This is a genomic window from Cobetia sp. SIMBA_158 (assembly GCF_046566945.1).
In the GTDB taxonomy this organism is placed as follows: Bacteria; Pseudomonadota; Gammaproteobacteria; order Pseudomonadales; family Halomonadaceae; genus Cobetia; species Cobetia amphilecti.
The window spans coordinates 1-115,343 of sequence record NZ_JAWJYL010000009.1 but is presented as its reverse complement, the minus strand read 5'-3'; the positions used below and the strand labels follow the sequence as shown (position 1 = coordinate 115,343).

Genomic DNA, 115,343 nt, shown 5'->3' with positions numbered 1-115,343 from the left:
GACTCAAGTTTCCCCATCGACAAGCTCAAGCCTGTCAGCGAAGTCATCGATGACGAACCGCTGCCGGCCGACTGGTTGTGGATATGTCAGTTTACCGCGCGCTATTACCAGCACTCGCTCGGCGACACCTTCGCCCAGGCGATGCCCTCGCTGCTACGTCAGGGGCGCGCCCTCGAGGCGCGTACCCGTGAGCGCTGGACGCTGACCGACAAGGGCCGCGCCACCGAGCCGGCAAGCCTGGGGCGAGCCACCCGCCAGATCGCGTTGCTGGAGCTGCTCGCTCAGCATCGTCATGGCCTGGTGCACAGCGCCATCACCGCCCAGGGCTTCACCCGCCAGCAACTGGAGACCCTGCGCGGTCGCGGCTACATCGAATCCCGTGAGGAGCCGGTGACCGGCGCCACGCCGGAGCAGGCCAACAAGGGCGTGCTCGCCGAACCCGGCCTGGCCCTCAATGATGAGCAGGGTCGCGCCCTCTCGCGTCTGCATGAGGGCCTGAACCGCTTCTCGCCCACACTGCTGGAGGGCGTGACCGGTTCCGGCAAGACCGAGGTCTATCTGCAATTGATCGAGGCGGTGCTGGACCGCGATGGCCAGGCGCTGGTGCTGGTGCCCGAGATCGGCCTGACGCCCCAGACGCTGGAGCGCTTCCGCAGACGCTTCCGCGTGCCGCAGGTGATGCTGCACTCCGGCGTCAGTGATGGTGAACGCCTCGATGGCTTCGAAGCCGCCCGCAGCGGTCGCGCGCGCATCGTGATCGGTACCCGCTCTGCCATCTTCACGCCGATGGCCAGACTCGGCGTGATCATCGTCGACGAGGAGCACGACGGCTCCTTCAAGCAACAGGACGGCCTGCGCTATCACGCCCGCGATCTGGCGCTGGTGCGCGGCAAGCAGGAAGGCATACCCGTGGTGCTCGGCAGCGCCACGCCGTCTCTTGAGAGCCTGCGCCATGCACGCGAGGGCCGCTTCACGCATCTGCACCTGCATCAGCGCGCCGGTCGCAGCCAGCCGGCGCGCCTGCACCCGGTCGACCTGCGCGGCCGCATGACGCTGGGCGGTCTCTCGACCCAGAGTCTGGAAGCGATCGAGAAGCGCCTCGCCCAGGGCGATCAGGTGCTGGTGTTCATCAATCGGCGCGGCTTCGCGCCGACCCTGACCTGCCATGCCTGCGGCTGGATCGCCGAATGCGACAACTGCGATGCCCGCATGACCCTGCATCGCCATCCGCCCCAGCTGACCTGTCACCACTGCGAGCGCACCCGCCCACTGCCGGATGCCTGCCCGGCCTGTGGCAGCGGGGATGTTCGCCCGCAGGGCGCGGGCACCGAGCGCACCGAAGAGCTGCTCGGCGAGAAATTCCCCGACGTGCCGGTGCTGCGCATCGACCGCGACAGCACCCAGCGCAAGGACGCCATGAGCGAGGCGCTGGCGGTGATCCGGCGCGGCGAGCCCTGTCTGCTGGTCGGCACCCAGATGCTGGCCAAGGGCCACCACTTCCCCCACGTCACCCTGGTGGTGGTGGTCAACGCCGACAGCGGCCTCTATGCCGCCGACTTCCGGGCGCTGGAGCAGTCCGCGCAGCTGCTGGTGCAGGTCGCGGGGCGCGCCGGACGCGCCGAGCGCCCCGGTGAGGTATTGATCCAGACCCGCCACCCGGAAGACCCCAACCTGCTGACGCTGATTCAGGCCGGCTACCCGCAGCTGGCGGGGGAATTGCTCGAGGAGCGCCGCATCGCCCAGCTGCCACCGTTCAGCCATCTGGCGCTGCTGCGCGCCGAGGCCACTGATCAGCAGCAGGTCGAGCAGTGGCTGTTGAAGGTCGGTGGCGCCCTGCGCCAGCACCTCGAGGCTGCCAATCTCAAGGTGGATTGCCTCGGTCCGGTACCCGCACCGATGGAGCGCCGCCAGAATCGCTATCACGCCCAATTGCTGTTGCGCTGCGCGAAACGCGGCCCATTGCATGAAGCAGCGGCCTGGCTGGTGACGCTCTGCGAGCAGGACCGCGATGCACGCCGCCTGCGCTGGTCGCTGGATGTCGATCCCGTCGGCATGGCCTGAGTGATACGCAAGCGGTATGGCAGCCCTTCACGCCGCTTGCGATGAACTGACCACTATCCCTGCAGGGCGCGGAATGCGGCGCGATTGATCACGACGGTTTATGCAAGCCGCAGGATCGGTGATAATGCCCGCCATCGTGCAGCGACATCCGCACTCCCCTATTGCCCGCAGGCCTGATGCCTGCAACCGCCTGCTGTATGGCACGCGGTGCGACCCGAGCCGTGAAGAGACCGATATTCCATGAAAGAGACGATCATCGAACTGCTGGGCCAGGCCCTGGAAACCCTCAAGGCCGACGGCACCCTGCCCGCCGACGCCAGCCCGCAGATCAAGGTCGACCCGACCAAGGACAAGAGCCACGGCGACTACGCCAGCAATCTGGCGATGATGACGTCCAAGGCCGCCGGCATGAAGCCGCGCGATCTGGCCGAGAAGCTGATCGCGGCGCTGCCGGCCTCCGATGCCGTCTCCAAGGTCGAGATCGCCGGGCCCGGCTTCCTGAACTTCTTCGCTGACACCGGTGCGGTAGCCGACATCGTGCGTCGCGTCTTCAGTGAAAGCGACAGCTTCGGTCACAGCGACGTGGGTGCTGGTGAGAAGGTGCAGGTCGAGTTCGTCTCCGCCAACCCGACCGGCCCGCTGCACGTCGGTCACGGCCGCGGTGCCGCGGTCGGCGACGTGCTGTGCCGCCTGCTGGCCGCCACCGGCCACGACGTCACCCGCGAGTTCTACTACAACGACGCCGGAGCCCAGATCAACAATCTGGCGCTCTCCGTCCAGGCGCGCGCCAAGGGTCTGGGCCCGGACGATGCCAGCTGGCCGGCCGATGGCTATCGCGGTGACTACATCAGCGAACTGGCCGCCTCCTACATGGCCGGCGACACCGTCGAAGCCGATGGCAAGCAGGTGACCGGCGCCGCGGACCCCGATGACCTGGAGGCCATCCGCGTCTTCGCCGTCGCCTACCTGCGCCACGAGCAGGATCTCGATCTCAAGGCCTTCGGCGTCGAATTCGATGTCTACTTCCTCGAGTCCTCGCTCTACAGCGACGGCAAGGTCGAGGAGACCGTCAAGCGCCTGGTCGACAACGGTTACACCTACGAAGACGATGGTGCCCTGTGGCTGCGCACCACCGACTTCGGTGATGACAAGGACCGCGTGATGCGCAAGCGTGACGGCGGTTACACCTACTTCCTGCCCGACGTCGCCTACCACCTCGACAAGTGGCAGCGTGGCTTCACCCAGGTCATCAACGAGCAGGGCGCCGATCACCACTCCACCGTGACTCGCGTGCGTGCCGGTCTGCAGGCTCTGCAGGCGGACATCCCCAAGGGCTGGCCGGACTACGTGCTGCACCAGATGGTCACCGTGATGCGCTCCGGCGAGGAAGTGAAGCTGTCCAAGCGTGCCGGCAGCTACGTGACCCTGCGCGACCTGATCGAGGAAGTCGGCCGCGACGCGACCCGCTACTTCCTGGCCGCACGTCGCGCCGACTCCCAGCTGACCTTCGACATCGACCTGGCGCGCTCCCAGTCCAATGACAACCCGGTCTACTACATCCAGTACGCTCACGCCCGCGTGCACAGCGTGCTGCGCAAGGCCAGCCGCGAAGAGAAGCCCTTCGACGAAGCCCTGGCCATGGCGCAGCTCACCCTGCTGACCAGCGACCAGGAAAAGGCCGTGATGAATCGCATGGCGCAGTTCCCGGACGTCGTCGCCCACGCCGCCAAGGTGCGCGAGCCGCAGCAGGTCGCCCAGTACCTGCAGGACCTCTCCTCCGACTTCCACACCTGCTACAACGCGGTGAAGGTGATGGTCGAGGACGACGCGACCCGCAATGCGCGCATGGCGCTGGGTCTGGCGACCGCTCAGGTCATCCGCAACGGCCTGGCCCTGCTGGGTGTCAGCGCTCCCGAGGAGATGTAGGCCATGGCTGCTCGCCGCCCCGCCAACAAGAAGCCCGCCTCCCGCCAGGGGGCGAGCCCCCGTCGGCAACCCGCTGCCAGCCAGAGTCGTGGTCTGCCCGGCTGGCTGTGGGGCATCATCGGTCTGATCGCCGGCTTCGCTCTCGCGCAGTACTTCGAGAAACAGGCCCCGCGTCTGCCGGTCGCGGCCATCGTGCCCAAGGCCAACACGCAGCAGAACGGACAGCAGAACGGGCAGCAGGCCGCCAAGCAGGGCAACCAGCAGCAGAAGGAAGCCCCCGAAGAGTCCGCCGGCAACATGCCGACCTTCGAGTTCTACACCCTGCTGCCGGAAACCGAGGTGATCGCGCCCAAGGTGGATGAGTACAAGTCCACGCCGCGTCCGGGCAGCGCCGAGAGCACCAAGAAGTCCGAGGCCTCGCTGACCAACTACATGTTGCAGGCCGCGTCCTTCCGCGAGATGAGCGATGCCAAGAAGCTGGCCGGCAAGCTCAAGGACCTTGGCCTGCTGGCCAAGGTCAGTGACGTCAACGCCTCCGGCGGTACCGTCTGGCACCGGGTGCAGGTCGGTCCCTACAAGGACACCCGCGAGCTCAATCGCGCCCAGGACCTGATGAACACCCAGGGCATCGAGCCCTTGTTGATCAAGCTGCAGTAAGCCAGGCGTGAGCCTTGCGACAGACGGGCCCGCTCATTTTTGAGCGGGCCCGTTGCATGAGGGCACAGACCAGGGCCGATCGCAGTCAACGCTGAGTCGCCGATGACTTGAAACCCGTATCGGCGCCCCCATCTACAGCATTCCGGTGAGATATCAGGCCCGCGTGCCGCCCATCAGGCGGTGCAGGATCGCGGCAAGCAGTGGCAAGCGCCAGGCTGACGATCACCACCCGTTTTACGCGACGAGGCCACGGCCTCGTCTGCCCAGAAATGCCATGCCCGGCCCCGTTCACCTTATTCCAATCGCCGGCATGCTCTCTCAGGAGTTATCCATGACCACGATCGTCTCCGTGCGTCGCAACGGCCAGGTCGCCCTGGCTGGTGACGGCCAGGTATCCCTTGGCAACACTGTCATGAAAGGCAACGCCGCCAAGGTGCGTCGTCTGTATCGCAATCAGGTACTGGCCGGTTTCGCCGGTGGTACCGCCGATGCCTTCACGCTGTTCGAACGCTTCGAAGCGCAGCTCGAGAAGTATCAGGGCCAGTTGGTGAAGTCCGCCGTGGAGCTTGCCAAGGAGTGGCGCTCAGACCGCGCCCTGCGCAAGCTGGAGGCCATGCTGGTGGTCGCCGACAAGCACGCCTCCTTGATCATCACCGGCAACGGTGACGTGGTCGAGCCCGAGCACGGCGTGCTCGCCATCGGCTCCGGTGGCAACTACGCCGAGGCCGCTGCCCGCGCCCTGATCGAGAATACCGAGCTTTCCGCCCGCGAGATCACCGAGAAGTCCATCTCCATCGCGGCCGATATCTGCGTCTTCACCAACCACAATGCCATCATCGAGGAGCTGTCCTGAGATGTCCCAGATGACCCCGAAGGAAATCGTCAACGCCCTCGATCAGCACATCGTCGGCCAGCCTGAAGCCAAGCGCGCCGTGGCGGTTGCCATGCGCAACCGCTGGCGCCGCATGCAGCTCGATGATGATCTGCGCCCGGAAGTCACGCCGAAGAACATCCTGATGATCGGCCCGACCGGTGTCGGCAAGACCGAGATCGCCCGTCGTCTGGCCAAGCTGGCCGGCGCGCCCTTCCTCAAGATCGAGGCGACCAAGTTCACCGAGGTCGGCTATGTCGGCCGTGACGTGGAATCCATCATCCGCGACCTGGTCGAGGTCGCGATGAAACTGGTGCGTGAAGACGCCATGAAGGAAGTGCGCGACAAGGCCGAAGATGCCGCCGAAGAGCGCATCCTCGACGCCCTGCTGCCGCGGGTGCGTGGCGAAGAGTACGACGCTGCCGCCAACAACAGCAGCACGCGCCAGATGTTCCGCAAGAAGCTGCGCGAAGGTCAGCTGGATGACAAGGAAATCGACATCGAACTGAGCCCGGCCAGCCAGAGTCTCGATTTCGCCACCCCGCCGGGGATGGAAGAGATGACCAGCCAGCTGCAGTCCATGTTCTCCAACATGGGCAAGCAGCAGAAAGAGAGCCGTCGCATCACCGTCAAGGAAGCACTCAAGCTGGTTCACGAGGAAGAAGCGGCCAGAATGGTCAGCGATGAAGACCTCAAGAGCCGTGCCATCGAGGCCGTCGAACAGAACGGCATCGTCTTCCTCGACGAGATCGACAAGGTCGCCAAGCGTGGCGAATCCGGCAGTGGCGGTGACGTGTCCCGCGAAGGCGTGCAGCGCGATCTGCTGCCGCTGATCGAGGGCTCCACCGTCTCCACCAAGCACGGCATGGTCAAGACCGACCACATCCTGTTCATCGCCTCCGGTGCCTTCCACCTCTCCAAGCCGTCGGACATGATTCCGGAGCTGCAGGGCCGCCTGCCGATCCGTGTCGAGCTCAACGCCCTGACGCCGGAAGACTTCAAGCGCATCCTGACCGAGCCGTCCGCAGCCCTGATCCGTCAGTACAAGGCATTGCTGGCGACCGAAGGCGTCGAGCTGAGCTTCGCGGATGACGCCATCGAGCGCATCGCGCAGATCGCCTATCAGGTCAACGAAGGCACCGAGAACATCGGCGCCCGTCGTCTGCACACCGTGATGGAGCGTTTGCTGGAAGAGATCTCCTACGAGGGTGGCGATCAGCCCGGCGAACTCAAGGTCGATGCCGCCTACGTCGATGCCCGTCTGGGTGATCTGGCGCGTGATGAAGACCTGTCGCGCTACATCCTCTGACGACACGCTCACGCGCCTGACAGCCCCTCATGGAAGCCAGTCCCGTTCCTGAGGGGACTTCTGACGCCCGATCCGGCTTGGCCCGGATCGGGCGTCAGTGCATCATGCGCACAAGACACATCGACCGGCCAAGCGCCGCGCTCGACGCCTATTGCCTTCGCCATACCGCCCTGCGCCCCACGCCGCCGCGCGGCATGCAAGCCCGAGGATGCCCCGATGAGCCACGACACTCCCAAGGACGCCGCCGCGTCCCACGACGCTGACATCAGCGGCCAGCAGCGCGACTACCGCCTCAACGAGCGCCATGCCCGCGATGGCGAAGAGGCCCCGGTACCGACGCGCGTGCACTACCACAAGTCAGAGCGCGAACTGGAACTGGGCTACGCCGATGGCCAGAGCTTCCGCCTGAGCACCGAATTCCTGCGCGTGATGTCGCCGTCGGCGGAAGTGCGTGGCCACGGTGTCGGCCAGGAAACCCTGCAGGTCGGCATGCGCTACGTCGGGCTGACCAACATCACCCAGAGCGGCCGCTACGCGCTGAAGCTGCACTTCGATGATGGCCATGACAGCGGCCTGTATACCTGGGAATACCTGTGGGAACTGGCCAATCGCCGCGACGCCATGTGGGCCTACTACCTGCGTCAGCTGGAAGAGGCCGGCGCCTCGCGCGAACCACTGGGCATTCCGCTCAACCAGCTGTAAGCCACTGATGCCACTGGGCGCGGCAAGATGTCCGAGTCGACGTCTTGCCAAAAGACAGCCCGCTGGCCAGCGGTTACAATCGAGCCACTGCGAAAGCTCACCATATTGTGCTGACGTCGCCACGGCGGCGTCACAACAGGGGAAGTCATGGACAAGCGTACGACTCACTTCGGTTATCAGGAAGTTGCCGTGGACGAGAAGGCAGGCCGCGTCGCGGATGTCTTCCACAGTGTCGCCGCCAAGTACGACGTGATGAATGACCTGATGTCGTTCGGCATCCACCGTCTGTGGAAGCGCATCACCCTGGAGCGTGCCGGCGCCCGTCCCGGCCAGTCGGTGCTGGACATCGCCGGCGGCACCGGTGACCTGACGCTGAAGTTCTCGCGTCTGGTCGGCCCGAAAGGCCGCGTGGTGCTCGCCGACATCAATGCCTCGATGCTCAACGTCGGCCGCGACAAGCTGCTCGACCGTGGCGTCGGCGGCAACGTCGAATACGTGCAGGCCAATGCCGAGGCCCTGCCCTTCCCGGACAACACCTTCGACATCATCACCATCGCCTTCGGGCTGCGCAACGTCACCGACCAGGCCAAGGCCCTGCGCTCCATGCAGCGCATCCTCAAGCCGGGCGGCCGTCTGCTGGTGCTGGAATTCTCCAAGCCGGTCAATCCGCTGCTCTCCACCGCCTATGACCAGTACAGCTTCCGGCTGCTGCCCAAGATGGGCGAGATGGTCGCCGGCGACGCCGACTCCTACCGCTACCTGGCCGAGTCCATCCGCATGCACCCCGACCAGAAGACGTTGGCCGGCATGATGGAAGAGGCCGGTCTCGAGCGCGTCGAGTACACCAACCTGACGGGCGGCATCGTCGCGTTGCACCGCGGTATCAAGCTCTGAGGCTGTCATGGCATTGCTGACCCCCCTGCTGTTGGCGACCGCTGAGCGGACGCTGAATCAGCTGCTTGCTCGCGACCCGGCCTCGACGTCGCGCCTGAATGCACTGGCAGGCCGACGCCTGCTGGTGCGTGTCGAACGCCCCGCCTTTGACCTGCTGGTGCACTTCGACCTGCAGGGCCTGCACCTGTTGCGCCTGCCCCAGGCCAACGAGAGCGATGGCGATGTGGTGGTGGAGCTCGACATGGAGACCGCCGCCGCCCTGCTGTCCGGTGAATCCATCGAGCGCCTGATGTTCGAGGGTCGCCTCGCCGTGCGTGGGCGCATCCATCTGCTGGAGAGCGCCCGTGACCTGGTGATGGACCTCGACCTGGATTGGGAAGGCGCGCTCAGTGAGTGGTTCGGCGAAGCCCCCGGCCATAGCCTGGCCAGCGGCCTGCGCAGCCTCGGGCGTTTCGGCCTGATCAGCCGCCGCGAGCTGGAGCTGGACCTGCGCGAGTACCTCACCGAGGAGGCGCGCTGGCTGCCCGGTCAGGCGCAGATGCGCGTCGCGCGCGACGAGCTGACCGAGCTGACCCAGTGTCTGGACCGCACCGAAGCGCGGCTGGCGCGACTGCGCCGTCATCTCGAGGCCGCCACCTCCCATCAACCTGCCGAGCGGGAGTGCCAGCCGTCGTGAGACTCTATCGCCTGCTGAGCATCCTGTGGGTCATCGCCCGCTACCGCCTCGACGATCTGGTGCCGCCGGGGCGCGTGCCGGCCCTGCTGCGCCCGCTGCTCAAGCTGTCGCCGCTGCGTCTGTTCCCCATCGGCAGACGCACGCGCGGCGAGCGTCTGCGTCTGGCGCTCGAGGCCCTCGGCCCGATCTTCATCAAGTTCGGCCAGATGCTCTCGACGCGCCGCGACCTGCTGCCGCCGGACATCGCCGACGAACTCAAGCGCCTGCAGGATCAGGTGCCGCCGTTCGAGAACCGGGTCGCGCGGGAGCTGGTCGAGCAGGAACTCGAGATGTCGGTCGAGGAAGCCTTCGCCGAATTCGAGGCCCAGCCCCTGGCCTCGGCCTCCATCGCCCAGGTACATGCCGCACGCCTGCACGATGGCTCGGACGTGGTGGTCAAGGTCATCCGGCCGCGCATCGAGGAAGTGATGCGCAAGGACATCGGCCTGCTCTACATGTTCGCGCGCCTGTTGATGAAGGTCTCGCCGGAAGCCCGTCGCCTGCGCCCGGTCGAGGTCGTCGCCGACTACGAGGCGACGCTGTTCGACGAGCTCGACATGCACAAGGAGGCCGCCAACACCTCCCAGCTCAAGCGCAACTTCCTCGACTCGCCGCTGCTCTACGTCCCGGCCATCCACTGGCCACTGACGCGCCGCCGCGTGATGGTGCAGGAACGCATCCGCGGCATTCCGGTCGCCGATATCGAGGAGCTGACCGCGCAGGGCACCGACCTCAGGAAGCTGGCCGAGCGCGGCGTGGAGATCTTCTTCACCCAGGTATTCCGCGACAACTTCTTCCACGCCGACATGCACCCCGGCAATATCTTCGTCTCGCGCGAGAACCCGCACGACCCGCAGTTCATCGCCATCGACTGCGGCATCGTCGGCAGCCTGACCCGCGAGGATCAGGACTATCTGGCGCGCAACCTGCTGGCCTTCTTCCGCCAGGATTACTACGAGGTCGCGGCGCTGCACATCGAGTCCGGCTGGGTCGGCGAAGGCACGCGCGCCAACGAGTTTGCCGCTGCCATCCGCGCCGTCTGCGAGCCGATTCTCGAGAAGCCGCTCAAGGACATCAGTTTCGGCCAGGTCCTGCTGGGGCTGTTCCAGACCGCGCGCCGCTTCAACATGGAAGTCCAGCCGCAGCTGGTGTTGCTGCAGAAGACCCTGCTCAACATCGAGGGCCTCGGCCGCCAGCTGTATCCGGACCTCGACCTGTGGGCCACCGCTCGCCCCTACCTGGAGCGCTGGATGAAGGAGCGCGCCGGCCCCAAGGCGTTCTGGGCCGAGATGGTCAAGCAGGCACCGGAGCTGTCGCATCAGCTGCCGCAGCTGCCGGCGATGGCCTTCCAGGCCATGGAGCGCATCGAGGACGAGCATCGCGCCCGTCAGCGTCAGACAGAGGCCATCACCACGCTGCGCGACCGGGTCAATCACGCCTCCAGCACCAGCTGGCGGCTGCGTGCGGGCCTGCTGCTGGTGGCCGGCGCGTTCGGTTGGCAGCCCTTGATGGCCTGGGCGGAGACCCAGCCCGTGGCGGTACTGGTGGGCGCAGGACTGGGAATCGTGTTATTGCTGTGGCGCTAGCCGCAGGCAGACATGATGGCCTGACTGGCCCGGCGCGCAACGACACTTGCCGCTCCATGGGACGCAGTGCAATATGAATGACATATAACACTTGCATCCTGAGTCGCCTGCCCACGCCGTGCCGTTTGCCGTGCAAGGTGTGCCGTCAGCGCAGAACTCGATGACTTAACGCAAGACCCAAGCTTTCAGGAATGATGATTCATGAGTGATATTCTCAACCGTCTGTCAGTGGTACTGGCAGAACGGCGCGACGCTGACCCGACCTCCTCCTATGTCGCGAGCCTGCATCACAAGGGCCTCAACAAGGTACTGGAGAAGATTGGCGAAGAGGCGACCGAAACCGTACTGGCCGCCAAGGATTTCGCTCACGACGACGTGGACTCGCAGCGTGCCGTGATCGGTGAGACCGCTGACCTGTGGTTCCATTCACTGGTCATGCTGTCGCACCTGGGGCTGGATCATCAGGAAGTGCTGGATGAGCTGGCACGCCGCTTCGGTGTTTCCGGCCATGATGAAAAGGCCGCTCGCGGCCAGTGAAGGACCCGTATTCTTCCGGCGCAAGTCGGCTTTCCGGCAGCGGTGCCAGCACCCTGCAAGTCTCAAGGCCCAATGACCCGGTGTCAGCGGCCCAAATGGAGAATTTCCCATGTTAGGTGGCATCAGTATCTGGCAGCTTCTCATCGTGCTCGGCATCATCATCCTGATCTTCGGAACCAAGAAGCTGCGCAACGTCGGCTCTGATCTCGGCGGTGCCGTGAAGGGCTTCAAGGGCGCGATGAAGGAAGAAGAGAAGAAGAGCGACGAGCCGACTGCCCAGCAGAAGGTCGCGCATGAGGAAAAGCGTGGCGACACCATCGATGTCGAGGCCGAGAGCCGCGATACCGCTGACAAGCGCTCGTAACCCGCATGTTCGATATCGGCTTTTTTGAACTGGCATTGATCGCGCTGCTGGCGCTGATCGTGCTCGGCCCGGAGCGTCTGCCCCGGGCCGCCCGCACTGCGGGTCTGTGGCTGGGACGCATCAAGCGCAGTGTCTCGGGCATTCAGCAGGAAATCAGTGCCCAGCTGGAAGCCGAGGAACTGCGTCAGACGCTCAACGAGCAGAAGAAGCAGCTCGATGAGACGCTCGCTCATGCGCGCAACGAGGCACGCGATGTCGAGCGCGGCATCACCGAGTCCAGCACGCCCCGCGATGCAGGCGCCTCCGGCGCTGAGACCAGCCTCCGCCCTGCCGAGAATGGTGCGCCGGCCACCGAGCCGAGCACTGCTTCCGACACCCGTGAATCACGAGAGCCACGTTCCTGATGAGTGATCCACATGCCTCACCGTCAGGTGGTCAGGGCGACGCCGCACATGCGCCGCTCATCGAGCACCTGATCGAGCTACGCTCGCGCTTGCTGCGCGCCACCCTGGTGGTGCTGGTGGTATTCGCCGCGCTGTACGGCTTCTCAAACCAGATCTACCTGTATGTCGCCGAACCGCTGATGGCATTGCTGCCACCGGGTTCGCAGATGATCGCCACCGAAGTGGCCTCGCCCTTCCTGGCGCCCTTCAAGCTGACATTGGTGGTGGCGCTGTTCCTGGCGATTCCCGCCGTGCTCTATCAGGCCTGGGCGTTCATCGCGCCGGGCCTCTATGAGAACGAGAAGGCGTTGGCCCTGCCGCTGCTGGCCTCCAGCATCCTGCTGTTCTATGCCGGTGCGGCCTTCGCCTACTACGTGGTGTTTCCGCTGCTGTTCCAGTTCTTCACCACCACGGGCCCCGAGAACGTGGCGATCATGACGGACATCAATCAGTACCTGAATTTTGTCCTCAAGCTGTTCTTCGCCTTCGGGGTGGCCTTCGAGATTCCCATCGCCACCTTCCTGCTGATCTGGACCGGTGCGACCACGGTGGAGGCACTGAGCAAGAAGCGCCCCTATATCGTGATCGCCTGCTTCGTGGTCGGCATGCTGCTGACACCGCCGGACGTGATCTCGCAGTCGCTGCTGGCGATTCCGATGTGGCTGCTGTTCGAGGTCGGCATTCTGGCCTCGCGCCTCTTCAAGCGCCGGCGTGCGGCCTCAGACGATGAGGCATCGCAGGAAGCGCCCTGAACGTGGCTGCCAGCAGTTGGGCATCAGAAACAGGGCGCCAGAAACAGTGCCTCAGAATCACAGCATCAAAACAGAAAGCCCCGCCGGTTAACCGGCGGGGCTTTCTGTTTCTGGGGGCTTTGTGTTTCCAGGGAACTTGCTCACACCAGGCGCGCGCTATCACGCCAGACGCACCGGCGTGTCGAGATCAGTCCTGCTCGGCGGCGCGCGCCTTGTCGTCCTCGATCCAGCTATCGATGCGCTCGACCAGCTTGAAGATGCCCTGGGCCGCTTCGCTGATGCGCTCCGCCAGCAGGTAGGCCGGGGTGGTGACGACACGGTTGGCGGCGTCGACGACGATGTCCGTCACCTCACAGCTCTTGTGCAGGCCGCCCTGGGCACTGATCGCCCCGGAGACGCTGGCGTCGTTGCCGATGGTGACCGAGATGCCCTCACCCAGCAGCTTGGGCACCATCACCGGCGCGATGCACATCACACCGATCGGCTTGCCGGCCGCATGGAAGGGCTGCACCGCGTCCTGCAGGCCCGCGACGAGCTCGAGGTCCTCACCCTTGACGGCAAAGTCACACAGATTCTTGGCGGCGCCGAAGCCGCCGGGCAGGATCAGTGCATCGAAGTCGTCCGCTGACAGCTCTTCCAGCGGCCGCACCTTGCCACGTGCCAGACGCGCGGACTCGACCAGCACGTTGCGGGTCTCCTCCATCTCGTCGCCAGTGCCGTGATTGATCACGTGGTGCTGCGCGACATCCGGTGCAAAGCACTCATAGGCAATGCCCAGCTGATCGAGACGCAGCAGCGTCAGGGTAGTTTCATAGATCTCGGAGCCATCAAAGACACCGCAACCGGAAAGGATCAGGGCTACCTGCTTGGTCATGGGTTACTCCATTGACGATGAGCTGTGCACGGCGATTGCCGAACAGGTCAGAAAAGACTAATACAAGCGCGTGACTGATTCGAATGCCGAGCCTCATTTCATGCCCGGCGTCATGCTCGGCGTCATGCCAGGCGCGAGACGCTTCAGCGGCACCGAAGATGCGCGACCGCCACGCGGCAGACAGTGACAGGCGTGCAGGCGAGGCATGTCACTGCGCATCCTCTCAAGACTATGGGCGGCCCTGGCACAACTCAAGTGCTGCTCCTCGTCCACTCGTATGCCATCAAGGCTCTGGTGCCGGAGGCTTGCCGCGGTGTCCGGAGTCGTCTTGCAGCCCCACACACCCGCCCCATACGAGGCGTGCATGAGGCGCGACACCGCGACACATCTCCTGCGCCTGTGGCCACAAGTCAACGCTGATATACTCCATTGACCCTGCCACAGGGACGACGGCTCCCGTCACGGGCCACCCACTTGCAGGCCGCAAGCCAGGCCTTCTCGTCGCCCGAGAGACGCCTTGTCGTCATGTTCAGCCCCTGCTGGCACCTCACGTGACCGGCCTTGCCCCATGACCGCTGGCATCACTGTAATATTAATGAAATATTATAGACCTAGACTGCCTGCGACCATCACGGGAGCGGACCACCCGACCCGGAGAGCATTTCTTGAGCCAACGTACCCCGCGCCAGTTTCCTGCGACTCGTATGCGCCGTATGCGCAAGGACGACTTCTCTCGCCGCCTGATGCGTGAAAACCAGCTGACGGCCGATGATCTGATCCTGCCGGTCTTCGTTCTCGAAGGCTCCCAGCGTCGTGAAGCCGTGCCCAGCATGCCGGGCGTCGAGCGCCTGTCCATCGACCTCATGGTCGAAGAATGCCGCGCCGTCCACGCACTGGGCGTGCCGGCCATCGCGCTCTTCCCGGTGGTCGATGCCGAGGCCAAGACGCTGTATGCCGAAGAATCCTACAACGCCAACGGCCTGGTGCAGCGTTGCGTGCGCGCCTTGAAGGAAGCGCTGCCGGAGCTGGGCGTCATCACGGATGTCGCGCTCGACCCCTACACCGTTCACGGTCAGGACGGCATCCTCGACGAAGACGGCTACGTGCTCAACGACCGCACCGTCGAGACCTTGATCAAGCAGGCGCTGTCACACGCGGAAGCCGGTGCCGATGTCATCGCGCCCTCCGACATGATGGATGGCCGCATCGGCTCCATCCGCGCCATGCTGGAACAGGAAGGCCTGATCAACACGCGCATCATGGCCTACTCGGCCAAGTACGCCTCCAACTACTACGGCCCGTTCCGTGACGCGGTCGGTTCGAGCGGCAATCTGGGCAAGGCCGACAAGCAGACCTACCAGATGGATCCCGCCAACAGCGACGAAGCCCTGCATGAGGTGGCAATGGACATCGCCGAGGGTGCTGACATGGTGATGGTCAAGCCGGGCATGCCCTATCTTGATGTGGTAACGCGTGTGAAGCGCGAGCTGGAAGTGCCGACCTTCGCCTATCAGGTCAGCGGTGAGTACGCCATGCACATGGCGGCTTTCCAGAACGGTTGGCTGGATGCCGACAAGGTCATTCTCGAGTCGCTGATGTGCTTCAAGCGTGCGGGTGCCGACGGCATCCTCACCTATTTTGCTCGCCAGGCGGCCGAATTGCTGGCGCAGAAAAACCGCCTTTGACAACCCCGGCCATTGCGGATGCGGCTGACCGGGATCATGGAGTTGATGATGGAACAGACGCCCAAGCAAGACACCGACAACAACACGGCGACCCTGCCGGAAGTCGCTGACAGTCGCGACAAGGATGCTGCCCCCAAGGCAGCATCCACCCCACGGGAAGGCGAGATCGAGCTGGCGGCGGATGAGCCGCCGGCTCAGGAACCGCTGCCCCTGCGCGTCAACCGGACGCGTACCGGTATCCATGCCAAGGCCACCCCCTCCCCCGAGGCTGATCTCGCTGATCCGGCGCTGTACTTCAATCGCGAGCTGTCCAACCTGCAGTTCAACATCCGCGTACTCGAGCAGGCCAAGGATACCTCGCATCCGCTGCTCAACCGCTTGATGTTCCTGCTGATCTTCACGTCCAACATGGACGAGTTCTTCGAGATTCGCGTGGCGGGTCTCAAGCATCAGATCGCCTTCGATCGCACCGACCCCGGCTGTGACGGCATGCTGCCGAGCAAGGTGCTCGATGAGGTGTCCCGCATCACGCATGAGCAGGTCGAACGCCAGTACCGCATGCTCAACGAGGACCTGATCCCAGCACTGGAAGAGCAGCACATCCGCTTCCGTCGCCGCAATCAGTGGAACGATGCCCAGAAGGCCTGGGTGCGCGATTACTTCGAGGAAGAGATCCAGCCGGTCATCAGCCCGATCGGGCTCGACCCGTCGCACCCGTTCCCGCGCCTGGTCAACAAGAGCCTCAACTTCATCGTCGAGCTGGAAGGCAAGGATGCCTTCGGTCGTGAAGGTGGCCTGGCCATCCTGCCGGCCCCGCGCTCGCTACCGCGCCTGATCCGCATCCCGGATGGCCTCGTCGAGCCGGGGTACACCGAATACGTCTTCCTGTCCTCGATGATTCACGCTCACGCCCAGGAGCTGTTCCCGGGCATGAAGATCAAGGGCTGCTATCAGTTCCGCCTGACCCGCAACGCCGACCTCTCGGTGGATGCCGAGGATGTCTCCGACCTGGCCTCCGCGCTGCGTGGCGAGCTGCTGGCACGCCGCTACGGCGACGGGGTGCGTCTCGAGGTAGCGGACAACTGCCCGGAAGCGCTCTACACCTTCCTGCTCAAGCAGTTCGATCTGGAAACGCGCGACCTCTATCAGGTCAAGGGCCCGGTCAACCTCAACCGCCTGATGGAAGTCATCGGCGACGTCGGCCGCGAGGACCTGCTCTACGCCCCGTTCACTCCGGGCATTCCCAAGGCGCTCAAGGGCGACAACAGCTTGTTCGATGCGATCCGTCGCGAGGACATCCTGCTGCATCACCCCTTCCAGTCCTTCTCCCCGGTCGAGAACCTGCTCGCCGAGGCGGCGCGCGACCCGAACGTGCTGGCCATCAAGCAGACCCTCTATCGCACCGGCGCCGACTCCAACATCGTCTCCTCGCTGGTGGAAGCCGCACGTCAGGGCAAGGAGATCACCGTGGTGATCGAGCTGCGGGCGCGCTTCGATGAGGCCGACAACCTGCAGCTGGCCTCACGCCTGCAGGAAGCCGGCGCCATCGTCATCTACGGTGTGATGGCCTACAAGACCCACGCCAAGATGCTGCATATCGTGCGACGTGAACACGGCGAGCTGCGTCACTACGCGCACCTGGGCACCGGTAACTACCATGCCAAGACGGCGCGCCTGTATACCGATTACAGCCTGCTGACCGCCAACGAGACGCTGTGCGAGGACGTCCACAAGGTCTTCCAGCAGCTGACCGGCATGGGCAAGCAGCGCAATATCGAGAAGCTGCTGCACGCGCCCTTCACGCTGCATGAGCGCATGGTGGAGATGATCGACCGTGAAGCGCGCAACGCCGAGAAAGGCAAGCGCGCCCACATCATCATCAAATGCAACTCACTGACCGAGCCCAAGCTGATTCGCGCCCTCTACCGCGCCTCGCGGGCTGGCGTGCAGTGTGACCTGATTATCCGCGGCGTCTGCTGTCTGCGCCCGGGCGTGCCGGGGATTTCCGACAACATCCGCGTACGCTCGGTAATCGGTCGCTTCCTCGAGCACACGCGCACCTTCCACTTCCACAATGCCGGTCAGCCGGAAACCTGGTGCTCCAGCGCGGATTACATGGAGCGCAACATGTTCCACCGCGTCGAGACCTGCTTCCCGCTGCTCGACAAGAAGCTGGCCCAGCGTATCCGCAAGGACCTGGACACCTATCTGGTCGACAACTGCCAGAGCTGGCGTCTGGAGAGCGATGGCCACTACACCCAGCTGGATGCCGGCGACGCGGAACCGATCAGCGTGCAGGAAACCCTGCTGTTCGCCTACGCCGCCAAGGCCTGATCGCGCTCGACGAGGTCAGGACAGAACAAAGCTCATGAACTCTCGGCCCTCACGCTTGCGTGGGGGCCGTTGTCGTTGGCCCTCCCCACCCGCTTGATCGACCAAGCACCCTCAAGCGAAGCGGGGCCAGGTTCAGGCGCATGAAAAAGCCCCCGTATCATCGATACGGGGGCTTCGCGTTCACACCTGACGCGCGGCGGCTTACATCAGACGCCGATCTGGCCGCCATCTTCGCGCTGGATGACCACAGTCGCGGCGCGGGCACGCACGCTGCCGTCGGTCTCGGCGGTGGCATCATCGCTCTGCGGCCAGTTGGCCGGGTGCTGGATGTTGATGAACATCGCAGTCTTGTCCGGGGTAGTGAAGATACCGGTGACTTCACAACCGTTCGGGCCCACCGCGAAGCGCTTGAGCTGCGCCTGGTTGTCGGCACCGATCACGGCCGCGTCACCCTCGGCCTGCTCGAGACCTGCCGGCACGACCGCCAGCAGCTGGTCATTGGTGACCTCGGTGATGCCTTCGTAGCCGTTGTCCGTCTGGATCCACAGGATGCTGTCCTGTCCTTCGCGGCCGTCGAAGTAGAGGCCATCGGGACTGGCGAACTCGTTCATCTCGGTCAGGCCGGACAGGTTGTCGGCATCGCTGGCCGCTGCGCCGAACACGAAGATCTCCCAATCGAAGGCCTTGTGATCGCCCGCTTCACGCCAGCGGATGATCTGACCCGCTTCGTTGTTGCCACGCGGATTGGCCGCGTTGATCGGCGCCGTCTTGTAACCGACACCCGGCTCCTCGATGGCGGTGCCATCGTTGGTGAAGGCGGCGTCAGTGCCTTCCTCGGTGCGCTTGGAGTTGTTGGTCAGCGTCATGTAGACCTCACCGGACACCGGGTCCACCGCGCCCCACTCCGGGCGGTCCATCGGGGTCGCGCCCATCAGGTCCGCCGCATCGGTGGTGTGGATGATGATGCCAGCCAGGTCATCGGCCGCCAGCCCCAGTGCTTCGGCCAGGGTGCGGCCATCCTTGGTCACGGCGTCTGGCGTCAGCTTGAGCCACGTGCCGGTGCCATCGGCGGAGAACTGGGCGACATACAGCGTGCCCTTGTCCAGGTACTTGTCGCCGATCGCCAGGCGGTCCTTGAAGTCACCGGCGCCACGGGCATCAGCGGCGTCCCACTTGGCGTCCGACACGAACTTGTAGATGTACTCGTTGCGCGAATCGTGACCGGAGTAGAAGACCACCGGCTCCCCCTCGACCAGCTTGCCCGGCCAGCAACCTTCGTGACGGAAGCGGCCCAGCGCGGTGCGCTTGATAGCCTGCTCGCCGGTGTAGGGGTCGATCTCGACGATATAGCCGAAGGTCCGCGGCTCGTTGCGGTAATCCTTGTCGGCGCTGTCTGCCATCGGCGTGTTGTCGAAACGCGCGAATTCGCCATCGACTTCACTGGCATCCCCGGCGGCGGTTTCCCAGCCATAGCGGCCACGCTCGGTCTCGATGCCGATGCGGTTGTCATCGAGCTGACGATCGCTGCGCTTGACGAAGTAACCCGGCCAGTTCTCTTCGCAGGTCAGGTAGGTGCCCCACGGGGTGTAGCCGTTGGCGCAGTTGTTGTTGGTACCACGGGTGCGCATGCCATCCGGCGAGAAGGCCGTCTTGACGTAATCGCTGCCCGCCACCGGGCCGCTCAGCTTCATTTCGCTGGCGCTGGTGTAGCGGCGGTTGTAGCGCGAATCGCCCACCACTTCCCACTTGCCGTTGCTGGCCTTCTTGACCTCGACGATGGTCACGCCGTGGGCATTGATCTCGGTGCGCACTTCATCGGCCGGACGCTTGCCGGAATCCGCATTGGTCGCGCCACCCTTGGGTGCCCACAGAGCATCCTGATCGATGTATTCGTTGTTCATGACCAGCAGGAAGTTGCTGGAGGCCGTGTCGTCACTCAAGGCGAAGTTGTGCATGCCATCGTGATGCATGCCGACGGTGTTGAGCTGGATCTCCGGCGTCATCGCCAGGTCCTTGCTCCACTTGGGTGCCTTGGCATTGAGCGGCGTGCCCCACGGCGCCAGCACCTGTGCGGTATACCCCTTGGGAACCACGACTGCATCCGTGCGTGAACCCTTGATCGATTCGAAGGCCAGTGCCAGAGCCGTCTTCTCGCCCGCAGCGTTGCTGGCGGCGTGGGCCGTGGTGCTCAGCCCCGCAAGACCGAAACCACCCAGCATGCTGGCAGCCGCCATGCCAAGGCCGCCCTGCAGGACACGACGACGCGAGATGTGTCGTTCAATGACGGATGAGAACGTCTCGTTGCTGCTGGGATTAAGCAGGCGATGGTCTTCGATTTCCTTGCTCATGTCGCTTCCCCGTAGTCAGGTTTCGGGTTGTTCTGTTCAGGCATGCCCCTTGAGGGCATGCCGAAGGCAACAAGAGTGATACGCGAGCCCGATGACAATAGCGTGACGAACGGGCAACAAGGACGAGAGACGACAGCGCCCAACGGCCTTTCGACCGTTGGGCGCTGGGGACTTCAGGACAAGCCGACAAATTCAGCAAACATCAGGCAAGCGCGACGTCATCCTCCCATCGAGGCGTGAGTCTGGCGCCTGATCTCAGGCCTCGCGCAGGCGCTCGGCAGCCAGGCTCAGCAAGTGCTCGGTGGTTTCCCAGCCAAGGCATGCATCGGTGACGGACACGCCATGACGCAGCTGGGAGAGCTTCTCCGCTGCCGGCAAGGCCTGCTTGCCTTCATTGAGGTGGCTCTCGAGCATCACGCCGATCAAGGCATCATCCCCCGCCAGGCGCTGAGAGAGCACATCCAGCATCACTTCGCTCTGGCGACGGTGGTCCTTGCGGGAATTGGCGTGGCTGCAATCGACCATCAGTCGCGGCGTCAGGCCAGCGCCTTCCAGCTCACGCCGGCAGGCGGCCACCGAGGCGGCGTCATAGTTGGGCTGGCCATGACCGCCGCGCAGCACCACATGGGTATGCGGGTTGCCCGCGGTCTCGATCAGCGCCGGACGTCCGCTGTCATCCATGCCGAAGTGGCGATGCCCATGCGCCGCCGCCTCGATGGCCTGCACGGCGACCTCGACGCCTCCGTCAGTGCCGTTCTTGAAGCCCACCGCACAGCCGAGGCCGGAGGCCATCTCGCGATGGATCTGCGACTCGGTGGTGCGGGCGCCGATGGCCGCCCAGCCGAGCAGGTCTTCCAGGTAGGCGGCGGTCAGCGGCTGCAGCAGCTCCGTCGCCACCGGCAGGCCCAGCTGGTTGATCTCGCGCATCAGCTCGCGTGCCTGACGCAGGCCGGTGGCCATGTCATCGCTGCCATCCAGATGCGGATCATAGGCCAGCCCCTTCCAGCCCACCGTGGTGCGCGGCTTCTCGACATAGACACGCATCACCAGCTTGAGGCGATCACGCACCTGCGGCTCGATCACCGCCAGGCGCTGGGCGTACTCGCGCGCGGCCTTGAGATCATGGATGGAGCACGGCCCGACCACCACCAGCAGGCGATCATCGTCGCCGGCGAGAATGGCGTTGATCTCATCGCGATGCTGGCGAATCTGGCCGGCCAGGTCGACGTCCACCGGCAGCTGCTCGCGCAATTCGCTGGCGCTGGGCAGGGCTTCACGACTGATGCGTCCGGGTGTGGTCGGTGTCTGGGCGGCATCAGAGCGGGTCACGGTGGCGTTCTCGGCAGTCAAGGGGTCAGCAGTAGCGTCGGCAGTGTGCGGGTTGACGGTCAACACGCGTTCAAGGCTGGCGTTCATGGTCTTCTCTCCTGTGATGAAGCCTCGGCTCCATCACGCAATATTCATTCTGACAGACAGGGACTTCGCGAATCGTCACCCCGGTGTTGCTCGCCCTGCCCCGCGGTGACAGCGGAAAGAGGCAGGACGCCGCTAAATCGCCAGCGCCAATAACCATGCACGACCCGAGCGGAGGCAAGAGAAAAGCGGGTAGTCAGGATAGTGGTGCGCATGGTCATTCCTCTCGTCATTCATGCTGCAATCATTGTCGGCACGTTAGGGTGACATGCCTCTCGTCATGGATTTCGCAAGGCCCGAAACGCAAGAACCCCCGGCCGTGGCTGCGACCGGGGGTTCTTCAAGGTGGTGGCAGCCCGTACGAGACAGGCGCGCCGTAACCTCAGGCGCGCCCCTGTGTAAACCAATACCAATAGCCGGCCGCACACGCCGCCTGGCCCGAAGGGCAGGCAGCGACAGTGAACGGGCGGTGGCTGGTGGTCTGATTCATGGGTCGGGCCGGTATCCAGTGGTGACGATGAAAAAGGTGAGAGGCCTATCCTTGCACTCCAGATCGTCCTGCGCAAGCGTGAACCGGCAACAAACCGTTGCCCGCACGCATAAAGAAGGGCTATCAGCCTGAAGTGGCATCAGTATAATCTTTGGTTGTCGAGCAACATGATCGGCAACACGCATTCGTCCAGCGGTGCCTGACACCGCGCCCACAGCTTGGAATGCATGCATGCAGGATTCCCGAAATGATGCACTGATTGAGTATCTGTCGGGATGCGCCCGGCAGGATGCCAAGGCACTGGATCAGCTCTATCGAGCGACCAGTGCGCATCTATACGCTCAGTTGCTGCGTATCTTGAGACATGAGGCATCCGCGCAGGATTGTCTTCAGCAGGTCTACATCCGGGTATGGGCCGCCGCCGCCCAGTATGACGCCGGCCGCGCCCGCCCGATGACCTGGCTCGGCACCATGACCCGCAACATCGCCATCGACTGGATACGTCGACAGCGACCCAGCGAGCATGACAGCGATGAATTGATCGCCGCCATGCCGGGGCGGAGTGATATCGAGGCAGATGTCGACCTGGCCCAGCACAGTGGTGAACTCCACCAGTGCCTGGCCGAGCTGAATGACGATCAACGCCGCGCCCTGGAACTGGCCTACTTCGAAGGCCTCACCCACCAGGATCTGGCCAATCAACTGGACCAGCCCTTGGGCACCGTCAAGAGCTGGGTCCGTCGTGGACTCGAGAGGTTGAAGACATGCATGAGTCATTTGATCTGAGCGACCCGGAACTGCGCGAAGCCGCAGCGGGCGAATATGCGCTCGGCACATTGACACGCGACGAGCGCGCGGCATTCGAGTCACTGCTGGCCGTCAGCCACGACCTGCAACGTGATGTGGAGCGCTGGCGCGAGCATCTCAACGTGTTCAATGAACAGCTTCCCCCCGTCACGCCACCGGCCCATGTCTGGCAAGGCATCGCCGAGGCGACGGGCACCGCCCGTCAGCCCTGGTGGCGTCGCCTGGGCCTGTGGCAGGGTATGACCGCCACGGCGTTCAGCCTGGCACTGGCGGTCACCCTGACCTTCAGCCTGGGGCACAACGCGGGCATGGAGAGCGACTACGTGTTCGTGGTCAACAACTCTGACAGCAGCCCTGGCTGGATCGTCAACGCCTCCCACTCGGGCGAGATGATGGTGCAGGCCGTCAGGCCCGAAGCGCCGGCCCCCGGCAAGGTCTGCGAGCTGTGGCTGATGGCCAAGGATGGCAAGGAGCCGATGTCACTGGGCATCCTGCCGCACTCCGGCACCATGAAGGTCGAGGTGCCCAAGGAGTATCTGGCCGCCTTCCCCGACAGCGATCTGGTGATCACGCTGGAAAGCCCGCAGGGCGCCCCCTCCGGCAACCAGATGGGCCCGACCCTCAAGAAGGGTCAGCTGACGCCGGTCGAAGGCCGCCACATCCTGTAAGCGCTTCAGTAGTGCAGGATGTCGTAGCAACGGTCGCAACAACGGTCGCAGCAACGAAAAAAGCCCCCGCTTCTCAGCGGGGGCTTTTTTGTGCAGTGCTCATGTGGCGCATGTCGTGTCGGGAATATCAGGAACGATAGCCGAAAGACCACTGACAGAAGCTATCAGCGCAGGTGGCGGCCACCATCCACCGGCAGGGTCGTGCCCGTGACATAGGGACTGTCCAGCAGGTAGCGCAGCGCCTGCCAGATGACGCCAGGCCCCGGTACCTGCTGCATCAACGACTTGGCACGCGCACGCTCGGCATAGTCGTCGTCATCGTCCGGACGCAGCATGATCAGCGCCGGCGCGATGGTGTTGACCTGGATGCGTGGCGCGAACATCGACGCGAACGACAAGGTCAGGTTCTCGAGCCCCGCCTTGCTGGCCGCGTAGGCCGCATGCTTGCGCGAGCCCTTCTGGACCACGAAGTCACTCATGTGGACGATGTCCGCCTGCGTCTCGACTCCGGCTTCCAGCAGATCGCGCAGCGCCAGATTGATCAGGTACGGCGCCTGCATGTGGACACGGAACAGGTGCTCGAACAGCTCGCCCTGCCCCTCGCCGTCGCCATCCGGCGCCCAGTCGCCGGCATTGTGCACGATGGCCCGCAATGTCGGAGTCAGCTCACGAATCGCCGCGATGAAGGCCTGGATGCCTGCCTCGCTGGAGAAATCCGCCTGCACGGTGCGAATACCCAGCGCGCGCAGGGCGTCGAGCTCTTCCCGCTCGCGTCGATAACTGATGATGACCGGATGACCATCATCGATCAGTCGCTCGGCACAATAGCGCCCCAGACGCTGGGCGCCACCGGTGATCAGTATCGGGGACTGACTCATTCACTCGACTCCTTCAGGCAATGTCAGGCGGCTTCAAGCAATGTCAGGCTGCTTCAGGCAGAGACCAGCGCCGGGTCCAGCAGCGGCTCGCGTGGCGCATAGCTGAACACATCGGAGCTCAGCGCGCTGGCCTCGACACCCAATGGCGTCAGAGCATCGACACAGGCATAGACCATGCCCGGCGAGCCGGACAGATAGACGCGCTTGCCCGCCATGCTGCCCGCGTGCTTGCGCAGCGCCTCATCGATACGCCCCAGATGGCCATTGAAAGCGGCCTCGACACCGGCTGCTTCCAGCGCGCGATGGTGGGCATCACCGACTTCCGGCGCTTCTTCCAGCACCGGGAAATAACGGAAGTTGGGCTGACTGGCGGCCCAGTTGAGCGCCGCGCTCTCCAGGTACAGATCACGCCGCTCGCGCGCCGCCCACCACAGTTCGATGGGCTGGGTCAGGCCACGCGCAAACGCCGCCTGCAGCATGGCGTGCATCTGCGAGAACCCGGTGCCGGCACAGATCAGCACGATGGGGCTGGGGTCGTCGAGGTCCAGCACGCACTCGCCACTGGGCAGACGCAGCTCAAGTTGATTGGCCGCGACCAGCAGGCTGCGCAGACGCGCGGAATTGCTGCGCTCCGGCCAATGCTGGATATGCAGCTCGAGCACGCCATCATCACTGGCGGCATTGGCGATGGAGAACGGTACCCAGGTGGTGTCATCGAGCTTCATCTCGAGATACTGGCCCGGCGCGTGCGCCAGGGCCTCGGGACGTGCGGCGAAGCGCACACGAAACACGTCCGGGGTCAGATCTTCCACACTCTCGACATGACAGGTCAGGGTCCGCGCCGTCATCGTATCCTCTTGTTATCTGATGCCTGCCGCCAGCGCGCCGCGCAACGACAGGGTAAATGCATGGGTGTTGATGGTCTGTCGCGGAATCAGTCCAGAATGCCCAGACTGTCCCAGCGTTCATCGACACGGGATGTGATCTCTTCGCTCATCACGATGGGCTCGCCCCACTCGCGGTCCGTCTCGCCGGGCCACTTGTTGGTCGCGTCCATGCCCATCTTGGAGCCAAGACCCGCCGTTGGCGAGGCGAAGTCCAGATAATCGATCGGCGTATTGTCGACCAGAACGGTATCACGGCTGGGGTCCATGCGCGTGGTGATGGCCCAGATGACATCTTCCCACTTGCGGGCATCGACATCATCATCCAGCACGATCACGAACTTGGTGTACATGAACTGACGCAGGAAGCTCCAGACCCCCATCATCACGCGCTTGGCGTGGCCGGGGTACTGCTTCTTCATCGTCACCACCGCCATGCGGTAGGAGCAGCCTTCCGGCGGCAGATAGAAGTCGACGATCTCCGGGAACTGCTTGCGCAGAATCGGCACGAAGACTTCATTGAGCGCCAGGCCGAGAATCGCCGGCTCATCCGGCGGACGCCCGGTATAGGTGGAGTGATAGATCGGGTCGCGCCGATGGGTGATGCGCTCGATGGTGAAGACCGGGAAGGTCTCCACCTCGTTGTAATAGCCGGTGTGATCGCCGTAGGGGCCTTCCGGTGCCACGTCATCCGGATACAGATAGCCTTCCAGGATGATCTCGGCGCTGGCCGGGACTTCGAGATCCGACAGACCGCATTTGACCAGCTCGGTGCGCGAACCGCGCAGCAGACCGGCAAAGGCATACTCGGAGAGTGAATCCGGCACCGGCGTGACAGCGCCGAGGATGGTGGCCGGGTCGGCACCCAGCGCCACCGCGACCGGGAAGGGCTCGCCCGGATGGGCCTTCTGCCACTCGCGGAAGTCCAGTGCGCCGCCACGGTGTGCCAGCCAGCGCATGATCAGGCGATTCTTGCCGAGCTTCTGCTGACGATAGATGCCGAGGTTCTGGCGCTCCTTGTGCGGACCGCGCGTGATCACCAGCGGCCAGGTCACCAGCGGCGCGGCATCCCCGGGCCAGCAGTGCTGGATCGGAATCATGTCGAGATCGACATCCTCCCCTTCCAGCACGATCTCCTGACAGGGCGCACGCTTGACCTTCTTCGGCCCCATGCTCATCACCTGCTTGAAGATCGGCAACTTGTCCCAGGCATCCCGGAAGCCCTTGGGCGGCTCCGGCTCCTTGAGGAAGGCCAGCAGCTCGCCGACTTCCCGCAGTGCCTCGACAGACTCCTGCCCCATACCCAGCGCCACGCGCCGCGGCGTGCCGAACAGATTGCCCAGCACCGGCATGCTGTGGCCCTTGACGTTCTCGAACAGCAACGCCGGACCACCCGCCTTCAGGGTGCGATCGCAGATCTCGGTCATCTCCAGATAGGGGTCCACCTCGGCACGAATGCGCTTGAGTTCGCCCTTCTCTTCCAGCGCCGCGATGAAATCGCGTAAGTCTCGATACTGCATGGGAGTTTCCGCTCGGCTTGATCAAGTCCCGAGCATACCATTGCCAGCCGGCACTCGGCAGGTCAGCAACGCAAGACGCCCACTTCCCGGGCGGGAAGTGGGCGTCCTGGCAAGCACATGGCAAGCACCTGTCGAGAACATGGCCAGCCAGCCGGCTGGGCCAAGTGTCGATCAGCGGCGCTTCATGGCCTCGAAGAACTCGAGATTGGTCTTGGTATCTTTCAGGCGATCGATCAGGAACTCGGTGGCTGCCACATCTTCCATCGGGTTGAGCAGCTTGCGCAGGATCCACATGCGCTGCATTTCATCCTCGGACGCGATCAGGTCTTCACGACGCGTGCCGGAGCGACGGATGTTGAGGGCCGGGAAGACGCGACGCTCGGCCAGCTTGCGGTCGAGGTGAGCTTCCATGTTACCGGTGCCCTTGAATTCCTCGAAGATGACTTCGTCCATCTTGGAACCGGTATCGACCAGCGCCGTGGCGAGGATGGTCAGGCTGCCGCCTTCTTCGATGTTACGCGCGGCACCGAAGAAGCGCTTCGGCTTCTCGAGCGCGTGAGCGTCGACACCACCGGTCAGCACCTTGCCGGAAGACGGCACCACGGTGTTGTAGGCACGCGCCAGACGGGTCACGGAATCGAGCAGGATGACGACATCCTTCTTGTGCTCGACCAGACGCTTGGCCTTCTCGATCACCATCTCGGCGACCTGGACGTGACGGGCCGGCGGCTCATCGAAGGTGGAGGCCACGACTTCGCCACGCACGGTGCGCGACATCTCGGTGACTTCCTCGGGACGCTCATCGATCAGCAGCACGATGAGGTGACATTCGGGGTTGTTGCGCGTGATGGAGGCGGCGATGTTCTGCAGCATCATCGTCTTGCCCGCCTTGGGCGGCGAGACGATCAGACCACGCTGGCCCTTGCCGATCGGCGCGGTCAGATCAAGGATGCGCGAGGTGATGTCTTCGGTGGAACCGTTGCCGATTTCCATCAGCAGGCGCGACTGCGGGAACAGCGGCGTCAGGTTCTCGAACAGGATCTTGTGCTTGGCATTCTCGGGGCGGTCAAAGTTGATCTGATTGACCTTGAGCAGCGCGAAGTAACGCTCCCCTTCCTTCGGCGGACGAATCTTGCCGGAGATGGTGTCGCCCTTGCGCAGATTGAAGCGACGGATCTGGGACGGTGAAACGTAGATGTCATCAGGGCCCGCGAGGTAGGAAGAGTCTGCACTGCGAAGGAAGCCGAAGCCGTCCTGCAGGATTTCCAGAACGCCGTCGCCGTAGATGTCCTCACCGCTTTTCGCGTGCTTCTTGAGGATGGCGAAGATGATGTCCTGCTTGCGCGAACGTGCCAGATTATCGATGCCCATCGTCTGGGCAAGTTCCAGCAGTTCGGGGACAGTATTTTGCTTGAGTTGGGTAAGATTCATCGGCTTTGTTTGAACGTGGCTCAGGTCAGCAGGGCTGATAGATAAGAAGGGAATCGAGAAGACGGGCAGAAGGCAAGGACCGGCACTGCAAAGGTGCAGACAGAACTCGACAGCATTCCCGGAGGCAAGCGCCTGAGCTGGATGAAGACAGGTGCCAAAAGTTCAGGAAAGATCACTCACCACGGCCGAACAACGAATTCAGCAACGGAGTGTCGAGCTACGGATGTCCAGCGACGACGTACCGGTCGAAGGGACACGGAGCGTCATGCTTCCTGACAGAAAAGTCTTCTCGATATGGAATCTAGCGGTATGAATCGCCTGGTGGCTGGCCGGCGTGTCGCGGGCAGCATTACCAGAGGGCTGGCTGACAACTGGGGGACCGTGGGACGGTCGACATGACGCAATCAGAGAGCGTGTAATCAGGCGAACGCCTCGATGGTAGTCAAGCCGGCCCCTGAACGCAAGCCCCGGCGGCCTGGTGGCGCTCCCGGCGCTGCCTGAAGCGCTCGCTAGCGGCCAGCCAGCGCTGCAATAGCCGCCGCTGACGTGGCGCTTTTACTGACGGCTCAAGGCACCCGGCGGCGGCAAGGTCCGATTCACAGATTGGCATCCAGAAAGGCTGCCAGCTGCGCGCGCGGCATGGCGCCCACCTTGCTGGCTTCGACATTGCCGCCCACAAACAGCATCAATGTCGGCACACCGCGCACGCCGAAGCGGGCGGCGAGTTCAGGGGCTTCATCGACATCGACCTTGACGATCTTGAGCTGCCCTTCGTATTCCTCGGCCAGGGATTCCAGCGTCGGTGCCACGCTCTTGCACGGCCCGCACCAGGAAGCCCAGAAATCCACCAGCACCGGATGCTCGCTCTCCAGCACCACGGATTCGAAGTCCCTTTCTGCAATCGGTACCACACGTTCGCTCATCGCGACGTTATCTCCCAGACCCGGTTGGTCTTGCTGATTGTGCTGCGTGATGGCTTGCGACTCATTGAGCGTGATGATGACCCGCGACTTCGTCGTTCTGTCATATCACGCCGCTAGAATAGCATGCCCCATGCGCTGAATGTGCCGCCAGCCCCTCGTGGTGATGGCGCCGTGTGTGCCACCGGTTTGACACCTCTGGCCAGTCGCCGCAATCTTGCGAGAGTCGCCGCCGCGACCTGCTGCCAGCGTCATCTTCCCGCAGCAGGCTCGCGCCCGGTGGCCGCCCACGCTCACGACAACTTCATTGCGCCATGGTCGCTACGCAAGGAAGCCGTCGCAGGAGTTGGCGTGAAGGAGGCAGTGCATGATGCCTGCCATGAATGACCCGCCGTAAAGGACTCCGCCCTTGAGTGAATCAGCACCCTCCCAGCACCCGCAGCCCACCGCCTCTGATGATGGCAGCGCCGGCAACGAGGCCCCGCTGCTGAAGCTGGCTGCCATCGATCTGGGTTCCAACAGCTTCCACCTGTTGCTGGCCAACCACCAGGCGGGGCAATTGCAGGTCGTGGCCAAGCAGGGTGAGAAGGTCCAGCTGGCGGCAGGGCTGGACGAAGACGGCATGCTCAGCGAAGAAGCCATGGAGCGCGCCCTCAACTGCCTCGCCCAGTTCGCGCCCTTCATCGATGGCATCGAGGCCGACCATCTGCGGGTCGTGGGCACCAACGCCCTGCGCGCCGCGCATAACAGTGAAGAACTGATCGAGCGTGCCGAGGCTCTGTTGGGGCATCCCATCGAGATCATCGCCGGGCGCGAAGAAGCCCGCCTGATCTATCTGGGCGCGGCGCATGCGCTGGCCGATGTGCACGGCAAGCGCCTGATCGTCGATATCGGCGGCGGTTCCACCGAGTTCATCATCGGCGAGCAGTTCGAGCCCCAGCTGCTGGAAAGCCTGCACATGGGCTGCGTCGCCTATACCAAGGGCTTCTTCCAGGACGGCGAGATCAGCGAGAAGCGCATGCGCCGCGCCGAGCTGGCCGCACGCTCGGAACTGGCCAGCATCCAGCGCACCTATCGCGAGATGGGCTGGGATGACCCGGTCGGCTCCTCGGGCACCATCAAGGCCGCCGCCAACGTGCTGGAAGCGCACGGCTGGGCCCCGCATGGCGTGGTCACACGTGAAGGGCTGCACAAGCTGCGCGCGGCGCTATTGGAGTTCAAGCGCCTCGACAAGGTCAGCCTGCCGGGCCTGAAGAGCGATCGCGCCACCGTCTTCCCGGCGGGCATCGCCATCCTGTGCGGTGTCTTCGAGGCACTGGGACTGGAGCAGATGCGCTACTCCGACGGTGCGCTGCGTGAAGGCGTACTGTTCGATCTGATCGGGCGCAACACGCCGGAGGATTCACGTCTGTCGGCCATCGAGTCGCTGCAGCGTCGCTACGGCATCGATACCCGCCACGCCAGCAATGTGCGCGACACCGCGCTGCAGCTGTTCGATCAGGTCGCCGGCGACTGGGCGCTGGGGGCGACGTCACGTCAGCTGCTGAGCTGGGCCGCTGACCTCCACGAAGTCGGCCAGGCGATTTCCCACAGCCAGTTCCATCGCCATGGCGCCTACCTGCTCGAGCATTCCGACCTGCTCGGCTTCTCGCGTCCGGAACAGCGCGCGCTGGCCTTCCTGGTCCGCGCCCACCGTCGCAAGTTCCCCAAGAACGAACTGGCGGCGCTGCCGGAGCCGCAGCAACCGCGTCTGGCGCGTCTGGCACGTCTGCTGCGCATGGCGGTGATGCTCAACCATTCACGCTCGGAAGCGCCGGTGCTCGGCATGCATCTCAGCGCCGAAGGCGACGACCTGACGCTCAACCTGACCGAGGAATATCGCGATCACAGCCTGATCAACGATGACCTCAGCCAGGAAAGCGAGCTGCAGAAAGCCGCCGGCATGACGCTGACGCTGGCCGATGCCTGAGCGAGCACTGCGCAAGACATCGGCGAGATCGTCCGCTGGCCTCACTGCTATGTGAGTGCGGCCAGTAGCCACCAGCCCCGCGAGGGGTGCCATAGCCCCGCGACAGTCCCGTCGTGCATGCGTGCCACACGCAACTGGTCACGCTGCCACGGCGGGATGTCGGCTTCCTGCAGCAAACGCTTGATATCGCGCCGCCCCCGCCCTGCTACTCGCAGTACATCTCCCGGCTGACGCGGTGTGAAGGCAACATGCTGCTCATCCCTTCCCAGCGCCCGCCATGCCTTGCGCGCCTCAGCATCCCACTCAGAGGAAGGCGTCCCGCCGGGTTGGCGACCACTTCTCGCGTAGCCGGTATCGCCTTGTCGATGACACACACCCTGCTCAATAACGGTATCTGACACCTGCCACCACAGCTGGCCGCGCCACGCGCGCACGCTGACGGTGTATTCGGTGTTGGCCCAGCACACCTCGGCCACCGAGTCGGGCGGCGTGGCGATCAACTGCTGCAGGCTCATCAAGCGCCCCCGCGGCGGCACCGGCCAGCCACGCGACTGGCATAGATGGCGCAGGACCAAGCGCTGACGTGACTCACTCAAGCCTGCCAGCTCCGCCAATGACAACTGCGTCTCTTGCTCCCGTCCCTGATCCAGGCCCTGATCCAGCCCCTGCCTCTGTCCCTGCTCATGTCCCCGCTCATGTCCTTGAGCCAGGCGCTTTGCGCCTGACACCTGAACCTTCGCCAACAGCTCGGCCGCCAGCTCATCAAGCAAGGACTGCTCTTCCTGCAACTGCTGCGCCGAACGCGCCAGGCTGGCCACGGCCTGCGGCCAGCGCGCCTGCAGCAGCGGCACGACACTGTGGCGCAGGTAGTTGCGATCAAACTGCTGATCGACATTGCTGGGGTCTTCGCACCAGTCGCGCCCGGCCAGCAAGCCCTGCTGGCTCGCCAGTGTCTGGATCTCATCGCGTGGGATGCCCAACAGCGGCCGGAGTAGTCGTGCCCGCTCATGGGCGATCTGACCTCGCCCGGGGGACGCCTCACCCACGGCCAGCGCCCGCTCAGGCGGCATGGCCGCCAGCCCGCGCCCGCCACTGCCACGCAATGCGTTGAGCAACAGCGTCTCGGCCTGATCATCCTGATGCTGCGCCAGCCACAGGCTATCCCCCGCCACCAGACAGGCGCTCAGTGCCGCCAGCCGCCCTTCGCGCGCTGCCGCCTCCAACCCTCGCGACTTGAGTGCTGCCTTCGCCAGCGCCAGATGACACACGCTAAGCGGTAGCCCGAGGCGCGAGGCCAGCCTGCGCGCCAGCTGCTCGAAATCATCGTTGGCCGCCTGCAGGCCGTGATGCACATGCACCAACCGCAGTCGACGCGGGCAGTCCTTGACCGCGCGAGCCGCCAGCCGCGCCAGCATCACCGAATCCAGCCCGCCCGAGAGCGCGATCCACACCGTGCGCCTGGCATCGCTGGCCTCGAGCGCCTCGCGCACGGCGGCGAGTGCGCGCGACTCCGCCATCTCGCTCAGCGGTTGAGCACGCAGGCACAGCGAAGCCAGTGAAGGGGACAGAGACATGTCGGGCTCCTGTCGCGAAGCGGATGAAGGAAGTGGTGGAGAAAAGGAAGTGGAGGAGAAAACGCAGGCCCTGAACGCAAGAACGCCCCCGGAAGAATCCGGAGGCGTCCTGGTCACGCGGGCATGAGCCGATCGCGCATCACGCGAGAGGCACCGGGATCATGCCGGGGCGCCGTAGCTCATCAGGCGCTGGTAACGACGCTCCAGCAGGGCATCGGTATCCAGGGCGCCAAGACGCTCCAGACCTTCGCCCAGCGCAGCCTTGATGCTGTCGGCAGCGGACTGCGGGTTGCGATGCGCGCCACCCAGCGGCTCCTTGATCAGGTTGTCGACGAAGCCCAGCTCCTTGAGACGCGAGGCAGTGATGCCCATCGCATCAGCGGCGTCGGCGGCACGCTCGGCGCTCTTCCACAGGATGGAGGCGCAACCTTCCGGCGAGATCACCGAGTAGGTGGAGTACTGCAGCATGTTCAGCTCGTCACACACGCCGATGGCCAGTGCGCCGCCGGAACCACCCTCACCGATAACGGTGGAGATGATCGGCGTCTTCAGGCGAGACATCACCGCCAGGTTGTAGGCGATGGCCTCGGATTGACCGCGCTCCTCGGCACCGATGCCCGGATAGGCACCCGGCGTGTCGATGAAGGTCAGGATCGGCATCTTGAAACGCTCGGCCATTTCCATCAGACGGCAGGCCTTGCGGTAGCCCTCCGGACGCGGCATGCCGAAGTTGCGACGCACCTTTTCCTTCACGTCGCGGCCTTTCTGGTGACCGATCACCATCACCGGCTTGTCGTCGAGACGCGCGATACCGCCGACCAGCGCTTCGTCGTCCGCGTAGTGACGGTCGCCGTGCAGCTCATCGAAATCCGTGAACAGATTCTCGAGGTAGTCGAGGGTATACGGGCGCTGCGGGTGACGTGCCAGCTGAGATACCTGCCAGGCGCCGAGGTCCTTGAAGATGGACTCGGTGAGCTTGGTGCTCTTTTCCTGCAGGCGAGCGATCTCGTCAGACAGGTTGACCTGGGAGTCGTTACCGACCAGACGGAGTTCCTCGATCTTGGCCTGCAGCTCGGCGATCGGCTGTTCAAAGTCCAGATAATTGGGATTCATAAGGCGTTTCGTTCGTCGTCTCGGGCAGCCAGGAAAGCGAGTCGGCCGGGTCACTCCCCCTGAGCACACGCTCAGGCGATCTGTGGCTCGCGGCGGTCACAGTCGGCATGGAATTGGGTACGGAAAAGATGGACAGGCATTATCGCACCCTGTTCGACAGGTGCAAACCTTGCCCGCCTGTTAGGCGTGGATTAACTCTGCACCCACGCCGCTCATCTCGATGCTGCGCCTGCCCCGCCGCTTGGCGAGGCAGGCACCATCCTGTGGGCCAGCACCTCAGTCACGGTACTTGAGGCGCACACCGCGCTGGCCTTCCACCTCACCCAGCTGGATCAACAACTCATCACTGGGCGCAACGCGCCATTGCTCGCCCAGCTCCAGCCAGGCCTCCGCCGCGGCGTTGCGATAACGCAGGCGCATCGGCAGGCCTTCGCTGGCCAGGTGCGGCGTCAGCAAGGTGGTCAGCTGCTGGGTGAAGCGACCGCCGATGTCCTCGGCGGCGATACTCATCTCGACCGCCTCACCGAAGCGCGCCCGCGCATCGATGATCGGCGTGACATCCTTGCCGCGCAGACGCAGGCCACCGGAATAGTCATCCTGGCTGACCTCGCCCTCGACGATCACCACGCTGTCAGGTACCAGCTTGTTGCGCACCTGATCGTAAAGCTCACCGAACATCGAGGCCTCGATGCGCCCGGTGCGGTCATCCAGGGTCACGAAGGCCATGGTGTCGCCCCGCTTGGACTTCATGGTGCGCATGGCGATCACCAGCCCGGCGATGCGCTGCGGCTCACGCGACGGCTTGAGGTCACTGATGCGCGCATTGATGAAGCGCTTGAGCTCACCCTCATACTCATCGATGGGGTGGCCGGTCAGATAGAGTCCCAGCGTGTCCTTCTCGCCGGTGAGGCGCTCCTTGTCGGTCCACTCGCGCGCCTTGCGATAGCCGGCGTAGACATCGGTTTCCGGCTCGCTGAAGGCATCGCCGAACATGTCGGTGATGCCGACATCATTGTTGGCGTGATTCTGGGAGGCGGCCTTGAGCGCATCCTCCACCGCCAGCATCAGCACCGCACGCGACGGGCCGATGTTGTCCAGCGCGCCGGAGCGGATCAGCGCTTCCAGGGTGCGCTTGTTGATCTTCTTGGCGTCGATGCGCTTGCAGAAATCGAAGATGTCGCTGAACGGGCCACCCTCGGCGCGCGCGCTGACGATCGCATCGATCGGGCCCTCGCCGACGCCACGGATGGCGCCCAGGCCGTAGACGACGCGCCCTTCCAGATCGACGGTGAACTTGTAGCCGCCGATGTTCACATCCGGCGGCGTGACCGTCAGGCCGATATGACGGCACTCCTCGATCAGCGGCACTACCTTCTCGATGGTCTGCATCTCGGTCGAGATCACCGCGGCCATGAACGGCCCCGGATAGTGCGCCTTCAGCCAGCCGGTCTGGTAGGAGACGAGACCATAGGCCGCCGAGTGCGACTTGTTGAAGCCGTAACCGGCGAATTTTTCCACCAGGTCGAAGATGTTGCCGGCCAGGTCCTTGTCGATGCCCTTGCCCGCACAGCCTTCCATGAAGCCGGCGCGCTGCTTGGCCATCTCTTCCGGCTTCTTCTTGCCCATCGCGCGGCGCAGCATGTCGGCCTGACCCAGCGTATAGCCGGCCAGCACCTGCGCGATCTGCATGACCTGCTCCTGGTACAGGATGATGCCGTAGGTCGGCTCCAGTACCGGCTTGAGCAGCTCATGCTGGTAATCCGGGTGTGGATAAGACACTTCGGAACGGCCGTGCTTGCGGTTGATGAAATCATCCACCATGCCGGACTGCAGCGGGCCTGGACGGAACAGGGCCACCAGGGCGATCATGTCTTCCAGGCAGTCGGGCTTGAGCTTCTTGATCAGCTCCTTCATGCCGCGGGATTCCAGCTGGAAGACGGCCGTCGTCTCCGCCTTCTGCAGCATGTCGAAGGTCTTGGCGTCATCCAGCGGGATATCATCGATATCCAGCGGCGCCAGCCCTTCCCGCTCACGGATCTTGTCGACCATCTCGGTCGCCCAGTCGATGATGGTCAGGGTGCGCAGACCCAGGAAATCGAACTTGACCAGCCCGGCCTCCTCGACGTCGTTCTTGTCGAACTGGACCACCAGACCGCTGCCGTCTTCATCACACAGCAGCGGCGCGAAGTCGGTCAGCTTGGTCGGCGCGATCACCACGCCCCCGGCGTGCTTGCCGGTGCCGCGCGTGGTGCCCTCGAGCTTGAGCGCCATCTCCCAGATTTCCTGGGCTTCCTCGTCGTTGTCGATGAATTCCTTGAGCTGCGGCTCCTGCTCGATGGCCTTCTCGAGCGTGATGCCGACCTCGAAGGGAATCAGCTTGGAGAGCTTGTCACCCAGCGAGTAGGGCTTGCCCTGGGCACGCGCCACGTCACGCACCACGGCCTTGGCGGCCATGGTGCCGAAGGTGACGATCTGCGAGACCGCGTTGCGCCCATAGCGCTCGGCCACGTAATCGATCACGCGGTCACGCTTCTCCATGCAGAAATCGACGTCAAAGTCGGGCATGGAGACACGTTCCGGGTTCAGGAAGCGCTCGAACAGCAGGTCATATTCCAGCGGGTCCAGATCGGTGATCTTCTGGGCGTAGGCCACCAGCGAGCCGGCACCGGAACCACGCCCCGGACCGACCGGCACGCCATTGTCCTTGCCCCACTGGATGAAGTCCATGACGATCAGGAAGTAACCGGGGAAGCCCATCTGCAGGATGATGTCGAGCTCGAAGTCCAGCCGCGTGCGGTAGCGCTGCTCGATCTCGGCCCAGGCCTCGCTGTCGCGCGGATGCCTGGCATGGGGATACAGCTTGTCGAGGCGCTCCGTCAGGCCATCATGCGAGACCTTGCGGAAGAACTGGTCCATCGTCATGCCTTCCGGCACCGGGAACTCGGGCAGGAAGTAGGTGCCCAGCTGCACGGTCACCGAGCAGCGCGCCGCGATCAGCACACTGTTCTCGAGCGCTTCGGGAATGTCGGAGAACAGCTCGCTCATCTCCTCGGCGCTCTTCAGGTACTGCTCATCGCTGTAGCGGGTCTCGCGCCGCGGGTCATCCAGCGCCTTGCCTTCGCCGATGGAGACGCGCGTCTCGTGGGCCCAGTAGTCCTCGCGCTTGAGGAAGCGCACATCATTGGTGGCGACCACCGGCGTATCGGTGGCCTCGGCCAGCGCCACCGACAGGTGCAGGCACTCTTCCTCGTACTGACGCTGAGTGCGGGTCAACTCCAGATAGAAGCGATCCCCGAACACCGCCTTCCACTCACCGAGCAGTGCCCGGGCGCTGTCTTCGTGGTCCGACAGCAGATGACGGCCGATCTCGCCTTCACGGCCACCGGACAGCACGATCAGGCCCTCGGCCTGCTCGAAGATCCACTGTTTCTCGAGGTAGGCGCGGTCCTGCTTCTGGCCATCGGTCCAGCCGCGCGAGATCAGCTCGGTGAGGTTGCGATAGCCGGTGTCGTTCATCGCCAGCAGCGTGAGGCGATAGGGGCGCGTGGCATCCTGGGGATTGATCAGCCACATGTCGGCACCGATGATCGGCTTGATGCCGGCAGCGCGCGCATTGGAGTAGAACTTGACCAGCCCGAACAGGTTGGCCTCGTCAGTCACCGCGACAGCCGGCTGGCCCGCCGCGGCGGTCGCCTTGATCAGCGGCTTGACGCCGGGCAGACCATCGACGAGGGAGAACTCGGTGTGAACGCGCAGGTGAACAAAGGGCGTGGTCATGGAATCGGCTCGTGAAGTCGGCGTGACGGTGAAGGATTCGGTTGCGGCTGGTGCTGTCGTCGCTGCGGGTGCCGGCGGCGGCGGCGGCTGCGAGACTGAAGGCTCGGGCTCGGGCTTCAAGGATAGCCTGTCAGCGCCATCGTCTGAAGGCGTAGCATCTGAAGGCGCAGCATCCGCCCGGGCAGGCTCGACTGACGGGGATGCCGTGGTCTCACTGGCATCAGTCAGACCACGGCTGGCGGCTTTTTTGCCGTGGGCTGCTGGCTCGTCTCGCTTGCCTCGCTCGGCTCCGGGGCCGGAAGCGCGATCAGCGCGTCCGGCGGCACGGCCTGTGGCACGTGCCCCGACATGAACAGCCGCCTGACCGGTCCGAAGCTCTTGCGATGCAGGGTAAGGATGCCATGTTCCTCGATGGCGGCCTGATGCTCGCGGGTCGGGTAGCCCTTGTGACGCGCGAAGCCATAGGCGGGGAAGCGTGAATCCAGCGCCGCCATCTGGGCGTCGCGATGCACCTTGGCCAGAATCGAGGCCGCGCCGATGGCGGCGTGGCGCAGGTCGCCCTTCACCACCGCCATGCCGGGAATCTCGTGCCCCGGCAGGCGATTGCCATCCACCAGCAGGTATTCCGGGCGCACGCCCAGTGCATCGATGGCGCGCCGCATGGCCAGGTGCGTGGCCTGATAGATGTTCAGCTCATCGATCTCGTCACTGGTCGCCTCGGCGATCGCCCACGCCCAGGCACGGGCCCGAATCTGCTCGTAGAGGGCCAGACGCTTCTTCTCGCTGAGCTTCTTGGAGTCCGTGATGCCCTCGATGGGGTCATTCGGGTCCAGAATCACCGCTGCCGCCACCACCGGGCCGACCAGCGGCCCACGCCCGACCTCATCGATACCGGCCAGCAACTGCCCCTGATAGGGAATCACCAGCGGCGGAAAATCATCGGCGGGTTTACGCTTGCGCGCAGAAGGCGTAGTGGCGTGGCTGTCGGCAGAGTCGGTCATGATATCTCGAGGCGTAAGACAACAGGCAGAGCGCCAATGCGATCTGCCTGTCGAGGTGATTCAATCAAGGGTAGCGCAATGTCTGGCGGCGACACGCGGGATCAGCGTCCGGCCAGTTCACCGATGGCGATGGCGGCCGCGGCGCTGGCATCACAGGTCAGTTCACGATGCATGGCGGTGAAGCGCTCACGCAGTTCTCGTTGGCGGGCGACGTCACCGGCGGCACGCGACAGCAATGGCGCAAGGCTTTCCTCGATGGACTCCGGCGTGGCGGCGTCCTGGATCAGCTCCGGCACCAGCGTCTCGCGGGCGATCAGATTGGGCAGGGAAATCCACTCGGTCTTGACCATATGCCGCGCGATGCGATGTGTCATCGGCGCCATGCGATAGGCCACCACCATCGGGCGATGACAGAGCAGACATTCGAGCGCCGCTGTGCCGGATGCCAGCAGTACGGCATCGGCGGCGGTCATCGCTTCACGCGATTGGCCATCCACCAGATGGATGCGACTGCGATCCAGGCCTTCACGCTCCGCCATCAGGGACTCGAGCTCGGTGCGCCGCAGCGGCGTGGCCGCCGGGATCACCACCTCAAGGCCGGGATAACGCTGACAGAGACGCTCGATGGCGGCCAGGAAGGTCTCGCCGAGAAAGCGGATCTCGTTGGCGCGGGAGCCCGGCAATACCGCCAGCAGCTGCACTTCCGGGTCGATCCCCAACTGCCCACGGGCAGCAGCGCGATCATCCTCGAGCGGCAACTCATCGGCCAGCGGATGGCCGACGAAGGTCACCGGTACCTGATGCTCACGATAGAAGGCGGCCTCGAAGGGCAGGAAGGTCAGCATGCGATCGACGGCGCGGCGAATGGTCTTCACGCGCCCCTGACGCCAGGCCCACACGGAGGGGCTGACGTAGTGTGCAGTGGTGATGCCCTGCTTGCGCAGGCGCAGCTCGAGCCCCAGATTGAAGTCCGGGGCATCGATGCCGATCATCACGTCGGGTTGCCACTCAAGGGCGTCGCGCAACAGATGGCGACGCACCTTGATCAGCGCCGGCAGATGCTTGAGCACCTCGACCAGCCCCATCACCGACAGCGTTTCCAGCGGGTAGAGGCTGTCGAAGCCTTCGGCCTGCATGCGCGGGCCGCCGATGCCACGGAACTCGACATCGGGATAGCGCGCCTTGAGCGCGCGCATCAGGCTGGCACCGAGGATGTCACCGGAGAGCTCCCCGGCTACCAGGTAGATACGCATGCTCAGCGAGTCAGACCGCGAGTGGACGCCTTGAGCGAGGCGATGAAGACATCGCGCTCGGCCAGCGGCGGCTCGGCTTCCAGCTGCTCGAGGGCCTGGGCCAGCGTCAGGCCCTGACGGAAGACCGTCTTGTAGGCCGTGTTCAGCGCGGAGATGGTCTCGCGGCTGAAGCCACGACGCTTGAGGCCGACGCTGTTGAGGCCATGCGCTTCCGCCGGATGGCCATTGACCATCACGAAGGCCGCGATGTCCTTGGTGATGATGGAGCCACCACCCGCCATGGCATGTTCGCCGATATGGCAGAATTGATGCACCGCCGACAGGCCACCCAGAATGACATGGTTGCCGAGATGGACATGGCCACCCAGCGTCGCCTGATTGGCCATGATGCAGTCGTCACCGATGATGCAGTCATGGCCGACATGCGAGTAGGCCATGAACAGGTTGCGACTGCCGATACGCGTGAGGCTGGCATCCTGGACGGTGCCGCGATGCAGGGTCACGCCCTCGCGGATGACGTTGTCATCCCCGATTTCCAGACGCGTCGGCTCACCGGCGTACTTCTTGTCCTGACAGTCCTCGCCCACTGACGCGAACTGGAAGATACGGTTGCGCTCACCGATGACGGTGGTGCCCTTGATGACGACATGCGGCCCCACCACCGTGCCAGCGCCGATCTCGACATCAGCCCCGATCACGCAGAACGGGCCGACCTCGACATCATCGGCCAGGCGGGCGCCGGGATCGACAATGGCAGTAGGATGTATCAAGCGACCTTCCTCTCGGCACAGATGATTTCGGCCTCGCAGACCAGATCGCCGTCGACCTTGGCCTGACAGGCGAATTTCCAGATGCCACGCTTCTCGCGCAGCACGCGGGCGCTGATCTCGAGCTGGTCACCCGGCATCACCGGGCGCTTGAAGCGCACATTGTCGCTTCCGACGAGATAATAGATGTAGCCATCGGCGGGACGTTTGTCGACGGTCTTGAAGCCGAGAATACCCGCCGCCTGAGCCATGGCTTCCACGATCAGAACGCCCGGCATGATCGGGTGCTCCGGGAAGTGACCATTGAAGAACGGCTCATTGATGCTGACGTTCTTGCGCGCGACGATGAACTCGCCAAGGGTCAGGTCCATGACACGATCGATCAGCAGGAAAGGATAGCGGTGCGGGAGATACTCACGGATCTCGTTGACGTCCATAACCATTGGCTTGCAACCTCTGAAATAACGAAATGCCTGCCGCTCGCGGGCAGGCATGTAATGACGGTCCGGACCGCCGTTCGGGCAATGGCGCGCATTATAGCGTCCTTGCGCGTGGCTGGCAGCCGCTCATTGCCCGACAGTGCGCCAAGCAGGTGCGAGACTCTGCTCTGGACAGGTACTACCCGGGCTTGCAGTACTACTTGTCCTTCAAACTCTTCTCGACCTGATTCAAGCGTCGCGCCAACTGATCCAACTGCTTGAAACGTACGGCATTTCTGCGCCACAGGCCGTTGTCCATCGCGCCAGTACCGGAGGAATAGACGCCCGGCTTGGTGATGGAGTTGGTCACCAGACTCATGCCGGTCACCTGCACGCCATCGGCGATTTCCAGGTGCCCCGCCAGCCCCACGCCACCGCCCATCAGACAGTAGCGACCGACCTTGGTGGAGCCGGCGATGCCGACACAGCCCGCCAGCGCCGAGTGGTCACCGATCTGCACGTTGTGCGCGATCTGGACCTGGGAGTCGATCTTGACGTCATTGCCGATGATGGTGTCACCGAGCGCGCCACGATCGATGCTGGTGCAGCTGCCGACTTCGACATCATCGCCGATCAGCACGCCACCGAGCTGGGCGATCTTGTGCCAGCCCTTGCCATCGTGGGCAAAACCGAAGCCATCGGCACCGATCACGCAGCTGCTGTGGAGTACCGCGCGCGCACCGATCACCACGCCATGATAGAGCGTGACATTGGGGTGCAGCAGACAGCCCTCGCCCAACACGCTGTCAGCCCCGATCACGCAACCCGCGTGAATGCGCGTGTTGTCGCCGATGCTGACGCCCGGACCGATCACGACCTGCGGGCCGACCTCGACATTGGCCCCCAGGGTTGCGGACTCGTCGATGACGGCACTGGCATGCACGCTCGCCTGAGGCTCGACCGCCAGCGGATCGAACAGACGCGACAGCTCAGCGTAGGCCAGATACGGATTGTCCAGCACGAGGGCATTGCCCTTGCACTCTTCAAGATGGCTTTCATGCAGCAGCACGGCAGTCGCGGCGGTTTCCCCGAGATACTTGAGGTAGGCGCGATTGGCGAGGAAGGCGATATCGCCGGGCTCAGCATCGACCAGCGTCGACAGGCCGGTGACCCGGACAGCCGGGTCACCGACGAGACGAGCGCCCAGCCGCTGAGCCAGATCCTCGAGAGTGTAAGAGAATTGTCGCTTTTTCATTCTGTCTCTGGGCGCTGAGCGCCTCTGGCTCGCATTCGCGTTGGCATGCTCGGATGCAACACATCCCGCACGCTTGCGCGCGCGGGATGTACTCAGTTGAGCGAGTTGAACACCTGAGTCACTTCATTGGTCAGGTCCATACCGTCCTTGCTGTAGACCGTCGCATTGCGGTCGACCAGCAGCTCGATGCCATGCTTGTCGACGACCTGCTGGATGGCCTTGTCGAGCTTCGGCTTGGACTGCTTGAGGAAGGTCTGCTCCGCCTGTTGCTGCTGCTGCTGGACCTGGCCACGCAGCTGCTGGAACTGGCCGCCCTTCTGGCGCAGCTGCTGCTGCACGGACTGACGCTCGGAATCGGACATCACGGCGCCGTCCTTCTGCAGCTTGGCCTGCAGGGATTCCAGTTCCTTGGCGAGTGCCTTGGCCTGGTCCTGCTTGCCGGCCAGCTGATTCTTGAGCTGGTTCATGGAAATCTTGGCCGAGTCGGAACTCAACAGCGCCTGGCGCCAGTCGAGGACCGCGACTTCGGTGGCCTGTGCCAGCATCGGAGTCGCCATGGCGGCAAGGCCACCAGCCAGACACAGGGCGCGGGTCAATTTACGCATCACACAAACTCCTTGTAGGCCTGTTGTTCAGTCACTGATGACTCAGCGACCGACGGTGCGAGGACCGGCGACGGAACAGGGACAGCGCCGCCGGTGGTCGTGACGAAGGCCGCACCGACTCAAGCGGGTGCGGCCTCGTACGGCCTTAGAAGGTCTGGCCCAGCGAGAACTGGAAGATCTCGGTGTCATCGTCGTCATCGTCACCGATCGGCTGGGCGACACTGAAGGTCAGCGGGCCTACCGGTGTGATCCACGACAGGCCGATACCGGCACTGTAATTCAGCTCACCCAGGTCGACGCCGCTCTCACAGCTGCTGGTGTCACTGGAGCTCACGTCGTAGCACGACGTCAGATAGGTGTTACCGGCATCGACGAAGAACGACGGCTGTACCGAGCGCTTGTCCTTGATGAAGGGCATCGGGAAGATCAGGTCCACCCCACCTTCGATCAGGATGTTGCCGCCGATGGTATCGTCGTCGCCATCGTTCTGCTCGGTGGTGGCCTGCCCCAGGGTATTGGAGCTGTAGCCACGCACGCTGCCCAGACCGCCGGCATAGAAGTTCTTGAAGAACGGATAGGTATCGCCGGAGAACGAGTTGGCATAGCCCAGCTCGGTACGGAACTTGAGTGACCAGTCCTGACTCAGCTCGAAGAACTTGGATCCCTTGTAGCGGAGCTTGTAGTAATCCGCATCGGAGCCCGGCACCGCCACTTCCAGCGACAGCAGCTGAGAGCTGCCCGCCGTGGGCAGGATGCCACGGTTGAGGTTGTTGCGTGACCAGCTGGCCGTCAGCTTGTAGAGGTTGAAGTCTTCGCCTTCATCCTCGATGAACTGCGTGACCTCCGCCGGGCTGTCGTCGAAGTCCTTGACGCGCACGAACTCGTAACCGCCGCCGAAGTTCAGACGTGACAGCTCGTTGATCGGGTAACCGAAGTTGATCCCGCCACCGAAGCTGTCGGTCGCGTAGCTGGCGACGTCGTCATCATCGTCGTAGTCCACCTTGCGGTAGAACATGTTGTAGCCGCGCGAGATGCCATCCAGCGTCCAGTACGGGTCGGTATAGCCGAAGCTGACGTTGGTGTAATCGTCCGACTTCTGGGCGTTGATGTTGACTTCGTTACCGGTGCCCAGGAAGTTCTTCTGCGACAGGCCCACCCCGTAGATGACACCGTCACCCTGGGAGAAACCGACCGACGCCGAGATCGAGCCTGACGGCTGCTCCTCGACGTTGTAGTTGACGTCCAGCTGGTCCGGCTCACCGGCGACAGGACGCGTGTCGACATCGACCTGCTTGAAGAAGCCGAGGCGCTCAAGCTTCTGCTTGGACTGCTTGATCTTGTCGGTGGAGGCCGGTGCACCTTCCAGCTGGGTCATCTCACGACGCAGGACTTCGTCTGCGGTGGTGGTGTTGCCCTTGAAGTTGATGCGACGCACGTAGGCACGCTTGCCGGGGTCGACCGCGAAGGTCAGATCGACGGTGTCGCTCTCTTCGTTGACCTCCGGCACCGCGTTGACCTTGGCGAAGGCGAAGCCGTCGGCACCCAGTGCCTGGCGCAGCGCCTCGCTGGAAGCGGTCACATCACGCTGGGAATAGAGGGCATCCGGGGCGAGCTTGACCAGATCACGGGCGCGCTCTTCCTTCATCTTCAGGTCACCGGCAAAGCCGATATTGCCGATCTTGTACGGCTTGCCTTCGTCGACGTTGATGGTGACGAAGATCTCGGACTTGTCCGGCGAGATGGACACCTGGGTCGAGCGCACCTGGAAGTTGACGTAACCACGATCGAGATACCAGGACTTGAGGGTCTCGATATCACCGGTCAGCTTCTCGCGCGAGTATTCATCATCGGAGAACCAGCCGAAGAACCAGCTCGGCTTGTCTTCCAGCTCCAGCTGTTCGCGCAGGGTCTCGTCATCGAAGGCATCGTTGCCGACGATGTTGATCTGATGAATCTTGGCGATCGCGCCTTCCTTGACGTCGATATTGACCTGTACGCGGTTGCGCTCGAGTTCCTCGACGGAGGTCTCGATACGCGCGCTATAGCGGCCCTGAGCCTGGTAGACACGCTCGAGCTCACGCTGCATCTCTTCCAGCGTGGAGCGCTGCAGAACCTGACCCTCGGCCAGCCCTGCTTCCTTGAGGCCCTTGCGCAGGTCTTCGTCGGGAATCTGCGAGTTGCCGTCAATCTCGATCTTGGAGATCGTCGGGCGCTCGACCACATCGATGATCAGGACATCGCCATCACGCTTGAGGCGGATGTCGTCGAACAGGCCCGTGTCGAACAGCTGACGCGCTGCCGAGGACAGGTCCTCTTCTTCCACATTCTGATCCGCGGAGACGGGGAAGGCGTTGAAGACGGTGCCCGCAGACACGCGCTGGAGGCCCTCTACCCGGATGTCCGAAATTTTAAAAGATGCGGCCAAGGCGCCCTGACTGGCCCCGAGCAGCGCAGCTGCCAATCCAATGGTCTTGAGTTTCATGCAGTCGCTTCGCTTCTCTGGATTCCGCCCGCTTGGGTGAACAGGCACCTTATACACAACCCCCTGCAACTGACAAGACAGCTACGAGTGAGGATCGGCAATCGGGGCCGAAGTCGTGTGGGCATGATGACGGGAGTTGATCGCATTGACCAGCCCGTGCAATGAATTGACCCCCATGGGCATCGACAGTTCAGATTCGGTTCATCCTGCGGGAGCCATCACGTGCTGATGACTCCCCGAATCCGTCACCAAAGACGCATGAGATCGAAGTAGATGGCCATCAGCATGAGGGAACCGACCAGCGCCATGCCGATCTTCAGCCCCGCATTCTGGACCTCTTGCGAAAGTGGTTTGCCGCGCACGGCTTCCACCAGATAGAACAGCAGGTGACCGCCATCCAGCACCGGAATCGGCAGCAGGTTGAGAACACCCAGGCTGATGGAGAGATAGGCCATGAAGCCGAGGAAGGCCTCGAGGCCGGAGCGCGCCGTGTCGCCGGCGATACGCGCGATGGTGATCGGGCCAGACAGATTGGACGGTGCGATCAGACCGACCAGCATCTTGCGGATCGAATCCAGCGTCAGCACCGTCATCTCGCCGGTCTTGCCGACGGCCTGGCCGACTGCCGCCAGCGGCCCGAAGCTGAGCTCGCGCTGATACTGCTCGGGCCAGCTGACGTTCTCGACGCCGGCACCGACCTGCCCCACCACACGCCCGTCATCGAGCGAATTGCTGGCGGGGGTCAGTGACAGCGTCTCTTCCTTGCCATCTCGCGCCACCAGTACCGACAGCGTCTCGCCCGGCGCACCGCGCACGCGCTCGACGAAATCGATCCAGTCGACCACCAGGGTGCCATCGATGCTGACGATGCGGTCACCGGCCTGCAGGCCTGCCGCCTGAGCGGCGCCACCGTCCAGCACCTGCCCCAGCACCGCCGGCAACTGAGGACGCCAGGCCGTGATGCCCAGCGTCACCAGCGGACGCGGCGGGTCCTGATCGACCAGGAAGCGTGTCACGTCGAGGGACTGCTCACGCGTGGCGCTGGCACCCTCGGCACGCGTGGTGAGCGTCAGGCTGTCATCGCCAATCGCACCGATCAAGCGCAGGTTGACCTCATCCCACGAGGGAGTGGCCTGACCATTGATGGCGACGATCTCGGTCTTCGGCGCAAGGCCGGCGCGGCCAGCCGGCGAGTCCGGCGCCACGGCACCGACCATCGGCACCACCGTGGTGGTACCGGCGACGAACAGCGCCCAGTAGGCGACGATGGCCAGCAGGAAGTTGGCCAGCGGGCCCGCCGAGACGACGGCGATACGCTTCCACACCGACTTGGTATTGAAGGCCAGATGACGCTCGGCCGGATCGACCGGCCCCTCGCGCTCATCCAGCATCTTGACGTAGCCACCCAGCGGGATGGCGGCGACCCCGTACTCGGTGCCGTGGCGATCGGTCCACGACCAGAAGGGTTTGCCGAAGCCGATGGAGAAGCGCAGCACCTTGATGCCGCAACGACGCGCGACCCAGAAATGACCGTACTCATGGATGGTGATCAACACCCCCAACACGACGATCACGGCAAGAATATTCTGGATCACACCCATCACGCGCTCCTGGAGATTGGTGCCCGAGATGGGCAGCCTGCCTTGCCACGCTCACGAAGAAAGTAACAAGACAGTGCAAGATAGGATTTCAGGGCCCGGCGAGGGCCAACTCGGCGGCAGCCAGCTCACGCGCGGCCGCGTCTTCGGCGAGAATCACCTCGAGGCCATCCACCGCCAGTGGCGGACGCGCCTGCATGACGGCCTGCACCACTGCCGGGATACGATCGAAGGCCAGGCGACCCTCGAGGAAGGCAGCCACGGCCACCTCGTTGGCGGCATTCATCACCGCAGGCCAGGTGCCGCCTGCCGCAATGGCCTCGCGCGCCAGCCGCAGACACGGGAAGCGCGTCTCGTCGGCGGCACGGAAATCGAGGCGCGCGACCTGAAACAGGTCCAGCGGCTCGACGCCGGCATCGATACGCTCCGGCCACGCCAGCGCATAGGCGATCGGCGTGCGCATGTCCGGATTGCCCATCTGGGCCAGCACCGAGCCATCACTGTAGGCCGCCATCGAATGAATCACGCTCTGGGGATGCACGACCACCTGAATATCATCCGGCCCGCAGGCGAACAGCCAGCAGGCTTCGATCAGCTCCAGGCCCTTGTTCATCAGGGTGGCGCTATCGACGGAAATCTTGCGCCCCATCGACCAGTTGGGATGCGCGCAGGCTTCGTCCGGCGTCACCGTGGCCAGTCGCTCGGCAGGCCATTCGGCATCATCGCGGAACGGGCCACCGGAGGCGGTCAGCAACAGCTTCTCGACACCGATCGGCGCCAGGCCATCACGATGCTGGGACGGCAGGCACTGGAAGATGGCGTTGTGCTCGGAATCGATCGGCAGCAGGGTCGCCCCGTGCTGCTTCACCGCATCCATGAACAGCTGCCCGGCACACACCAGCGCTTCCTTGTTGGCCAGCAGCACGCGCTTGCCGGCTCGCACCGCCGCCAGCGTCGGCAACAGGCCAGCCGCACCGACGATGGCGGCCATCACGCTATCGACTTCAGGCGCCTCGCTGATATCGACCAGCGCCTGCTCACCGTGGCGCACCTCGATGGGCGTGCCCTGATAGCTCTCGACGCCCTTGAGGGCCTCACTGAGCCACGCAGCCGCCTCGCACGAGGCGATCACCGCCACCTGCGGGCGGTGCGTCAGACACAGCTCCAGCAGCGCCTCGTGACGCGTGGCAGCGCTGAGCGCATGCACCCGATAACGCTCGGGATGGCGCGCGATCACATCCAGGGTGCTGGACCCGATGGAGCCGGTCGCGCCGAGGATGGTGATGCGCTGCAACGCAGGCGTCTCATGAGGAGGCTCGTGGCTCACGTTCACATTCGTGCTCACGCACCACCTCCCAGCACCCACGGCAACAGCAGGGCAAACAGCGGCACCGCTGCGGTCAGGCTGTCGATGCGATCCATCACGCCACCATGACCGGGCAGCAGATGGCTTGAGTCCTTCATCTGACGCTGACGCTTGAACATGCTCTCGAGCAGGTCACCCAGCACCGAGACGACCGTCACGCCCAGCGTGACCAACAGCAGCGGCAGCCAGTCGGCCAGCCCCGCCAGCGCATAGCCGGTCGCCAGCAGGCCGGTGGCCACCAGACCACCGTAGACGCCCTCCCAGGACTTGCCCGGGCTGACGCGCGGCGCCAGCTTGCGCTTGCCGAAGCGCTTGCCGGAGAAGTAGGCACCGATATCCGCCGCCCACACCATCAGCAGCACATACAGCAGCCACTCGCCGCCACTGGCCTTGAGCTGCACGAAGCCGAACCAGGTCGGCAGCAGTGCCAGCACGCCGACGCCCAGCCGCACGCCGGTCGCCTGCCATTCCTGACTGGCGGCCGGATAGCGCATTACCCAGCGCAGATTGACCAGCCATGCCAGTGCCGCCAGATACAGCGGCCAACGCGCGAGAGCGCCATCGAACTGCCAGACCAGCAGCATCAGCACGCTGAGAGCCAGCGGGAACAGCAGACGCGCCATGCCGGCACGCACGCCAGACAGGTTGGACCACTCCCAGGCGGCCAGCGCGACGACAGCCCCGGTGAAGGTGGCAAAGGCGGCACCATCGAGGCCGAACAGCCCCCACAGCGCCAGCGGCGCGAGAATGAGCGCGGTGATGATTCGTTGTCTGAGCACTAGAGCCCCTCGGCGTCGAGTTGTTCGCTGGTCATGCCATAACGACGCTGACGCAGGGCGTAGGCGCTGAGCGCTTCATCGAAGGCCGCCGCATCGAAATCAGGCCACAGCACGGGCGAGAAATAGAACTCGGCATAGGCCAGCTGCCAGATCAGGAAGTTGGAGATACGCTGCTCACCGCTGGTGCGGATACACAGATCCACCTCCGGCAGTTCGCTCAGGCACACTTCCGCCCCGAGACGTGACTCGTCGATGTCCGCGGCCTTGAGCTCGCCGCGCTCGACCTGCTCCGCCAGACGGCGGGCGGCCTCAGCAATATCCCAACGGCCGCCATAGTTGGCGCAGATCACCACGTGCATGCCGCGATTGCCGCGCGTCATGTCTTCGGCGCTCTGGATATGCTTTTGAATCGAATTGGAAAAACGACTGCGCTCGCCGATGACCGAGAGTCGGATATCGTGGCGATGAAGCTTCTTGACCTCGCGCTTGAGCGCCAGCAGAAACAGCTCCATCAGCGCACTGACTTCATTGGCCGGGCGCTTCCAGTTCTCACTGGAGAAGGCAAACAGGGTCAGCACTTCCACGCCCTGCTCGGCAGCGCGACGGATGGTACTGCGGACGGTTTCGGCACCGGCGCGATGGCCGCGTATGCCAGCCCAGCCGCGGGACTTCGCCCAGCGGTTGTTGCCGTCCATGATGATCGCCACATGGCGTGGCGTGGAGGGGGAATTCGGTGACGTCATGGGGTCTCGCTACGAGCACCGGATGCCGCCGGCAAGCGCCGGCGGCAGACCCGATCAGACCTGCATCAGGTCGGTTTCCTTGTGCTCCAGAGCACTGTCGACTTCCGCCACATACTTGTCGGTCAGCTTCTGGATCTCGTCTTCTCCGCGACGTGCATCGTCTTCGGAGATGTCCTTGTCCTTGAGCAGGCTCTTGATGTCGCCATTGGCGTCACGACGCACATTGCGGAGCGCCACGCGGGCGTTTTCCGCTTCTGCACGCGCCTGCTTGGTGTAACCGCGACGCGTCTCTTCCGTCAGCATCGGCATCGGGACGCGAATCACGTCACCGGCGGTGGACGGGTTGAGACCCAGGTCAGAAGTCATGATGGCCTTCTCGACCTTTGGCACCATGGGCTTTTCCCACGGCACGACAGTCAGGGTGCGCGCATCTTCGGTGGTGATGTTGGCCACCTGATTCAGCGGTACCTGGCTACCATAGTAATCGACCGTTACGGCATCCAGGATGCTGGGATGCGCACGACCCGTACGGATCTTGCCGAAGGCGGCACCGAGGGACTCGATGGTCTTCTTCATGCGTGATTCGGCGTCTTTCTTGATGTCGTTGATCACAGTCTTACCCTCTATCAATCAGCGTGCCTTCCTTGCCACCCACCACCAGGTTGAGCAGCGCGCCTGCCTTGTTCATGTTGAACACCCGCACCGGCATGTCATGGTCACGTACCAGGCAGATGGCGGTCAAATCCATCACCCCAAGCTTCTGGTCCAGCGCATCATCGTAGCTGAGGCTGTCGTACTTCACGGCATCCGGGAACTTGACCGGGTCCTTGTCGTAGACACCATCCACCTTGGTTGCCTTGATGACGGCATCCGCGTCGATCTCGATACCGCGCAGACAGGCAGCGGAATCGGTAGTGAAGAACGGGTTGCCGGTACCGGCGGAGAAGATGACCACATCGCCAGACGTCAGATAACGGATGGCGGTACGGCGATCATAATGTTCTACCACGCCACTCATCGGGATGGCAGACATCACGCGTGAACGGATGTTGGAGCGTTCCAGCGCATCACGCAGCGCCAGACCATTCATCACGGTCGCCAGCATGCCCATATGGTCACCGGTCACACGCTCCATGCCGACTTCCTGCAGGGCTGCGCCACGGAACAGGTTGCCGCCACCGATGACGATGCCGACCTGGACGCCGATGCCCACCAGCTGACCGATTTCCAGCGCCATGCGATCCAGCACCTTGGGGTCGATGCCGAAATCGCCATCGCCCATCAGGGCCTCACCGGAAAGCTTGAGCAGTATGCGCTTGTACTTGGCATTGCGTTCAGCGGAAATGGTGGCCATGCGAATCTCTCCTGATACTGACATACGGGGAACGGGGCGGCCCGAAGGCGGGGGCCAGATACACGATGGCGTGCGACTATGCGCACGCCATCATGAGAAGCGAAAACAGTCAGCCCTTACGCGCGGCTGGCCTGCTCACGGACTTCAGCTGCGAAGTCGACTTCTTCCTTCTCGATACCTTCACCGACTTCCATGCGTACGAAGGATACCACTTCACCACCGGCTGCCTTGACGAACTCGGCGACGGTCTGGTTCGGATCCTTGACGAACGGCTGTTCGGTCAGGCTGTTCTCAGCCAGGTACTTCTTCAGACGACCCTGGGACATCTTCTCGGCGATTTCCGCCGGCTTGCCTGCCATGTCCGGCTGAGCAAGGATGATGGCCTTTTCAGCGTCCATCTGTTCCTGCGGCATGTCGGACGGACGTGCACAGACCGGGTTGACGGCTGCGACGTGCATGGAGACGTCCTTGGCTGCTTCACCAGTACCGCCGTTCAGCAGGGTCAGCGCAGCGATGCGGCCGCCGTGGACGTAGCCACCGACGACGCCGCCAGCCGGCGCTTCGACCAGCTCGGCACGACGAACGGAGATGTTCTCACCGATCTTCTGAACCAGCTGACCACGGGTGTCTTCCAGCTCGCCTTCCATCAGGGAAGCGATGTCGGTGTTCTTGGTAGCGAACACACGATCGGCGATCAGCTGGGTGAAGGCCTTGAAATTGTCATCACGAGCGACGAAGTCGGTCTCGGAGTTGATTTCGACCATCACGCCGTAGCTGGCGTCGTCGGCGACCTTGATGACGATGGCGCCTTCAGCGGCCACGCGGCCAGCTTTCTTGGCGGCCTTCAGGCCGGAGTTCTTGCGCAGGTTCTCGATCGCCAGCTCGATGTCGCCACCGGCTTCGGTAAGAGCCTTCTTGCATTCCATCATGCCGAGCGCAGTACGCTCACGCAGTTCCTTGACCATAGATGCGCTGATAGCTGCCATGGGATGAAACCTCTGTCGTGTCGACGTCTTTGAATACGGGAATTCGGTCACGACCGCTGAACGGTCGCAAATAAGGGGGCCGTGGCCCCCTTATTGCCTGACCTGACTGCCACCTGGCTAGGCCATGCCGCACTTAGTGTAGCGCAGCGTTTGTGACAGTCAGATCAAGCCGCCAGGATCACTCTGCTGCGTCTTCTTCAGAAGCAGTTTCGACGAACTCACCGGCCAGCTCTTCTTCCTTGTTCTTGCCACAGGCGCCTGCAATTGCCTGGACATAGATCTGGATGGCGCGGATGGAGTCATCGTTACCCGGGATGACGTAGTCCACGCCGTCCGGGTTGGAGTTGGTATCGACGACGCCGATGACCGGGATGCCCAGCTTGTTGGCTTCGTTGATCGCGATGCGCTCGTGGTCAACGTCGATCACGAACATTGCGTCCGGCAGGCCACCCATGTCCTTGATACCGCCGATGGAGCGCTCGAGCTTGTCCTGCTCACGAGTGGCCATCAGGACTTCTTTCTTGGTCAGCTTCGCGAAGGTACCGTCTTCATGCATCTGCTCGATTTCACGCAGGCGCTTGATGGACTGACGGATGGTCTTGAAGTTGGTCAGCATGCCGCCCAACCAGCGATGGTTGACGTACGGCTGGCCAGCCTTGCGAGCTTCTTCCTTGATGATCTTGCCGGCAGCGCGCTTGGTGCCCACGAACATGATCTTGTTGCCATTGGCAGCCATCTTCTCGACCACTGACACGGCTTCGTTCAGCGCCGGCAGGGTGTGCTCGAGGTTGATGATGTGGATCTTGTTGCGAGCGCCGAAGATGAACTTGGACATCTTCGGGTTCCAGTACTTGGTCTGGTGACCGAAGTGTGCGCCTGCCTTGAGCAGATCGCGCATGTTGACTTGCGCCATGTGAATATCTCCTGGATATCGGGTTGGGCCTCCACGTCCCCCATGGATCCGACCGCTTGCGCGGCACCCGGGACCATGTGACGGAACGTGTGTGGATTGGGGTTATGTACGTCAGTCCTTCAATCTCGCCTCGGCCAGGCGCCCGGAGGTGGCCGATCGAGGAGAATTTGCAGGAAAGCGCGCGGCTTTATACCATAGCTCGACCACGATATGAAGTCGCCACTGCCCGACGCGGCATGCGATGCGTCGCGCCATTCCCCCGTCACGCGCGGCCTGGCGGCGTTTCATCCCTCTTATCTCCTGCCTCGAGTCCTCATGAACATTCCCATCAAGACAGCTGAAGAAATCGACAAGATGCGCGTCGCCGGCCGTCTGGCGGCTGAAGTGCTAGAGCTGCTCGACGAGCATGTCCGTCCCGGCGTCACCACGGGCGAGCTCAACCGCATCGCGCACCACCACATCACCGAAGTTCAGGGCTGCATTCCGGCGCCGCTCAACTACCACGGCTTCCCGAAATCGATCTGCACCTCGATCAATCACGTGGTCTGTCACGGCATCCCCGATGACAACAAGAAGCTCAAGAAAGGCGACATCCTCAACATCGACATCACCGTGATCAAGGACGGCTATCACGGCGACACCTCGAAGATGTACATCGTCGGCGAGCCGAGCATCCAGGCCGAGCGTCTGTGCCGCGTCACCCAGGAATGCCTCTATAAAGGCATCGAGCTGGTACGTCCGGGCGTACGCCTGTCAGAAATCGGTCGCGCGATCCAGAAGCATGCCGAAGCGGCAGGCTACAGTGTCGTGCGTGACTTCTGCGGCCACGGCATCGGCGCCGGCTTCCATGAAGACCCGCAGGTGCTGCACTATGACGGCTACGAAGCCCGTGCCGACGCCGAGCTTCTGGAAGGCATGTGTCTGACCATCGAGCCGATGGTCAATGTCGGTGGCTACAAGGTGAAGGTCCTCAAGGACGACTGGACAGCCGTCACCAAGGACAAGAGCCTCTCGGCCCAGTGGGAGCACACCCTGCTGGTCACCGCCACCGGCGTCGAGGTACTGACACGTCGCACGGAAGAGGACCTCTCCTTCCTCGAGGGTTGATCAAGATGCTCCTGCACCACTATCACTTCGTCGAGCGTGAAGCGCTCTACGATGCCGTCATCTTCGACGGCGAGCTGGCCACGACGAAGACACCCATCCCGCTGTTCAAGCGGGCTCTGGCACAGGTACAGGAGCGTCTCGAGGCTCGCTTCAAGGCGGGCGCCGACATCCGCGACCTCATCCATGGTCGTGCCCGCGCCATCGATCGCCTGCTGGCCATCGCCTGGCAGCGCCAGACCTGGCCGGATGACGGCATCGCCCTGCTCGCCGTGGGCGGCTACGGCCGCGGCGAGCTGCACCCGCATTCCGACATCGACCTGCTGCTGTTGCTGGAGCAGGACGACGACACGCCCTATCGTGAGGCGCTGTCCGACTTCATCACCTTCCTGTGGGACATCGGTCTCGAGATCGGCCAGTCCGTGCGCTCGCTGAGTGACTGCGAGCGTGAGGCACGCGCCGATGTCACCGTGATCACCAACCTTCTGGAATCCCGTGTCATCGCCGGCCCTCAGCGGCTGCGCGAGGCCATGCGCGAACGTCTGGCCACCGACCGTCTGTGGCCGGCCGAAGCCTTCTTCGAGGCCAAGTGGCAGGAGCAGATCGCTCGCCACCACAAGTTCGCCAACACCGAATATCACCTCGAACCCAACATCAAGTCGTCGCCCGGCGGCCTGCGCGATATCCAGATGATCGGCTGGGTCGCCAAGCGTCACTTCGGGGTCGAGCGCTACGACAATCTGGTCGCGCTGGGCTTCATGAATGATGCCGAACTGCGCATTCTCAGCCAGGGCCAGGCCTTCCTGTGGCAGGTACGCTTCGCACTGCACATGCTGGCCGGGCGCGCCGAGGACCGGCTGCTGTTCGACCACCAGCGCACCATCGCCGAGCTGTTCGGTTTCCGCGACACGCCCGAGCATCTGGCGGTCGAGCAGTTCATGAAGCGCTACTACCGCCACGTCACCGCCCTGGCAGGCCTCAACGACATGCTGCTGCAGCACTTCGACGAGGCCATCCTGCGCCATGACGAGCCGGTCAACATCGTGCCGCTCAATCCGCGCTTCGAGATCCGCAGCGGCTACATCAGCCTGCGCGAGGAAGGCGTGTTCCGCCGCCGCCCCGCCGCGCTGCTGGAGCTGTTCCTGCTGATGGCGCAGCACCCGGAGATCGAGGGCGTGCGCGCCGACACCATCCGCGCGCTGCGTGATCATCGCCACCAGATCGACGACGCCTTCCGCGACGACGTGCGCCACCAGAGCCTGTTCATGGAGCTGATGCGCTGTGGCGGCAACGTGCCCCGCGTACTCAAGCGCATGGCGCGCTACGGCATCCTCGGCAAGTACCTGCCGGCCTTCGGGCGCGCCGTGGGGCTGATGCAGCACGACCTCTTCCACGTCTACACCGTCGATGCGCATACCCTGCGCCTGCTCAAGGTCGCCCAGGAATTCCGTGCCCCCGATGCCGAGGAGGAATTCCCGGTCGCCGCGACCCTGATCCGCGAGCTGCCCAAGCTGGAGCTGCTGTGGATCGCCGGGCTCTATCACGACATCGGCAAGGGCCGTGGCGGCGACCACTCCGAGATCGGTGCCGAGGAAGTCGAGGACTTCGCGCGCCGTCATGACCTCAGCCCGCGTGACACCCGCACCCTGAGCTGGCTGGTGCGCCACCACCTGCTGATGTCGATGACCGCGCAGAAGCAGGACATCGCCGACCCCGAAATCATCACGCGCTTCGCCGAGATCGTCGGCGACGAGACGCACCTGGATTATCTCTACGTGCTGACGGTGGCCGACATCAACGCCACCAACCCGTCGCTGTGGAACGGCTGGCGTGCGGCACTGCTGCGCCAGCTGCACATGGAGACGCGCCGGGCGCTGCGCCGTGGCCTCGAGCATCCGCCGGAGCGCCACGAGTGGATCACCGAGACCCGTGAGGAAGCGCTGTCCCTGCTGGCCGGCATGGGCACCACCCGCACTGACGCCGAGGCGCTGTGGGCCAGCCTCGGCGACGACTACTTCGTGCGCTATGCGCCCAGCGAGGTGGCTTGGCACACCCAGGGCATCCTCGCGCGCCAGGCAGCCCCGCAGCTCGACGAGCATGGCGAGCCGCTGCCGCTGGTACTGACCAGCGCGCCCACCGAGGAGATGACCGAAGGCGGCACCAAGGTCTTCATCCACACTCGCTCGGTGGACAACCTGTTCGCGGCCACCGCCGCAGCGCTGGAGCAGCTGGGGCTCTCGATCCACGATGCGCGCATCGCCACCTCGAGCCACAACTGGACGCTCAACACCTTCATCCTGCTCGACGATGACGGCGAGCCGATCCGCGACGCCGCACGCCTGGCCGATATCCGCACCCATCTGGTCGAAGAGCTGGATGACCCGGATGACTACTCGGTCATCGTCAATCGTCATACGCCGCGCCAGCTCAAGCACTTCCGCATCGCGCCACGCATCACGCTGAGTCAGGACTACACCAACGGCCGCAGCGTACTGGAAGTGATCGCCTCGGACCGCCCGGGCCTGCTGGCACGCATCGGACGGGTATTCATGGAGCACGAGATCGCCATCGATGCCGCCAAGATCGCTACTCTTGGCGAGCGCGTCGAGGATATCTTCTTCATCACCGACCGCGCCGGCGAGCCCATCACCGACCCCGAGCGTCAGACACGCCTGCGTGACGCCCTCACCGAAGTCCTCGAGGTCGGCGAGCGCGGCTGAGACGCGTGACGGCGCGTGACGAGAGTACAGAGGGAAAGCGCCGGCCGGCACCCCGCGATTGAGGGGACCGGCCGGCTTCCCTATAATCGCGAGTCGACCTGCATGGCAGTCCGGTGACTCGCGGACGCCTTCCTCCCTGCTCGGCCGGCAGCCTGGCTGCCACGGCCATCACCCATGGAACGTGCATGAACCCGGATCTCGACCAGCTCAAGCCCTACCCGTTTGAAACCCTGGCCAAGCTGCGCGAGGGCGTCGTGCCCAATCCCGCCCTGGACCCGATTGCACTGACCATCGGCGAACCGCGTCACGCGCCGCCCGAGTTCGTGCTCGACACCCTGCGCGAGCACATCATGGGCGTGGCCAAATACCCCGCCACCGGCGGCCTGGGGGAATTGCGCCAGGCAATCGCCGACTGGCTCGCGAAGCGCTTCTCGCTCAATGCCACGCCGGATATCGACCAGCAGGTCCTGCCGGTCACCGGCACCCGCGAGGCACTGTTCGCCTTCATCCAGGCCTCGCTGGACAGCACGCGTCCGGCGCGCGTACTGGTGCCGAACCCCTTCTATCAGATCTACGAAGGCGCGACGCTGCTGGCCGGCGGTGAGGTCACCTACCTGGCCTGCCCCGCCGAGAATGGCTTCCGCCCCGACTACGCGGCGGTGCCGGCCGAGGTGTGGCGTGATACCCAGATCGTCTTCGTCTGCTCGCCGGGTAATCCCACTGGCGCCGTGACACCGCTGGAGGACTTCCAGCAGCTGATTCGCCTCGCCGACGAGCACGACTTCCTGATCGCCTCCGATGAGTGCTACTCGGAGCTCTATCTCGACGAGTCGACGCCGCCGCCGGGCCTGCTGCAAGCCTGTGCCGCCATGGGCCGCGATGACTACGCGCGCTGCGTGGTCTTCCACTCGCTGTCCAAGCGCTCCAACCTGCCGGGCCTGCGCTCTGGCTTCGTCGCCGGCGATGGCGAGGTGATCCGTCGCTTCCGTCACTACCGCACCTATCACGGCTGCGCGATGCCGCTACATCACCAGCACGCCTCCATCGCCGCCTGGAATGATGAAGCCCACGTGCTGGCCAATCGCGATGCCTACCGCGAGAAGTTTGCCGCCGTGACCGAAATCCTCGCACCGGTGATGGACTTCCCGACCCCGGAAGCCAGCTTCTACCTGTATCCCGCCGTACCGGGAGGGGATGATGCCGCCTTCACTCGCGAGCTGCTGCGCGAAGAGGCGGTCGGCGTGCTGCCGGCAAGCTACATGGCGCGCGAGGTGGACGGCGTGAATCCGGGCGCCGGACGCATTCGTCTGGCGCTGGTGGCCGAACTGGAACAGACCGTCGAAGCCGCCCAGCGCCTGCGTCGCTTCGTCGAACGCCTGCGCTGAGCGCCAGGCCTGCACGGGCTGACAGCAGCCCAACACTGGATGACAGCCCCGCCCGGCGGGGCGGATTGGCTCAAGGAGACCGCCATGCACGTGCTCTACGGCATCAAGACCTGTGATACCTGCCGCAAGGCACGCCGCGCCCTCGACGACCGGGGCGTGCCCTATCGCTGGCATGACCTGCGCGAGGATGGCCTCTCCGCCAGCCTGCTGGAATCCTGGCTGGAGCAGACCGCCTGGAGCAATCTGCTCAACAAGCGCAGCACCAGCTGGCGCGGCCTGAGCGATGAACAACGTGACAGCATCGACGCCAACAGCTCGCGAAGCCTGATGCTGGAGCACCCGACACTGATCAAGCGCCCTATCCTCGAACGCCATCCGGCCGAGGACGAGGTGGATCTGGTGATCGGCTATGACAAAGCGGTCTACGAGCCGCAAGACTGAGTTACCCCTTACACCACTGGACACCCCGGAGATTGATACAATGTTGAGCCTTGCCCTCGGAATCGGCACCCAGAACACCACCGGCGACTGGCTGGAAGTCTACTATCCTGCCCCGCTGTTCAAGCCGACCGCTGCCGTTGCTGACGCCGCTCGCAAGGCACTGGACGCACCGGCTGGCACCACCGCCACCAGCTTCCTGCCGGAACACTGCGCCGCCCTGGCCAGCGCCCTGCGCGACGCCGGTGACAGCGCCCAGGCCGAACTGGCCGAGAGCCTGGCCGCCAGCCAGCGCCCGCTGGTCGCCATGTTCCTCGAGGAAGACGCCGCCCCGCAGAGCGTGCCGGAGGTCTACCTCAAGCTGCACCTGCTGTCTCACCGCATGGTGCGTCCGCACGGCATCGATCTGACCGGCATGTTCGGTCTGCTCAAGAATGTCGCCTGGACCAGCGAAGGCGCCATCGACATCGAGGAGCTGCCGGCGCGTCGCCTCAAGGCCCGCCTGGAAGGTCGCACCCTGTCCGTGGACTGCGTCGACAAGTTCCCGAAGATGACCGACTACGTGGTGCCGACCGGCATTCGTATCGCCGATACCGCGCGTGTGCGTCTGGGCGCCTACCTGGGCGAAGGCACCACCGTGATGCACGAAGGCTTCTGCAACTTCAATGCCGGCACCGAAGGCCCGGGCATGATCGAAGGCCGCATCTCCGCGGGCGTCTTCGTCGGCAAGGGCTCTGATCTGGGCGGCGGTTGCTCCACCATGGGCACCCTGTCCGGTGGCGGCAACATCGTCATCAAGGTCGGTGAAGGCTGCCTGATCGGCGCCAATGCCGGTATCGGCATCCCGCTGGGCGATCGCTGCACCGTGGAAGCTGGCCTCTACATCACCGCCGGCACCAAGGTCATGGTCTTCGACAACGAAGGCCAGGAAGTCGAGACGGTCGCGGCCCGTGAGCTGGCGAGCCAGGACGACCTGCTGCTGCGTCGCAACTCCGTCACCGGCCGTGTCGAGTGCCGCACCAACAAGAGCGCCATCGCGCTCAATGATGCCCTGCACGCCCACAACTGAGGCGCGTGACGATGGCCTGTCAGAGACTGCATCTCTGGCAGGCCATCGTGGCATTTCCCGGCCCGGGCAGCAGTGTCCGGGCCGGCGTGAAGACACTTCGTCTCTCCCCCCGAATTTCGCGCTGTCGCTCCTCGCGATGACGCCTGCAGCGATGGCCCATGATGACTGATTCAAACGCACCGCTTCCGCCACGCCCCGCCGATCTGTCTCCGACGCTGGAGCTGGCCTTCGATCTCATCTCACGCCCCTCGGTCACGCCGGACGACCTGGACTGCCAGACCCTGATGATCGAACGCCTCGAGGCGCTGGGCTTCACCATCACGCGGCTGCCCTTCGGCGATGTCGACAACTTCTGGGCGGTGCGCGGCCATCATGGTCCGGTGCTGGCCTTCGCCGGCCACACCGATGTCGTGCCGACGGGCCCGGAAGCCAACTGGCAGTATCCGCCGTTCTCGCCGTGCATCGATGATGCCGGCTTCCTGTGTGGCCGTGGCGCCGCCGACATGAAGGGTTCGCTGGCCGCGATGCTGACCGCCACCGAGCGCTTCGTGACCGCCAACCCGGACCACGAAGGCCGCATCGCCTTCTTGATCACCTCCGATGAGGAAGGTCCGGCGGTTCACGGCACCCGCGCGGTGGTCGAGTATCTGCGCGAGCATCACGAGCGCCTCGACTACTGCATCGTCGGCGAACCGTCCTCCACCGACTATGCCGGTGACGTGATCAAGAATGGCCGTCGCGGCTCGCTGGGTGCGATCATGCACGTCAAGGGTGTTCAAGGCCATGTGGCCTATCCGCACCTGGCGCGTAACCCGATCCACGAAGCCGCCCCGGCGCTGGCCGCCCTGGCCGCCGAGCATTGGGACAACGGCAACGACTTCTTCCCGGCGACCAGCTTCCAGATCTCCAACATCCGTGGCGGTACCGGCGCGACCAACGTCATCCCCGGCGAGCTGGAAGTGGTCTTCAACTTCCGCTATTCCACCGAGCTGACCGCCGATGACCTCAAGCGTCGCACCTATGAGATCCTCGAGAAGCACGGTCTGGACGTCGAGATCGAGTGGAACCTGAGTGGCGAGCCCTTCCTGACGCCGGAAGGCGCACTGGTCGATGCCGCCGTGCACGGCGTGGAACGCGCACTGGGGCGCAAGCCGGTGCTGTCCACCTCCGGCGGCACCTCCGATGGTCGCTTCATCGCCACGCTCGGCACTCAGGTCGTCGAGCTGGGGCCGGTCAACGCGACCATCCACAAGATCGATGAACGCGTCATGGCCAGCGATCTGGACCGACTCTCCAGCGCCTACGAGCACATTCTGGAATACCTGTTTGTCCCCGCGACCCAAGAGACCACGGCATGAGCGACACCCCGCACAATGACGCCGATGAGCAGTACCCGGACATCGAGATCTACCTCAAGCCCTTGAGCCTGGAAGCACTGGGTGCCTGGCTGGGCGAGCAGTTCGGTCAGGTCGTCGTCTTCCAGCCGGCCGGCAAGCTGCAGCACCGTACGCGCCTCACGCGTGATGGCGCCGAAATCGCGGTGCTGGTGGTCGAGAAGGTCGCCGACGGCTTTGCCAGCCTGTGGTTCGACAGCGCCAGCACCCCCTGGGCGCGCGATGTCGACTGCGCACGCGCAGCCGCCCGGGCCCTGCAGGTCGAGACGCGCTGCTCGCTGGGCAGCTGGCAGCCCGGTGATGAGCCGGACCGCTTCTTCCGCGTCATGGCCGACGGCAGCGAAGAGGCCTTCACCTGGCCGGACAAGGGCTGAGTGACCCGCCTCTTCTGGTGAGACAGACCATGAAACGACAACGCCCCGCAGGCTAGCCTGCGGGGCGTTGTCGTCTTTCGCTGAGCGAGTCAGCGATCAGGTGATGACCGTCACGTCATCCGCCTGCAGGCCACGCTCATTGCTGATGACGTGGTAACGCACTTTCTGACCTTCGGCCAAGGTACGGTGGCCCTTGCCACGAATGGCACGGAAGTGAACGAAGACATCTTCACCGCTTTCACGGGTCACGAAACCGTAGCCCTTGTTGACGTTGAACCACTTGACCTCGCCGATCTCACGATCGTCGTCCTCGACTTCAGCCAGTACTGCAGAGCGCGGAGACAGCACCGGAATGGCAAGCGTCGCGATCAACAGCAGGATGAACACGGCCGCGACGGCAGCCGCGTACGCCAGCTCGAAGCCCTCGACGCTAAGCGCCTGGCTCAGGGTGTCGGCCAGCTGGCCGCCGGTCAGGGTGATGAAGACAGCAATCAGCAACGGTGCCGGCAGTGCCAGCAGCAGGCTGATGATGAAACAACGGAAGAACGTCTTGGAACTCATCAAGATAAACTCTCTAGGTAATGGGTGGAGGTGTAACGCGAGGGCAGAAATGAGTGCTTCGGATGATCCCTATCAGAATGTTCTGCCCTTGATCGCAATGGACAGCACCTGACCGCACGACAGGGTTACAGCAGCTATCGTCAGTCGGGAAACTGCCTGAATGCAGCGCCTCACGGCGGTGCCCGTCACCGTCACTGATACACGCGAAGATGCCGGTGCATCGCTCTGGTGACGTCGTGGCTCGTGATGCAGGTAACTCCACATCAGTCGATGGAACCGGCCCTGTCAATGACGCGCGAAGCGCAGGCAATCGAAGGCCGTCAATGGGTGCGATATACGAAAAATAAGTCAATCGCACTGTCAACAGTCTATCACGCCTCTTCCTGATGCGTCTGAGGCAACTCAGTGACAATCCTTCAACACTTTGCGGTAATTCGACAACGATCCAGGCAACGACCGCAGCGATGATTCGGCGTGCCATCGCTCAGAAATCGTGGCAGGAGTCATGGCATGAGTCGTCATCCAACCGCGGCCGCCTCACCCTCCTCCCCCACTGCCCACGCGGACCATTCCCTTACCCTCTGGAGCCCAGATGCATGACAACCTCGACTGATCCCAGCCTGGAAGCCCGACTGGAAGCACTGGAATCGCGCCTTGCGCATCAGGATGACTGGCTCGAGACCCTCGATCGCACCGTCATCACCCAGCAGCGTCAGATAGAGACACTCGAGCGCCTCACCGCGCTGATGGCCAGCCAGCTACGCACCCTGCGCGAGCAGCAAGGCGATGCAGATTCGACAGCACCTTTCAGTGCACAACCACACGACGAGCTGCCACCCCATTACTGAGCCGCCAGCGGCACTCAGCTCTCCCAGCCAAGTCCTGTCAGGGCCTTGAACGCAAACCGGCCCCGCAGCGAGGCTGCGGGGCCGGTCGGGCAGTGCTGAATCAGACTTTCTCGAATCAGACAGTGTTGCTACAGACAGGGTGATCTCAGGCGATGAGACCGTCCAGATAACGCTCGGCATCCAGCGCCGCCATGCAGCCGGTACCGGCAGAGGTGATCGCCTGACGGTAGACGTGGTCCATCACATCGCCACAGGCATAGACGCCGGGGATGCTGGTCTGGGTGGCATTGCCTTCCAGACCGGACTGGACCTTGAGATAGCCGCCCTGCATGTCGAGCTGGCCTTCGAACAGGCTGGTATTCGGACGGTGACCGATGGCGATGAACACGCCCATCGAGCTCAATTCCTTGGTGGCGCCGCTCTCGACATGACGCAGACGCACGCCGGTGACACCGGAGTTGTCGCCCAGCACTTCGTCGAGAGTGTGGTGCCATTCGACCGCCATGTTGCCGTTCTCGACCTTGTCGAACAGCTTGTCCTGCAGGATCTTCTCGGCGCGCAGGCTGTCGCGGCGATGCACCAGCGTGACCTTGGAGGCAATGTTGGACAGGTACAGCGCTTCCTCGACAGCGGTGTTGCCGCCACCGACCACCACGACTTCCTGATTGCGATAGAAGAAGCCGTCGCAGGTCGCACAGGCCGAAACGCCCTGGCCCATGAACTGCTGCTCACTCGGCAGGCCCAGATACTGCGCGCTGGCGCCGGTGGCGATGATCAGGGCATCACAGCTGTAGCTGCCGTTGTCACCCTTGAGCAGGAACGGACGCTCGCCGAGGGTCACTTCGTTGATGTGATCGAACAGGACTTCGGTCTCGAAGCGCTCGGCGTGACGACGCATGCGCTCCATCAGCTCCGGTCCCTGCACGCCAGCATCGTCGCCGGGCCAGTTGTCGACGTCGGTGGTGGTGGTCAGCTGACCACCCATCTGCATGCCGGTGATCAGGAGCGGCTTGAGATTGGCACGTGCAGCGTAGACGGCAGCGGTGTAACCCGCCGGGCCGGAACCGAGAATGATCAGACGTTCGTGACGGACATTGCTCATGGATGACCTCAGTGACAGATGAAGGCGGAGGATTTCACCAGCAGCAATGGCGGCTGCTGGCGATCAATGTACTGAACGATACCGACAGCGCTGCAGACGGCGCATGCGATCGACATGGTTCAGGACACGGCGTGATGATCCGGGCCGGCTGGCGCCCATGCAGGCTTCCCGCTGGAAGCACTTGTACTCGCTGTACTCGCTGGCTCGCCGGGCTGGCTGAGGCGAACAAGGACTGCGCAGAGTAGCGCAGACGCCGCCAGCTTTCAGCACCGGACTCAGACCGGCATCGCAGAAGCTTATGCACAAGCACGCCCCCGCAGGATGGCATTGCCCAGATGCGCGGAAGCCGCCGCCAGGGGCGACGGCTTCCGGTTCGCCTACCTCTCGAGACACTCATTACCGAAGGTTCGAAAGGCAGTCGCGGGATCAGTCAGCGCGGACGCGTGAGCTGATCTCGTCCAGGCAGCGACTTACAGGCTGCTGGAGTGGCCTGCCAGGTACTTGGCAACACCTTCAGCGGTGTCCTTCATACCTTCCTGACCTTCTTCCCAGCCTGCCGGGCAGACTTCGCCGTTGGTCTGGTGGAACTGCAGGGCCTTGACCATGCGGACCATCTCGTCGACGTTACGGCCCAGCGGCAGGTTATTGACGACCTGGTGCTGAACGACACCGTCTTCGTCGATCAGGAATGAAGCGCGCAGAGCGACGCCAGCTTCCGGATGCTCGATGCCGTATGCCTGGGTGACTTCGTGCTTGACGTCAGCCACGATCGGGAAGCCGACTTCACCGATGCCGCCAGCGTCCGGAGAGGTCTTGCGCCATGCGTGGTGAGTGAACTGGGAATCGATGGACACACCGATGACTTCGACGCCGAGTTCCTTGAACTTCGCCAGACGGTTGTCGTGGGCGATGATTTCAGACGGGCAAACGAAGGTGAAGTCCAGCGGCCAGAAGAACAGCACGCGCAGCTTGCCGTTGGAATCAGACAGCTTGTAGTTGTCGACGATGGTACCGTCGCCCAGCACTGCTGCGGCTTCGAAATCCGGGGCCTGACGTCCGACCAATACGCTCATGGTGATCTCCTGAGGAATAATGATGATAAAGGCAGCGGGCCGCCTTTGTGATGAATCGCCACACAGACTAATCGCCACGTGTGGCAGATGCCAAATGTTTGCTGCAATCACCACCATAGAGATTGCCTATGGCAGCGCGATGACGCCAACAGCGGGTGTCGGGATCATAAGTGACCTTGACTGCAGAATACAGCATCTGCCGCGCCCTGCCCCTGCAAGCCTGTCACTTTGCGTCACTGACGCCTGCCGGCGCCGGTTCCAGCGTGCCGCGCAGGTGAGATGCCGTCACAGCACGTCGTCATCCTGGCCGATATCCAGCCCTTCGAACTCACCGCTGACCGGGTCGACCTGCTGGCGCACCTGGATCGGTTGACAGCAACGCTCGCAGTCGATGATGTTGGTCAGACTGCCCTCGTCCAGATCCAGGAACACCGTGAAGGGCGTGTCGCAGTAGGGGCAGTTGATTTCCGCCTCATGCAGCGCCTCATTGACCGCTCCCGCCTGCTTGTCTTCCAGCAACTCATGGCCCGGCCATTCATCGGACTGCCCCGAGGAATGCTCCGCCAGCCACTGCTCGACCGCCGCATCCAGGACCTCATCATCTTCCGGCAGCTCGCCGGATTCGCTCGGCCTGCGCCCTTGTTCGTTCATGACAGCCTCCGTTGTGCCTGATGGTGAACGCGACGGACGTTGCGAGTGGCACCGTCTGGGGTGCCATCGTCTTGGATCCCCCTGTCCCGGATACCCCGTCCCGGATACTTTAGGGGCCGCATTCACGCCGCGCGAGAGTCGTGGCGGCAAACTCTATGGCAGCGAACGCGACGCAGGGTTCCTTGCTTCACACTATCCTCGATGATGGTGTGCGCTTGAATTCCTGTCACATGATGACCATAGCCTTATGTAGGCAACCATCCGCGACCTGGCAGTCGCTCTCGCGACGCGTCGCATCCGGCCGAGGCACCTGACGCGCCTGTTGAACGACACTTCAGCAGTCTGGCCGGTGAAGACAACGACAAGGAGGAGAATCATGGGTTCCCAGCGCTCTCAGTCACTGGATTCGCTTGACACCCTCTCCGAGCTGGAAGTCGGAGACAAGCGTTATCACTACTACTCGCTCAAGAAGGCGGCCGACACGCTTGGCGACCTGACGCGACTGCCCTTCACGCTCAAGGTGCTGCTGGAGAATCAGCTGCGCTTCGAGGACGGTGAAACCGCGACCAAGGAAGACATCAAGGCGCTGGCCGACTGGCAGAAGACCGCCTCCAGCACCCACGAGATCGGCTATCGTCCGGCGCGCGTGCTGATGCAGGACTTCACCGGCGTGCCCGGTGTGGTCGACCTGGCCTCCATGCGTGACGCCGTCAAGAAGCTCGGCGCCGACCCCGAGAAGGTCAATCCGCTGACCCCGGTGGACCTGGTCATCGACCACTCGGTGATGGTGGACCACTACGGCGATCCGAGCGCCTTCAAGGACAACGTGCGCATCGAGATGGAGCGTAACCGCGAACGTTACGAATTCCTGCGCTGGGGCCAGCAGGCCTTCGACAACTTCTCCGTCGTCCCGCCGGGCACCGGTATCTGCCACCAGGTGAACCTGGAATATCTCGGTCGCGCCGTCTTCACCCGCGAGGAAGATGGCAAGACCTTCGCCTACCCCGACACCCTGGTCGGCACCGACTCCCACACCACCATGATCAATGGCCTCGGCGTGCTGGGCTGGGGTGTCGGCGGTATCGAGGCGGAAGCTGCGATGCTCGGCCAGCCGGTCTCGATGCTGATTCCGGAAGTGGTCGGCTTCAAGCTGACCGGCAAGCTCAACGAAGGCATCACCGCGACTGACCTGGTGCTGACCGTCACCCAGATGCTGAGAAGCCGTGGCGTGGTCGGCAAGTTCGTCGAGTTCTACGGTGATGGCCTGGATGACCTGCCGCTGGCCGACCGCGCGACCATCGCCAATATGGCGCCGGAGTATGGCGCTACCTGCGGTTTCTTCCCGCTGGATGACGAGACGCTCAACTACATGCGTCTGTCCGGTCGCTCCGATGAGCAGGTCGCGCTGGTCGAGGCCTATGCCAAGGAGCAGGGCCTGTGGCGCGAGCCGGGCCACGAGCCGGTCTTCTCCGATACGCTCGAGCTGGACATGACCGAGGTGGTCGCCTCCCTCGCCGGCCCCAAACGCCCGCAGGACCGCGTCGCCCTCACCGACATCAAGCAGACCTTCGAGAAGATCCTCGGCGATCAGCTGGGTGAAGTGCCGGACATCGAGGACGGCAAGTGGCTGTCCGAGGGTGGCCAGACCGCCGTCGATGTCGAGCAGAGCTACGACAAGCAGAGCGAGGTGAAGAACGGCGATTACAGCGAGCTGAATGGCGAGACCTTCCGCCTCGATCACGGTGATGTCGTCATCGCCGCCATCACCTCCTGTACCAACACCTCCAACCCCAGCGTGATGCTGGCGGCTGGCCTGGTGGCGCGCAAGGCACGCGAGAAAGGCCTGAGCAGCAAGCCGTGGGTCAAGACCTCACTGGCGCCGGGCTCCAAGGTCGTCACCGACTACCTGGCGACTGCCGGCGTGCAGGATGACCTCAACGAGCTGGGCTTCAACCTGGTCGGCTATGGCTGCACCACCTGTATCGGCAACTCCGGCCCGCTGCCGGAACCGGTCGAGGACGCCATCAACACGCGCGACCTGACGGTCGCCTCGGTACTGTCGGGCAACCGCAACTTCGAGGGTCGCGTGCATCCCAACGTGCGTACCAACTGGCTGGCGTCGCCGCCCCTGGTGGTCGCCTATGCCCTCGCCGGCACCGTGCGGGTCGATCTTTCCAAGGAGCCGCTGGGCAAGGACACCGACGGCAATGACGTCTTCCTCAAGGACATCTGGCCGAGTCAGGCCGAGATCGCCGAGGCCGTCGAGCAGGTGCGTACCGAGATGTATCGCAAGGAGTACGCCGAGGTCTTCGACGGTGACGAGACCTGGCAGGCCATCGATGTGCCGCAAGCCGAAGTGTATGAGTGGAAGGACTCCACCTACATCCAGCATCCGCCGTTCTTCGAAGGCATGCAGCGTGAGCCGGAAGCCGTTCAGGATGTCGAGAATGCCCGCGTGCTGGCGATGCTCGGCGACTCGGTGACCACCGACCACATCTCTCCGGCCGGTGCCATCAAACCGGACAGCCCGGCGGGTCGCTATCTCAAGGAGAACGGGGTCGAGGTCAAGGACTTCAACTCCTACGGCTCACGTCGCGGCAACCACGAAGTGATGATGCGCGGCACCTTCGCCAACGTGCGTATCCGCAACGAGATGCTCGATGGCGTCGAGGGCGGCGAGACCCGCCACGTGCCGTCCGGCGAGCAGATGGCCATCTACGATGCCGCCATGAAGTACGCCGAGGAAGGCACGCCACTGGTGGTCGTCGCCGGCAAGGAGTACGGCACTGGCTCCTCGCGTGACTGGGCCGCCAAGGGCACCCTGCTGCTGGGCGTGCGCGCGGTGATCGCCGAGTCCTACGAGCGTATCCACCGCTCCAACCTGATCGGCATGGGTGTGGTGCCGCTGCAGTTCCCACAAGGCGAGAGCCGCCAGTCACTGGGACTGACCGGTGATGAGGAGATCAGCATCAGCGGACTGAATGACCTGACGGCCGGTGGCAAGGTCCAGGTCACCTTCAAGAGCGACAAGGGTGAGCAGAAGATCGAGGCGCTGTGCCGCATCGATACCGACAACGAGCTGGAGTACTACCGCCACGGCGGCATCCTCCACTACGTGCTGCGCGGCATGCTGTAACCCGCCAGCCGCTCACCGCAGCGCTGACTGCAACACAAAAGCCCCCGCAGGCATGGCCTGCGGGGGCTTCTTCATTTACGCACTCTGTTTCATGCAACCTGTTTCATGCAATCTGCTTCATGCGCTCACTGACGGGTCAGACGCAGGCGCGATCAGAACGCCTTGCGACGGTAGGCGCGGTAACGCGGCTCCCAGAAGTTCTTCTCGATATTGGCCTGGATGATCTCGTCGCTGGAGGTCAGCGCCACGCCATCGGTCTGGGCCTGACGCGCCACGTCGAAGGCGATCTGACGGCTGATGTCCTGGATATCGCCCAGTGACGGCAGCAGCGCGCCCTCGCCCTTCAGGACGATGGGGGCGTTGTTGGCCAGCGCGTTGGCGGCGGCCATCAGCATGTTGTCGGTGATGCGCGAGGCGTTGGATGCCAGCACACCCAGACCGATACCCGGGAAGATGTAGGCGTTGTTGCACTGGGCGATCGCGTGGGTGTGGCCGTTGTGCTCGACCGGCGCGAACGGGCTGCCGGTGGCGACCAGCGCCTTGCCGTCGGTCCACTCGATGACTTCCGCCGGTGTCGCCTCGACGCGTGAGGTCGGGTTGGACAGCGGCATCACCAGCGGGCTCTCGCAGCCGGCCTGCACGGCACGGATCACGTCTTCGCTGAACAGGCCACGCTGGCCGGACACACCGATCAGCACGCTCGGCTTGGCAGCCTTGACCACATCCAGCAGACCGCGGTCACCGAAGTCGGCCACGCTGTCGACATCGTGGGCCAGACGGCTCTGGAAGTCGTAGAGGCCTTCCATGTCGCTGGTCAGCAGACCGAAGCGATCGACCATGAAGACGCGCTTGCGGGCCTCGGCTTCCTCCATGCCTTCCTTGACCATCGCCACCACGATCATCTCGGCGATACCGCAACCTGCGCTACCGGCACCCAGGAAGGTGACGCGCTGGTCGGAGAGCTTCTCGCCCTTGGCCTTGCAGGCCGCCATCAGGGTCGCGACCACGACGGAGGCGGTGCCCTGGATGTCGTCGTTGAAGCAGCAGACTTCATCGCGGTAACGCTCGAGCAGCGGCATGGCGTTGGCCTGCGCGAAGTCCTCGAACTGGATCATGGCCTTCGGCCAGCGACGCTTCACGGCAGTGATGAACTCGGCCACGAAGGCGTTGTAGTCATCACCGGTGACGCGCTCGTGACGCCAGCCCATGTAGCGCGGGTCGTCGAGCAGCTTCTGGTTGTTGGTGCCCAGATCCAGCGAGATCGGCAGGGTGTAGGCCGGGCTGATGCCGCCACAGGCGGTGTACAGCGACAGCTTGCCGATGGGGATGCCCATGCCGCCGATGCCCTGATCGCCCAGACCCAGGATACGCTCGCCATCGGTGACGACGATGACCTTGACGTTGTCCTTGGTCGCGGAGCGCAGAATGTCATCCATGTGCTCGCGGTCCGGGTAGGAGATGAACAGGCCGCGGTGGTTGCGGTAGATGTTGGAGAACTCCTCGCACGCCTGACCGACGGTCGGGGTGTAGATGATCGGCATCATCTCCTCGAGGTGTTCCTCGATCACGCGGAAGAACAGGGTCTCGTTGTCGTCCTGCACCGAGCGCAACAGGATGTGCTTGTCGAGGTCGGTGGCGCACTGCTGATACTGGCTGTAGACGCGCGCGACCTGCTCTTCGATGCTCTCGACATTCTGCGGCAGCAAGCCCATCAGATTGAAGCTGACACGCTCCTCGAGGCTGAAGGCGCTGCCCTTGTTGAGCAGCGGCATCTCGAGCAGGCTCGGGCCGGCGTAAGGAACGTACAGGGCGCGCTTGGAAGTATCCGTCATGGCGAGACTCTTGAATCAGTGGGGACGACCTCACGCTCGGCAAGCTTCTCGGCATGCCGGCAGACAAGCGCAGCATGCCCGCTGAAGCACCGCAGAAGACCTGCTGGCAACCGGGCGTCCGAGGGACCTTTCGACGTGCAGTTTCCACGTGCGAACAAGGCATGATGATAGCACGCGCAGTGCTATCTCCGGCAGCCTGTGCAAGGTCGGCGTGCGTTGCGCAGACAAGGGTACTGCATGACGAGAAACGCCCCGCTCATCCCCCTGACGGGGAAGGAGCGAGGCGTTCGCGGTCACGCGCGGGGAATGGCTCAGGCCAGATCGGCACGCGATGCCGGCTTGCGCGGCGCAAGGGCGAAGAAGGGACGCAGCTTCACGCCCAGCATGTTGCCGGCGAAGGCCATCACCAGCCACAGCCAGCCATGCAGGCTGCCGGAGGAGATGCCGCCGAAGTAGGCGCCGATGTTGCAGCCGAAGGCCAGGCGCGCGCCGTAACCCAACAGCAGGCCACCCAGCACGGCAGCCACCAGCGAGCGCAGCGGAATGTTCCACTTCGGCGCGAACTTGCCGGCCAGCAGCGCTGCCGCCAGCGCCCCCACCACGATGCCGATGTTCATCACCGTGGTGATGTCCGTGTAGAGCGGTGCCGCCAGTGCCTTGGCATTGCCCGCCGCCTGCCAGTAACCCCAGTCACTGACATCGAAGCCCAGCGTGGTGTAGACCTTGGTGCCCCACAGCGCGAAGGCCGAGGTGATGCCCCATGGACGCCCGGCCAGCGCCAGGGTGGCGAAGTTGAGCAGCGCCAGCGCCACGGCGCCCGCCAGCAGCGGCCAGGGGCCCCGCAGGAAACGTGACAGGCCGCGCGGCTGGCTGTCGGTCACGGCGGCCTTCTCGAGCTCACCGTGGCGACGCTTCTCCAGCGTGCGTGTCACCAGCACGATGATGGCGAACAGCGCCAGGCTGACGATGATGCCGCCCAGAGCACCGAAGCTGTCCACCAGCGAGACGGCGGGCAGCGACGGCAGGCTCTGCCACCAGCTGAAGTGCGCGGTGCCGATCACCGAGCCGACGCAGAAGAAGATCAGGGTGATCACCATGCGCGCATTGCCGCCGCCGACGGTGAACAGCGTGCCCGAGGCGCAACCGCCGCCCAGCTGCATGCCGAGACCGAACAGGAAGGCGCCGACCACGACGGAGGTGCCCAGCGGCGAGACGAAGCCGGAGACGTCCTGTCCCCACAGGCTGCCCGCTGCCAATACCGGGAAGAACAGCACCACGGCAATCGCCAGCATCAGCATCTGCGCGCGCAGGCCGCGGCCACGACGCTCGGTGATGAACACTCGCCAGGCGGAGGTGAAGCCGAAGGCCGCGTGATAGAGCACCACGCCCAGCGCGCCGCCGATCAGCAGCAGTAGGCCCTGGCGCCAGCCGGCGACCAGGCCCAGCAGCACTGAGGCAATGACCAGCAGCCCACCCGCCCAGACGGCGCGAGGGTTGATGGTGGTAGATGGCTGGGCAGGCTCACTGGCCTTGCCCGGCATCGCGTGTTGACTCATGTCGTACCCCCTTGTGTATTCAGCATGCTTGAAGCTTTTATGCGGCAAGCCTAACGCGTCGCTTTATAGCTGTGAATGAATTTCCAGCACGCTTTTCATTCCCCGCAGGTATATGCCTGACATCACGCCCCGGGTGCCATCAGCCCGACAGCCCCGATGACGTCACTCTCTGAAACGACGGTGCCAGTAACAGAAACCCCCGCCATCCGGGAAGATGACGGGGGCCGATCGAGCAGCGTGGACGGGCGACCTAGATGAAGTTGCCCAGGCCGACGGCGCGACGCAGACGCTCCATCATCGGTGCGGCCTCTTCGCGGGCCCGCTCGGCGCCACGCTTGAGGATCGCCTCGACATGCGCCGGGTCTTCCATCAGCTCGACGTAACGCTCGCGCGGCGCCTTGAGGTGATCATTCAGGTATTCGAACAGCTGGTTCTTGGCGTCGCCCCAGCCGATGCCAGCCGCGTACTGCTCGCGCATGGCAGCGACTTCCGCCTCGGTGGCGAAGGCCGAATAGATCTGGAACAGCGAACAGGTATCCGGGTCCTTCGGCTCGCCCGGTTCCAGCGAGTTGGTCTTGATCTTGCGCACGCTCTTGAGCAGCTGCTTCTCGGTGCCGAACAGCGGGATGGTGTTGTTGTAGCTCTTGGACATCTTGCGCCCGTCGAGGCCCAGCAGCAGCTGGGATTTCTCGTCGGTCACCGCCTCGGGCATGGTGAAGTAGTTGCCCTTGAAGAGGTGGTTGAAGCGCCCGGCCATGTCGCGCGCCATCTCGATATGCTGAATCTGGTCACGCCCCACCGGCACCTTGTGCGCATTGAACATCAGGATGTCCGCCGCCATCAGCACCGGATAGCTGAACAGGCCCATGCTGATGCCGCGATCGAGATCCTCGATGCCGCTCTCTTCATTCTCGGCCACGGCGCCCTTGTAGGCATGCGCACGGTTCATCAAGCCCTTGGCGCACACGCAGTTGAGCAGCCACATCAGCTCCGGGATTTCCGGCACGTCCGACTGGCGATAGAAGATGGCGTTGTCGGTGTCCAGGCCCAGTGCCAGCCAGGTGGCGGCGATCTCACGACGCGACTCCTGCACGCGCTTCGGGTCCTGACACTTGATCAGCGCGTGGAAGTCGGCGAGGAAGTAGAAGGACTGGACCGTCGGGTCCTGACTGGCTTCGATGGCAGGCTTGATGGCGCCGACATAGTTGCCGAGATGAGGGGTGCCGGTGGTCGTGATGCCGGTAAGAACGCGGGTCTTGGTCATGGATGCACTTCTTGGGCGTCTGGGTCGGGAGGTCGTGCCGCGGGGCTGCACTCGCTCACAATGGATCACGACAGGTCGCGGCAGCGCCCGCTCGAATCCCTCGAACGCAGCCACCATGACCTGTCGCTATATGTCCCACATCTTACCCTGAGGCGTGCAGCCTTCGTAAGGGCCGGCGCACCCGGCTCACTCCTTCGCCAGCGCCTCGGCGAGCGCAGTGACCGGCATGTCGAAGGCCTCGCCGACTTCCGGCAGGATCAATTGCCCCGCGTGCACATTGAGGCCCGCGGCAAAGTGGCTGTCCCGGCTCAGCACCTCGCGATAGCCGCCATTGGCGAGGCGCACGATATACGGCAGCGTCGCGCTGGTCAGTGCCTGGGTCGAGGTACGTGCCACCGCGCCGGGCATGTTGGCCACGCAGTAATGCACGATGCCATCCACCACGTAGGTCGGCTCGGCGTGGGTGGTCGCCTGACTGGTCTCGAAGCAGCCGCCCTGATCGATGGCGACATCCACCAGCACGGCGCCCGGCGTCATCTTGCGCAGATGCTCGCGGCGAATCAGCTTGGGGGCCGCCGCGCCGGGCACCAGCACGGCACCGATGATCAATGCCGATTGCCGCACCGCTTCCTCCAGCGCCTCGGAGGTCGAATAGACGGTACGAATCTGGCCCTGATAGCGATGATCCAGCGTCTCGAGGCGCGCCAGTGAAGTATCGAGAATCACCACCTCGGCGCCGAGCCCCAGCGCCATGCGTGCCGCGTTCTCCCCCACTACGCCACCACCGATCACCGTGACCCGTGCCGGCGGCACGCCGGGCACCCCGGGCAGCAGCACGCCCATGCCGCCCTGCGCCTTCTCCAGCGCATGCGCGCCGGCCTGGATCGCCATGCGGCCGGCAACGCGACTCATGGGCGCCAACAGCGGCAGGCCTCCGTCGGCATCCGTGATGGTCTCGTAGGCGATGGCCGTCACGCCGCTCTCCAGCAGGCTCTCGGTCAGCTCACGAGCGGCGGCCAGATGCAGATAGGTGAACAGGGTCTGGCCGCTAGTGAGCCGCGCGACCTCGGCCGGCTGCGGCTCCTTGACCTTGAGAATCAGCTCGGCGTCGCGAAAGACCCGCTCGACGTCTGACTCGAGACGCGCGCCCACGCCCTGATATTCGGCATCGGGGTAGCCACTGCCCTCCCCGGCGCCAGACTCGACGATCACCTCATGGCCCTGGGCGATCAGCTCACGCACACCGGCAGGTGTGAGGGCGACGCGATACTCGTGGTTCTTGATTTCCTTCGGCACGGCAATCTGCATGGTGAACTCCTTGCACTGCTGGCGGAATACACTGACGTCATCACGACGCCTGCTACAAGCACAGCAGACTCGTCAGCGTCTCGCCAATCAGATACCAGCAAGATTCACCAAAACACGCCAATGATGCAGTGGAATGCGAGGAATCATCGCTGACTGGCAGTTTCCTCACTCACCAGCGCCGCCGAATAGCATTCACGATAGGCGCCGGGCATGCGCCGGGCCCGTCCACTCGAGAGCTCGATGCAGACAAAGCGCGTGCGCGCCTCCAGCAGCGTCTGGCCATCCGAGCACCGGCGCAACTGGAAGCGACGCGTCAGACTCAGGCGACCATCGCAATCCACCAGCCAGGTCGCCAGCATCAGTGAATCGCCAAGTCGCGCACTGGCCAGATAGTCGATCTCGTGACGGTGGACCGCCATGCCGCGGTCCTGCGCCCGGTAGTGCGCCAGGCCAAGCCCCAACGCTTCGGAGTGTGCCCAGCTGATGCCCTCCAGCCAGCGCACATACTCGGCATTGTTGACGTGACCATAACCATCCAGCGCCTTCTTCTTCACGCTGATCGGCAACAGGAACGGGCGTGGCAGTGCCCAGCCGGGGGAATCTTGCGTCAACGGCGGCGCGTCGCTCGCCTTCGGGGTGCCTTTGCTCATGCCACGAACTCCGGGTCCTCATCGCGCGGACGCGCCTGTGGTGCGGGCTGCTGCGGCGCGCTTGCCCCACACGCCCAGCACTCGCTGAAGCTGCCCTCGAGATGTTCGCCACAGGCACACTGCCAATCCGGCAGGGCCGGCGCGGCCTCGATGCTCGCCAGCAGGCGGCGGGCATGCGCAAGGTCATGCTCTGCCACCCACAGCTGGGGCTCGCAGTCGAGCACGGGTAACTCACCCGCGGCCGAGCCGAGCAGGCGATTGCGCAGCTCACAGGGGATGCCCTCGCTTTCCAGCAGGTTGCGCCAGTGATCGAGCAGCACGAGATTGTGATGAGATGTCAGTCGTCTATACATGCCGTCAGACTATCAGAGTCCATGAGCCATGGACGATTAGCCAAAAGCGGGCTGCAGTCGATAGACAGGCCATAGCCGTTACCCAAGCCACAGACGACTCACATTCCAAAGACGACAACGCCGCCCCGAAGGGCGGCGTTGTCGTCGATGCCGGATGGCACAGCCATCAGTCCTGGTAGCCGTCAGGCGTCATCAGTCGCGATAGACGCGCACACCGAGGGCCTTGAGGTAGGACGTCTCGGGGATGGACGGGTGCACCGGGTGGTCGCTGGCCTGATGGCCCTGGAAGATGACCTGACCGTGGCGGTCCTGGTGACGCACGGCGCCACGCACCACATCCATCAGGCGCTCCGGCGCCAGATGCATGGAGCAGGAGCCGGACATCAGCAGGCCGTCACGGCCCAGCAGGCGCATGGCTTCACGGTTGAGGCGTGCATAGGCGCGCTCGCCGTTGGTGATGTCCTTGCGCTTGCGGATGAAGGCGGGCGGATCCGCGATGATGACGTCGAACTGCTCGCCTTCCGCACGCAGGGCCGAGAGGGCCTCGAAGACATCCGATTCCGCGATGGAGACGCGGTCCTCGACACCGTTGAGCACGGCGTTGCCCGAGACGCGCTCGAGTGCCGCGACGGAAGCATCGACACACAGCACTTCGCTGGCGCCATGCGCCGCCGCCTGCACGCCCCAGCCACCGACGTAGCTGAACAGGTCCAGCACGCGCTTGCCTTCGACCTGACGGTTCAACCAGGCACGGTTGGTGCGGTGGTCGTAGAACCAGCCGGTCTTCTGGCCGTCGAGCACCGGCGCCGTGAACTGGACGCCGTTCTCTTCCAGCAGCACGCTTTCCGGCAGCTCGCCGTAGACGACTTCGACGTTGCGCTCGAGCTGTTCCTGGCGGCGACCGCTGGAATCGTTCTTGAAGACGATGGCTGTCGGCTTGACGACCTTGAGCAGCGCATCGACGATCACTTCCGCCAGACGCTCCATGCCGAAGGTGTTGAGCTGACAGACCAGCACGTCGCCGAAGCGATCGACGATCAGGCCCGGCAGCAGATCGCCTTCGCCGTGGACCAGACGATAGAACGGCTTGTCATAGAGGCTCTCGCGCAGCGACAGCGCCTGGTTGAAGCGGTGCACCAGCAGCGAGCGATCCAGACGCTGTTCCGGGTTGCGCGACACGATGCGCGCGCAGATCAGCGAGTTCGGGTTGACGTAGGCAACACCCATCGCACGACCATTGCTGGCCTCGATGATGGCCTGGGCGCCCGGCTCGAAGTTCTTGAGCGGCGTCGCGACGGTATCGACTTCATTGGAGTACAGCCACAGATGGCCGGCCTTGAGGCGGCGATCAGCATTCTTCTTCAGGCGCAGACGTTCAGTCACGGGAAATATCCAGAAAGCAGAGGAAGGGACAGGACGACGACAGGACGCGCCCGAACGGGCCTATTCTAGTCGTCATGGCGGCCCCGGTCACGGAGCCCCCCGGTCAAGCAGTGGTCTGATGCGGCTCGCCGCTAGCGCTGACAATACGGGCAGAAGCAGCTGGCGCGCTGGCCCAGCACCAGACTCATGATCTCGTGGCCGCATTCGCGGCATGGCTCGCCACCCCGCCCGTAGACGTTGAGGCTTTGCGCGAAGTAGCCCGGCTTGCCATCTCCGCCGACGAAGTCACGCAGCGTGGTACCGCCCTGGGCGATCGCCGCGGCCAGCACGCTGCTGGCGGCGTTGGCGAGGCGCTCGCACTCCTCGCGCGTCACTTCACCGGCTGGACGGCGCGGGTCGACACCCGCCATGAACAGCGCCTCGCTGGCGTAGATATTGCCCACGCCCACCACATTGGCGTTATCCATCAGAAACGGCTTGATCGCCACGCGGCGCTTGCGGGAGCGCGCAAAGAGGTGCTCGCCATTGAAGGCATCGGACAACGGCTCCGGCCCGAGTCGCGCCAGGCGCGTATCGGCATGCGGGTCACCGCGCACGAAGTCGACGAAGCCGAAGCGACGTGGATCGTGATAGCGCAGCACATGGCCGTTGCCGAGCACGACATCGACATGATCATGCGTGCGTGGCGGCGTGCCGATGGGCACCAGTCTTAGGCTACCGGACATGCCCAGGTGCCAGAGCAGATGGCCATCGGCAATCGGCAACAGCAGGTACTTGGCGCGACGCGCAAGCGTGCCGAAACGCTGACCCACCAGCCATTCGGCGAGCTCGCCGGGCACGGGGGTGCGCAGAAGCGGCTGACGCACGATCACCTCGGTGACCTCCTGGCCCTCGACCAGCGGCGCGATACCGCGACGGGTCGTCTCGACTTCCGGTAATTCGGGCATGTTCTCTCCTCGACTGACCGCCAGACGCACAACAGGGTGACGACAGAAGCCGCCACCCTGTTGCAGGATGCCCAGAACAGCGACATCCAGATACTCGAAAACCCGGTCAGGACCGGGTTTTCGAGGGTTCCGACAGCACGCTGGCGGGAGACAAGATCACTTGATCTTGGCTTCCTTGTACATCACGTGCTTGCGAACGACCGGATCGTACTTCTTGAATTCAAGCTTGTCCGGAGTGTTACGCTTGTTCTTGTCGGTGGTGTAGAAGTGGCCAGTACCGGCACTTGACACCAACTTGATCTTGTCACGCATTTTCAGTTTCCTTCCACAGTCGCATTCACCGAACGATTGAGAGCACTGCCCTCGGCTCGGTTGCCATTGCTACAGGGGCTGTCTTCTAGTGTTTAGAAGCGCTCGCCACGTGCAGTGAGGTCCTTGAGGACTTCGTCGATACCCTTCTTGTCGATGATGCGCATGCCCTTGGTAGAGACGCGCAGCTTGACGAAGCGCTGCTGGGATTCAACCCAGAAACGGTGGGTGTGCAGGTTCGGCAGGAACCGGCGACGAGTCTTGCGCTGGGAGTGAGAAACATTATTACCAGTCACCGGGCGCTTGCCGGTAACCTGACATACTTTGGACATTGGAGCCTCCAACCGCTGCGTTGGCTAAGTTGTTCAAAACCTGTCGGGCAAACCGGAAGTGGCAGGCGCCGCCTCATGCCCTGATTTCAAAGTGTTTACGTCCGTTCCGGAAGACAAGCTTTCGGGTGCTGGAACGTGCAGGCGCAGCATTTTACCCGAAAAGGAACGTGAAAGCACGTCCTATACGGATTTTTTTCGCCAGCACGCCCATGCCCGACGTGTCACATCGGTACAGACGCTTCTCAGCCAAACGCTTCACTCAGCCAATGTCGGCCAGAGTGGTCGCGAATTCTGTGGTGGGTGATACGGGAGGCGCAACATTACCACAACCAGTGCCCTGGTTTGCAATCCCTGCGCATTTCTCACGCCAGCGGCGACCGCATCTGGCGGGGGCTGTACCGTCATCGTGCACTCAGCGCCTCAGCCTCCTCGACGCCCCCAACTACAGCCAGCCACGCTCGGCAAACGAGACCACCTCGCCGTCTCCGACCACGAAGTGATCCAGCACGCGAATATCGAAAAGCCCCAGCGCCTCTTCCAGCCGCTGCGTGATGCGTCGGTCGGCCTCACTGGGCTCCGCGACGCCGGAGGGATGGTTGTGGGCAAGAATCAGGGCGCCGGCATTGAGCGCCAGCGCCCGCTTGACCACCTCGCGCGGGTAGACGGCGGCGGCATCCAGCGTGCCGGTGAAGAGTGTCTCGAAGCGGATGACGCGATGCTGGCTGTCGAGAAACAGCGCGGCGAACACTTCATGCGGCAGGTCGCGCAGATGCGAGGACAGATAGCGCCGCACCAGCAGGGGCGACGTCAGGGCGGCCCCGCGCATCAGCAGGCTCTCCAGATGGCGACGCGACAGCTCAAGCGAAGCCTGCAGCTGCACGTACTTGGCGTCACCCAGTCCGCGCGCCGCGCAGAAGTCCTGCTGGGTCGCCTCCAGCAGCGGCCTGAGACCGCCGAAGGTGTTCAGCAGGTCGCGCGCCAGATCCACCGCCGAGCGTCCTTTTATGCCTACGCGCAGAAAGATGGCCAGCAGCTCGGCATCTGACAAGGCCCCTGCCCCTGACGACAACAGCTTCTCGCGCGGACGCTCCCCGACCGGCCACTCTCGAATCCCCATGCACTCTTCTCCCATCGCCTGTCGCCCCGAATGGCTGACAGTCCAAAGCATGAGAAGCGTGGTCAGATGCCGCCTCTTTCGCCATTGTCAGCATCAACGCTTGTCGCCCCGAGGGGCTGCGTCTGGCCCCTGCATGCCACTCGAGAGGAGCCCCCGCCCCATGAAGCGAGCGCTCGCAGGGACCATGGCGACACTCGGCGTCGCGGGCCAGCGGCGCTACGCAAGGTTGCATCACGGTGATATGGTAGAGGGCAAACGCGCGAGCGTAGCAATCGACGCATCAGGGACGCAGGACACACCATGCATTCACTCGCCGGACGGCGCATTCTGCTGGGCATCAGTGGCGGCATCGCGGCCTACAAGGCCGCTCTGATCACCCGCCTGTTGAAAAAGGCGGGCTGTGAAGTGCGCATCGCCATGACCGAAGGGGCTCAAGCCTTCATTACACCGCTGACCCTACAGGCGTTGTCGGGCAATCCAGTGCACACCTCCCTGCTGGACCCCGAGGCCGAGGCCGGCATGGGGCATATCGAGCTGGCACGCTGGGCGGAGGTCATCCTGATCGCGCCTGCCACCGCCGATCTGATGGCCCGCCTGGTGCATGGGCATGCCGATGATCTGCTCACCACCCTGTGCCTGGCCAACAGTGCGCGCTGGGTGATGGCCCCAGCGATGAATCAGGCCATGTGGGCGCACCCCGCCACCCAGCGCAATGCCCGACAGCTCACCGCCGATGGCTGGACGCTGCTCGGCCCGGCCAGCGGCGAACAGGCCTGTGGCGACGTGGGCGCGGGCCGCATGCTGGAGCCGGAAGAGATCGTCGCGGCGCTGAGCGACCTCATGAGCCAGAGCGACCTCATGAGCCAGAGCGACCCCGGCCGCCAGAGCAATGAGATGTCATTGCCGGCTGCAGGGCTGACGGTGACCATCACCGCCGGCCCGACCCGTGAGCCGCTGGACCCGGTGCGCTACCTGAGCAATCACAGCTCCGGCAAGATGGGCTATGCGCTGGCCGCCGAGGCCGCGGCGCTGGGCGCCAGCGTGCGCCTGATCAGTGGCCCGGTGGCGCTGGCGACCCCGACTGGCGTCGAGCGCATCGATGTCGAATCCGCGCTGGACATGCAGGCCGCCGCCGAGGCGGCCGCCTACGAGAGCGACCTCTTCATCGGCTGCGCGGCAGTCGCCGACTTCCGCCCGGCCACGGTCGCCGACCACAAGCTCAAGAAGCAGTCTGGCGAGGAGCAGATGCAGGTCACGCTGATCCGCAATCCGGATATCATCGCCGGTATCGCCGCCCAGACGCAGGCACGCCGCGCCGCCGGTCAGCGGGCACCACTGGTGATCGGCTTCGCCGCCGAGACCCGCGATGTGCTCCGCTATGCACGCGACAAGCTCGCGCGTAAACAGCTCGACATGATCGTCGCCAATGATGTAAGCACGCCGGGCCTTGGCTTCGGCAGCGACAGCAATGCCGCCACCCTGCTGTGGCAGCCGCTCGATCAGAACACGAACACGCAACACGAACAGGCCATCGCGGCCTGTCCCAAGACGGAACTGGCGCGCGCGATTCTGAAGCGCGCCCTGGCACTCCATCAGCACAGGGTCAACCTCGACCCTGCCATCCAGACCGTTACACCGACTGTCACCGACGATCAGGAAGCACCTTAGATGACCCGCCCCCGGCTCGAACTCAAGATTCTCGACGAGCGCGTTCGCGATTACCCGCTGCCGCATCACGCCACTCCCGGCAGCGCCGGCATGGACCTGCGCGCACTGCTCGACGCGCCGCTGACCCTGGCACCGGGCGCCTGTGAGCTGGTGCGCACCGGGCTGGCGATCCACATCGCCGACCCCGCACTGGCCGGCATGATCCTGCCGCGCTCCGGTCTGGGGCACAAACACGGCATCGTGCTGGGCAATCTGGTCGGCCTGATCGACTCCGACTACCAGGGCGAACTGATGATCTCGGTCTGGAACCGCGGCGAGAGCGAATTCGTGCTGGAACCCGGCGAGCGTCTGGCACAGTACGTGCTAGTGCCAGTGGTACAGGCGGAGCTGGTGGAAGTCTCTGAATTCGAGGCCAGCCAGCGCGGCGAAGGCGGCTTCGGCCACTCCGGTCGCCACTGATTGACCCGTCATGCCAGAGGGCAGCCGAGCGGCAGGCTCGCGCCGGCTGCCGGGCTTCCGGCTAAAAGGGAGCCATGCAGGTTTCCACACTGATCGTCATGCAGCGATAGCGTTCGAGACGCATGACGCCTCAAGCGACTTCACGATTGATTCAACCGACAGGGATGCACCATGAGTCAGGTACCCGCTTCAATTTTCCGCGCCTACGATATCCGTGGCATCGTGGATGAGATCCTCACCGAAGACGGCGTGCGCGCCATCGGCCAATCCATCGGCAGCGAAGCCGCGGCACGCGGTGAATCCACCGTCGTGGTCGCGCGTGACGGCCGTCTCTCCGGCCCGCGCCTGTCCAAGGCGCTGATCGCAGGCCTGCGCGATGCCGGCCGTGATGTCGTCGACATCGGCATGGTGCCGACGCCGGTGCTCTACTACGCCACCAATATCCTGGAAGGCACCCGCTCCGGCGTGATGCTGACCGGCAGCCACAACCCGGCCAACTACAACGGTCTGAAGATCGTGCTGGCCGGCGAGACCCTGTCCGGTGACACCATCACCGATCTCTATCGTCGCCTGCAGGAAGGCGATCTGGCGCAAGGCGAAGGCAGCCTGCGTGAAGAGGACGTGCGTGAGCGCTATCTGGAGCAGATCACCGGTGATGTGGTCGTCAAGCGTCCGCTCAAGGCCGTGGTCGATTGCGGCAACGGCGTGGCCGGCGAGCTGGGCCCGGAGCTGATCCGTCGCCTGGGCGTCGACACCGTGCCGCTGTTCGACGAGATCGACGGCAACTTCCCGAACCACCACCCGGATCCGGGCAAGCCGGAAAACCTGCAGGACCTGATCAAGACCATGCAGGAAACCGGCGCGGACATCGGTCTGGCCTTCGATGGTGACGGCGACCGCCTCGGCGTCGTTACGCCCAAGGGCGAGATCCTCTACCCGGACCGCCTGATGATGGCGCTGTCGGAAGACCTGATCGAACGCGTGCCGGGCGCGCGCATCATCTTCGACGTCAAGTGCACCGGCAACCTGGCGACCGTGATCGAGAAGGCCGGCGGCACGCCGGAAATGTGGCGCACCGGCCACTCGCTGATCAAGGCACGCATGAAGGAAACCGGCGCGGCACTGGCCGGCGAGATGAGCGGCCACATCTTCTTCAAGGAGCGCTGGTTCGGCTTCGATGACGGCATCTACGGCGCCGCGCGCCTACTGGAAATCCTCGCCAAGCAGGATGTCGATGCCGACACCTTCTTCGCCCGTTTCCCGCAGGACCTCGGCACCCCCGAGATCAATGTGGAAGTGACCGACGAGAACAAGTTCGCTATCGTCGAGCGACTGGTCAGTGAAGGCGACTTCGGCAGCGACGGCGTCAAGACCACGCTGGACGGCATTCGTGTCGACTACGCCGATGGCTGGGGCCTGTGCCGTGCCTCCAACACCACGCCGATGCTGGTGCTGCGCTTCGAAGGCAAGTCGGAAGCCGCACTGGAGCGTATCAAGGACAGCTTCCGCGCCGCGCTGAAGCAGGCCGAGCCGAGCATCCAGGCACCGTTCTGATCCCGCACTCGCTCGCCATCGACAGGATGGCATGAGCCGCAACGGGGGCGGCGGTCTGCCGCTTGATCGCCGCCCTCGCCTTGCCAGGCACTGCAGCTGCTCATCCGGGCGCATCAGGTGCCTGAAGCAACCGATTTGCATGACAGCGCGCACCGCGCGCGCTGAAAGACCGTTTCGAGTGACAGTGTCCGGACTCTCTTTCCGGACCATTTTCTGTGGAGTGATACGCTGATGAGCCACGCCAACCGCGACCCGCATCAGGTGGTCGAGGTCCTGTCCGAAGCCCTGCCCTATATCCAGCAGTTCTCGGGCAAGACCGTGGTGGTCAAGTACGGCGGCAACGCCATGACCGAAGAAGCCTTGATCGACTCCTTCGCTCGCGACATGGTGTTGATGAAGGAAGTCGGCATCAATCCGGTGGTCGTGCATGGCGGCGGCCCGCAGATTGGCGCGCTGCTCGAGAAGCTGAACATCGAATCGCGCTTCGTCGATGGCATGCGCGTCACGGATTCCGAGACCATGGACGTGGTCGAGATGGTGCTGGGCGGCCTGGTCAACAAGGGCATCGTCAACCTGATCAACCAGAGTGGCGGCAAGGCCATCGGCCTGACCGGCAAGGACAGCGGCCAGATTCGCGCCCGCCAGCTCAAGGTCAGCGGCCAGACGCCGGGCATGAATGCCTCTGAAATCATCGACATTGGTCATGTCGGTGAAGTCGAGCATGTCTCCACGGACCTGATCGAACTGCTGACACGCAACGATTTCATTCCCGTCATCGCCCCCATCGGGGTCGATGCCGAGGGTCGCAGCTACAATATCAATGCCGACCTGGTCGCCGGCAAGGTCGCCGAGGCACTGGGCGCGGAGAAATTGATGCTGCTGACCAACGTGGCTGGCCTGATGAACGCACAAGGCGAAGTCATGACCGGTCTGACCACCGAGGCGGTGGATGGCCTGATCGAGGATGGCACCATCTACGGTGGCATGCTGCCCAAGATCAGCTGTGCATTGGACGCCGTGAAGCAAGGCGTGCGCAGTGCTCACATCATCGATGGCCGCGTGCCACATGCGACCCTGCTGGAAATCTTCACCAATGCCGGGGTCGGCACGTTGATCAGCAACGCGGAAGCGGACACTGACAAGGCGTAAGGTGACAAGCCGGGGCTCGGCCCCGGTGTTTCGCGCGAGGCAAGCGACATGCCTCAGGACACGGACCCGCCCGTAGCACACTGCTGCAGGCCGCGATAAACGACAAGATTCCATGACGCAGGCGAATCCAAAACAATCACGTCGCGAACAGATCCTCCAGGCACTCGCTCTGATGCTGGAAGAGGACAGCGGCAAACGCATCACGACTGCAGCACTGGCACGACAGGTCGGTGTCTCGGAGGCGGCGCTCTATCGTCACTTCCCCAGCAAGGCACGCATGTTCGAAGGACTGATCGAATTCATCGAGAGCACGCTGTTCGAGCGTATCGCGCTGATCATTCAGGACAACGACACCGCGCATGCCAGGGTGCATCACATCCTGAGCCTGCTGCTGGGCTTTGCCGAGAAGAACCCGGGGCTGTGTCGCCTCCTCAATGGTGATGCTCTCACCGGCGAGACGGCACGCCTGCGCACGCGCATGGCGCAGCTGTTCGAGCGTCTCGAGACGCAGATCAAGCAGGTACTGCGCGAAGCCGAGCCTCGCGAAGGACTGCGACCGGCCATCACCGTCACGGCAGCGGCCAACCTGCTGCTGGCGTGCGCGGAAGGTCGTATCGGCCAGTACGTGCGCAGCGACTATCGCAAGCGCCCGACCGAGCACTGGGAAGACCAGTGGCAGCTGCTGAGCCGCGACCTGCTACTGAGCAGTCAGGAGCGCATTGCCGTCTGAGGGGCTTGCCTCGCACGCATGAGCCGCACCAAAAAGAACGCCCCGCCTGCAGTCATTGCAGGCGGGGCGTTCTTTTTGGGTCAGGCCTTCTCATGTCACCACCGGGTGGGGTGGGATGGGGTCGGGCTGCACGGACGGCACCTCAGGCGTTGACGCTAAAGCGCTCCAGTATGGCCTCGGCGGACATCGGCCGCGCCAGCAGGTAGCCCTGATAGGTGTCGCAGCCCAGTCGCTTGAGCTCCTCGAACTGCACATCCGTCTCGACTCCCTCGGCGACGATCTCATGGCCCAGCGAGTGCCCCAGGCTGATCACGGCGCCGACCAGCTGGATAGCCTGCTGATTGGGACAGCGGATACCGCCGTCAGAGCCGGCGACCGCATCCATCTTCATCACGAAGCTGCGGTCGACCTTGAGCACATCCAGCGGCAGGGATGACAGATAGGACAGCGACGAATAGCCCTGCCCGAAGTCATCCAGCGCCACACGCACGCCCAGCTCGCGCAGCGCGCCGAGCACGGCAAGCCCCCCTTCCATGTCCTGGATCAGCAGCGTCTCGGTCACCTCGACTTCCAGCCGCGTCGGCGACAGCTTCTGGCTTTCCAGCACGCCGAAGACTTCGTTCTCGTAGCCCGAGGTCAGCTGGCGCGCCGACAGATTGACCGCCATGCGCGGCATGTGAAGGCCGGCGTCCTGCCAGCGCACCATCTGGGCACAGGCTTCCTCGAGCACGAACCGTCCGAGGCGGAAGATCAGACCGGTCTCTTCGGCCAGCGGAATGAACTGGGCCGGCGAGATCATGCCCAGCTCCGGATGCTGCCAGCGCAGCAGCGCCTCGACACCCTGCAGCTCACCGTGGCTATCCAGCTGCGGCTGGTAATGCAGATAGAGCTGCTCGCTGCCGATGGCCTGACGCAGGTCCTGCTCCAGCGTCATGCGCGAGGCGACGTGCTTGTCCAGCGACGACTCCCAGCGCAGCGCATGATCGCCGCGCGACTTGGCGTGATAGAGCGCCACATCGGCATTCAGCATCAGCGCCTGGGCATCGCCATTGGTCTCGGACAGCACATAGCCTGCCGTCAGACTGATGATCAACGGGCGACCCAGAATCGTGAAGGGACGCTCAACCTTCTGCTGGATCTCTTCCACCACCTGCGCCGGATCATCGTTGCCATGCGGCAGATAGAGGCCGAACTCATCGGCCCCCAGTCGCGCCACCAGCCCGCCTGGCGGCAGCAGACGACGCAGACGCTCGCCGACCGCGACCAGCAGCTGGTCACCGGCTTCATGGCCCAGACCATCATTGACGGTCGAGAAACGGTCAATATCGGCGTAGATCATCAAGCCACCCGCCGCGACGCGCTCGTCGGCCGCCGCCATGAAGGCCTTGCGGTTATAGAGCCCCGTCAGGGCGTCATGACGCGCCAGGAAATCGAGCTGACGCTCGGATTCCTTGTGCGCACTGATGTCGAGCAGCAGGCCTTCCCAATAGCGCACGCCATCCTCGCCCTCGATCATCACGCTGCGGTCCAGCACCCAACGCTCATGGTCAGCGATGATGCGGAAGACCTGCTCATGGCGCATCTGCGCGCACATCGCCCAGTGGCGAGCGGCGCTGACGGACTGGCGGTCTTCCTGATGGATCAGCTCGGTCAGGGTGATGCCGGCGCCGACCAGTGATTCGGCCGAGCGACCGAACAGCTCGGCCGAGCCGTTGCTGATGAAGGTCAGCACTCCAGTGTTGACCTCGATGCGATACACCACGCCCGGCAGGTTATCCATCAGCGTCACCAGGGTGCGAGAGCGCGCCGTCATCGACTCGAGTGCGCCCTCCAGCTCATCGTGGCGCTCAGCGCGCTTGCGCTCGGCGCGCGCCACCACGACCACCAGCACGACCAGGAAGATGCCGCCGAGCAGCATGCCGAACCAGATACGATTCCACCACAGCCACCACAGGCTGGAGAGCGGCTGACTCACGACGCTGAACAGCTTGAGCGGTGCGATATAGCTGCCCGCCGCCATGCGCGGCTGGCCGTCGAAGCCCGGCACATGGTAGCGACGCACACCACGCTCGGAGATGTACTTGCCCATGTTGGCCATCGAGGACAGCGGCAGCTTGCCGGTCACGCCCAGCGCATGCTCCTGGGGGCTCGAGAACAGCAGCAGACCGTTGGTGGAAAACAGGCGCAGGCGCTGCCCATCATCGGAATTCGGGTTGGCCAGCAGGCTGCGTGACTCGGAGAAGTCCAGGCAGCCGATCATCAGCCAGGACATGCCTTCGATATCCATGTGGCGATAGAACGGCAAGCCCGGCTGACCGGATGCCAGCGGCAGTGCGGAGCCGAACAGCAGACTGCTGCGCCCGGGCAGTGCCTGGGCTTCCGGCTGGGTCAGCTGCCAGCTGCAACTGCGTCCCACGCCGATCTGACGCAGGCTGCTGCCGCGGTAATCGGCAAACGGCACCACCATCAGCGAGACCAGAGAGGGATGACGGCCCAGCGCGCTGTCCAGCGAGCCACGCCACAGCTCCTTGCCTTCGCTGCTCAACACGCGCTCCAGCACCATCATCTCGCGCGAGACATTGGCGATCAGCTGCTCGGTGGAGATATGCAGCTGGGTATCCAGCAGCTCCAGGCGACGCATTTCCTGTTCACGCACATCAAACCATTGGCTGGCCAGAAACAGGCCACCCAATACCACCATCAAGGCCGCATTGAGCCCAAAGATTCGCCACAGCGAATGTGTGCCATTGACGTGCGAGGAAGTCGGGTCCACGGGGTCACCAGTAGAAATGTTTCATGTCTTAGTGTGACAGAATGAAACATTGTGTTGCAGTGTTCAACCAATAACGACGGATTCCTCGGGATCCACTCTCCCTCAACGAAAATGCCCCGCCGGGAAACCCGGCGGGGCATTTTCACGTGACAGCGAGCCTGAGAATCGCGGGCTCATGTCGTGGGGTCATCAAGCTCAGGCAGCGAAGCCTTCGCTCATGTCACCCATCGATTCACGCAGCTTCTTCATCGCGTTCTTCTCGAGCTGACGGATACGCTCGGCAGAGACGCCATAGATGTCAGCAAGCTCGTGCAGAGTCGACTTGTTGTCGCTCAGCCAGCGCTGCTGGAGGATGTCGCGTGAGCGCTCATCCAGTGCCGCCAGCGCCTTGAGCAGACGACCGTGGGAGTCGTCTTCCAGGTCCTGCTGTTCCACCTGGGCAGCCGGATCGAGGCTGTGATCTTCCAGATAGTTGGCCGGCGCCTGATAGGCAGAGCTCTCGTCGTCGCTGGGGCCGGCGTCGAAGCCTGCATCGTGGGCGGAGAGACGACTTTCCATCTCACGCACCACGGCAGGTTTGACGTCCAGATCGCCCGCGATGGCATCCACTTCATCGTTGTTCAACCAGGCAAGACGCTTCTTGGCGCCACGCAGGTTGAAGAACAGCTTGCGCTGAGCCTTGGTGGTCGCGACCTTCACGATGCGCCAGTTGCGCAGCACGAACTCGTGAATCTCGGCCTTGATCCAATGCACGGCAAAGGAGACGAGGCGTACGCCCTGATGCGGGTCGAAACGCTTGACCGCCTTCATCAGGCCGACGTTACCTTCCTGGATCAGGTCCGCCTGCTGCAAGCCATAGCCGCTGTAGCTGCGCGCGATGTGCACGACGAAGCGCAGGTGCGACATGACGAGTCGACGGGCCGACTCCAGATGATTCTCTTCATGCAACCGCAGGGCCAGCTCATGCTCTTCTTCGGCAGTAAGCACAGCGATACGGTTCACCGACTGAATATAGCCGTTTAGATCTTGACCCGGTGACAGGTGGCCAAGTGGCTGAAGACTGGTGCTCATAGTGCAGATGTCTCCATGGTTGCCTAACACGCATGCAAGTAGTGAGACTGTGAAGGGTGGGACAGGTTCCCGTCAATAGCTGTACATGGCGTGTACAATTGTCATGACGAGTAGCACTTCGTAACGCTGTCGGGTGTGTGGTGCGTTTAACCACCCACCAGCCCCCTTCACTGACGCCCGACATGAATGTTGTCGGAACGTAACTTTTGACCTTCCTGGGCAGAAACACTGGCTGAAAATCGCGAAAAATAATCGGAATCAGCGCGGAGAAATACTCGCCAGATGACGTCCGACCGCGATCCAGGCCCCTATCCAGCCCAATATTGTACTCGAAAACAGCAGCGTGGCACCCCCTGCAACGCCCAGCGCGGGCAACACATAGTTGCCGCCATAACTTTGTACAAGGGCCGTCACGGGTGCCGCCAGCCAGTTGCCGCCAAGCGCCAGGATTCCGCAGGCCAGCAGCCCTCCTCCCAGACCGTACCAGGCGCCGCTGTAGAGGAAGGGACGCCGCACGAAGGCGTGGGTCGCCCCGATCAGCGTCACGACCTCGATCTCCTGGCGGCGACTCTCCACGGACAGGCGGATGGTATTGCCCACCACCAGCAACACGCCCAGCCCGAAGAGTAACGCGAGTCCCAGCGTCACTTTCTGACCCAGCTCCCCCAATTGGCGCAGACGCTCGAGCCAGGCCAGATCCAGACGTGCGCTGGCGACACCCGGCTCGCCCTCGAGGCGCGTGGCCAGGGCGCGGACGGACTCCGGCGTGGTGTCCAGCGGCGTGACGACGATGCTGGCCGGCAGTGGGTTGTCATCCAGCAGACTCAGCGAGCGCTTGAGGTCCAGCGCCTGGGCGAATTCCTGCATGCCCTCGGCGGCGGTGATCAGCCGCACTCCCCCGACACCGGCAGCGTCGCGCAGCGAGTCCGACAGCGTCAGCGCCTGGCTCTCGTCGACCGAGGTCTCGAGATAGAGGGTGAGCTGGGCGCTGTCATTGAGTTCATTGTCGAGCAGGCGCGCGCTGTCCAGTGCCAGCCACAGCGCCGCCGGCAACGTCAGCGCGATGGCGATGGCCAGCATGGTCAGCAGGCTGGCGATGGGCGCAACCAGCAGGCGGCGTGCGCTGTCGCGCGCCATGGCAGCGTGATGACGCAGCCAGCTGCGGTAGCGGCTCTCGACCGAGACACGACTGGAGCGCGCACCCTTGCGCGCCGCACGCTCGGCGGCCTCCGGTGATTCAGGCGCCTGCGCGGCGGACTTGCGGGTACGCGTCTCGGCGCGGGACTGGCCACGCTCGCGTGAAGAAGAGGGAGACTCGTTGCGGGAACGCGGGGGGCTCATCGGGCATCCTTGTCGGCGATCAGACGACCATCGGACAGCTCCAGCGTGCGATGGTGCAGGCGGGCGATCAGCGCCAGATCGTGACTGGCAATCATCACCGTGGTACCGATGCGATTGAAGTCCTCGAACAGGCGCATGATATCGGCGGACAGTGCCGGGTCCAGATTGCCGGTCGGCTCATCGGCCAGCAGCAGCGCGGGCTTGTTGACCACGGCGCGCGCGATGCCGACCCGCTGCTGCTCACCACCGGACAACTCGATCGGCAGCGCCTTCTCACGATGCAGAAGGCCGACCTTGTCGAGCGCCGCCCGCACCCGCCGCGCCTGTTCACGCGGCGGAACCCCCTGGATCATCAGCGGCAGGGCCACGTTGTGGAAGATGTTGCGGTCGGTCAGCAGCTGGTGGTCCTGGAAGACCACGCCGATCTGGCGGCGGTAATACGGCACCTGGGAGGTATGCAGCCGCCCGATATCATGCCCCGCCACCAGAATGCGCCCACGCGAGGGGCGCTCGAGGAGCATGATCAGCTTGAGCAACGAGCTCTTGCCGGCACCGGAATGGCCTGTCAGAAAGACCATCTCGCCACGCTCGACCCTGAAGTCGAGCCCGGCCAGTGCATCGAAGCGCCCTCCATAGCGCTTGCCGACATGCTCGAAGGCAATCATGCCTCGCGCGACTCGGCGTTGGCCTCTTCGCTTGCCTCATCGCCAGCACGTGCAAACAGGGCACTGACGAAGTCATCAGCCGCGAAGGGACGCAGGTCATCGACACCTTCCCCGACACCGATATAGCGGATCGGCAGATTGAGCTGCTTGGCCAGCGCGAAGATGATGCCGCCCTTGGCAGTTCCATCCAGCTTGGTCAGCGTCAGGCCGGTGATGTTGACCGCTTCATGGAAGGTGGAGGCCTGTGACAGCGCGTTCTGACCGGTACCGGCATCCAGCACCAGCATCACCTCGTGGGGCGCGGACACATCCAGCTTGGCCATCACGCGCTGCACCTTCTTGAGCTCTTCCATCAGGTGGCTCTTGTTGTGCAGGCGGCCCGCGGTATCGGCGATCAGGATATCGACGTTACGCGCCTTGGCGGCTTCCAGGGCGTCATAGATGACCGAGGCACTGTCGGCGCCGGTATGCTGAGCGATGACCGGCACCTTGTTGCGCTCGCCCCACACCTTGAGCTGCTCCACCGCCGCGGCGCGGAAGGTATCGCCCGCCGCCAGCATCACGCTGCGGCCCTGACTCTGATAGCGCTTGGCCAGCTTGCCGATGGTGGTGGTCTTGCCGACGCCGTTGACGCCGATCATCAGGATCACGAAGGGACCGCTGCCCTTGGCCGGCAGCTCCAGGTCCTTGGCGACCGGCGCCAGCATCACGCGCAGCTCTTCCTGCAGCGCTTCGTAGAGCGCCTGCGGCTCCTTCAATTCCTTGCGCGAGATACGCGCGGTCAGGTTGTCGATGATCTCGGTGGTCGCCTCGATGCCCACGTCTGCCATCAGCAGCTGGGTCTCGAGGTCTTCCATCAGCTCATCATCGATCTGCTTCTTGCCGAGGAACAGGCTGGCGACGCCCTCGGTAAGATTGGCGCGTGTCTTGCCAAGACCGGCCTTGATGCGCGCGAAGAAGCCACGACGCGGCTTTTCGCGTCCGTCGCGGGCCGTATCACGCGCAGCGTCATCCTCGACCACGGCGTCTGCGCCAGCGGCGGCAGCCTCGGCGGCACGTGCTTCTTCTTCCTGGCGAGCCTGTTCCAGCGCGGCCTGCTCTTCGGCCTCGATGGCGGCCAGCTGTGCTGCGGCCTGACGCTCTTCTTCCTCGCGAGCCGCGATACGCGCCTCTTCGGCACGCGCTTCACTGGCGGCTTCTTCCGCACGGGCCTGAGCGGCCTGTTCGGCAGCGATGCGCTCGGCCTCTGCCTGGGCGGCCTGCTCGGCAGCCAGACGTTCCGCCTCTTGCTGGGCGGCCTTTTCGGCGGCGACGCCTTCTGCAGCGGCCTGCTCCTGGGCGATGCGCTCCGCTTCGTCTCGGGCGGCCTGCTCCTGCGCTGCGCGTTCCTGGGCGATGCGCTCGGCCTCTGCCTTGGCGGCCTGATCGGCAGCCGCCTGCTCCGAGGCGCGGCGCTCGGCTTCAGCTTCGGCTTTCTGCTCTTCGAGCTTCTGAGCCTCGGCCTGCTGCTCTTCGGCCTTCTGAGCCTCGACCCGAGCCGCCTCTTCACCGTCAAGGCGCTCTGCCTCTACCTTCTCGGCCTCGAGACGCTTCGCCTCGAGCCGCGCTGCCTGCTCGGCATCGGCTTGCTCGTGGGGCGTGGCGTCTTGTGTCTGTTCAAGAGCCTGTTGCTCGAGGGCCTGCTGCTCGGAGGCTTTCTGCTCCTGAGCCTTGTGTTTCTTGCGCTTGAAAAAACCGAACATGGCGAGACAGTCCTGAACTCGTGAAAGTGGCGTCATCCTACCATCCCTTCGGGGCTGAAGGTACGCACCGCGCGGCATCCGGCGTCGCACATGCTAGACTCGCGGCATGAAAAAACGCGCATCCTCCCAAGGCCCCGCACGGGGCAAATCCAGCGCGCCCTCGCGCGCTGACAAACAGCACGGCAAGCAGAGCGGCAAGCGTGGCCAGGCCGCCGGCGGGCCAGGTCGCCTGCGCATCATCGGCGGGCGCTTCAAGCGCCGCCTGCTCAACGTGATCGACGCACCGGGTCTACGCCCGACGCCCGACCGCGTGCGTGAGACGCTCTACAACTGGCTGGGCTTTCATGTCGGCGGCGCCCGCGTGCTTGATCTCTATGCCGGCAGCGGCGCGCTGGGCCTCGAGGCGCTGTCGCGTGAGGCGGCGCATGTCACCTTCGTGGAACGCGACAGCCGCGTCGCGCGCGCGCTCGAGGCCAATCTCGCGACCCTCGCCAACGGCGACAGCCTGCCAACGCAGGTGGTGACCGGCGATGTCCTGCACTGGCTCGAGACGGCCACTCCCGCCGCAGGGGGCATGGACCTGGTGCTGCTCGACCCGCCCTTCCGGCTCGAGCTGGCCGCCGCCAGCTGCGCGCTGCTCGAAGCGCATGGCTGGCTGAGCGATGACGCCATGATCTATCTGGAAGTGGAATCCGGCCTCGACCCCGTGGTGCCCGCCAACTGGCAGCTGCACCGGGAAAGCCGTGCCGGCGACAGTCATGGCCGCCTGTATCGGCGCCATCCGCCCGCCTGAGCCACCTTCCCACTTGTGTCGACTCAGACGGCGTCGTAGTCTGCCTGCAGGCGGGTATCGCTGCGCCATCCGGCAAGGATTCCCGACATGGCCGATATTCATCGCACCAGCATTTACCGCATACCTTTACCGCCCTCAACGAACCCCCTCGGGCCACGACCGTGACTCGACAAGGAGATAGCATGAGCACCGAACTCTTTACCCAACTTGAGCAGAAAGTCGGCCAGGCCATCGACAGCATCGAGATGCTGAAGATGGAAGTCGAAGAGCTGAAGGAAGAGAACCAGCGCCTGACCGAAGCCAAGACAGGTCAGGGCGAAGAGCTGGAGCAGCTGCGCCAGACCAACGCTCAACTGCAGGAAGAGCGTGACCAGTGGGCACAGCGTCTGGAAGCACTGGTCGCACGCTTCAGCGAGACCGAGAGCGAAACCCAGAGCGCCTGATGCTCCCGCGCGCCCTGCGCGCTGGGCCGCGTGAACCTGCACTCTTGAACAATGGCTCTTGAACAGGAGCGCTTGAACAAGAGTTCATGAACAGGGCCTCATGAAAACGCCGCCGACAGGAGACTGTCGGCGGCGTTTTTGTATCGGCACCAGCACAAGGGAGATAGCCGGAGCCCAAGACAGAAGGGCCAGGATCACACCAACGGCAGCGACATGAGCCAGGCATCTTCTCGCCCGCCGTCCGCCAGCGGATAGTAGCCCTTGCGCACTCCATCTCGGGTGAACCCGGCCTTCGCATAGAGGGCTGCGGCGGCGGCATTGCTGGCGCGCACCTCCAGCAGCAGGCGCTCAAGCCCCGAGTCACGTTGCCAGTCACGCGTCTGCGCGATGGCGGCGGCCAAAAGGCGTGCACCTACGCCCTGCCCGCGCTGCGCGGCGTGTACGGTGATCGCCTCGATCTCGGCCTCGAAGGGCCCACGCGCCAGCACCACGAAGCCGATCAGCTCTGCAGTCGACGTCTCACCGTCCGACAATTCACAGGTCGGCGAGTCACAGGCCTGCCACCAGGCGCCCAGCACGCAGCGCGCGTCATCGTTGAGCACATCGACCAGCTGTGACTGGCTCAGGCCGTGTGCCTGGCTGGCCTCGATAGCCTCAAGCGACAGCAGGGTCGCTTGATCATCGGCCAGCTCACGCAGCTCGAGGCGCCGGGCAGCTGACTCGCTCATGAGGCGTCCGTCTGCGGCGATGCCGACTGCCACTCGCGCCCCCAGCGGATCAACAGCGGCCACAGTTTGCGCTTGGCCTCACTGGAGCGAGCCAGCGCCGACAGCGCCGGTCCCTGCCAGACCGGCAGGTTCAGCAGACTTGAAGTCGCCTCGCCGCGCTGGGAAGCGGTGATACCGAGCACCTCGCGCAGCGTCTCGCTGGCCTCATCACTGCCGAAGATCAACAGCCGCTCCGGCTGCCAGCCGCGCCGCGCCGGGCCACTCAGGAAGGCATGCAATCCTTCGCGGGCTTCCTCGAGTGGCGCACTGGCCTTGAGGTTGGGCAACAGCGGCCAGCGGAAGTGGCTGAAGGTGAGCCCTGATGCCGCCTCGATGCCGGCGGCGCGCCACAACGCCTTGAGCAAGGCTTCCCCTTCCAGATGCGGTGCCTCGTCACCGGGCAGCATGATCAACCAGCGCCCTTCCAGCGCCGCCAGCTGAACGCTGAAGCGCAGTGGCGGCTTGTCTGCCGCTGGCGGCGTCACTGCCTCATCTGCTGCCGGTGCCTCGGCCGTGACCTGCGTCGGCGGCGTCCCCCACGAGGCGGTGCTGCTGGTCTCGGCAGCGCCGGGCGCCGGCGAGGCAGCCGCAGCGGAGGCTTCGACCGCCGCCGGCGCCATGCCCAGCAAGGCGCGTGCACTCGAGGCCGGAGAAGGCCCTGCCGGGCGTGGCGTCGCGCTGCCGGCCATGCCGCCAGCCTGAGCGAAGGAGCCATGGCTGGCATCCGCCGTCTGGTGGGCAGCAGGCGGACGCGGCGCCTCATCGATCAGCGCGTGCAGGCGCGCCTGGGGCGCGACCGCCTCCGCCGCTTGCGGCTCGGGCCAGTCACACGCCTGGGTGGGCAAGGCATTGGGCAGCTGATAGCGACCGACCCAGGCGGTCAGTCCCATCGCGTCCAGATATTGCAGGCGTTGCGGTTCAGGGGTCATGGTCAGTGCTTGCCGCCGCCCAGACAGTTGGGGGAATCCGGAATCTCGCCGCCGCGTGACGCCCACTCCTGCGCGGTGTACAGGTGCAGTGCCAGTGCATGCACCGGGCCATCCAGCTCTTCGCTGAGCAAGGCATACAGCTGCTGGTGACGCTTGACCCGCGACAGGCCGCTGAAGCGATCGCTGACCAGGGTGACCTTGAAGTGGGTCTCGGAGTTGGCCGGCACGCTATGCATATGGCTCTCGTTGACGACTTCGACCATCAACGGGTCAAGCGTCGCGAGCTTGGTGTCTATCTGGGTCTGGATGCTCATGCGCAATCTCCTTGAAGGGGGGAAGCCGCACGACGGACATGCGGAAAATTGAGGGTGACGATGCGATCGCCACAACGCAAATGGCCTCGGGCATTTTGCCCGAGGCCATTGTAGCGTCTGTCGCCATCACTGACAGTCATTGCTGACGGCGCTTGCTGACAGCTCTTGCGGAAAGTGCGGCGACGACGGCCATCATGCCGAAGAGTCAGTCCAGATCGGCCAGCAGCTCGTCATCGACTTCGCTGACTTCCAGCGGTGCCTCGTCGTCCAGGTCGACCGCCAGATAGCTGTGCTCGACGGTCAGGAAGCGCTCGAAGAGTGCCTTGTCCATCGGCTCCGGCCAATGACGGGTATCTTCTTCCCAGGCGCGCAGCTCGCTTTCCAGCACGTCCAGCCAGCGCTCGGAGACGAAGCCATCCAGCGCCTCACGCGTGTCCATCTCGGGAATCAGGTAGACGGTGCTCTCCTGATTGACATCCTCCAGCGCCAGATCCTCGCCTCCCTCGCCTTCGGATTCCAGCGAGTTGATCCAGTCGACAAACGCCTGGGTCGGCTTGACGCTCAGGGCGGAACGGTTAAGCAGCTTCATTCTGCACTCTCCAGGACATTCAGGGACAATTCCGAGACAGGACACACCGTGGATGGCAGCGCCGCTCATAAAGCAGGCACGCGATGCGGGTGAGCCTCGAGGCGTCCAGCGCGTCACCCTGGCAGTGCCAGGGCGCCAGCAGACTGGACGCCGACCATTATGGCCGCTCGCGGGCAACAAAGCCAAGCGCCACCTTGCCTCATCGGCACCGATCATGCCCCGCGAGGCACTCGTCGTCAGCCATTCGTGTGAGGCAGAGACCACAACGCCCCCGATCAGGGATCGGAGGCGTTGTGGGTGCCCTCAGCGTGGCCCGTCACGATGGCGCATCACGCCGACACATCATGAGGGGCTGGCGGCCGACTGCTCAGCCCTGCTGCGGACGCATCGCCGGGAACAGCAGCACGTCGCGGATGGAGGCGCTGTCGGTCAGCAGCATCACCAGACGATCGATGCCGATGCCTTCACCGGCGGTCGGCGGCATGCCGTATTCCAGCGCGCGCACGTAGTCGGCGTCGTAGAACATGGCTTCGTCATCACCGGCGTCCTTCTCGGCCACCTGGGCCTGGAAGCGTTCGGCCTGATCTTCGGCGTCGTTGAGCTCCGAGAAGCCATTGGCGATCTCGCGACCACCGACGAAGAACTCGAAGCGATCGGTCACGTGCGGGTTGGCATCGTTGCGACGCGCCAGCGGGCTGACTTCGGCCGGATATTCGGTGATGAAGGTCGGCTGGTCGAGACGGTGCTCGGCGACTTCCTCGAAGATCTCGGTCTCGAGCTTGCCCAGACCCCAGATCGGCTTGACCTGGATACCGAGACGCTCGGCCGTGGCGCGCGCGGCGTCGTAATCGGCCAGGTCGGCCTCGGTGATGCCATCGCCGTACTTGATGATCGACTCGCGCATGGTCATCTGGATGAACGGCTGGCTCAGGTCGTACTCGCTGCCCTGACAGGTGATCTGCGTGGTGCCGAGCACTTCCTGCGCGGCAGTCCGGATCATGTCTTCGGTGAGCGCGATCAGGTCACGGTAGTCCGCGTAGGCCCAGTAGAACTCGAGCATGGTGAACTCGGGGTTGTGACGCGTCGACAGCCCTTCGTTGCGGAAGTTGCGGTTGATCTCGAACACGCGCTCGAAGCCACCCACCACCAGACGCTTGAGGTACAGCTCCGGCGCGATGCGCAGGTACATTTCCATGTCCAGCGCATTGTGGTGCGTGATGAACGGACGTGCGGTCGCGCCACCCGGAATCTGCTGCAGCATCGGCGTCTCGACTTCCATGAAGCCGCGATCGCTGAGGAAGCGACGGATGGAGGCGACGATGCCGGCACGCAGCGCGAAGGTGCGACGTGACTGCTCGTTCATGATCAGGTCGACATAACGCTGGCGATAGCGCATTTCCTGATCGGACAGACCGTGGAACTTGTCCGGCAGCGGACGCAGGTTCTTGGTCATCAGCTGGGCGCTTTCGATCATGACGTACAGATCGCCCTTGCCGGATTTGTGCACCGGGCCACTGGCACCGACGATGTCACCGATATCCCAGCTCTTGATGTCCTCGAGCAGCGCTTCCGGCAGGCCCTTCTTGTCGACGTAGAGCTGAATCTGGCCGGAGACTTCCTGCAGCACGATGAAGGGGCCACGTTTGCGCATGATACGCCCGGCGACGGCGGCCTTGCGGTCCAGCGTCTCCAGCTCGGCCTTGTCCTTCTCGCCCAGCTCTTCCATCAGGTCAGCGGCGAGGCTGTCACGACGGAAATCATTCGGGAAGGCACTCTTGCCTTCGGCGGCGGCCTGCTCGCGGCGGGCGCTCAGCTTGGCGCGACGTTCGGCGATCAGGCGGTTCTCTTCCTGAGCCTGTTCGGCGGCCTGCTGCTCATCAATGGCGGGGGTCTGCTCTGTCGACATGGAGGGGCCTGTCTCGTGTCAAAGGGTCATGGCCTGGGCCACGACAGATCATGATCAGCCTGACGATTGTGACCATCAGTACTGACCGCGATACGGGGATTCGTGGCCTCCGCCGGCGAGACCGGCGGAGGCGAATAGGCGCTGGGCCGCGAGGGTACTCGCGCTCAGAGCCCCATCTTGAGGCTGGCGACGATGAAGTCATCGAGGTCGCCGTCGAGCACCTTGTCACAGTTGCTCGACTGGACGCTGGTCCGCAGGTCCTTGATGCGCTGGTCATCGAGGACGTAGGAGCGGATCTGGCTGCCCCAGCCGATATCGGACTTGGAGTCCTCGAGTTCCTGCTTGGCGGCGTTGCGCTTCTGCATCTCGGCTTCGTAGATACGCGCCTTCAGCATCTTCATGGCGCGGTCACGGTTGGAGTGCTGGCTACGCTCGGTCTGGCAGGCCGCCACGATACCTGTCGGCACGTGGGTGATACGTACCGCGGAATCGGTGGTGTTGACGTGCTGACCACCGGCACCGGAGGAGCGATAGGTATCGGTGCGCAGGTCGGCCGGATTGATGTCGATCTCGATGTTGTCATCGATTTCCGGCGACACGAACACGGACGCGAACGAGGTGTGACGACGGCCGCCGGAGTCGAAGGGACTCTTGCGGACCAGACGATGCACGCCAAGCTCGGTGCGCAGCCAACCGAAGGCGTAATCGCCCTCGACGTGGATGGTCGCGGACTTGATGCCGGCGACTTCACCGGCGCTCGCCTCGACGATCTCGGTCTTGAAACCGTGATGCTCGGCCCAGCGCAGGTACATGCGCAGCAACATGTTGCCCCAATCCTGCGCTTCGGTACCGCCGGAGCCTGCCTGGATGTCGAGGTAGGCGTTGTTGGCGTCCATCTCACCCGAGAACATGCGACGGAACTCGAGCTTCTCGAGACTGGCCTTGAGCTGGTCCAGCTCGCGGACGACTTCGTCCACGGTGCCCTCATCCTCTTCCTCGACCGCCATTTCCAGCAGGTCGGAGCAGTCGGACAGACCGTTGCTCATGTCGTCGAGGGTCTTGACGACCAGCTCCAGCGACGCACGTTCCTTGCCGAGCTTCTGCGCGTAGTCCGGGTCATTCCAGACGTCCGGATTCTCGAGCTCGCGAGTGACTTCCTCTAGCCGATCCTGCTTTTCGGCATAGTCAAAGGTACCCCCTCAGGACTTCTGCCCTTTCGGACAGGTCCTTGATGAGGTTGGTGATCGGATTGATCTCTTGCATGGTCGTCCTGTCTTGAGGCGATGATGCGTGAATGGGTGCGCGGCGATCCTGTCGCAAGCGACGGGCTCCGCCACATGCCACCCGAGGGTGCATGTGCAGATCGACAGCGCGCAAAGCCCGATATTGTAGCCATTTCCCGGCGTGGCGACCATGCCCGGCCCATCATCCGTGGCCAGCGGGCAAGCGGCGGCTCTCGGCTGCCAGCCCAGCCACCCATCAGCGGGCAGGCGGCGAATACGACCAAAGTCATTCAAAGGCCCGTCAGCCCCGAATGGCCCGAGTTTCCACGCCTTGCATGACGTTTATCGAATGCATGCATAAGCCATCCATTTTTTAACATGGACAGCGGGCAGGAAAAGATTCGATGGTAGAAGGCGACACTCGTATTACCCCTAACAACAATAGCGAGCCTCCCTATCATGGCACGACTGTACTCCCCCTCTCACACCCCGATGCTCCCCGGACGCTTCATGCTCAAACGCTTGGCAGGCTCTCTGCTGCTGGCCGGGGGCATCGTTGCCTCCCAGGGCATCATGGCCGACACGCTCAAGCTGGCGATCATGGGTGAACCGGCCTCGCTGGACCCGCAGCAGATCTCCGGCACCTGGGAAAATGACGTGGTGGGCGACCTCTTCGAGGGACTGGTCACCGAAGCCGCCGATGGCGAGCGCATCCCCGGCGCGGCCGAGTCGTGGCAGATTTCCGACGATGGCAAGACCTACACCTTCACGCTGCGCGAGGACGGCAAGTGGTCAGACGGTGAGCCGGTGACCGCCGAGGACTTCGTGTACGCGCTCAAGCGCATCATGACGCCGGAAAATGCCTCGGATTACGCCTACATCCTGTATCCGATCAAGAATGCCAAGGCCATCAACAGCGGCGAGGCCGAGCCGGACACCCTGGGCGTGCGTGCCGTGGATGATCACACCCTCGAGATCACCCTCGAGCGCCCGACGCTCTACTTCCTGGATCAGCTGTCGCACTACACCGCCTATCCGCTGCCGAAACATGTAGTGGAGAAGTACGGCAAGGACTGGACCGACCCCGGCAAGATGGTCTCCAACGGTGCCTTCGAGCTGAGCGAGTGGCAGCCGCAGACCCGCATCGTCGCGCTCAAGAATCCTGAGTTCCACGATGCCAGGGAGGTCGCGCTGGATGAGGTGATCTACTACCCCATCGAGGAGCGCAACAGCGCCCTGAAGCGCTTCCGCGCCGGCGAGATCGACATCGCGCGCGAATTCCCGACCCAGCAATACGGCTGGCTGAAGGACAACCTGCCGGACGCCACCCACGTCGCGCCCTACCTGGGCATCTACTACTACGTGCTCAACTCGCGCGATGGCCATGCCACCGCAGACCCGCGCGTGCGTGAGGCGCTCAACCTCTCCATCCGCCGCAACATCATCACCGACAAGATTCTCGGCACCGGTGAAGTGCCGGCCTACAGCTTCGTGCCCACCGGCGTGAACCATTACGACATCCAGGAGATGGCCTTCAAGGACATGTCGATGGATGAGCGCATGCAGAAGGCCAGGTCCCTGATGGAAGAGGCTGGCTATGGCCCGGACAACCCGCTGGAGCTGACCCTGCGCTACAACACCAGCGAAGACCACAAGAAGGTGGCCATCGCCGCCGCCGCAATGTGGAAGCCGCTGGGCGTGAAGGTCAATCTGCTGAACGCCGAAGTCGCGGTGCACTACGAGGACATGCGCCAGGGCAAGTTCGATGTCGGCCGCGCCGGCTGGATCGGCGACTACAACGACGCCCAGAACTTCCTCAACCTGCTGGAAAGCGGCGTGCCCAACAACTACGGCGCCTATTCCAACAGTACACTGGATGACGACATGCACAAGGCTGCCAATACGCTCGACATGGAGGATCGCGAGGCGCTGATGCAGGACGCCGAGCGCAAGGCGCTGGATGACTACGCCGTGCTGCCGATCTACTACTACGTGTCGCGCAATCTGGTGAACCCCAAGCTCAGCGGCTGGAAGAACAACATCGAGGATACCCACCGCTCTCGCTGGGTCTCGTTCTCCGAGTGAGGCGAGCCCTGTGAGCCTCTGACCCGGCTCGCCGCTCTCTAGATCGTCATGGGTCCACGCTCGTGTCCGTCAGGGCAGGAGCGTGGCATCTGCCAAGGATGGCACCAGAAGATGACGTCGCGCCCCACGGGCGTGACAAGGAGTTCATGCATGTCCCCCACCTCACCGATGCAATGCGCGGCAAGCCTCAGCGCAGGCCTGCTGCTGTCCGCTCTTCCCCTCTCCCTCGGCGCTTCCGGCAGCGCCATGGCAGCAGAATCCACCAGCCAGAGCGAGCAGATCCTGCGTATCGCCAATGGCGCCGAACCCGGCTCGCTGGACCCGCAACAGACCAACGGCACCTGGGAGACACGCATCACGCGTGATCTGTTCGAGCCGCTGATCGCCTACTCCGCCGACGGCAAGCTGATTCCCGGGCTGGCAGAGCGCTGGGAGTCGTCCGCCGATGGGCTGAGCTGGACCTTTCATCTGCGCGAGGGGCTCGAATGGTCAGACGGCACGCCGCTGACCGCCGAGGATGCCGTCTTCGCGCTGCGCCGCCTGCTGACACCCGCCACCGCGGCCCACAACGCCACGCTCTACTACCCGATCGTCAATGCCCGCGCGGTGAATACCGGTGCGCTGGCGCCGGAGCAACTCGGCATTGCCGCGCCGGATGCGCAGACGCTCACCATCACCCTCAGCCACCCTTCGGCGACGCTGGAGCAGACGCTGGCGATGAGCGAAGCCGCCCCGCTGCCACGCCATGTGATCGCGGCCAAGGGCGCTGACTGGACGCGACCGGCCAACATGGCTACCTCGGGTGCCTTCGTGCTCAAGACCTGGTCGCCCCAGGCCGAGATTCGCCTGACACCCAATCCTCGCTATCACGCGGCGGACACGGTCGCGCTCGATGAGGTGGTCTACCTGCCCATCGAGGAGAGTCATGCCGCGCTCAATCGCTTCCGCGCCGGCGAAGTCGAGATCGCCTACGGTGTGCCCGCCAGCCATTACACCTGGATCCAGGACAATCTGGCCGCTGCCCTGCAGACCTACCCGATCCTCGGCGAGTACTTCTATGTCTTCAATCTGCGCGAAGGCTCGCCGGTGGCCGACCCGCGCATTCGTCGCGTGCTGAATCTGGCCACGCGCCGTGAGGTGATCACCGAGCGCATTCTCGGCATGGGCCAGATTCCCTCCTGGCACTTCGTGCCGAAGGCATTGGGTGAGCATCAGGGCGCGCGCTTCGATTTCGCTGACTGGTCGATGGACAGGCGCATGGCGAAGGCGCGCGAACTGATGGCAGACGCGGGCTACGGCCCGGATACCCCGCTTGAGCTGACCCTGCGCTACAACACCCTGGAAGACCACAAGAAGATCGCCGTGGCCCTGGGGGCGATGTGGAAACCGCTGGGCGTGAAGGTGACGCTGACCAACACCGAGGCCGCGGTGCATTACCGCGATCTGGCGCTGGGCGATTTCGAGGTCGGCCGTTACGGCATGATCGCCACCATCGCCGATGCCTACGACTTCCTGAACGCCTTCAGCAGCGACAACACCTCCAACGCGCCCGGGCTCAGCTCGCCGACCTACGATGCGCTGATCGAGGCGGCGGCGCGTGAAGGAGGCGTCGGCACCCGCCAGCGCCAGCTCCACGATGCCGAGCAGTATCTGCTCGACAACGATGTAGTGCTGCCGCTCTACGACTATGTCACCTCCAGCCTTGTCGACCCCGCCATCAGCGGCTGGGCGCCCAATGCGCTGGACGTGCACCCGAGTCGCTATCTGCAGCTCGATATCTCGCACTGACAGACGACAGTCACCAATAACAACGACACACCCGGGCAGCGGCCCGGACGGAGCACTGGATGCTGAGCTACACCCTCAAACGGTTGCTGCAGGCGATTCCCACCCTGCTGATCGTGATCACCCTGTCGTTCTTCCTGATGCGGGTCGCCCCGGGCGGCCCCTTCGATGGCGAGCGCCGCCTGCCCCCGGAAATCGAGCAGAACCTGCGCGCGGCCTATCACCTTGATGAGCCATTGCCGATGCAGTATCTGCGCTATCTGGGCGATCTGGTGCAGGGCGATCTCGGTCCGTCCTTCAAGTACAAGGACTTCGATGTCAGCGAGCTGATCAGCCAGGGCTTCCCGGCCAGTCTGGAGCTGGGCATGTGGGCGATTCTGGCCGCGCTGCTGATCGGGGTGCCGCTGGGGGTGATCGCGGCCATCCGGCGCAACTCGACGGCGGATTACGTGGTGATGAGTACTGCGCTGGCGGGGATCGCGGTGCCCAATTTCGTGATCGCCCCGCTGCTGGCGCTGGTGTTCGGCGTTCTGCTCGGCTGGTTGCCGGCCGGCGGTTGGAACGGTGGCGCCTGGCAGAACCTGCTGCTGCCGGTGGTGGCGCTCTCCATCCAGCAGATCGCCTACATCGCCCGCATGATGCGCGCCAGCATGATCGAGGTGCTCGGTAGTCACTACATCCGCACCGCCCGCGCCAAGGGGCTGAGCGAGTGGAAGGTGATTCTGCGCCATGCATTGCGACCGGCGATGCTGCCGGTGGTCTCGTATCTCGGCCCAGCCATCGCCGGCATCATCACCGGCTCGGTGGTGATCGAGCAGATCTTCGGCATTCCCGGCATCGGGCGCTATTTCGTGCAGGGTGCGCTCAATCGTGACTACACCCTGGTGATGGGCACGGTGGTCTTCTATGGCGCCTTGATCCTGCTGCTCAACCTGATCGTCGATCTGCTCTACAGCATGCTCGACCCGCAGATCCGCTACGACGACTGACCCGAGGCCCTGACATGTCACAGACAACTCCCGCTCCCCACGGCACCGGCGGTGCCAGTGCCTTCGACGGCCAGCCCCCTGCCGCGCCGGCAGGCGACAGCCTGACCCGCGACGCCTGGCGTCGTCTCAAGCAGAACCGCGCCGCCATGTGCAGCCTGGTGGTGATGGCCGTCATCGTGCTGGCCTGCCTGATCGGCCCGTGGCTGACGCCCTTCGAACTCGACGAGGTCGACTGGAACGCCATCGGCACCGGCCCGGACCTGGCCACCGGCCACGTCTTCGGCACCGACGTCAACGGCCGCGACCTGCTGACCCGCACCCTGCATGGCGGCCAGATCTCGCTGTCGGTGGCGCTGGTCGCCACCTTCGTCAGCCTGGTGATCGGCGTGCTCTACGGCGCCGTCTCCGGCTACTTCGGCGGACGCACCGACAACCTGATGATGCGCTTCGTCGACATCATGTATTCGCTGCCGTTCATGTTCCTGGTGATCCTGCTGATGGTGGTGTTCGGTCGCAACATCTTCCTGATCTATGCCGCCATCGGCGCGGTGGAGTGGCTGGATATGTCACGCATCGTGCGTGGCCAGGTGCTGGCGCTCAAGAAGCGCGAATTCGTGGAGGCGGCGCATGCGCTGGGCGTGCGCGACCTGCAGGTGGTCACCCGCCATCTGATCCCCAATGCGCTGGGGCCGGTGATCGTCTACGTCACGCTGACGGTGCCCAAGGTCATCCTGCTGGAAAGCTTCCTGTCGTTCCTCGGTCTCGGCGTGCAGGAACCGCTGACCTCATGGGGCGTGTTGATCTCCGAAGGCAAGGACATGATGGAGACCGCACCCTGGATGCTGCTGGTGCCCTCGGCCTTCCTCGCCGCGACCCTGTTCTGCCTCAACTTCCTCGGCGATGGGCTGCGTGACGCCCTCGACCCCAAGACTCGCTGAACCGGAGCGCTGATCATGACTTCTTCACCCTCTACCTCCGGCACCTCCTCCAGCCTGCCGCCAGCACGCAACGCCGCCGACCAGGCCCGCGCCGACACCCTGACTCGCCTGGGGCTGGCCGCCGAGGCGCCGGGCACGCCGCCGCTGATGGAGATCGATGCCCTCAAGGTCGACTTCCAGCTGCCGGACGGCGCGGTACCCGCCGTCAAGGGTGTCAGCTTCACCCTCAACAAGGGCGAGACGCTGGCGCTGGTCGGCGAGTCCGGCTCCGGCAAGTCGGTCACGTCCACCGCCATCCTGCGCCTGCTGCCGGAGCTCGCCGAGATCAAGGGCGCCATCCGCCTGCGCGGCGAAGACCTGCTGAGTGCCTCGACGCGGCGCATGCGCGAGCTGCGCGGCAACCGCATCGCCACCGTCTTCCAGGAGCCGATGACCTCGCTCAATCCGCTGCACCGCATCGGGCGCCAGATCATCGAGGTACTGGCGCTGCATCGTGATCTCAAGGGCCGCGCGGCTCGCCACAAGGCGCTGGAATTGCTCGAGCAGGTCGGCATCCCGGAGCCGGCGCGACGTATCGACAGCTATCCCCACGAGCTGTCCGGTGGCCAGCGTCAGCGCGTGATGATCGCCATCGCGCTGGCCTGCGAGCCGGACCTGCTGATCGCCGATGAGCCGACCACCGCGCTGGATGTCACGGTGCAGGCGCAGATCCTGCGGTTGCTCAAGTCGCTGCAACAGCGCTACGGCATGGCGATCCTGTTCATCACCCACGACCTGAGCATCGTGCGCCACTTCGCGGACCGCGTCTGCGTGATGCGTCACGGCGAGCTGCTGGAAACCGGCGCCACCCACGACGTCTTCGAGAGCCCGCAGCATGACTACACCCGCATGCTGATCGATGCCGAACCGGCCGGCGAGAAGGCGCCGGTGGCCGCGGATGCGCCGGTGCTGCTGTCGGCGCGCGATGTGCGTGTCAGCTTCACCATCAAGCGTCCGCTGTTCGGGGCCAAGGTCGCCTTCGAGGCGGTGCGCGGCATCGATCTCGAGGTGCGACGCGGCCAGACCATCGGCATCGTCGGCGAGTCCGGCTCCGGCAAGTCGACGCTGGGGCGCGCCCTGCTGCGCCTGCTCAAGAGCCAGGGCCAGATCAGCTTCGATGGCGTCGATATCATGCCGCTGGACAAGTCGGGCATGCGCCCCTTGCGCTCGCGCATGCAGGTCGTCTTCCAGGACCCCTTCGGCTCCCTGTCGCCGCGCCTGACCGTGGGCGAGATCATCAGCGAAGGCCTGCGCGTGCATCACCCCGAGCTCAATCGCGCCCAGCGCGATGCGCGGGTCTGCGACGCCCTGAGCGAGGTCAGCCTCGATCCCGGCATGCGCAATCGCTATCCGCATGAGTTCTCCGGCGGTCAGCGCCAGCGCATCGCCATCGCCCGCGCCCTGGTGCTCAAGCCGGAATTCCTGCTGCTGGACGAGCCGACCTCGGCGCTGGACCGCTCGGTACAGGTCACGGTGATCGACCTGCTGCGCGACCTGCAGGCGCGCCATGGCCTGACCTATCTGTTCATCAGCCATGATCTGGCGGTCGTGCGTGCGCTGTCAGACCACCTCATCGTGATGAAGGAAGGCGAGGTGGTGGAAAGCGGCAGTACCCACGCCATCTTCGAGGCGCCCCGTGAGCGTTATACGCGTGAATTGATGCAGGCCGCGTTCGCCCCGGATCTGGGCCAGACGCACCACTGACACCCTGAAAAGACGACATGCCTGATGGGCGCTGCGGCGCCCATCAAGACCCCGCTTTGCCTGAGAAAAGGCGCAGGGCCTCATCACTGCCTGCCTGAGGGGTGGCGATGAGCGCCCGGCCTCGCCCCGGGCAAGGGCTGCCGAGTCGCTCACACGAATCGGCATTGGCTGCCAACCGGGTGCTTGCACCCGACCGAGGCCGGAGCAGGACGCTCCGGCATTACCCACACCGATGGAAAGACATGCACAGGATGACGATGCAACCTACAACAACAGCCAGCATCCCCCTTCACACTCACTCACGACTGCGTCACGCGATTGGCGCAGCCCTGCTCGGCACGGGACTGCTGAGCATGAGCCCCATGGCCCAGGCCATCGAGGTCTACAAGACGGATACCGACCGCGTCGAGTTCAGTGGCCGCCTGGCGGCGTTTGCGGTGATCCAGGATGGCGCACACGACGAGATCTACAACGGCGGCTCGCGGGTGCGCCTGATCCACGAGCATCAGTTCGAGCAGGGCTGGAGCTCCATCATCCGCGCCGAATGGGGCTTCGATCCCTGGTTCAAGGACGGCACCGATGCTCACTACAAGCGCATGCTCTACGCCGGAGCGGCCCACGAGAAATGGGGCAGCTTCACGGTCGGCAAGCAGTATGGCCCCTGGTACGACATGGTGGCCGTCAACACCGACTGGTTCTGGATCAATGGTGGCGAGGCGTCCGGCACCTTCGAAGGCCGCAGCGGTGACGGCGGCCTGCATGGCACGGGGCGGCCGGACAACTCGCTCTACTGGAAGAAGGGCTTCGACGATGTCACTGTCGGCCTGCTCTACCAGCTCGGCCATGATGGCCAGCACAGCAACGAGACCTCACTCTTCGAGGATGGCGTCTTCACCACCGAGACCGAGTACTCCGGGTATGAGCGTGACTACAGCTATGAAGCTGCGCTCAACTGGCACCCGAACGAGGACTTCACGGTGGGCGGCGTCTTCCACCATACGGAGCTGAGCGACTACGAGAGCGGCAACAGCGAGAACGGCGATATCGATGCCTGGCTGCTCGGCGGTCACTGGTCACCGGGCAACTGGTACATCGCCCTCGTCGGCGGTGAATATCGCAACCACATCGCCGGCAGCACCCTGGACTCCTCGGAAGATTTCGTCGACAAGGCGCGCGGCGCGGAATTCGTGGTCAACTACAAGTTCAAGGAGGTCATCTGGGGCGATGACAGTGTCGAGCTCTACGGTGGCTTGAACCACCTGGAGGACGCCGACAGCGAAGCACGCTACGCCTATCAGATTCTGGGCGCGGCCTGGCGGGTCAAGGACCTGACGCTGGCCACCGAGTATCGCTTCGACAACAGCCGCCAGTCAGACGGCAGCGAGTACAGCGCCGACCGCGACCAGCTGATGTTCCTGGCGCGTTATGACTTCTGATCGTCATGTCAGACGCTGGTAACGGTTCGCCAATGCTCGCGCTGAGGCGATAGTTCCGCCCTTGCCTGATGAACCCGGCAAGGACGACAAGAAAACGCCCGGTCATATGACCGGGCGTTTCTGTATCAGTTGTATCGGTTGTCCCGAGATCAGCTCAGCGTTTCAGCCACTGACGTGCTCAGAAGCGATAGGTCGCGCCGAGACCGAAGCCATGCGCTTCATTCTCGTAATCGGCTTCATAGGTACCACGGTTGGGTTCGCTCAGGCTGACGGTGGCCGTATCTTCCCACAGGTAGGTGTAGGCCATGTCGATGGTCAGCTCCGGCATCGGCGTCCAGCCGGCCCCCAGCGAGAAGATGGTGCGATCCCCGGACGGGATACGCGCGCTGCGATGCTCGTCCACGGTCGGGCTGTCATCGAAGGCCATGCCGGTGCGCAGCACCCACTGCGGATTGAGCTGATAGCTCAGACCGACCGCGTACTGCCAGCTATCCTCGTAGCCCTGCTCCTCGACGATGTCGCTCATGTTGTCGACTTCCACCGCGATCTCATCGAAGCGGCTCCAGTGCACCCAGGTCACGCCCGCCATCAGCGTCCAGCGATCATCCAGCTTGTGCGTCACGGAGAAGTCGATGCTTTCCGGCAAGGTCACGTCCAGCGACGCATCCTGCTCGGTATTCGCGAAGCCCGCGCCAGTGAAGACATTGTTGTACTTGGCCTCGCCGTCCAGGCTGTAATCCACCTTGGAGCGATAGGACAGACCGAGACGGGTACTTTCCACCGGCTGGAAGATGACCCCGACGTTGTAGCCCCAGGCGGCATCGTCGCCCTTGATCTTGACCTTGCCATCGCCTGCGCCGACATCGAGAGTATTCGACGTCAACTCACCCTTGATACTGTTGTAGGTCACACCGGCGCCGATGGCCCACTTGTCATTGATGCGGTAGGAGATGGTCGGCTGGGCGGTGACCACCTCGACTTCACTGTAATTGGCGAAATAACGGCCGCGGAAATCAGAACCATAATCGGTGATCACGCCAAAGGGCGCGTAGACCCCGAAGCCCAGTGCTACCCGATCATTCATCGGCTGCACGTAATAGAAGGAAGGCACTGCCGCCCCCGGCACCATGTCACCGTCATCTCCGCCAGAGACTGGCCGACCGAGTGCATCATTCGCGCTGGCGACATCAATATCGGTATTGACGTCCAGATAGGTCACACCGCCGGTGATCTGGGCACGATCCAGGAAGGACATGCCGGCCGGGTTGCCGAACACGGTGGAGGCATCATTGGCATTCGAGGCGCGCCCGGCGAAGGAGGTGCCCTGGGTACTGACACTCTGCTCGTTCAGCTGGAAGGCCCCCGCGTGAACGCCACCGGCATAAGCCGTGGCTACCGTTGCCAGAGCGACCCCGAGGGTGAGTTTGTTCATCTTGTTTTTCATTATGGATGGCGTCCCATTGCAGGTGGCTGGAGAGCCGCATGTTGTTGTTATCATTCGTTGATGCATAGCTCTGTCACCTACGTTTTGGGCGAGTCGTGCGTTCAAGTCAAGGGCGAACGTTTGTTTGAATAGGGAGATTTCTAGTATTCAGGGAACTTTCATTCATGTCTGCACCGTCACGTGCTGCTAAGCCCATGACCTGACGACGATTTAGTGCCTTGTCTCCAGCGTTTAAAACACGACAGCCCCCTCTGCTCCCTCCTCTAGCCTATTGGTCGAACATCAGCTTTTTCGTATGTATCGGCTCGCTTGACCTATGTGCAACACATAAGTCTTACACTGATGATCAGTCACGGAACATTGGCTGCCGACAGACCTTCAGGGCAGCCGAATGCTCTCTCCGCCACTCTTGATCACCAGGAGATGATGCAATGAAAGTCGCCGAACTGGCCCGCGCGGGGGGCGTCACCGCCGAAACCGTTCGCCATTACACGCGCCAGGGGCTGATCACGGCCCGACGTGATCCCGTCAACAACTACCAGCGCTTCGATGAGCAGGCGCTGGTACGCCTCAAATTCATCAGTCAGGCACGCCAGCTGGGCTTCAGCCTTTCCGACATCAAACAGATTCTCGAGCAGGCGGACCAGCACGACTCGCCGTGCCCGCTGGTGCGTGACCTGCTGCGACAGCACCTGCCGAGAGTGCGCGAGCGCATTCGTGAGCTGGAAGCCCTGGCAGGGCGCATGGAGCATGCGCTGGATTGCTGGCAGGGCCTGCCGGATGGCGTGCCGGACGGCAACAGCGTGTGCTGTCTGATCGAAGGCTTTCCGCAGGACATGCCCGACACCGCTTCCACTTCCAAACGCCGCGACGGGGGGCAATCATGATGACCACATCACTTCCCGAGACACGCCTTCTGCAGGCACCTGGCATCCATTGTCAGGGCTGTGTCAGCAGGATTCGTCGTGCCCTGCAGGCGCAGGACTCGCAGGCCGAGTTGCTCGGCGCGCCTGACGCAGAGCTGTTGCTGATGCACAGCCAGTTGTCATCCACGGCACTGCAGGAAGTCGCGGACGACTGCGGCTACCCCCTCAAGGAGGAAGCCCTGCCGGAACGCGCCCATCACGATCTGTCGGTGTACGGCATGCACTGCCAGAAGTGCGTCGCCAGATTGCGTGAGGCCATCCAGCACTGGGATGAGGCTGCGCAAGTCACTGGCACGCCGAAAGAAGACATTCTCGACGTGGACACCTGTCTGCCGCGCGGGCTGCTCGAGAGAATCATCCTCGAGACGGACTATTCGCTTGAGGCCCCCGCCGAGGCGGATGAAGCTCAAGCCGCACCGGCTGCTGATACGCCGGTCGTTGCGAGCAAGTCAGGCGCTGCGAACGCGTCAGGTACTGCAAACAAGACAGCGACTGAGAGCCAGCCAGCCGATAGCGCAAGCGCCGAGTTCTCACTGTCCGGCGTCACCTGCGCCAGCTGCGTGGCGACGATCCAGAAGGCACTGGATGGCCTGGATGGAGTGGAGCAGGCGCAGGTCAACTTCGCCTCGCGCACCGCCCAGGTCACGAGCCGCCTCGCTCCCGACGAGATCGTCTCGGCCATCGAAGGCGTCGGCTACGGGGCGAGCCTGGTGGAAGATACGCAGGCCGGTGAGCAGCAACAGCAAGAGGACGCCGATCAGGAATATCGCTCTCGTGTCCGTGACAGCGTGCTGTCACTGGGCATCGGCATCCCCCTGATGATCAGCATGTTCTTCCATCATCCCGGCTTCGAGGGGCTCGAGCGCGGGGTGTGGCTTGCGATCGGCGTCGCCGTGCTGGGCGTGCTCGCCACGGCAGGACGCAGCTTCTTCACCAGCGCCTGGAAGGCCTTCACGCACCATCAGGCCAACATGGATACGCTGGTGGCGCTCGGTACCGGTGCGGCATGGATCTACTCCATGGGCGTGCTGCTATTCCCCGACAGCGTGCCCCCGGCGGCGCGCGGGCTCTACTTTGAAGCCTCGACCATGATCATCGGCTTGATCAGCCTGGGGCAGGCGCTGGAAGTCCGCGCCCGGGGCCGTACTCAGCAGGCGCTGCGCGCGTTGCTGGATCTGCAGACTCGCACGGCCCGCGTGATCCGCGACGGGGAAGAGCGCGAGATCGATATCAACGAGGTCCGCAGCGGGGACCAGGTGCGCATTCGCCCCGGTGAGCGCATTCCGGTGGACGGCAGGGTCATCGAGGGCCAGAGCCACATCGATGAATCGATGCTCAGCGGTGAGCCACTGCCCGTGTCACGCGGTATCGGCGATGAGGTAGCCGCCGGTACGCTCAATACGCGTGGCAGTCTGGTCTTCGAAGTCGAGCGAGTCGGTAGCGAGACGCGCCTGGGACGCATCATCAGCCAGGTGCGTCAGGCGCAGAATTCGCGCCCGCCGATCGGTCGGCTGGCTGACACCATCTCCGGCGTGTTCGTGCCCAGCGTGATGATCATCGCCATCGTCGCGGCGCTGGTGTGGTTCAACTTCGGGCCTGCGCCGACCGGCGTGCATATGCTGGTGGTCGCGACGGCGGTACTCGTCATCGCCTGTCCGTGTGCGCTGGGTCTGGCGACGCCGATCTCGACCATGATCGGGGTCGGCAAGGCGGCGGAACATGGCGTGCTGGTACGTAGCGGTGAGGCACTGCAGACCGCCAGTCGCTTGACCGCGCTGGTGGTCGACAAGACCGGCACCCTAACGCGCGGCAAGCCGGAGGTCACCGAGGTCTCGCTCCTCGAAGGGGAAGACGAGGAAGCCGTACTGGATGCAGCATATGCACTGGAGCGGGGCTCCGAGCACCCGCTGGCCGCGGCACTGCTGGCACATATCGAAGCCAGACGCCCCGATGCCTCGCGCAGCAAGGCCTTCCATGACTACCAGACCATCAGCGGACGCGGCATTCAGGCCCAGGACGATGCCGGTCGCACCTGGCGCATGGGCAACGCTGCCATGCTGGAAGAGGCAGGCATCAGCCTGGCTCCTCTCAGCGAGCAGATAGCAGCGCTGGAAGACAATGCGCGCACCCTGATACTGATGGCTCGCGACGATGAATTGCTCGCCGTCTTCGGCCTGGCCGACCCGCTGCGTGACGATAGCCGCGATGCCATAGCTCGCCTGCATGCCATCGGCCTCAAGGTGATCATGCTGACCGGTGACAACCCTCACACGGCAGCGGCCGTGGCGCGCGAGACCGGTATCGATGATTACCGTGCCGGCGTCTCACCGGATGACAAGCACGATGAGATCGCGCGGCTGCAGCAGGAAGGTCATGTAGTGGGCATGGTCGGCGATGGCATCAATGATGCGCCGGCGCTGGCGCTGGCCGATGTCGGCTTCGCGATGGGCGAAGGTACCGACGTTGCCATCGAGACCGCCGGTATCACGTTGATGCAGCCGTCGCTGGGCGGGGTCGCGGATGCGATCGCGATCAGCCAGGCCACCCTGCGCAACATCAAGCAGAACCTGGTGGGGGCCTTCGGCTACAACCTGATCGGCATCCCGATCGCTGCAGGCATCCTCTACCCCTTCACGGGCATGTTGCTGTCGCCGGTAATCGCAGGACTGGCCATGTCCTTGTCCTCGGTCACCGTCGTGACCAATGCCAATCGTCTGCGTCGATATACGCCCCCGAGCGCAGCTGGATCCGCAACGAGTAACCCAGAGAATACCGCCACCACCTCACAAGGAGCGTCAGCATGATCTGCATGGCCATCAATCTGCTAGGGTTCGGCCTGATCGCCGCCATTGTCTGGTGGTTCTGGCTCGCCAAGTCATGAAACACACTCCAGGACTTGCTCTGTAGTCGCTGAAATCGAGCAAGCTGATTGCACAAGGCAATCGCGCTAGATAATCATCTCAAAGCCCTGTCACACGCTGTGTGGCAGGGCTTTTTTCGTGACTGTTTCCTGATCAAAAGCGCACCAGACGGCTCTCGCAAGACTCGCAACGATAGCGCTCATGACATGCCATCCTGCGGCTCCGAGACCCGTGTCACCCAACAGCACACTGGAGAGGAAACAGCTGCCGCGAGTTCGTATGGATAGCTCCTGCACTGACGAATCTTGAGTTTTCCACAGCCGCTTTGCTCTTCTTTACCCCGCGCATCACTTCTTTACCCCGCTTGACCAAGGCGCCGAGAATGCAAAAACGCCCCTGCCACATCAGTGACAGGGGCGTTTCCTTTGACCTTCTTTCTGCACAGCGGATCTTCTGACGTCTCTATGCGTGCCTTTCCACACATGCCACATGGCTTCTCCCACGCATGACCTTCGCGCCTATGATTTTTCCTGCACACAAAGAGAACCGCCCCTGCAGCAAGGCTACAAGGGCGGTTCAGTATAAGTGCCTGACGAGGATCGGGGCGGCCATCCGCGACTCTTGCAGGGAGAAACCCTACCTGGCGGGTCTATCACACCAATGATCTAGCAGCTTTCATCAGCAATTCTCGGCACATTTTGCTTGCACGAGGCTTTCTTTTTCGCCAATTTTTCCTGCGCACAAAAAGAACCGCCCCTGCAGCAAGGCTACAGGGGCGGTTCAGTATAAGTGCCTGACGATGACCTACTCTCACATGGAGAAACTCCACACTACCATCGGCGCTAAGCGGTTTCACTTCCGAGTTCGGCATGGGATCGGGTGGTTCACGCTCGCTATGGTCGTCAGGCGAAACGGTGGCATCTTGCGATGCCTGAGTCTCGAGGCTTGTGGCCTCGTGACTCGCAATATGAATCATGCTGACCGATATGTCTCGATCCTGTCGCAATCCCGGCGGTTTGCCTACGCAAACCCCTTGGGTGTTATATGGTCAAGCCTCACGGGCAATTAGTACTGGTTAGCTCAACACATTG

95 protein-coding genes, 1 rRNA gene and 1 pseudogene (1 of these 97 running past the window's edge) are annotated in these 115,343 nt (G+C 63.9%); 43 read left to right on the top strand and 54 right to left on the bottom strand.

What is annotated here, in order from left to right; genetic code table 11:
* From R2R70_RS14140 to tatC, 13 genes are all read left to right on the top strand, one after another.
* Positions 1 to 2,061, top strand: partial view of a primosomal protein N' gene (locus R2R70_RS14140; RefSeq protein ID WP_410978328.1) — the 3' portion only. It extends 198 nt beyond the left edge of the window; only the last 2,061 of its 2,259 coding nucleotides appear in the window; its start codon lies beyond the left edge, outside the window; it ends in the stop codon at positions 2,059 to 2,061.
* A gap of 240 nt (positions 2,062 to 2,301) precedes the next feature.
* Complete coding sequence (argS, locus tag R2R70_RS14135; RefSeq protein WP_043332965.1) at positions 2,302 to 3,987, top strand: arginine--tRNA ligase; 1,686 nt, start codon at positions 2,302 to 2,304, stop codon at positions 3,985 to 3,987.
* Between the two features lie 3 nt (positions 3,988 to 3,990).
* On the top strand, positions 3,991 to 4,644 hold the full coding sequence (locus tag R2R70_RS14130; protein WP_043332968.1) for an SPOR domain-containing protein: 654 nt from the start codon (positions 3,991 to 3,993) through the stop codon (positions 4,642 to 4,644).
* A 331-nt stretch (positions 4,645 to 4,975) separates the two neighbouring features.
* Positions 4,976 to 5,497: an ATP-dependent protease subunit HslV gene (gene hslV / locus R2R70_RS14125; protein ID WP_043332970.1), complete on the top strand. Its 522-nt coding sequence runs from the start codon at positions 4,976 to 4,978 to the stop codon at positions 5,495 to 5,497.
* 1 nt (position 5,498) lies between these two features.
* Positions 5,499 to 6,824 carry an ATP-dependent protease ATPase subunit HslU gene (hslU, locus tag R2R70_RS14120; RefSeq protein ID WP_043332972.1) on the top strand — a complete coding sequence of 442 codons (1,326 nt, stop codon included), beginning with the start codon at positions 5,499 to 5,501 and terminating at the stop codon, positions 6,822 to 6,824.
* Between the two features lie 264 nt (positions 6,825 to 7,088).
* On the top strand, positions 7,089 to 7,526 hold the full coding sequence (locus R2R70_RS14115; protein ID WP_410978336.1) for a gamma-butyrobetaine hydroxylase-like domain-containing protein: 438 nt from the start codon (positions 7,089 to 7,091) through the stop codon (positions 7,524 to 7,526).
* A 147-nt stretch (positions 7,527 to 7,673) separates the two neighbouring features.
* Positions 7,674 to 8,420: a bifunctional demethylmenaquinone methyltransferase/2-methoxy-6-polyprenyl-1,4-benzoquinol methylase UbiE gene (ubiE, locus tag R2R70_RS14110; RefSeq protein WP_043332974.1), complete on the top strand. Its 747-nt coding sequence runs from the start codon at positions 7,674 to 7,676 to the stop codon at positions 8,418 to 8,420.
* Between the two features lie 7 nt (positions 8,421 to 8,427).
* Positions 8,428 to 9,096: an SCP2 domain-containing protein gene (locus R2R70_RS14105; protein ID WP_131432768.1), complete on the top strand. Its 669-nt coding sequence runs from the start codon at positions 8,428 to 8,430 to the stop codon at positions 9,094 to 9,096.
* Positions 9,093 to 10,721, top strand: coding sequence for a ubiquinone biosynthesis regulatory protein kinase UbiB (gene ubiB, locus R2R70_RS14100; RefSeq protein ID WP_410978327.1), 1,629 nt, complete (start codon positions 9,093 to 9,095; stop codon positions 10,719 to 10,721). The genes R2R70_RS14105 and ubiB overlap by 4 nt, the downstream gene beginning before the upstream one ends.
* 201 nt (positions 10,722 to 10,922) lie before the next feature.
* Entirely contained in the window at positions 10,923 to 11,258 is a 336-nt protein-coding gene (locus R2R70_RS14095; protein ID WP_043332980.1) for a phosphoribosyl-ATP diphosphatase, read from the top strand.
* Positions 11,259 to 11,367: 109 nt separating this feature from the next.
* On the top strand, positions 11,368 to 11,622 hold the full coding sequence (tatA, locus tag R2R70_RS14090) for a Sec-independent protein translocase subunit TatA (protein WP_043332981.1): 255 nt from the start codon (positions 11,368 to 11,370) through the stop codon (positions 11,620 to 11,622).
* 5 nt (positions 11,623 to 11,627) lie between these two features.
* Positions 11,628 to 12,026 (top strand): Sec-independent protein translocase protein TatB, encoded by a 399-nt coding sequence (tatB, locus tag R2R70_RS14085; protein ID WP_216060545.1) that lies wholly within the window; start codon positions 11,628 to 11,630, stop codon positions 12,024 to 12,026.
* A complete protein-coding gene (gene tatC / locus R2R70_RS14080; RefSeq protein ID WP_043332983.1) occupies positions 12,026 to 12,817 on the top strand; it encodes a twin-arginine translocase subunit TatC in 792 nt (263 codons plus the stop codon). The genes tatB and tatC overlap by 1 nt, the downstream gene beginning before the upstream one ends.
* Before the next feature lie 187 nt (positions 12,818 to 13,004).
* Here the strand turns inward: tatC and elbB are convergent, their stop codons facing one another.
* Positions 13,005 to 13,691 carry an isoprenoid biosynthesis glyoxalase ElbB gene (gene elbB, locus R2R70_RS14075; protein ID WP_054556514.1) on the bottom strand — a complete coding sequence of 229 codons (687 nt, stop codon included), beginning with the start codon at positions 13,689 to 13,691 and terminating at the stop codon, positions 13,005 to 13,007.
* Positions 13,692 to 14,356: 665 nt separating this feature from the next.
* On the opposite strand from elbB, the gene hemB reads away from it, so the two are divergent.
* A complete protein-coding gene (gene hemB / locus R2R70_RS14070; RefSeq protein WP_054556515.1) occupies positions 14,357 to 15,376 on the top strand; it encodes a porphobilinogen synthase in 1,020 nt (339 codons plus the stop codon).
* A 48-nt stretch (positions 15,377 to 15,424) separates the two neighbouring features.
* Positions 15,425 to 17,710 carry a polyphosphate kinase 1 gene (gene ppk1 / locus R2R70_RS14065; protein ID WP_131432772.1) on the top strand — a complete coding sequence of 762 codons (2,286 nt, stop codon included), beginning with the start codon at positions 15,425 to 15,427 and terminating at the stop codon, positions 17,708 to 17,710.
* Between the two features lie 206 nt (positions 17,711 to 17,916).
* Here the strand turns inward: ppk1 and R2R70_RS14060 are convergent, their stop codons facing one another.
* Both R2R70_RS14060 and R2R70_RS14055 read right to left on the bottom strand, forming a co-directional pair.
* Positions 17,917 to 20,058, bottom strand: a complete 2,142-nt coding sequence (locus R2R70_RS14060; RefSeq protein ID WP_410978326.1) for a PhoX family protein — start codon at positions 20,056 to 20,058, stop codon at positions 17,917 to 17,919.
* A 255-nt stretch (positions 20,059 to 20,313) separates the two neighbouring features.
* The gene (locus R2R70_RS14055) at positions 20,314 to 21,474 is read right to left on the bottom strand and encodes a 3-deoxy-7-phosphoheptulonate synthase (protein ID WP_107335922.1); all 1,161 of its coding nucleotides are present in this window, start codon (positions 21,472 to 21,474) and stop codon (positions 20,314 to 20,316) included.
* Between the two features lie 718 nt (positions 21,475 to 22,192).
* Here R2R70_RS14055 and R2R70_RS14050 point away from each other — a divergent pair.
* Together R2R70_RS14050 and R2R70_RS14045 are read left to right on the top strand one after the other, a co-directional pair.
* Positions 22,193 to 22,747: a sigma-70 family RNA polymerase sigma factor gene (locus R2R70_RS14050; RefSeq protein WP_043332989.1), complete on the top strand. Its 555-nt coding sequence runs from the start codon at positions 22,193 to 22,195 to the stop codon at positions 22,745 to 22,747.
* Positions 22,726 to 23,436 (top strand): anti-sigma factor domain-containing protein, encoded by a 711-nt coding sequence (locus R2R70_RS14045; RefSeq protein ID WP_107335921.1) that lies wholly within the window; start codon positions 22,726 to 22,728, stop codon positions 23,434 to 23,436. Before R2R70_RS14050 ends, R2R70_RS14045 begins: the two co-directional genes overlap by 22 nt.
* 164 nt (positions 23,437 to 23,600) lie before the next feature.
* Here R2R70_RS14045 and folM read toward each other — a convergent pair whose 3' ends face one another.
* From folM to trxA, 5 genes are all read right to left on the bottom strand, one after another.
* Positions 23,601 to 24,314: a dihydromonapterin reductase gene (folM, locus tag R2R70_RS14040; RefSeq protein WP_043332992.1), complete on the bottom strand. Its 714-nt coding sequence runs from the start codon at positions 24,312 to 24,314 to the stop codon at positions 23,601 to 23,603.
* A 53-nt stretch (positions 24,315 to 24,367) separates the two neighbouring features.
* Positions 24,368 to 25,162 (bottom strand): FAD-binding oxidoreductase, encoded by a 795-nt coding sequence (locus tag R2R70_RS14035; protein ID WP_043332993.1) that lies wholly within the window; start codon positions 25,160 to 25,162, stop codon positions 24,368 to 24,370.
* Between the two features lie 86 nt (positions 25,163 to 25,248).
* Positions 25,249 to 26,718, bottom strand: coding sequence for a 4-hydroxy-3-polyprenylbenzoate decarboxylase (gene ubiD, locus R2R70_RS14030; RefSeq protein WP_175089660.1), 1,470 nt, complete (start codon positions 26,716 to 26,718; stop codon positions 25,249 to 25,251).
* 171 nt (positions 26,719 to 26,889) lie between these two features.
* Positions 26,890 to 28,149, bottom strand: a complete 1,260-nt coding sequence (gene rho / locus R2R70_RS14025; protein ID WP_043332997.1) for a transcription termination factor Rho — start codon at positions 28,147 to 28,149, stop codon at positions 26,890 to 26,892.
* A gap of 596 nt (positions 28,150 to 28,745) precedes the next feature.
* Positions 28,746 to 29,072, bottom strand: coding sequence for a thioredoxin (trxA, locus tag R2R70_RS14020; protein ID WP_043332999.1), 327 nt, complete (start codon positions 29,070 to 29,072; stop codon positions 28,746 to 28,748).
* 123 nt (positions 29,073 to 29,195) lie between these two features.
* On the opposite strand from trxA, the gene R2R70_RS14015 reads away from it, so the two are divergent.
* Both R2R70_RS14015 and ppx read left to right on the top strand, forming a co-directional pair.
* Positions 29,196 to 29,456 carry a hypothetical protein gene (locus tag R2R70_RS14015; protein WP_410978325.1) on the top strand — a complete coding sequence of 87 codons (261 nt, stop codon included), beginning with the start codon at positions 29,196 to 29,198 and terminating at the stop codon, positions 29,454 to 29,456.
* A gap of 22 nt (positions 29,457 to 29,478) precedes the next feature.
* Positions 29,479 to 31,038 carry an exopolyphosphatase gene (ppx, locus tag R2R70_RS14010; RefSeq protein WP_410978324.1) on the top strand — a complete coding sequence of 520 codons (1,560 nt, stop codon included), beginning with the start codon at positions 29,479 to 29,481 and terminating at the stop codon, positions 31,036 to 31,038.
* Positions 31,039 to 31,085: 47 nt separating this feature from the next.
* Here ppx and tilS read toward each other — a convergent pair whose 3' ends face one another.
* The 18 genes and pseudogenes from tilS to rpsB all read right to left on the bottom strand — a co-directional run bounded on the left by tilS (position 31,086) and on the right by rpsB (position 53,023).
* Complete coding sequence (gene tilS / locus R2R70_RS14005) at positions 31,086 to 32,612, bottom strand: tRNA lysidine(34) synthetase TilS (RefSeq protein ID WP_410978323.1); 1,527 nt, start codon at positions 32,610 to 32,612, stop codon at positions 31,086 to 31,088.
* Positions 32,613 to 32,771: 159 nt separating this feature from the next.
* Positions 32,772 to 33,725 carry an acetyl-CoA carboxylase carboxyl transferase subunit alpha gene (accA, locus tag R2R70_RS14000; protein ID WP_043333001.1) on the bottom strand — a complete coding sequence of 318 codons (954 nt, stop codon included), beginning with the start codon at positions 33,723 to 33,725 and terminating at the stop codon, positions 32,772 to 32,774.
* Between the two features lie 276 nt (positions 33,726 to 34,001).
* Positions 34,002 to 37,502, bottom strand: a complete 3,501-nt coding sequence (gene dnaE, locus R2R70_RS13995) for a DNA polymerase III subunit alpha (protein WP_054556522.1) — start codon at positions 37,500 to 37,502, stop codon at positions 34,002 to 34,004.
* A gap of 356 nt (positions 37,503 to 37,858) precedes the next feature.
* Positions 37,859 to 38,503, bottom strand: a pseudogene (rnhB, locus tag R2R70_RS13990) (ribonuclease HII); the annotation flags it as partial.
* A 101-nt stretch (positions 38,504 to 38,604) separates the two neighbouring features.
* Positions 38,605 to 39,756: a lipid-A-disaccharide synthase gene (gene lpxB / locus R2R70_RS13985; protein ID WP_107335918.1), complete on the bottom strand. Its 1,152-nt coding sequence runs from the start codon at positions 39,754 to 39,756 to the stop codon at positions 38,605 to 38,607.
* A gap of 2 nt (positions 39,757 to 39,758) precedes the next feature.
* A complete protein-coding gene (gene lpxA, locus R2R70_RS13980) occupies positions 39,759 to 40,526 on the bottom strand; it encodes an acyl-ACP--UDP-N-acetylglucosamine O-acyltransferase (protein WP_043333008.1) in 768 nt (255 codons plus the stop codon).
* Positions 40,523 to 40,966, bottom strand: a complete 444-nt coding sequence (gene fabZ / locus R2R70_RS13975; RefSeq protein WP_043333010.1) for a 3-hydroxyacyl-ACP dehydratase FabZ — start codon at positions 40,964 to 40,966, stop codon at positions 40,523 to 40,525. Before fabZ ends, lpxA begins: the two co-directional genes overlap by 4 nt.
* A 193-nt stretch (positions 40,967 to 41,159) precedes the next feature.
* A complete protein-coding gene (gene lpxD / locus R2R70_RS13970) occupies positions 41,160 to 42,197 on the bottom strand; it encodes a UDP-3-O-(3-hydroxymyristoyl)glucosamine N-acyltransferase (RefSeq protein WP_410978322.1) in 1,038 nt (345 codons plus the stop codon).
* Positions 42,198 to 42,289: 92 nt separating this feature from the next.
* On the bottom strand, positions 42,290 to 42,802 hold the full coding sequence (locus R2R70_RS13965) for an OmpH family outer membrane protein (protein WP_043333014.1): 513 nt from the start codon (positions 42,800 to 42,802) through the stop codon (positions 42,290 to 42,292).
* A 145-nt stretch (positions 42,803 to 42,947) separates the two neighbouring features.
* On the bottom strand, positions 42,948 to 45,284 hold the full coding sequence (gene bamA / locus R2R70_RS13960) for an outer membrane protein assembly factor BamA (RefSeq protein WP_172978726.1): 2,337 nt from the start codon (positions 45,282 to 45,284) through the stop codon (positions 42,948 to 42,950).
* Between the two features lie 245 nt (positions 45,285 to 45,529).
* Positions 45,530 to 46,885, bottom strand: a complete 1,356-nt coding sequence (gene rseP, locus R2R70_RS13955; RefSeq protein WP_410978321.1) for a sigma E protease regulator RseP — start codon at positions 46,883 to 46,885, stop codon at positions 45,530 to 45,532.
* 88 nt (positions 46,886 to 46,973) lie between these two features.
* Positions 46,974 to 48,227, bottom strand: coding sequence for a 1-deoxy-D-xylulose-5-phosphate reductoisomerase (gene ispC / locus R2R70_RS13950; protein WP_410978320.1), 1,254 nt, complete (start codon positions 48,225 to 48,227; stop codon positions 46,974 to 46,976).
* Positions 48,224 to 49,027, bottom strand: coding sequence for a phosphatidate cytidylyltransferase (locus R2R70_RS13945; protein WP_410978319.1), 804 nt, complete (start codon positions 49,025 to 49,027; stop codon positions 48,224 to 48,226). Before R2R70_RS13945 ends, ispC begins: the two co-directional genes overlap by 4 nt.
* A complete protein-coding gene (gene uppS, locus R2R70_RS13940; protein WP_043333020.1) occupies positions 49,027 to 49,770 on the bottom strand; it encodes a polyprenyl diphosphate synthase in 744 nt (247 codons plus the stop codon). Before uppS ends, R2R70_RS13945 begins: the two co-directional genes overlap by 1 nt.
* A gap of 54 nt (positions 49,771 to 49,824) precedes the next feature.
* Positions 49,825 to 50,382 carry a ribosome recycling factor gene (gene frr / locus R2R70_RS13935; RefSeq protein WP_043333023.1) on the bottom strand — a complete coding sequence of 186 codons (558 nt, stop codon included), beginning with the start codon at positions 50,380 to 50,382 and terminating at the stop codon, positions 49,825 to 49,827.
* 4 nt (positions 50,383 to 50,386) lie between these two features.
* A complete protein-coding gene (pyrH, locus tag R2R70_RS13930; protein WP_225347344.1) occupies positions 50,387 to 51,124 on the bottom strand; it encodes a UMP kinase in 738 nt (245 codons plus the stop codon).
* Between the two features lie 116 nt (positions 51,125 to 51,240).
* Positions 51,241 to 52,110 (bottom strand): translation elongation factor Ts, encoded by an 870-nt coding sequence (tsf, locus tag R2R70_RS13925; RefSeq protein WP_043333025.1) that lies wholly within the window; start codon positions 52,108 to 52,110, stop codon positions 51,241 to 51,243.
* Positions 52,111 to 52,288: 178 nt separating this feature from the next.
* Positions 52,289 to 53,023: a 30S ribosomal protein S2 gene (gene rpsB, locus R2R70_RS13920; RefSeq protein WP_043333027.1), complete on the bottom strand. Its 735-nt coding sequence runs from the start codon at positions 53,021 to 53,023 to the stop codon at positions 52,289 to 52,291.
* Positions 53,024 to 53,338: 315 nt separating this feature from the next.
* Between rpsB and map the strand changes: the two genes are divergently transcribed.
* From map to R2R70_RS13885, 7 genes are all read left to right on the top strand, one after another.
* A complete protein-coding gene (gene map / locus R2R70_RS13915; RefSeq protein WP_043333030.1) occupies positions 53,339 to 54,130 on the top strand; it encodes a type I methionyl aminopeptidase in 792 nt (263 codons plus the stop codon).
* 5 nt (positions 54,131 to 54,135) lie between these two features.
* The gene (locus tag R2R70_RS13910; RefSeq protein WP_410978318.1) at positions 54,136 to 56,847 is read left to right on the top strand and encodes a [protein-PII] uridylyltransferase; all 2,712 of its coding nucleotides are present in this window, start codon (positions 54,136 to 54,138) and stop codon (positions 56,845 to 56,847) included.
* A 185-nt stretch (positions 56,848 to 57,032) separates the two neighbouring features.
* Positions 57,033 to 58,232: a succinyldiaminopimelate transaminase gene (gene dapC, locus R2R70_RS13905; RefSeq protein WP_410978317.1), complete on the top strand. Its 1,200-nt coding sequence runs from the start codon at positions 57,033 to 57,035 to the stop codon at positions 58,230 to 58,232.
* Between the two features lie 39 nt (positions 58,233 to 58,271).
* Positions 58,272 to 58,673, top strand: a complete 402-nt coding sequence (locus R2R70_RS13900) for an arsenate reductase (protein ID WP_410978316.1) — start codon at positions 58,272 to 58,274, stop codon at positions 58,671 to 58,673.
* A 40-nt stretch (positions 58,674 to 58,713) separates the two neighbouring features.
* Entirely contained in the window at positions 58,714 to 59,739 is a 1,026-nt protein-coding gene (gene dapD / locus R2R70_RS13895; RefSeq protein ID WP_131432783.1) for a 2,3,4,5-tetrahydropyridine-2,6-dicarboxylate N-succinyltransferase, read from the top strand.
* Positions 59,740 to 59,897: 158 nt separating this feature from the next.
* Positions 59,898 to 61,097, top strand: coding sequence for a succinyl-diaminopimelate desuccinylase (dapE, locus tag R2R70_RS13890; protein WP_410978315.1), 1,200 nt, complete (start codon positions 59,898 to 59,900; stop codon positions 61,095 to 61,097).
* On the top strand, positions 61,094 to 61,507 hold the full coding sequence (locus R2R70_RS13885) for a hypothetical protein (RefSeq protein ID WP_043333036.1): 414 nt from the start codon (positions 61,094 to 61,096) through the stop codon (positions 61,505 to 61,507). The genes dapE and R2R70_RS13885 overlap by 4 nt, the downstream gene beginning before the upstream one ends.
* 96 nt (positions 61,508 to 61,603) lie before the next feature.
* Here R2R70_RS13885 and R2R70_RS13880 read toward each other — a convergent pair whose 3' ends face one another.
* Positions 61,604 to 62,068 (bottom strand): cold-shock protein, encoded by a 465-nt coding sequence (locus R2R70_RS13880; RefSeq protein WP_043333039.1) that lies wholly within the window; start codon positions 62,066 to 62,068, stop codon positions 61,604 to 61,606.
* Between the two features lie 596 nt (positions 62,069 to 62,664).
* On the opposite strand from R2R70_RS13880, the gene R2R70_RS13875 reads away from it, so the two are divergent.
* Positions 62,665 to 62,916, top strand: coding sequence for a SlyX family protein (locus tag R2R70_RS13875; protein WP_279835865.1), 252 nt, complete (start codon positions 62,665 to 62,667; stop codon positions 62,914 to 62,916).
* A gap of 145 nt (positions 62,917 to 63,061) precedes the next feature.
* On the opposite strand, the gene trxB is transcribed toward R2R70_RS13875, so the two are convergent.
* The 3 genes from trxB to R2R70_RS13860 form a co-directional block, all read right to left on the bottom strand.
* On the bottom strand, positions 63,062 to 64,018 hold the full coding sequence (gene trxB, locus R2R70_RS13870) for a thioredoxin-disulfide reductase (protein ID WP_043333042.1): 957 nt from the start codon (positions 64,016 to 64,018) through the stop codon (positions 63,062 to 63,064).
* Positions 64,019 to 64,488: 470 nt separating this feature from the next.
* On the bottom strand, positions 64,489 to 65,091 hold the full coding sequence (locus R2R70_RS13865; RefSeq protein ID WP_043333044.1) for a peroxiredoxin: 603 nt from the start codon (positions 65,089 to 65,091) through the stop codon (positions 64,489 to 64,491).
* A gap of 285 nt (positions 65,092 to 65,376) precedes the next feature.
* Positions 65,377 to 65,742: a CPXCG motif-containing cysteine-rich protein gene (locus tag R2R70_RS13860; RefSeq protein WP_410978314.1), complete on the bottom strand. Its 366-nt coding sequence runs from the start codon at positions 65,740 to 65,742 to the stop codon at positions 65,377 to 65,379.
* A gap of 376 nt (positions 65,743 to 66,118) precedes the next feature.
* On the opposite strand from R2R70_RS13860, the gene acnA reads away from it, so the two are divergent.
* Positions 66,119 to 68,878 (top strand): aconitate hydratase AcnA, encoded by a 2,760-nt coding sequence (gene acnA / locus R2R70_RS13855; protein WP_043333046.1) that lies wholly within the window; start codon positions 66,119 to 66,121, stop codon positions 68,876 to 68,878.
* A gap of 152 nt (positions 68,879 to 69,030) precedes the next feature.
* On the opposite strand, the gene R2R70_RS13850 is transcribed toward acnA, so the two are convergent.
* The 11 genes from R2R70_RS13850 to radC form a co-directional block, all read right to left on the bottom strand.
* A complete protein-coding gene (locus R2R70_RS13850; protein ID WP_279834596.1) occupies positions 69,031 to 70,710 on the bottom strand; it encodes an NAD-dependent malic enzyme in 1,680 nt (559 codons plus the stop codon).
* A gap of 311 nt (positions 70,711 to 71,021) precedes the next feature.
* Positions 71,022 to 72,266: a YeeE/YedE family protein gene (locus tag R2R70_RS13845; RefSeq protein ID WP_284893203.1), complete on the bottom strand. Its 1,245-nt coding sequence runs from the start codon at positions 72,264 to 72,266 to the stop codon at positions 71,022 to 71,024.
* A 250-nt stretch (positions 72,267 to 72,516) separates the two neighbouring features.
* The gene (locus R2R70_RS13840) at positions 72,517 to 73,530 is read right to left on the bottom strand and encodes a tryptophan--tRNA ligase (protein WP_107335903.1); all 1,014 of its coding nucleotides are present in this window, start codon (positions 73,528 to 73,530) and stop codon (positions 72,517 to 72,519) included.
* A gap of 186 nt (positions 73,531 to 73,716) precedes the next feature.
* On the bottom strand, positions 73,717 to 74,838 hold the full coding sequence (gene ald / locus R2R70_RS13835; protein WP_216060562.1) for an alanine dehydrogenase: 1,122 nt from the start codon (positions 74,836 to 74,838) through the stop codon (positions 73,717 to 73,719).
* Positions 74,839 to 74,981: 143 nt separating this feature from the next.
* Positions 74,982 to 75,488, bottom strand: coding sequence for an acyl-CoA thioesterase (locus R2R70_RS13830; RefSeq protein ID WP_410978313.1), 507 nt, complete (start codon positions 75,486 to 75,488; stop codon positions 74,982 to 74,984).
* Positions 75,485 to 75,841 carry a DUF2007 domain-containing protein gene (locus tag R2R70_RS13825; RefSeq protein ID WP_279839739.1) on the bottom strand — a complete coding sequence of 119 codons (357 nt, stop codon included), beginning with the start codon at positions 75,839 to 75,841 and terminating at the stop codon, positions 75,485 to 75,487. Before R2R70_RS13825 ends, R2R70_RS13830 begins: the two co-directional genes overlap by 4 nt.
* 192 nt (positions 75,842 to 76,033) lie before the next feature.
* On the bottom strand, positions 76,034 to 77,224 hold the full coding sequence (locus R2R70_RS13820) for a class I SAM-dependent rRNA methyltransferase (RefSeq protein ID WP_410978312.1): 1,191 nt from the start codon (positions 77,222 to 77,224) through the stop codon (positions 76,034 to 76,036).
* A 131-nt stretch (positions 77,225 to 77,355) separates the two neighbouring features.
* A complete protein-coding gene (gene mutM, locus R2R70_RS13815) occupies positions 77,356 to 78,171 on the bottom strand; it encodes a bifunctional DNA-formamidopyrimidine glycosylase/DNA-(apurinic or apyrimidinic site) lyase (RefSeq protein WP_410978311.1) in 816 nt (271 codons plus the stop codon).
* 156 nt (positions 78,172 to 78,327) lie between these two features.
* The gene (gene rpmG / locus R2R70_RS13810; RefSeq protein ID WP_016417370.1) at positions 78,328 to 78,483 is read right to left on the bottom strand and encodes a 50S ribosomal protein L33; all 156 of its coding nucleotides are present in this window, start codon (positions 78,481 to 78,483) and stop codon (positions 78,328 to 78,330) included.
* A 92-nt stretch (positions 78,484 to 78,575) separates the two neighbouring features.
* On the bottom strand, positions 78,576 to 78,812 hold the full coding sequence (rpmB, locus tag R2R70_RS13805; RefSeq protein ID WP_043336270.1) for a 50S ribosomal protein L28: 237 nt from the start codon (positions 78,810 to 78,812) through the stop codon (positions 78,576 to 78,578).
* Between the two features lie 442 nt (positions 78,813 to 79,254).
* Positions 79,255 to 79,929 (bottom strand): RadC family protein, encoded by a 675-nt coding sequence (radC, locus tag R2R70_RS13800; protein WP_043336272.1) that lies wholly within the window; start codon positions 79,927 to 79,929, stop codon positions 79,255 to 79,257.
* A 300-nt stretch (positions 79,930 to 80,229) separates the two neighbouring features.
* Between radC and coaBC the strand changes: the two genes are divergently transcribed.
* The 5 genes from coaBC (at position 80,230) to slmA (ending at position 85,489) form a co-directional block, all read left to right on the top strand.
* Positions 80,230 to 81,597 (top strand): bifunctional phosphopantothenoylcysteine decarboxylase/phosphopantothenate--cysteine ligase CoaBC, encoded by a 1,368-nt coding sequence (gene coaBC, locus R2R70_RS13795; RefSeq protein ID WP_410978310.1) that lies wholly within the window; start codon positions 80,230 to 80,232, stop codon positions 81,595 to 81,597.
* Positions 81,598 to 82,056, top strand: a complete 459-nt coding sequence (gene dut, locus R2R70_RS13790; protein ID WP_043336274.1) for a dUTP diphosphatase — start codon at positions 81,598 to 81,600, stop codon at positions 82,054 to 82,056.
* Between the two features lie 171 nt (positions 82,057 to 82,227).
* Positions 82,228 to 83,610, top strand: a complete 1,383-nt coding sequence (locus R2R70_RS13785) for a phosphomannomutase/phosphoglucomutase (protein WP_410978309.1) — start codon at positions 82,228 to 82,230, stop codon at positions 83,608 to 83,610.
* A 231-nt stretch (positions 83,611 to 83,841) separates the two neighbouring features.
* Positions 83,842 to 84,759, top strand: a complete 918-nt coding sequence (gene argB / locus R2R70_RS13780) for an acetylglutamate kinase (protein ID WP_043336279.1) — start codon at positions 83,842 to 83,844, stop codon at positions 84,757 to 84,759.
* A 112-nt stretch (positions 84,760 to 84,871) separates the two neighbouring features.
* Complete coding sequence (gene slmA / locus R2R70_RS13775) at positions 84,872 to 85,489, top strand: nucleoid occlusion factor SlmA (protein ID WP_043336281.1); 618 nt, start codon at positions 84,872 to 84,874, stop codon at positions 85,487 to 85,489.
* Positions 85,490 to 85,631: 142 nt separating this feature from the next.
* Here slmA and R2R70_RS13770 read toward each other — a convergent pair whose 3' ends face one another.
* The 5 genes from R2R70_RS13770 to ftsY all read right to left on the bottom strand — a co-directional run bounded on the left by R2R70_RS13770 (position 85,632) and on the right by ftsY (position 92,736).
* Complete coding sequence (locus tag R2R70_RS13770) at positions 85,632 to 88,262, bottom strand: putative bifunctional diguanylate cyclase/phosphodiesterase (protein WP_192839180.1); 2,631 nt, start codon at positions 88,260 to 88,262, stop codon at positions 85,632 to 85,634.
* Between the two features lie 195 nt (positions 88,263 to 88,457).
* A complete protein-coding gene (gene rpoH / locus R2R70_RS13765) occupies positions 88,458 to 89,333 on the bottom strand; it encodes an RNA polymerase sigma factor RpoH (RefSeq protein ID WP_043336284.1) in 876 nt (291 codons plus the stop codon).
* Between the two features lie 258 nt (positions 89,334 to 89,591).
* Positions 89,592 to 90,674, bottom strand: coding sequence for a permease-like cell division protein FtsX (gene ftsX / locus R2R70_RS13760; RefSeq protein WP_410978308.1), 1,083 nt, complete (start codon positions 90,672 to 90,674; stop codon positions 89,592 to 89,594).
* Positions 90,671 to 91,339 (bottom strand): cell division ATP-binding protein FtsE, encoded by a 669-nt coding sequence (gene ftsE, locus R2R70_RS13755; RefSeq protein WP_043336289.1) that lies wholly within the window; start codon positions 91,337 to 91,339, stop codon positions 90,671 to 90,673. The genes ftsX and ftsE overlap by 4 nt, the downstream gene beginning before the upstream one ends.
* Positions 91,336 to 92,736 (bottom strand): signal recognition particle-docking protein FtsY, encoded by a 1,401-nt coding sequence (ftsY, locus tag R2R70_RS13750; protein WP_410978335.1) that lies wholly within the window; start codon positions 92,734 to 92,736, stop codon positions 91,336 to 91,338. The genes ftsE and ftsY overlap by 4 nt, the downstream gene beginning before the upstream one ends.
* Positions 92,737 to 93,187: 451 nt before the next feature.
* Here ftsY and rsmD point away from each other — a divergent pair, with 451 nt between their 5' ends.
* Complete coding sequence (gene rsmD / locus R2R70_RS13745) at positions 93,188 to 93,874, top strand: 16S rRNA (guanine(966)-N(2))-methyltransferase RsmD (protein ID WP_192839183.1); 687 nt, start codon at positions 93,188 to 93,190, stop codon at positions 93,872 to 93,874.
* Positions 93,875 to 94,056: 182 nt separating this feature from the next.
* Entirely contained in the window at positions 94,057 to 94,317 is a 261-nt protein-coding gene (gene zapB, locus R2R70_RS13740; RefSeq protein WP_054556544.1) for a cell division protein ZapB, read from the top strand.
* Positions 94,318 to 94,511: 194 nt separating this feature from the next.
* On the opposite strand, the gene R2R70_RS13735 is transcribed toward zapB, so the two are convergent.
* The 6 genes from R2R70_RS13735 to prfB all read right to left on the bottom strand — a co-directional run bounded on the left by R2R70_RS13735 (position 94,512) and on the right by prfB (position 100,085).
* Positions 94,512 to 95,045 carry a GNAT family N-acetyltransferase gene (locus tag R2R70_RS13735; RefSeq protein WP_410978307.1) on the bottom strand — a complete coding sequence of 178 codons (534 nt, stop codon included), beginning with the start codon at positions 95,043 to 95,045 and terminating at the stop codon, positions 94,512 to 94,514.
* Positions 95,042 to 96,013, bottom strand: a complete 972-nt coding sequence (locus R2R70_RS13730) for a hypothetical protein (protein WP_410978306.1) — start codon at positions 96,011 to 96,013, stop codon at positions 95,042 to 95,044. Before R2R70_RS13730 ends, R2R70_RS13735 begins: the two co-directional genes overlap by 4 nt.
* A 2-nt stretch (positions 96,014 to 96,015) precedes the next feature.
* Positions 96,016 to 96,327 carry a BolA family protein gene (locus R2R70_RS13725; RefSeq protein ID WP_131432795.1) on the bottom strand — a complete coding sequence of 104 codons (312 nt, stop codon included), beginning with the start codon at positions 96,325 to 96,327 and terminating at the stop codon, positions 96,016 to 96,018.
* A 205-nt stretch (positions 96,328 to 96,532) separates the two neighbouring features.
* Complete coding sequence (locus tag R2R70_RS13720; RefSeq protein ID WP_043336300.1) at positions 96,533 to 96,916, bottom strand: hypothetical protein; 384 nt, start codon at positions 96,914 to 96,916, stop codon at positions 96,533 to 96,535.
* 367 nt (positions 96,917 to 97,283) lie between these two features.
* Entirely contained in the window at positions 97,284 to 98,822 is a 1,539-nt protein-coding gene (gene lysS / locus R2R70_RS13715) for a lysine--tRNA ligase (RefSeq protein WP_131432796.1), read from the bottom strand.
* Positions 98,823 to 98,986: 164 nt separating this feature from the next.
* A protein-coding gene (gene prfB / locus R2R70_RS13710; RefSeq protein WP_107335890.1) for a peptide chain release factor 2 occupies positions 98,987 to 100,085 on the bottom strand; the annotation gives its coding sequence in 2 pieces (ribosomal slippage) (positions 98,987 to 100,009 and positions 100,011 to 100,085; 1,098 coding nt in all).
* 419 nt (positions 100,086 to 100,504) lie between these two features.
* Between prfB and R2R70_RS13705 the strand changes: the two genes are divergently transcribed.
* From R2R70_RS13705 to R2R70_RS13680, 6 genes are all read left to right on the top strand, one after another.
* On the top strand, positions 100,505 to 102,130 hold the full coding sequence (locus R2R70_RS13705) for a peptide ABC transporter substrate-binding protein (protein ID WP_410978305.1): 1,626 nt from the start codon (positions 100,505 to 100,507) through the stop codon (positions 102,128 to 102,130).
* A 150-nt stretch (positions 102,131 to 102,280) separates the two neighbouring features.
* The gene (locus tag R2R70_RS13700; RefSeq protein WP_410978304.1) at positions 102,281 to 103,918 is read left to right on the top strand and encodes an ABC transporter substrate-binding protein; all 1,638 of its coding nucleotides are present in this window, start codon (positions 102,281 to 102,283) and stop codon (positions 103,916 to 103,918) included.
* A 59-nt stretch (positions 103,919 to 103,977) separates the two neighbouring features.
* The gene (gene oppB, locus R2R70_RS13695) at positions 103,978 to 104,904 is read left to right on the top strand and encodes an oligopeptide ABC transporter permease OppB (RefSeq protein ID WP_043337152.1); all 927 of its coding nucleotides are present in this window, start codon (positions 103,978 to 103,980) and stop codon (positions 104,902 to 104,904) included.
* A 14-nt stretch (positions 104,905 to 104,918) separates the two neighbouring features.
* Entirely contained in the window at positions 104,919 to 105,842 is a 924-nt protein-coding gene (locus R2R70_RS13690) for an ABC transporter permease (RefSeq protein ID WP_410978303.1), read from the top strand.
* A gap of 147 nt (positions 105,843 to 105,989) precedes the next feature.
* Positions 105,990 to 107,585, top strand: coding sequence for an ABC transporter ATP-binding protein (locus R2R70_RS13685; protein ID WP_410978334.1), 1,596 nt, complete (start codon positions 105,990 to 105,992; stop codon positions 107,583 to 107,585).
* 353 nt (positions 107,586 to 107,938) lie between these two features.
* Positions 107,939 to 109,021: a porin gene (locus R2R70_RS13680; protein WP_165874008.1), complete on the top strand. Its 1,083-nt coding sequence runs from the start codon at positions 107,939 to 107,941 to the stop codon at positions 109,019 to 109,021.
* 178 nt (positions 109,022 to 109,199) lie between these two features.
* On the opposite strand, the gene R2R70_RS13675 is transcribed toward R2R70_RS13680, so the two are convergent.
* A complete protein-coding gene (locus tag R2R70_RS13675; RefSeq protein ID WP_410978302.1) occupies positions 109,200 to 110,453 on the bottom strand; it encodes an OmpP1/FadL family transporter in 1,254 nt (417 codons plus the stop codon).
* 443 nt (positions 110,454 to 110,896) lie between these two features.
* On the opposite strand from R2R70_RS13675, the gene R2R70_RS13670 reads away from it, so the two are divergent.
* Positions 110,897 to 111,352 carry a MerR family DNA-binding protein gene (locus R2R70_RS13670; protein ID WP_410978301.1) on the top strand — a complete coding sequence of 152 codons (456 nt, stop codon included), beginning with the start codon at positions 110,897 to 110,899 and terminating at the stop codon, positions 111,350 to 111,352.
* A gap of 257 nt (positions 111,353 to 111,609) precedes the next feature.
* A complete protein-coding gene (locus R2R70_RS13665) occupies positions 111,610 to 114,195 on the top strand; it encodes a heavy metal translocating P-type ATPase (protein WP_410978333.1) in 2,586 nt (861 codons plus the stop codon).
* An 848-nt stretch (positions 114,196 to 115,043) separates the two neighbouring features.
* On the opposite strand, the gene rrf is transcribed toward R2R70_RS13665, so the two are convergent.
* Positions 115,044 to 115,159: ribosomal RNA gene (gene rrf, locus R2R70_RS13660) — 5S ribosomal RNA — on the bottom strand.
* Positions 115,160 to 115,343: the final 184 nt, after the last annotated feature.

Bases quoted from the DNA above. Each gene is read 5' to 3' on its own strand.
- argS (WP_043332965.1), top strand. From the start codon at position 2,302: ATGAAAGAGACGATCATCGAACTGCTGGGCCAGGCCCTGGAAACCCTC.
- R2R70_RS14130 (WP_043332968.1), top strand. From the start codon at position 3,991: ATGGCTGCTCGCCGCCCCGCCAACAAGAAGCCCGCCTCCCGCCAGGGG.
- hslV (WP_043332970.1), top strand. From the start codon at position 4,976: ATGACCACGATCGTCTCCGTGCGTCGCAACGGCCAGGTCGCCCTGGCT.
- hslU (WP_043332972.1), top strand. From the start codon at position 5,499: ATGTCCCAGATGACCCCGAAGGAAATCGTCAACGCCCTCGATCAGCAC.
- ubiE (WP_043332974.1), top strand. From the start codon at position 7,674: ATGGACAAGCGTACGACTCACTTCGGTTATCAGGAAGTTGCCGTGGAC.
- R2R70_RS14105 (WP_131432768.1), top strand. From the start codon at position 8,428: ATGGCATTGCTGACCCCCCTGCTGTTGGCGACCGCTGAGCGGACGCTG.
- R2R70_RS14095 (WP_043332980.1), top strand. From the start codon at position 10,923: ATGAGTGATATTCTCAACCGTCTGTCAGTGGTACTGGCAGAACGGCGC.
- tatA (WP_043332981.1), top strand. From the start codon at position 11,368: ATGTTAGGTGGCATCAGTATCTGGCAGCTTCTCATCGTGCTCGGCATC.
- tatB (WP_216060545.1), top strand. From the start codon at position 11,628: ATGTTCGATATCGGCTTTTTTGAACTGGCATTGATCGCGCTGCTGGCG.
- tatC (WP_043332983.1), top strand. From the start codon at position 12,026: ATGAGTGATCCACATGCCTCACCGTCAGGTGGTCAGGGCGACGCCGCA.
- elbB (WP_054556514.1), bottom strand. From the start codon at position 13,691: ATGACCAAGCAGGTAGCCCTGATCCTTTCCGGTTGCGGTGTCTTTGAT.
- ppk1 (WP_131432772.1), top strand. From the start codon at position 15,425: ATGGAACAGACGCCCAAGCAAGACACCGACAACAACACGGCGACCCTG.
- R2R70_RS14060 (WP_410978326.1), bottom strand. From the start codon at position 20,058: ATGAGCAAGGAAATCGAAGACCATCGCCTGCTTAATCCCAGCAGCAAC.
- R2R70_RS14055 (WP_107335922.1), bottom strand. From the start codon at position 21,474: ATGAACGCCAGCCTTGAACGCGTGTTGACCGTCAACCCGCACACTGCC.
- R2R70_RS14050 (WP_043332989.1), top strand. From the start codon at position 22,193: ATGCAGGATTCCCGAAATGATGCACTGATTGAGTATCTGTCGGGATGC.
- R2R70_RS14045 (WP_107335921.1), top strand. From the start codon at position 22,726: ATGCATGAGTCATTTGATCTGAGCGACCCGGAACTGCGCGAAGCCGCA.
- folM (WP_043332992.1), bottom strand. From the start codon at position 24,314: ATGAGTCAGTCCCCGATACTGATCACCGGTGGCGCCCAGCGTCTGGGG.
- R2R70_RS14035 (WP_043332993.1), bottom strand. From the start codon at position 25,162: ATGACGGCGCGGACCCTGACCTGTCATGTCGAGAGTGTGGAAGATCTG.
- ubiD (WP_175089660.1), bottom strand. From the start codon at position 26,718: ATGCAGTATCGAGACTTACGCGATTTCATCGCGGCGCTGGAAGAGAAG.
- rho (WP_043332997.1), bottom strand. From the start codon at position 28,149: ATGAATCTTACCCAACTCAAGCAAAATACTGTCCCCGAACTGCTGGAA.
- trxA (WP_043332999.1), bottom strand. From the start codon at position 29,072: ATGAGCGAACGTGTGGTACCGATTGCAGAAAGGGACTTCGAATCCGTG.
- R2R70_RS14015 (WP_410978325.1), top strand. From the start codon at position 29,196: ATGCCCCATGCGCTGAATGTGCCGCCAGCCCCTCGTGGTGATGGCGCC.
- tilS (WP_410978323.1), bottom strand. From the start codon at position 32,612: ATGTCTCTGTCCCCTTCACTGGCTTCGCTGTGCCTGCGTGCTCAACCG.
- accA (WP_043333001.1), bottom strand. From the start codon at position 33,725: ATGAATCCCAATTATCTGGACTTTGAACAGCCGATCGCCGAGCTGCAG.
- dnaE (WP_054556522.1), bottom strand. From the start codon at position 37,502: ATGACCACGCCCTTTGTTCACCTGCGCGTTCACACCGAGTTCTCCCTC.
- lpxB (WP_107335918.1), bottom strand. From the start codon at position 39,756: ATGCGTATCTACCTGGTAGCCGGGGAGCTCTCCGGTGACATCCTCGGT.
- fabZ (WP_043333010.1), bottom strand. From the start codon at position 40,966: ATGGTTATGGACGTCAACGAGATCCGTGAGTATCTCCCGCACCGCTAT.
- lpxD (WP_410978322.1), bottom strand. From the start codon at position 42,197: ATGAAAAAGCGACAATTCTCTTACACTCTCGAGGATCTGGCTCAGCGG.
- R2R70_RS13965 (WP_043333014.1), bottom strand. From the start codon at position 42,802: ATGCGTAAATTGACCCGCGCCCTGTGTCTGGCTGGTGGCCTTGCCGCC.
- bamA (WP_172978726.1), bottom strand. From the start codon at position 45,284: ATGAAACTCAAGACCATTGGATTGGCAGCTGCGCTGCTCGGGGCCAGT.
- rseP (WP_410978321.1), bottom strand. From the start codon at position 46,885: ATGGGTGTGATCCAGAATATTCTTGCCGTGATCGTCGTGTTGGGGGTG.
- uppS (WP_043333020.1), bottom strand. From the start codon at position 49,770: ATGACGTCACCGAATTCCCCCTCCACGCCACGCCATGTGGCGATCATC.
- pyrH (WP_225347344.1), bottom strand. From the start codon at position 51,124: ATGGCCACCATTTCCGCTGAACGCAATGCCAAGTACAAGCGCATACTG.
- tsf (WP_043333025.1), bottom strand. From the start codon at position 52,110: ATGGCAGCTATCAGCGCATCTATGGTCAAGGAACTGCGTGAGCGTACT.
- rpsB (WP_043333027.1), bottom strand. From the start codon at position 53,023: ATGGCGCAAGTCAACATGCGCGATCTGCTCAAGGCAGGCGCACACTTC.
- map (WP_043333030.1), top strand. From the start codon at position 53,339: ATGAACATTCCCATCAAGACAGCTGAAGAAATCGACAAGATGCGCGTC.
- R2R70_RS13910 (WP_410978318.1), top strand. From the start codon at position 54,136: ATGCTCCTGCACCACTATCACTTCGTCGAGCGTGAAGCGCTCTACGAT.
- dapC (WP_410978317.1), top strand. From the start codon at position 57,033: ATGAACCCGGATCTCGACCAGCTCAAGCCCTACCCGTTTGAAACCCTG.
- R2R70_RS13900 (WP_410978316.1), top strand. From the start codon at position 58,272: ATGACAGCCCCGCCCGGCGGGGCGGATTGGCTCAAGGAGACCGCCATG.
- dapD (WP_131432783.1), top strand. From the start codon at position 58,714: ATGTTGAGCCTTGCCCTCGGAATCGGCACCCAGAACACCACCGGCGAC.
- dapE (WP_410978315.1), top strand. From the start codon at position 59,898: ATGATGACTGATTCAAACGCACCGCTTCCGCCACGCCCCGCCGATCTG.
- R2R70_RS13885 (WP_043333036.1), top strand. From the start codon at position 61,094: ATGAGCGACACCCCGCACAATGACGCCGATGAGCAGTACCCGGACATC.
- R2R70_RS13880 (WP_043333039.1), bottom strand. From the start codon at position 62,068: ATGAGTTCCAAGACGTTCTTCCGTTGTTTCATCATCAGCCTGCTGCTG.
- R2R70_RS13875 (WP_279835865.1), top strand. From the start codon at position 62,665: ATGACAACCTCGACTGATCCCAGCCTGGAAGCCCGACTGGAAGCACTG.
- trxB (WP_043333042.1), bottom strand. From the start codon at position 64,018: ATGAGCAATGTCCGTCACGAACGTCTGATCATTCTCGGTTCCGGCCCG.
- R2R70_RS13865 (WP_043333044.1), bottom strand. From the start codon at position 65,091: ATGAGCGTATTGGTCGGACGTCAGGCCCCGGATTTCGAAGCCGCAGCA.
- R2R70_RS13860 (WP_410978314.1), bottom strand. From the start codon at position 65,742: ATGAACGAACAAGGGCGCAGGCCGAGCGAATCCGGCGAGCTGCCGGAA.
- acnA (WP_043333046.1), top strand. From the start codon at position 66,119: ATGGGTTCCCAGCGCTCTCAGTCACTGGATTCGCTTGACACCCTCTCC.
- R2R70_RS13850 (WP_279834596.1), bottom strand. From the start codon at position 70,710: ATGACGGATACTTCCAAGCGCGCCCTGTACGTTCCTTACGCCGGCCCG.
- R2R70_RS13845 (WP_284893203.1), bottom strand. From the start codon at position 72,266: ATGAGTCAACACGCGATGCCGGGCAAGGCCAGTGAGCCTGCCCAGCCA.
- R2R70_RS13840 (WP_107335903.1), bottom strand. From the start codon at position 73,530: ATGACCAAGACCCGCGTTCTTACCGGCATCACGACCACCGGCACCCCT.
- ald (WP_216060562.1), bottom strand. From the start codon at position 74,838: ATGCAGATTGCCGTGCCGAAGGAAATCAAGAACCACGAGTATCGCGTC.
- R2R70_RS13830 (WP_410978313.1), bottom strand. From the start codon at position 75,488: ATGAGCAAAGGCACCCCGAAGGCGAGCGACGCGCCGCCGTTGACGCAA.
- R2R70_RS13825 (WP_279839739.1), bottom strand. From the start codon at position 75,841: ATGTATAGACGACTGACATCTCATCACAATCTCGTGCTGCTCGATCAC.
- mutM (WP_410978311.1), bottom strand. From the start codon at position 78,171: ATGCCCGAATTACCGGAAGTCGAGACGACCCGTCGCGGTATCGCGCCG.
- rpmG (WP_016417370.1), bottom strand. From the start codon at position 78,483: ATGCGTGACAAGATCAAGTTGGTGTCAAGTGCCGGTACTGGCCACTTC.
- rpmB (WP_043336270.1), bottom strand. From the start codon at position 78,812: ATGTCCAAAGTATGTCAGGTTACCGGCAAGCGCCCGGTGACTGGTAAT.
- radC (WP_043336272.1), bottom strand. From the start codon at position 79,929: ATGGGGATTCGAGAGTGGCCGGTCGGGGAGCGTCCGCGCGAGAAGCTG.
- coaBC (WP_410978310.1), top strand. From the start codon at position 80,230: ATGCATTCACTCGCCGGACGGCGCATTCTGCTGGGCATCAGTGGCGGC.
- dut (WP_043336274.1), top strand. From the start codon at position 81,598: ATGACCCGCCCCCGGCTCGAACTCAAGATTCTCGACGAGCGCGTTCGC.
- R2R70_RS13785 (WP_410978309.1), top strand. From the start codon at position 82,228: ATGAGTCAGGTACCCGCTTCAATTTTCCGCGCCTACGATATCCGTGGC.
- argB (WP_043336279.1), top strand. From the start codon at position 83,842: ATGAGCCACGCCAACCGCGACCCGCATCAGGTGGTCGAGGTCCTGTCC.
- slmA (WP_043336281.1), top strand. From the start codon at position 84,872: ATGACGCAGGCGAATCCAAAACAATCACGTCGCGAACAGATCCTCCAG.
- rpoH (WP_043336284.1), bottom strand. From the start codon at position 89,333: ATGAGCACCAGTCTTCAGCCACTTGGCCACCTGTCACCGGGTCAAGAT.
- ftsX (WP_410978308.1), bottom strand. From the start codon at position 90,674: ATGAGCCCCCCGCGTTCCCGCAACGAGTCTCCCTCTTCTTCACGCGAG.
- ftsE (WP_043336289.1), bottom strand. From the start codon at position 91,339: ATGATTGCCTTCGAGCATGTCGGCAAGCGCTATGGAGGGCGCTTCGAT.
- rsmD (WP_192839183.1), top strand. From the start codon at position 93,188: ATGAAAAAACGCGCATCCTCCCAAGGCCCCGCACGGGGCAAATCCAGC.
- zapB (WP_054556544.1), top strand. From the start codon at position 94,057: ATGAGCACCGAACTCTTTACCCAACTTGAGCAGAAAGTCGGCCAGGCC.
- R2R70_RS13735 (WP_410978307.1), bottom strand. From the start codon at position 95,045: ATGAGCGAGTCAGCTGCCCGGCGCCTCGAGCTGCGTGAGCTGGCCGAT.
- R2R70_RS13730 (WP_410978306.1), bottom strand. From the start codon at position 96,013: ATGACCCCTGAACCGCAACGCCTGCAATATCTGGACGCGATGGGACTG.
- R2R70_RS13725 (WP_131432795.1), bottom strand. From the start codon at position 96,327: ATGAGCATCCAGACCCAGATAGACACCAAGCTCGCGACGCTTGACCCG.
- R2R70_RS13720 (WP_043336300.1), bottom strand. From the start codon at position 96,916: ATGAAGCTGCTTAACCGTTCCGCCCTGAGCGTCAAGCCGACCCAGGCG.
- lysS (WP_131432796.1), bottom strand. From the start codon at position 98,822: ATGTCGACAGAGCAGACCCCCGCCATTGATGAGCAGCAGGCCGCCGAA.
- R2R70_RS13705 (WP_410978305.1), top strand. From the start codon at position 100,505: ATGGCACGACTGTACTCCCCCTCTCACACCCCGATGCTCCCCGGACGC.
- R2R70_RS13700 (WP_410978304.1), top strand. From the start codon at position 102,281: ATGTCCCCCACCTCACCGATGCAATGCGCGGCAAGCCTCAGCGCAGGC.
- oppB (WP_043337152.1), top strand. From the start codon at position 103,978: ATGCTGAGCTACACCCTCAAACGGTTGCTGCAGGCGATTCCCACCCTG.
- R2R70_RS13690 (WP_410978303.1), top strand. From the start codon at position 104,919: ATGTCACAGACAACTCCCGCTCCCCACGGCACCGGCGGTGCCAGTGCC.
- R2R70_RS13685 (WP_410978334.1), top strand. From the start codon at position 105,990: ATGGAGATCGATGCCCTCAAGGTCGACTTCCAGCTGCCGGACGGCGCG.
- R2R70_RS13680 (WP_165874008.1), top strand. From the start codon at position 107,939: ATGAGCCCCATGGCCCAGGCCATCGAGGTCTACAAGACGGATACCGAC.
- R2R70_RS13675 (WP_410978302.1), bottom strand. From the start codon at position 110,453: ATGAACAAACTCACCCTCGGGGTCGCTCTGGCAACGGTAGCCACGGCT.
- R2R70_RS13670 (WP_410978301.1), top strand. From the start codon at position 110,897: ATGAAAGTCGCCGAACTGGCCCGCGCGGGGGGCGTCACCGCCGAAACC.
- R2R70_RS13665 (WP_410978333.1), top strand. From the start codon at position 111,610: ATGCACTGCCAGAAGTGCGTCGCCAGATTGCGTGAGGCCATCCAGCAC.